Consider the following 115,343-nt stretch of genomic DNA (forward strand, 5'->3'; position numbering starts at 1 on the left):
CGCCAGATAGGCCATGGTCATCGGGGACCTCCAAGGAAACTCCGGCCTTCGGGGCCGGGACGGAATCGGACTCCTGCGGAGCGGGGCAAGGGGGCGGGGTTCGCCCCCCCCAGAGCGCATCCTGGGCGGAGCAGGCAAGGGGGTGGCGTGCCCACGACGTATTCGCATCTTCCGTGGGCGCGCCCCGACCGGAGACGAGCGGCCGGTTCGCCGCCGGCTGTGCGGGGCCGGCCCCGCAGGTGCGTGCGCCGGCTCTGCGGGAGGGGGTCAGCCGACGGCGAGGACGAGCTTTCCGCGGCTGTGGCCGGCATCGCCGGTCTGCTGCCAGCTGCCAGCTGCCCGGATGTCCGCCGGGTGGGCTCGTTCGCGGATCGGAGCCGCGGAGCTTCGGGCCGTCACCCGGCCCGGTGCAGCGCCTGCGCGCTCTTGTCCTGTGTCTCGATGACGTGGACGCACCGGTCGAGGGCGGCCACCATGTAGCGGCGCCAGAGCGGGGTGAAGGGGCCGGCGAGGATCCAGCGACGGCCGGGCAGCGGCTTGAACTCGTAGGTCCAGCGGATGAGTGTGCCGTCTCCGTCGGGGTTGACGTTGAACTCGCCCCGGATGCCGGCCGCGAGGCGGGAGAGGACGTTGGTGAAGCCGGTCAGCTGGTAGGCGAAGCTGGAGCCCGGTACGTACTCGGTGAGTTCTTCGTCGGCCTGGGAGCCGTCGTCGAACTGCGGATTTCTTCGCGGGCCCGCGTGGTCCCAGGCCTCGGTCTGGTTCTTCACGCCGCTGATGCCGGGGAACGGCGCCACCGGGCGGAAGACGGTGGGGAGGTCGATGGGCGCCAGGATGTGGAAGGCGTCCTGGGGTGCCGTGCGGGTCCGCTGCTGGACGGTGATGGTGACGGTCTTGTCGGCCGGGCCGATGAGGAGGGTGGTCATGGTTCAGCTCTCCGCCGAGGGGAGGGTGGGGTAGTCGGTGTAGCCGCGGTGGTCGCCGCCGTAGAAGGTGGCCGGGTCGGGCTCGTTGAGCGGGGCGCCCGTGCGGACGCGGCGTGGCAGGTCGGGGTTGGCCAGGGCCGTGGCACCGACCGAGACGGCGTCGGCCAGACCTGAGTCGATGTCGGCGAAGCGGGTGCCGAGCGGGGTGCCGCCGCGGTTGACGATCAGTGCCGTGGACCACTGCCGGCGTACGTGCTGCAGGAGTTCCTCGTCGGGGCCCTGGATGAGGTGCAGGTAGGCGAGGCCGAGCGGGTCGATGGCGCTGAGCAGCGCCGGGTAGACGTCGTGCGTGTCGGGCTCGGTGATGTCGTTGTAGGGGTTGCCGGGAGAGATGCGCAGGCCGGTGCGGTCGGCGCCGATCTCGGCGGCCACCGCGGACGTCACCTCGGTCGCGAAGCGGATGCGGTGGGCGACGGAGCCGCCGTACCGGTCGGTGCGCTCGTTGGTGTGGGAGGAGAGGAACTGGTGGACGAGGTAGCCGTTCCCGCCGTGGATCTCCACGCCGTCGAATCCGGCGGCGACGGCTGCCGCCGCCGCACGGCGGAACTCGTCGACCACACCGGCGATCTCGTCGGCGGTGAGGGCCCGGGGGACGGGCATCTGCTGGAGGCCGGTGGCGGTGAACATGACGCCCTTGGGCTGTACGGCCGAGGGGGCGACCGGGGTGCGGTGGTGCGGGGTGTTGTCCGGGTGGGAGATACGGCCGGCATGCATGAGCTGGACCACGATGCGCCCGCCCTCGGCGTGGACGGCGTCGGTGACCTTGCGCCAGCCGGCGATGTGCGCGTCGGTGTGGATTCCCGGCGTCAGCAGGTAGCCCTGACCGTCTTCGGAAGGCTGGGTGCCCTCGGTGATGATCAGGGCCATGGAGGCCCGTTGCCGGTAGTACTCGACATTGAGCTCGCTGGGAGTGCCGTCCGCCAGGGAGCGGTCACGGCTCATGGGCGCCATGACGAGCCGGTGCGGCAGTCTCATGGCACCGATGGTCGTGGGGGTCCAGACAGTCATGGGTGAGCGCTTTCTGATGGGGTGGGAGTGAAGGGGCTGGGCCGTGTTGCGAAAGTGGCGTCGTCTGCCCGGAGGGCAGGCCCGGCGGCGTCCGGTGCGTGCAATCGCACGGCAGAGGGGTGTACCGATCCTGGGCGTATCGGGATGATCCCGACAAGGCGGCGAGTGCGCGTGCCAGACGCCGCCAGACAGACGGGACTTTCGCTACACGGCTAGAGGGAGGCGAGGACGCGGACGCGGTCGGCGATGGCGCGGCGGGCGACGTCGGTGGTGAAGGCGATGGAGTCGAATTCGTGCGGGACGCCGGGGTGCAGGTGGAACTCCACGGGGACGCCGGCCCGGCTGAGCTTGGTCGCGTAGGCGAGGTCCTCGTCGCGGAAGGCGTCGAGCTGGCCGACCTCGATGTAGGCCGGGGGCAGACCGGTCGCGTCCTCCAGGCGGGCGGGAGCCGCCGTGGCGGGGACGTCCGGCCCGCCCGCCGCGTCGCCGAGCAGCGCCGGCCACGCGGTGCGGCTGTCGTCGTAGGACCACAGCAGGTACGGCTCGATGTGCGGGTCGGGCGTGGTGGCGCGGTCGTCGAGCATCGGCATGAGCAGGATCTGCCGGGCGATCGCCGGACCGCCGCGCTCCCGGGTGAGGATCGACAGAGCCGCAGCCAGTCCGCCCCCGGCGCTGTCGCCCATCACTGCGATCCTGCCCCGGTCGACGCCCAGTTCGCCGGCGTGCTCGTGCAGCCAGCTCAGGGCGGTGTAGGCGTCCTCGACCGGTGTCGGGAACGGATGCTCGGGGGCCCGGCGGTACTCGACCGACAGCATCGGCACCCCGCTGGCGGAGACGTAACGCGAGACCGGTCCGTCGAACAGGCCGATGTGGCCGAAGATGTAGCCGCCACCGTGGAGGAACAGCACCGCCGGCCCCGCTGCGGCGCCGGTCTTGGCGTACCAGCGCATGAGGATCTGTGTGCCGTCGTCGGCGGTTGCGTGGTACTCGGCGGTCGTGACGTCGGCCGGGACCGGCTGGGCCGCCGAGGCGGCACCGATGATCGGCTCCCACATGGCGCGGCGGGCGGGCACGTCGCCGACCGCGGGGGGTATGGCGTGGGCCATGGCCTCGGCCATGGGGGCGAAAACCTGGGCGAACTCGGGGTCGAAACCGAGTGACATGGCGGTCCTGTCTTTCTGGCTCATGGTTCTGAGCCGGTGTGAGGCGTGGGGTGTGGGGCCGTGTGGCCCCGGTAAAATGTGGCTGGGGCTGGCATGGATCGCGGGAGGCTGCGCTCTGCCAGGTCCGGCAGGCACGGCAGAGCGCAGCCTCCCGCGACGGGTCGACCGCTCGCGGGGGCACGCGACCCGTAGGGCGGTGCGGGACAGCCCTTAGGTAAGAGAAGCGGCGGTGGGAAGGACGAGGACCTTGCCGGAGAGCGCGCCTTCCGCGGCCTCCGCGTGCAGCGCCGGCAGCTCGGCCAGCGGCACCCGTCGAGCGATGTCGACGCGCAGCGCTCCGGAGTCGACCAGCGTGACGAGCCTCGCGAGCTGCGCGGCGTCGCTGTTGACGAAGAGGTTGACGCCGCGCACGCCGCGCTCCTCGTCGGAAGGCGCGGGCATCCACACCGTGGTGTTCACCACGATGCCGCCGTCGCGGACCACGGAGGTCAACGCGGCCAGTTGCATCGGATCGACCGGTGCGAGGTTGAGCACGACATCGACCAGCGCGGACAGTTCGGGGACCCCGTGGCCGAACACCTCGTCGGCACCCGCCGTCCTGACGCGTTCACTGCTGCGCGGCCCGGCCGTGGCGATCACGTGTGCGCCGGCGTGCTTGGCCAGCTGGACGGCGTAACCGCCGACCGCGCCTCCAGCACCGTTGATCAGCACCCGCTGGCCGGCAGTGAGCTTGGCGTGGTCGAAGAGGGCCTGCCAGGCTGTGAGCCCGACCAGCGGCAGCCCGCCCGCATCGGCCAGCGGGATGCTCGCGGGCGCCGCCGTCAGCAGGCCGGCCGGTGCGAGCACGTACTCCGCCGCCGCGCCGGCGCCGGTCATGGGAAGGAAACCCACGACCTGGTCACCCACCCTGACCCTGTCCGCGCCTTCGCCCAGCGCGTCGACCGTGCCCGCGACGTCGATGCCGGGGGTGTGCGGCAGGGTCACCGGGATGGGGCCCTGCATGAAGCCCGCGCGAATGTTGCCGTCGACCGGGTTGAACGACGTCGCCGCCACCCGGATCCGCACCTCCCCGGCCGCGGGGACCGGCTGTTCCACGTCCTCGTAACGCAAGACGTCCGGAGTGCCGTACTCATGGAAACGCACTGATTTCATGACAAATGCCACCTTTCAGGGCAGGGGGAGATGCCTCGCATCTGAAGCATCGTGAGACCCGGGCACGCCTCGGCTACGAGGCAGTGCCTTCAGGGGGTGTGAGGGGCGACAGTCGCTAGGGCGTGTGTCGAAAGTAGCGCCGTCTGCCCGAAGGGCAGGCTCGGCGGTGTCCGGTGCGTGCGATCGCAAGGCGGAGGGTCGCCCCGATACTGGATGTATCGGGGCGATCCCGACAACGCGGCGAGTGTGCGTGCCGGACACCGCCGGGCAGGCGGGACTTTCGATACACGGCCTAGACGGCGGTCAGGAGCTGAAGCTTGCCGTGGCTCGAGGAACCGGGCACGGCGCTGAACACCAGCAGCGTCTGACACTGCTCCGGATCCAGCAGCATCTCGGCGTACAGCTCCAGCTCACCCAACTCGGGGTGCAGGTAGCGCTTGAGGTCGTGATGATGGGTCACTCCCACCTCGTGCAACCGCCAGATGTTCGCGAACTCGGAGCTGGCCTCCAACAGCGCCGCGACGATCTCGCCGGCTTTCCCTGCGGGGTCCGCCGTGTACGCGTCCCGGATCTCCGCGGCGAAGACCCTGCCCCGTATCGGATGGTCCTCGACGGGGTACAGGCTGCGAACCCGCGGATCACCGGTGAACCAGCGGTAGACCAGGTAACGGGACATGCCCGAGTACTGGGTGTAGTCACCGAGCAGGGCGACCGCCGGGGGCGTCTGCAGCAACGCCTCACCGAGCCGCGACAGCACGATGGCGGGCACGTCCGAGAGGCCGGCGACGATCCGCGTCATCGTGGGGCCGACGTAGTCGCCCCGCGGGATCCGCCGCGGCGCCGGGTTCCCGCCCAGAAGGAACAGGTGGTCCTGCTCGCTCGGGTTGAGGCGCAGCGCCCGGGCGAGCGCGTCGAGCATCCGCTCCGACGGCACCGGACCCCGCTGCTGCTCGATCCGGCTGTAGTAGTCGGCCGACATCCCGGCCAGCACCGCCACCTCCTCGCGGCGCAGCCCGCCGGTGCGGCGCCGCTGCCCGCGGGGAAGCCCGACATCCTCCGGCTGCAACGCCTCACGACGCGCTCGGAGAAAATCTGCCAGCAACGCCCGGTCCATCGTCCGACCTCCTCTGTTCGACAGCGCAATCTTGACGCGAACCGGAGACCGGATGAAGGGCAGTTCTAACCCCGGACAAGTTGTCCCTGTCTAAGGGCTGTCCCGCACTTCCCGGCGGGCGCGCGACGACAGCTACGGCACCTCGCCGCATTGTCGGAACATCCCCATACATCCCGTATGCGGACGCTCCGCCGTGCGATGCACCGTATCCGACGCCGCGCGCCGATCCACCGGGAAGTGCGGGACAACCCTGGGAACCGGCAGTGCGACCACCGAGGTGGACAGATCCTTCGTCCGGGTGGTGCCGTCGCCGAGGTGAACGAGGGCGTCGTTCCCTACGGCGTGGTGCGCTCCGTTCTCACCGCGCCGGAACCGGTCTCCTGTCCCGTGGTGCGGGCTGCTCGGGCGTAGCGGGCGGCGAGAGCCCCGAAAGCGTTGGCCAGTTCAGGCGGGCCGATGACCTCGATGTCGGTGTCGAAGCGACCGATGGCGGCAGCGAGCCCGGCCCATGACCAGGAGCCGAGGACGAGTCGGCAGCGGCGGGGGCCGAGTTCCACGACGATCCCGTCCTGGGCGAAGGGCGCGACATCGGCGGCCGGGCGGTCGAGAACGACCTCGCCTCGGCAGGGCCAGTCGGTGGTGGTGCCGTCGTTGCCGCGGAATCGGCTGGTGACGAACGCGGAGACGGTGCCGCCGGGGAGGTCGCGCGGGGCGAAGCGGGGACCGGTGGGTACGCGAGGGCGGACTCGGTCGGCGCGGAAGGTACGCCAGTCCTCGCGGTGGAGGTCCCAGGCCACCAGGTACCAGCGATGGTGCCGGACGACGAGGTGGTGGGGCTGCACACGACGGGCTTCATCGGCCCGGGTCGGGGTGCCTGGGCCCGGTACGTAGTCGAAGCGCAGTTCCTCGTGGGCGTGGACGGCCCGGCTCAGCTCCATCAGGACCTGCGCGTCGACCTGGGGGGTGTCGCCGGCCGCCGCGGGCGGTGGGACGGCGGTGATGTGCAGCAGGTCGATGCGGTGGCGCAGGCGGGGCGGCATGACCTGGCGGAGGGTGGCCAGCGCGCGGGAAGCGTCTTCGGCGACGGTGGTGCCGACGGCCGCCGTCCGCAGCGCGACGGCCAGGGCGACGGCCTGCTCGTCGTCGAAGAGCAGGGGCGGCAGGTGAGCGCCCGCCTCCAGGCGGTAGCCGCCGGCCGGCCCTTTCACGGTCGTGATCGGGTAGTCGAGTGCGCGCAGGCGGTCGATGTCACGGCGGACGGTGCGTGAGGTGACGCCGAGACGCCCGGCGAGATCATCGCCGGACCAGTGACGGGTCGTCTGAAGGAGCGAGAGCAGCGCGAGCAGCCGAGCGGACGTCTGGTGCATGCCCTCCATGGTCCCTGAAGTACCGGACACACCCTGTCCTCCACCCCTGCCATCGTGCGTACGAGCCGTCCGGGAGGCAAGCCCCCTGGTACCGGCCGCCGCTACGCGTCGGCGGCCGACGGCGCACATGTGTCACACATCGAGGCAAGGAGCAGGTCATGTCCGTCACGACCACCACTCACCTGAACTTCCGGGGCACCGCGCGGGAGGCGCTGGACTTCTACGGGTCCGTCTTCGGCGGGCGTACTGTCGCGGTCACCTACGAGGACGCGGGCGCCGTACGGAACGAGAGCGAGGCGGACTGGCTGATGTGGGGCGAGGTGGCCGGCGACAACGGCTTCCACGTCATGGCCTACGACGTGCCCTCGCAACTGCCCTGGAACCAGGGCGAGAACCCGTTCTTCGTCTCGGTGCGGGGAGACGACGCCGAGGAGATCAGCGCCCTGTGGGACAAGCTCGCGGAGGGCTCGACCGTCGTGAGTCCGCTGGAGCCGGCCCAGTGGGCGTCGCTGTACGGCATGCTCACCGACCGTTTCGGCGTCACCTGGGTCCTGGACGTCACCGCTCCGTACAACGGCTGAACCAGCTGACCTGCACCTGACTATGCCTACGCCGTCCGGGCTGCCGCAGTCACACGGGCGGCCCGGACGGCGCGGGCACATTCCGCGGGCGGTGCACGATCAGCACCTGTCCCCGGAGCGGCGTCACCGGGTGGGGATCGGCTGAGTGAGGTTCACCGGATTGCCGTCGGGGTCCCGGATGTGGGCGACGCGCTGTCCCCACGGCATGTCGTTGGGGCCGCCGTGGACCGAGCCACCCAGCGCCACCACCCGGCCGAGCGTCTCGTCGACGTCCTCGACACCGATGCTGAGCAAAATCCGTGACGCAGCGCCAGCCTCCACGTTCGCGTCGGCCACCAGCCCGAGATCGGTGTCGCCGATGCGCAGGCCGAGGTAGAAGGGCGTGCCCTCCGCCGGTACCCGGGAGATCTCCTCAGCGCCGAACAATTGTGTGTAGAAGCCGAGCAGGACGTCCTGGTCGGCAGTGACGATCACTGGCTGGATGGTGGACATGGCACTCCTGTCGAGAACGGTCGTGTCGCTGGGTGGACTGTTCGAGGAGGGAGAACTCATCGGCACGTCCGCCCCGCCGGACTCTCCCTACCACGGACGGGCGCCAGGACCAGCGCGAGACCACGTAGGCCGGCGCCCGCCGCGGAACCCGACGTCGTCCGACCTGAGTAGTGGGGCGCCTGGAGGATCCCGGCTCCCGCGCGGTCGCCACCGTGGATCGACTTCCGGTCGGTCTTCCGGTCAAGGCCGCCGCGACTGCCGGCCGCGAGTGCCGCGGTCACGACACGAGAGGTCCGGGCCACGGATGCCCGACGGGCCTCGGCACCGGCCATGAGCCAGTCAGCGGTGCCGGTCGCTTCCCCTTGGCGAACCGCCGGACGATTCCTGCCGGTCCTTCGCCCTCACCGGCCCGCGCCGTGCCGGGCAAGACCGTCGAGGATGACGTTCATCAGAGGCCGCGCCCTTGAGTCCCACTCGTCCCGGTCCAGTCGGCTGAGGTAGGCGATGAGCAGGAGGACCCCGTGGGCGTCCGCGTCCGCGCGGATGGTACCTGCTGCCTTCCCGGCGTCCAGCAGCTGACCGAGGGCGCCCTCGATGGGGTTGTGGCTGTGGGCGACAAGGTCCTGCCACGCCGCCGCCTCGAGCGCTGCCAGGACGCCGCGCTTGATCTCGGCGTAGTCGATCACTCGGTCGAGCCAGTGACGCAAGGCTTCCGCGGGCTCGTGGTCCGCCAGCAGAGCGGAGGCGGCGGCCACGAGTTCGTCGACATCGCGCCGGTAGACCTCGGCGAGGAGCGCTTCGCGGTTGGGGAAGTTCCGGTAGAGCGTTCCCTGTCCTACGCCGGCGCGCTTGGCGATCTCGTTGAGGTGGACGTCGCTGGACTCGGCAAGGGCCGCCCGGGCGGCCTCCAGGATGCGGGTCCGGTTCTGCGCCGCATCCGGACGGCGTGCTGGTGCGCTCATAGGCCTCTCCTGACGTTCCCCCCACCACAAACGGACACGTGTCCGGTAGGGTGGGTCATCCAGCGGACACGTGTCCACTTTACTCGGAGGCAGTAGTGCTCTCTCTTCACGGCAAGATCGTCGCCATCACCGGAGCCAGTGGCGGCATCGGCGAGGCCACGGCCCGTCTGCTCGCCCGACGCGGTGCCGCGGTCGTCCTCGCGGCGCGCCGCAGTGAGCGCATCGACGCCATAGCGCAGGACATCCGGGAGGAGGGGGGCCGTGCCGCCACGTGCGTCGTCGACGTCACCCAGGCCGAGGACCTGCAGCGCCTGGTCTCCACCACCATCGACCGGTACGGCCGTCTCGACGTGCTGGTGAACAACGCCGGCGTCGCCCCGATCAGCCCACTGGCCGACCTGGACACCGAGAGCTGGTCGGCCATGATCGATGTCAACCTTCGCGGCACGCTCAACGGCATCGCCGCCGCACTGCCCGCCTTCCGCGCGCAAGGGGCGGGCCACGTGGTGAGCATCGTCTCCGTGGCCGGGCTGACCGTGTCCCCCTCGATGGCCGTCTACGCGGCGACCAAGAACGCGGTGCGCACCATCCACGAAGGTCTGCGCACCGAGTCCACCGACGGGGTGGTGCGCACGACAGCCGTCTCGCCGGGATACGTCCGTACCGATCTCGCCGACTCCATGACCGACCCGCACCTCCGCGAGCAGACACGAAAGAACATGGACGCGGTGGGCATTCCTCCGGCGGCAGTTGCCCGTGCGGTGGCCTTCGCCATCGAGCAGCCCGGCGACGTCGAGATCGGCGATATCACCGTTCGCCCCACCGTCCAGGCGTGACACCAGCTGTCCCCGGCCACGTGAGAGCGGAAACGCGCACTCAAAGGCCGCTTGTGCAGGCCAAGCCAGGTGAGTGCCCCACGCGAGCGACCCGCTCGGGCGCGTATCCCCGGAGGTACTGAAAACCACTCCGTAAGGCGCGGACCGCCGTGCCCGGGGGAGCGAACCACAGCAGGGCCCATCCGGGCGAAGGCCGCCCGTGAGCGCTGTCGGTACCGATACGAGGGCCATGAGCAGCCGCTTCTCCACCTTCAGGATGCTGGCGTGGTGGCGAAGGCCGCGCCTCCTGCCCCGCCGCCACGTTCGTCAGTGCCGGATGCTCGGGCCGTCGTCGGCTGCGGGGTGGAACGGGTGAGGCGTCCGGTGCGGGCCAGGACCGCGACCGCGGCGGCGCATCCGGCGCCGGTCGTCGCCAGGGTGAGCCACCCCAGCCAGTTCACCCCGCGCGCGTGGGCATCGTCCCCCAACGCCCCCCGCACGGTCGGACGGGAAGCGTGCCCCGGGTGCCCGGCCACGCCCCCGGGCCCCCGGGCGTCCGTCAGGACGTCCCCGGAGGCCCGGCCCTGTACGGGGCGCGGCTGAGGCAGGCGCATCAGCCGCTGGTGGTCCAGTTGTGCCACCTGCCGTTGTAGTGGCAGTTCTGGTAGTAGCGGTAGCCCTTCTTGATCACGTAGACGATGACGCAACGGCGCGGTGAGCCGGTGCCGTTGTCCCCCACCATGTCGTCGGCACGCCCGTGGCCCGGCATCTCCTTCCAGCCCCCGGCGTTCTTCCAGGTGTGCCAGATGTGGCGGTTCGGCGCGATGACGAAGACCTCGTCGGTCCGCCCGTCCCGGTTCCAGTCGATGTAGCCGGCCTTCAGGTCCGTGCCGCACATGTAGTGGCCCCGGTAGCCCCACGCCTTGACCGGGCACGAGTTCGAGGCTGCGGTGGGCGCGCCGGTGGGGGACGACACGGCCGGCAGCGCGGTGCCCGCGAGCCCCGTAAGGGTCGCCGTAGCGACGAGGAGCGTCCTGGTGGCGATGTTCATGAGCCCTCTCCCCTTCCCGCTCAGCAGACCACGGTCCGGTCGTACCGGCCGCCGACCGTCTGGAAGAGCCAGCCGGACCCGTTGGGCATGGACGTGCACCCGCTGTCCGACCAGTTCTTGACGATCACTTTGACGTGCATGGTCCTGCCGCAGAAGTTGCGGAGGTGGACCCGGACTCCCCCCTCGGGTTTGTTCGTGACACTCGTGCGTTCGATGCAGGCGGGGGCGGTCCCGGCGGCGGCGACCTGTCCGGCCCTGCGGTCCTGTCCGGTGTCGGCCCGGTCGGCGGCCGTGGCGCCGCCGACGAGGCCCAGGGCGAGGGCGGTTGCTGCGGCTGACGCGGCGAGAGCCGATGTGATACTGCGCATGACTTCTCCTTCTCCGTCGTGACGGGTGAACGGTGCGAGCGGTGGACCGGGCCGCACCGTCCGGCGTGGCCCTACCGAGATTGCTGGCCAATCTCGAACCGGGCCAGGGGACTCGGGGCGGGTGGGACACCGTGGGACGTCCCCCGCGTTGACCTGCGAAGACATGGGGCGGGATGCCGGATTGCCGGGACACCGGACCGCTGTGCGGAGTGGCCGACAAGGTACGGGCGGGGGGTGGGGGCAGTAACCAGGAGCCTGCGCCCGGGTTGACCACGGTCGGAATACGAAGAGGGTGGAGGGCTCCACGGCCCTGACGCTTGACGGAGCGAGCCATGCCGCGTTGGAAGGCACTGCCGGATCTGCTTGACCGGAGAGTCCGTCAGCTGGTCGTACAGCTGAGGAGAATGAAGGACCGCAGCGGGCTGAGCCTCACCTCGCTCGCGGCCAGGACGGAATACAGCCGGTCGTCGTGGGAGCGTTGGCTGAACGGAAAGGCGCTGCCCCCACGTCGCGCGGTGGAGGAACTGGCTCGGATCACGGAGACGGAACCGACCCGGTTGCTGGTCCTGTACGCCGTGGCCGAGCAGGCGTGGCAGCAGCGGGCCGCGCCGTCGCCGTCGGCCGACGTGGAGAGCGAGGAGGACGAGGAGCGGCAGGGCGCCGCCGGTCCGGCCGTACCGGCGGCGCCCCCTGACGAGGGGCGCGCCTCGGTGCTCAGCGGGCGTCGGGCGGGAGTCCCCAGGTCCGTCTTCGCCGTCGCCGTGGCCGTGGCCGCGGTCGTGGGGCTGGGGGTGGGGGTGCTGGCGAGCGAAACACTGCCCGGTGACCGCGACAGCGGCGGAGCGGGTACGGCGTCCCACGGACCGCCCGTACCGTCCGGTTCCTCCGCCCGGTCCGTGCCCGTCACGCACGGGCCGGCGGGTTACGTGTTCGTACCGGGTACGTCCTATCCCTGCACGGTGCACCGGGTCGGCGGCCCGGACAAGGGCGTCCTGGTCGCCGGCTACAGCACGACCCGCACCGCCGTCCTCGCCGGACCGGGCTGGGACGTGGTGGAGGCCCAGTGCCTGCTGAGGCACCACAGGATGGACCCCGGCGTCGTCGACGGAGTCTACGGACAGCAGACGATCGCGGCGGTCGTGCGGCTGCAGAAGAAGGCGGGGCTGCCGGCGGACGGCATCGTGGGCCCCCACACCTGGGAGGTGCTGCGCGAATGACCACCCCCGCACCCGAATGCGCCGCTCTGGCCGAGGGACTCCGCGCGGTACGGGCCCGCACGGGCCTGAGCCTGGCGGCCCTGGCCGAGCGCACGCCGTACAGCAAGTCCTCCTGGGAGCGCTATCTCAACGGCAAGCTGCCGGCTCCCCGGCAGGCCGTCGAGACGCTCTGCGCCATGGCGGGTGAGCATCCCGGGCGGCTTCTCGCACTCTGGGAGCTGGCCGACGCCGAGTGGAGCGGACGCGCCCGCTCCACCGCTCGGCCGCCGACCTCCCCGGGGCCGGGTACACCGGACGGGGGGCGGACGACTCCCCACACCCGGCAGGCCACGCGGCGGCGCCTGCCAGCCCTCGGCGCCGGAGCCGCTGTGGCGGCCGCCGCGCTGACCGCCGCCCTGTGGCTGCCGAACCACACCTTCGGCGATCCGGTGATGCCGGGCTCCCCGGCACTGGATCCGGCCCCCGGCTGCCGGGGCAGGGCATGCGACGGCAAGGACCCCGCCCGGATGTTCTGCGGCCTGCCCGGCCGTGCCGACGTGCTCGGGCCGCACCACCGCACCCGTACCGGCGCACAGGTGGAGCTCCGGTACAGCACGGTGTGCGCCGCAGCGTGGGGGCGGGTCTGGCACACGCGGGTCGGGGACGCGGTCGAGGTCTCGGTGCCCGGCGTACCGCCGCGCCGTGTGGTCATCCGGACCACGGCCGATACGAACGCGTACCGCTTCACCCCGATGCTCGGCGGAGACCACCGGTCCGATCTGCGGCTCTGTTTCCTGCCCGCCGACGGCGCGGCCCGCGAGTGCTACCGCCCATGACCCCATGACGCGCACGTGAGGAGCGGCGTCGACGCGGGTGTCGTCCCCGGCCGACGTGCGCGTCGTGCAGCGAGGTGAACCGCTCGCGCGAAGGCGCGTGCCGGGCCGGCCCTCACGGGAGGTGACCGAGGTCCGCGCCGAAGGGGCAGCGAGATGATCTCGAAGCCTTGATCTGCTCGGATTCACGTGCGGCGGCGTGCAGCGGGGTCGCGCTCGGCGACGTGCCGGGCGACCGGGTCGACGCCGGGACGGGCGTATCCCTCCAGGGACTCGACGGATGCGTGGCGGGAGCGGGCCAGCACCATCGGGGTGGAGGTGCCGTCCTCCGTGTCCGCGCTGATCGCACGTCCTCAGCCCCTGCCGACATCGCGCTTCGCAGGCCCAGGAGCACCAATTTGCCCTGCACTTCCGCGAATTCGGTCCCTCCGGTGCCCGCCCATGAGCCCGTTAGGGTGGCCCGGTGACCGACGCGAGCATGGACAGAGTGAACCGTTTCCGGACCGAGGCGGCATCCCGGGGTCTGCCGTCGGAGGAGGTGGAGGAATGGATACGTGTCGCCCTGCCGGCGGTGTACGTGGCGGAGGGCGGTGAGGGTCCCCTCGTGGCCCAGGTCGGCGGCGATCCCGTGCTGCCGCACGACGTGCCGAGGCCGTCCGATCCGTTCGTGGCCTCCGTCGACCTCGCCGCCCTCCCGCCTGATGTCACCGGCCTCCCGCTCCCCGCCGACGGCCACCTGCTCCTCTTCTCCGGCACCGATGTGCGCGGCATCGGGGGACAGGTGTCCGACGCGGTGCTGTACGTCCCCGCCGGGACCGCGGCAACCCCGAGCCCTCTCGCACACAGCCGGCGCGCGCCGTACCGGCCGCGTGAACTGCGCACGGTCTGGTACCAGCCGAGCGCGCAGATGCCGGAGAGCTTCGCCCTCGACAGGTGGGGCGACTTCCCCGAGGACGAGCAGTTCGAACTCGCCGACGAAATCGGCGACGCCTGGGCGCATGGGGGCGGCTACCGCCCTTCCTGGGCCTTGCAGATCGGCAGTCATCCGGTCTCGCCCCAGAACGACCCCGTTCACTATGCCCGTGAGCCGGAGGAGACCGGCCTCTCCGAGCAGGGCGGTGCGGCCCAAGGGGAGAACGTCGGCGACTGGGCTCTCCTGGCCACCTGGAGGTGCGGCGACGACGTCACCGAACTGGACTCCGGCGTGGCCCACTGGGTGATCCGCCGCCGGGACGTGGCTGCCCGGCGCTTCGACCGGGTCCACCGCTACGTCGAAATGGCCTGAGCGCGAGGGGCGGGGACGGCCGGTTTCCCGGCGCTCACCGGCCGCCCTCCCTTTTTCACGCTCTCCCGGGTCCGTGTCGTCGCCGTGTCGATCGGTCTGCCCGCACCGGGCGCCGCCGCCCCCTGCCCCGGCCCGCCCCGCCCGCGGAGGGGAGGGGATACGGTCCGTGTACACCCGTGAGGCGCTGCTGCGCCCGGCTGAGTCTCGCGTGGTGCTCCCCGGGCCGCTGCAGCAGCAGTAGGGAGGCGGGGCTGGGCAGCGGTCGTCGGATCGCGGGACCGATCGGGCGCCGGGGCCGTAAGGCCCGCCCGCCGCCCGTGGCCTGCCGCCCGCCGCCCGCCGCCCGCCGCCCGGCCGGCGGGCTCAGCGGAGCAGCAGGTCGCGGATCGCCTCCGTGATCTCGTCGGGCGCCTCCTCGGCCATGAAGTGCCCCGCGCCGGTCAGCCGGTGGTCCAGGTCCGGCGCCCACGCGTGCCAGAGCGCGGCGGCGTCGTAGCCCAGTCGCGCGCCCCAGTCCTGCTGGACGACCGTCACGGGCATGGCCAGTTGGGAGCCGGCGTCCTGGTCCGCCTGGTCGTGGGTGACGTCGATGCCCGCGGAGGCCCGGTAGTCCGCGACGATCGACGGCACGGCCGCGGCGCTCGCCCGCAGGTACGCGGCGCGGACCGGTTCCGGTATGGCGGCCGGGTTCCTGGCCCAGGCGTCGAGGAAGGAGCCGAAGAAGACGTCGGCGCTGTTGGCGATCATCGTCTCCGGCAGCCCCGGCGGCTGCGCCATGAGGAACAGGTGGTAGCCGACCGACGCCGGGACACCGTGCAGGACGTTCCACATGTCCAGGGTCGGCACGACGTCAAGGACGCCCAGGTGTGTGAGGGTCTCGGGATGGTCCAGTCCCGCCCGGAACGCGACCAGGGCCCCCCGGTCGTGACCGACCAGGGCGAAGCGTTCATGGCCGAGTGCCGCCGCCAGAGCGACGACATCGGCGGCCATGGTGCGCTTGGAGTACACCTCGGGGCCGGTGGCCGCCGGCTTGTCGCTGGCTCCGTAGCCGCGCAGGTCGGGACAGATCACCGTGCGCTCGCCGGCGAGCCGCTCGGCGACGTGCCGCCACATCAGGTGGGTCTGTGGGAAGCCATGCAGTAGCACGACCGGGCTGCCGCTGCCGCCGACGGCGGCAGCCAGCTCCACTCCGCCGGTGCCGGGCAGACGGACGTGGTCGAAGCCGGGGATGAGGAGAGTCACAAGAGGCCCCTTCCTTGGGTCGGTGGACCGGCGAAAGCCTTGGTCCGGGGACTGACCGGTTCAGCGTGGGCGACGGCGATCAGCAGCCGATCAGTACGCGTCGGCGCGGGCGGCCCGCGGAACGGAAGATGGAGGGCATGCACATCGACGTACTCGGTGCCGTGCGGGCCCTCCACGACGACGGCACCCCGGTCGACCTCGGCGGCCCCCGCCACCGTGAGGTACTCGCCCGGCTTGTCGCCGCCGGGGGGCGGATGGTCGCCACCGACACCCTCGTGGACGACCTGTGGGCCGATCCGCCGGTGCGCGCAGTGGGTGCGTTGCGTACGTTCGTCGCCGCGCTGCGCCGCGCCATCGAACCTGGCCGGCCGCCCCGCACCCCGCCGCGCGTCCTCGTCACGGAAGGCCCCGGCTACGCGCTGCGCCTACCGCGCGACACCGTGGACGTCCACCGTTTCGAGGACGCCCTGGCCCGCGCCCGGCGTACTCCCGATGCGCTGACCGACCTCGACGCGGCCCTCGCGGCCTGGCGCGGCTCCGCCTACGCCGACGTGACCGGCTCCGTGTGGGCCCAGCGCGAACGGACCCGGCTGGAAGAGCTGAGGCTGGAAGCGGTGGAACTGCGCGCCCGCCTCCTCCTCGATTCCGGTGCGGGAGCCGAGCTGGTCGCCGAACTGGGCGCCCACGTCACCGAACACCCCTGGCGTGAACCGGCCTGGGGGCTGCTGGCCCGCGCACTGCACCGGGCAGGCCGTCAGGCAGACGCACTGGCCACCCTGCGCCGTGCCCGCACGATGCTCGCGGACCAGCTCGGGCTCGACCCGGGTGCCGGCCTCCAGCGCCTGGAGACGGACATTCTCCGCGGAGCTGGGACGCTCCAGCCCCCACGTACCGTCTGGACCGCAGGCGTACGACTCGGACCGCGCACCACCGTGGAACTGGCGCGCACCCTGGCCCTGGCGGGCGGGGACGCCCTCATCCACTCGCGGCGCGACCGCCTCGCCGCCGTCCGGGCGGCGGAACGCACCGGAGACACCGCCCTGACCGCGCGCGTCATCGGCGCCTACGACGTGCCCGCCCTCTGGAGCCGGGCCGACGATCCCGGCCAGTCCCGCGCCGTCGTCGCGGCCGCCGAGCGCACGCTCACCGCGCTCGGCACCGACGGCCCCGCCGAACTGCGGGCCCGCCTGCTGGCCACCGTCGCGGTCGAGAGCCGCAGCGCCGATCTGTCCGCCACCGAACGCAGGCGCGCCGGGCAGGCGGCGCGCGAGGCCGAGGCGCTGGCCCGGGAGCTGGGCGATCCCGCCCTGCTGGTGTTCGCCCTCAACGGTGTCTTCCTCCAGTCCTTCACCCGGCCCGGGCTCGCGGCGGCACGAGACGTGACCGGCTCCGAGATCCTGGACCTGGCCACCCGGCACGAGCTGCCGGACTTCGCCGTGCTCGGCCGGCTCATCCGCCTGCAATCCGCCTCCGCTCTCGGCGACCTCGACGCCGCGACCGCACACGCCGAGGCAGCCGAGCAGCTCGCCGTCAGCACCGAGGCCCTGCTCGTCCCCGTCCTCACCGGCTGGTTCCGGGCCCGGGCCACGGCCGCCCGCAGTACCGAACCGGGCGGGCCGACCGCCGCCACGGCCGCGGCGCACTACCGCGCCGCCGAAAACGCCCTCGCCGGGACAGCGGGCATGCCGGGGGTGCACCGGGGCCTGTTCGCCCTCGCTCTCCTGGGCCTACGTCTCCTGCACGACCGTCCCGCGCCCACCGGCCCCGCCCTCGACTGGGGCCCTTACCGCCCCTGGACGCACCCCTTGGTGCTGCTTGCCCGCAACCGGGACGAGGAGGCCCGCGCCGCCCTGGCCATGGCGCCCGAACCACCCCCTGATCACCTGCAGGAGGCACTCTGGTGTCTGACCGCCCACGCCGCCGCCCGCCTCGGCGAGCGCCCGGCCGCCGCCCGCGCGGCAACGGCCCTGCGCGCCGCCCGCACCGAACACGCGGGCGGGGCGAGCGGGATGCTGACGCTGGGGCCGGTGGCGCGGTACCTGGCGGAGGCGGAGGCATGCGTCGACAAGAGATGACCGGCACCCTCCGCGGACCCGCTTCCCCACCTGTCCGTCCCACCTCCACCGGGCAACGCGACCCCCGGACCGGACCGGCCAAGGTGGCGAAGTGGGAACACGAGCCGGTCCGATCGACGACGGGCTGAGGGCGGCGCTTCGGTACGCCGACTCGGCGTCATGGTCCGCCACAGCAGCCGCCGTCAGGCGGCGCGACGGGATTGACGCCAGGCGACGTACCCGGCCGGGCTGCGCTCGCAGCACGGGACCGGCAGGAATGGCCGAAGCTCGACATCCTGAGGAACAATGCCCCGACGTCACCCACCTCCTGATCGAGCGTGGCGGGTCCGACAAGAGCCCGAGCACGAACTCACCGCGCCCGCCGCCGTGGTTCCACTCGACTGGACCGTCCCGCGACGCGGTCCCGCAGAGCCTGGAACACGTCCTGCCGGCGGGCTGGTATCTGTGCTGCGCCCCGCGGCCACCGCTTGATCTTCTGTCCACACACACCGATGATCAACGGGGGCCGCATGCGCTGCCTACCCCACCATGCGGGGGCGGAGGGCCTACACGCGCCGGACAGGGGGCTGACCATGCGGTCGATCACTTCACAGCCGGTGTTTCGGCGCTTCGCCGGTGCCGTCGTGGCCGGCGCCGCCTTGGCCGCAACCTCGGGATGCACGGTTCCCGTCGATGCCGTCGCCGGTATCTCCGTGACCGGCGACGGCCACCTGCTCGGCGTCATGGCGGTCTGCGGACATCAGATCGACGGCGCGACCCTTTACGTGGACGGCGGCGACGTCAACAAGACGGCGACGGTCGGTTCATGGACCGCCGACCGTTCCCTCCTGCCCGGTCTCGCCACGTGGACCCTCGATTCCCCTGCCGCCGGTTGGACCGCGACCACATCTCCGGGTCCGCTCAGCGCCAAGGCCACCTATGTGTTCTACGGCTGGACCAAAGACGACTCGTGGTCATCGCGAGAGGTCTCCTTCACTCTGGCCGACCGGGATCGGCTCACGCCGGGAAAGGTCCGCTACGACACCCTCTCGGACAACGGCGACGACCGCGGAGTCACCGTCTCCATAGCCGAGTTCACGTCCAGGGCCTGCCGGGACACGTAACGCGACAACGCGAGTGGGACCGCGTCCGTCGCCCTGATGTCAGGGGCAGGACCGTGGAGTTCGCGGTGAGGTCACGGGGCCGGGCTCGGCGAATGCTTGCCGGCTGTGCACGAGCAGTTCACGCAGCCCCGGGCTGTGCGGGTTCTTCCAGATCAGGGCGAGCAGTGCGGGCGTGTCGACATCATCGATGGTGCGTGCGGTGAGCCGGTCGCGGTGGTTCGCGGCCATGGAGTGGCTGAGGACGGCGGCACCGAGCCCGCGGCTGGCGAGGTCGGCGATGGCGTCCGCGGCGCTGGCCTCCAGAGTGATCGCGGGGTGGAGGCTCTGTGCCGCGCAGGCCTGGTCGAATGCCGTGCGGAGGCCGGTGCCGGGCGGCATGCACACGATCGGGTAGGCGATCAGGTCGCGCAGGGTGACCCGTTGCTGGTGCGCCAGGGGGTGCCCGGCCGGGACTGCGGTGACGAGCCGCTCGCTGATGATGGTCAGTGCGTCCAGCCCATCGGGGGTGGCGGTTGCCGCCCCGATGAGAGCCAGGTCGACGGCGCCGGTGCGCACCCCTTCGATGAGCCGGTCGGAGCTGTCCTCCAACAGCGAGATCTCCACACCGGAATGTACCTGGTGGAACGCGGCGAGGGCGTCGAACAGCGGGGTGAGGGTGCAGCCGATGACCATCCCGACGGTGAGGTGCCCCCGGATCAGCCCGGTGACCTCGCCGACCGCTTGGCCGACTGCGCCGGCGGCGGCGAGTGCGGCGCGGGCGTGTTCGAGTGCGGCCTTTCCCGCGACGGTGAGGGTGGCGGTGCGGGCGGACCGGTCGAACAGCTTGGCTCCGAGTTCACGGAGTATCTGCGCGGGCCGTCATCCATGCAGAAGAGGACCATGGACGCCCATTTGTCACCGAAGCGGAAAGACGGCAGCGAGGACGGGTACAGCTCGTCGAACAAGTCGGGTGGCAGCGGTGGCCGATGCGTCATCGAGGGTCTCCCGTCTCCGGTCTAGGTATCCAGATGGTGACCGACCTTCTGGATACCTCTGTCCGCGGCTGCGGAACTGGGCCGGCAAGTCCGCTACACACCCCGTATCGAACAGACCTACCCCCTGGAGCGGACCTCGGACGCCCACGCGCACGCTGAGCGCGGACGCACACGCGGAAAGATCGTGATCTGCATCTGAAGCGGTGGCAGGGTACAGATGCGCCGGCCCCCCAAGCGATGATCTTGGTGGGCCGGCGCTGACTGCTCAGCGCCGGCCGTCTGCCACTGACGGATGGCCCCGGATCAACTCAGCAGTCGAGGCCGGGTCCGAGTGTCGGCAGACGACGGCGAGCTCAAGCGGTCAACGCGTCACCGCTGTTCAGAAGGTCAGCGTAGACCTCCGACAAACGCGCTGCCGCCGACGAGCCGGTGCGGCCTGCTGGCGGTGAGCGGGGACGGCAGCCTCGACCGGAGCCGGTGCGCGGCCCGTGGTCGATGTGGCCACGGTGGTCGTACCGGCCTTGAGCTTGTCGTCACCCGAGATACCCAGGCCGTGCACCTGGCGGCCGCGGCTGACCGGGACACCGAGGGCCGCCGAATCAGCCGGCTAACCGTCGAACTGTGCGTGGCGGCCACGGCCGACACGGACAGGACCGGACGGGCCGGCGGGTCCCGCCCGCCCAGATGCAGGACAGCAGAACGCCCGTGTCCGCAGGACTGATACCCGTGGTGGCGACTTGTGTCGGTGCCCAGCCCGCAGGCCACCTCCCCGGTCAAGGTAGATCTTATGAAGGTTGATCATATTGCTTATTCCGCTTATGGAAGGATGGTCGGTGGTGAGCGGAATGCAACTCTGAGTCAATGTGGGAGCAGGCGATGAAGACGATCGGGCTGATCGGCGGGATGAGCTGGGAGTCGACAGCGGAGTACTACCGGTTCTTGAACGAATTCACGCGTGACCGGCTTGGCGGACTCCATTCGGCCCGATGCGTGCTCTATTCGGTTGATTTCGCAGAGATCGAGCAGTTGCAGGTCCAGGGACGCTGGGCGGATGCCGGCGAGATCCTGGCTGCGGCTGCTCTGTCCCTGGAGGCGGCCGGTGCTGACCTGATGCTCATCTGTACCAACACCATGCACAAGGTCGCCGATGTTGTCGAGGCGGCAGTGTCCATCCCGCTGCTGCACCTGGCTGATGCCACCGCAGACGCTGTACGGGCATCGGGCCTGCGCCGGGTCGGACTGCTGGGCACGGCGTTCACCATGGAGCAGGACTTCTACCGGGGCCGCCTCGAAGCGGGCGGCCTCGACGTCAGCATCCCGGATACCGAGGGGCGCGCACTCGTGCACCAAGTGATCTACGAGGAGCTCTGCCTCGGAATTGTGCGGGACGAATCGCGCACCGCTTATCAAGAGGTCATCAAGGATCTTGTTGCCGCTGGGGCTGAAGGCATCATCCTGGGCTGCACTGAGATCGAGCTTCTCATCGGCCCTGGCGACAGTCCCGTTCCGGTCTTCCCCACCTCACGACTTCACGCCGAGGCAGCCGTAGAGGCAGCGCTGTCGGGCGCCCGGAACGACAACCCCACGACGCCCGCGTCCCGGTGACTGGAGTGTGACCTCGCTCCTGGCCCGGAGCGCGGTGAGTGGTCCAGCCTCGTCGGTTCTGACACACCTGGCCCGGGTGCTTGTACGCGGCGAAGTGGCATATCCGGATTCCCGGCTCCACCCGCATCCAGGAGGCCCGCTTCGACGCAACCCGCCCCCTTGTCTGCGCAGAGGGGTCGGCCCCGCGCTGCGACTGCGACTGCGGCGGGAGGGTGGGAGGGCGGAAGAGGGAAGAGCCGCCGACCGACCGGAGGCTGCCGCCGACCTGCAGCCATCGACCGGAGGCCCATGGGACCCGCCGCCTCCTGGGTGACGGGCTCCTGCTACGGCACGACCAGTGGCCCGCATCCCCCAACCCGTACCTGCTGGTGACCACGCACTCTGCACACCACCCCGCCCTTCCGCCCGTCAGCTGCTGCGCACTGCGCCGCGCGTTCGACCGCACCGGAATCACCCCGCGCCAGATGTGGAGCGACCGCGTACTGGACGAGGCCCGGCAGACCGCCGACCCAGTACATCTGGTGCACCTGTTCGGCATCCATCCCGGAACCGCTGTCCGCTACGTCCACACCGCCCACCCCGATAAGGCACTGCCCCATCCGCTGACGAAGCATCGCGCGGTGCCACCCAGCTTCATGAATACCAGCCACCAGCAGAGGAACCGCCTCGAGTGCTGTCGACCGGGCCGAGGGCGCGGGCGAAACACCGAATGAACAGCTGACCGAAGCTGGGGCCGCTGTTCATGATGGCAATGTGCGAGGAGGGAATTCCTGGTGCCGGTCTCGCTGGGTGCAAGGCAGGGGCTTTGGGTCTGTCTGACTGCTGGCTACGGTTCCAGGAATGCGAGCGCCCGCGGGACGAATCTGTCGTGGTGCTGGAAGATCCCGCCGTGGCCGGCGTCGGGGTATAGGGGCTCGAGTTCGCCCCGGGGTAGCCGGGCCGCCAGGTCGATGGTGTTGACGCTCGGGACCATCCGGTCGCTCTCGCCGTTGGCCACCAGGACCGGCTGCTGGATGCGCGACAGGTCCTGCGGTGCCGTGCGGCCCCAGCGTTTGATGGCCTTCAGCTGGGCGCGGAACGACGGCACCGAGATCGCCTTGTCGCGGTCGTCCGTGCGCTCCTTCAGCCGCGCCAGGAATGCGCGCGCCGCCCGTTGTCCGCCCTCGGTCCGGGTGAAGAAGAGGTAGTGCTTCGGGTCCTTGCGCCGCAGCGTCGCCTTCAGCGTGTCCTGGACGGTGAGGGACGTGACCTTGTCAATGCCGGGTCCGCCGGCGGGGCCGGTCCCCGCGAGGATGACTTTGCGCACGAGGTCGGGTTCTTCTGCCGCGATGACCTGGGTGATGAAGCCGCCCATCGACAGGCCGAGCAGGTCGACCTGGTCGAAGCCGAGTGCCCGGATGAACAGCACGGTGTCGCGGGCCATCGCCTCGATGGTGTCGGGTGTGGAGCCGCCGGACGCGCCGACGCCGCGGTTGTCGTAGGCGATCACGCGGCGTCGGGCGGCCAGTCCGTCGACGACGCGTGGATCCCAGTTGTCCAGGACCGCGGACAGGTGGTTGAGCAGGATCAGCGGTACGCCGTGGTCAGGGCCGAGCTGCCGGTAGGCGAAGTCGACGCCCTGCACGGACACGGAGCGGGTCGGCACGTTCTTGTACGACGACGGGGTGGGTGTCGGGGGACTGGACGATGCGCTCATGGCCGGGTCCTGGTGTGTGATGGGGGACGAGGGTGTGGGGCTTCTCGTTGTGACGGGCCGCCTCGGCGTCCGGCGGGGCTGGGCCCGCGCTCACGTCATGGAGACGACGACTTTCCCGGCCTTCGCGCGTCCCCTTTCGACGTACTCCATGGCCTGGAGGGTTTCGTCGAACGGGAAGACACGGTCGACGACGGGACGGACCTTTCCGGCGTCGATGAGGGGGGTGAGTTCGCGCAGTTGGTCGCCGCTGGCCTTCATGAACAGGAACGAGTACGTCACGCCGTGGCGCTTGGCGTCGCGCCGGGTCTTGAAGCTGAGGGCGGTCATGGCCAGGCGGAGGAGCGGATTCAGGCCGAGTTCACGGGCGAAGGCCGGGTCGGGCGGGCCCGCGACGCTGATGGCCATGCCCCCGGGCTTGAGTACGCGCAGGGACTTGGTGAGGTTCTCGCCGCCGAGGCTGTCGAGGACGACGTCGTAGCCGTCGAGGACCTCTTCGAAGTCCTGTGTGCGGTAGTCGACGACGACGTCCGCACCCAGGTCCCTGGCCACGTCGACCTTGGCGGTGCTCACGGTGGTGGCCACCTGCGCGCCCAGCGCCTTCGCCAACTGGACGGCGATGGAGCCGAGGCCGCCGGCGCCCGCGTGGATGAGGACCTTCTGGCCCGGCTGTACGCGGGCCCGCTCGACCAGTGCCTGCCATGCGGTCAGCGCGACCAGAGGAAGGGAGGCGGCCTCGGCCATGGTGAGGGTAGCCGGTTTGGGTGCCAGGTCATCCTGGTGGACGGCGATGAGTTCGGCGAAGGTGCCGATGCGGTCCTTGTCGGGCCGGGCGTAGACCTCGTCGCCCACCGCGAAGCGGGTGACGGACGGGCCGGCCCGGACGACTGTCCCGGCGAGGTCGTTGCCCAGCACGAGCGGGAGACGGTAGGGCAGGAACGCCTTGAAGTCCCCGTTGCGGATCCTGAGGTCCAGCGGGTTGACGCCCGCCGCGTGGATCTTGACCAGGACGTCGTCGGCACCCACCTGGGGGTCGGGCGCTTCGGTGGCACGCATCCCGGCCTGGTCACCGTACTTCTCGGCCATAAAGGCCTTCATCGTCGTCTCCGTTCCGTTTCCCGTCCTTAAAAGGTCCGGGTTTCCACTCGCCCGGGATTCTTCCCAGTACAAAATTGTGTGTCGCTCTTCTGGCTGCTGCGCGGGCGCACCGCGTCCTCAGCCGCGTTCGCCCGTCAGGCCACCGGCAGAACCGGGGCGGTGACGTTGCCGGCGACGCCTCCCTGGAGGCTGTCCAGGGAGCCGGCGATCCCCTCGTGGGGCACGCCGAGCGGCACCGCGCTGACCTTGGCCAGGCGGGTGTACTGCTCGTCGGTCAGGTGTACCTCGAGGGCACCGAGGTAGCTGTCGAGCTGGGAGAGGTTGCGCGGGCCGATGATCGGAACGAGCGTGGCCACGGATCGGGCCGCGCGCTCGCGTACCCAGGCCACTGCCACCTGGGCGGGCGTCACACCGGTCTCCTCGGCGATCGCCAGGACGGTGTCGACGACGGCGGTCTTCTGGCCGGTGTTTTCGGTGTGGATGACCGCGCCCAGGTCGCTCAGGCGCCCTTCGGCGGAGCTGCGGTACTTACCGGTGAGCAGTCCGCCGCCGAGCGGGGACCACAGGGCGGCGCCCAGGCCGAGGCTCTCGGCCATGGGCAGGAGCTCACGGTCGGCGGTGCGCTCGACCAGGCTGTACTCATGCTGGATGCCCACGATCGGGGCCCAGTTCTTCAGATCCGCGAGGGTTACCGCGCGCGAGACGCGCCAGGCGGGGAAGTTGGACAGCGCGGCGTGGTGGATCTTGCCGGCGCTGACCAGGTCGTCGAGTCCGCGCAGGAGCTCCTCCATCGGAGTGAGCTCGTCGGGGAAGTGCACCCACAGCAGGTCGATGTAGTCGGTGCCCAGGCGCTTCAGGCTGGCCTCGACCGAGGCGACCATGTTCTTGCGGCTGTTGCCGGTCTTGGAGATGTCCGGCTGCGGGGCGGCGCCGAGGGCGAACTTCGTGGCCAGGACGAAGTGATCGCGGTCGGCGGAGATCAGCTTTCCGGTCAGTTCCTCCGACTCGCCGAACTGGTAGCCATCCGCGCTGTCGAGAAAGGTGCCGCCGGCCTCGGCGAACCGGTCGAAGATCCGCCGGGCCTCGTGGGGCTCGGCGCCCGCGCCCCAGCCGGTGCCGAAGTTCGCGGTGCCGAGCGCGTACTCGGAGACGCGCAGTCCGGTCCGGTGGCCGAAGGTCGTGTAGCGCATGAGATGTCCTGGTCCTGAGGAGTGTGGGGGTGGTCGTGCCGGGGGCGGAGGGTGCGCGTCAGCCCGCGTTCGGCTGCGGTGCCGCGGACAGGCTCTGCTTGACGTACCGGCTGGTCTCGTCGGCGAGGATCTCGGGCAGGCCGGTCTCGATGCCCTGCAGGGCCTGGGCTGCGACGTCGGCGGCAGCGACCTTCTGATCTACGGGCACACCGGCGGCCATGTCGGTGTCCATGTAGCCGACGTGCAGCGCCGAGACGGTGATCCCGCGGGGCGCCAGCTCGTCGCGGGTGGCATCGGTCAGCGCCCAGGCGGCGGCCTTGGAGGCCGCGTAGGAGCCGAGGCCGGCCGGGTGGAACCAGGACAGGGCGGACAGGACGTTGAGTACGGCGCCGCCACCGTTGCCCTCGATGACGGGGGCAAAGGCCCGGGTCGCGGCGAGCGGGCCGAAGAAGTTGGTTTCCATCTCCCGGCGCACCTCGGCCAGGTCGCCGCCGATCAGCGTCGCGCCGGTGGAAATGCCCGCGTTGTTGATCAGCAGGGTCGCGTCGGACGCTACGTGTGCGGCCTCTCGTACAGACGCCTCGTCCGTGACGTCCAGCCGCAGCGGGACGACGCCGGGTACGTCGACCGTCTCGGGGCGCCGGGCCGCGCCGTACACCTTCGCGCCGCGCTCGACGAGTTGGGCGGCCAAGTGCCGCCCGAAACCCCGATTGGCGCCGGTGACGACCGCTACCGCACTCTTCAGTTCCATGATCGCTCCCGGTCCCTGGCGGGCACTGTCGGCCACCCGCACCAATTTAGATTACGTAACCAATCTAAACACGAGGTCTATGATAGATGCCAGTCGACATCCAAATGGGAGGTGGTCATGGGCCGCGTATCGCAGGCGAAGGCGCAGGAGAACCGCAGCCGGGTGGTGGACACCGCGTCCCGGTTGTTCCGGGAGCAGGGCACACAGGTCAGCGTCGCCGACCTGATGAAGGCGGCCGGTCTGACTCACGGCGCGTTCTACAAGCAGTTCGCCTCCAAGGAGGCGCTTGTCGACGAGGCCACCGCCCACGCCTTCGCCGAGCTCGCTCGGCGCTACACCGAGAGACTTGAGCGGTATGAAGGGCGGCGCGACGCCGCCCAACAGGCACTGATCGACACCTACCTCTCCGTCGAGCACCGCGACGACCCGGCGGACGGCTGTCCGGTCGCCGCGCTCGCCACCGACATCGCACGCGAGGGCGGGGGACGTGAGGGCGGGGGACGTGAGGCCCGCCGCGTATACGCCGAGGGGGTGGCCGACTTCACCGACTTCCTGGCCACCGACGACCAGGACGGCATCGTCCGCCTCTGCACCCTGTTCGGAGCGCTGGTCCTGTCCCGCGCTACCAAGGGCTCCCCGCTCTCCGAAGAGATCCTCGCCGCCGCGCACGCAGCCCTGACCGAAGCAGGCTGATCAAGGGCGCGGTGCGGGTATACGTCGGACCGCACGCGTGGGCGCCGAGACGTCCGCGGTCAGACGGAGGCGTTGGAGGAAGGCCACCGACGCCTGGCGCATCGGCCACCGTGCGCCGGACAGCTCTCGGGTCGCATGCCCGTGAAGTGTCGGTGCGCAGCCGACGTCAACGTGTCAGCAGGACTGCGATCTGCTCCCGGATGTCGCGCGAGATCTCGTCGACGCTCGCGGCAACGTTCACGCTGGCCGCCATCGCGAGGAACATCACGGCGGACACGACGCGCGCCATTGTCGCCGCGCGGGCCTCGCCGACCTGGGCGTCCCGGCACAGCACGGCGGCCACGGCCTGCTCGGTCCGCCCGGTGATGGTGAGGGCCTCGCGGTGGTGGTGAGGGCCTCGCGGTGGTGGGGTTCGGCGGGCGCACACTCCCGCCCCTCGGCCCCGGCCGGAGGTGGCCCAGCCCAAGTTCGACGGCTTCCGTGCGCTGCTCTTCACCCCGCTCCGCCCGGGTGACCCGGCGCTGCTGCAGACCCGGGGCGGGGCCATGGTCCAGGACCGCTTCCCCGACCTGGCCGCCGCGGCACACGGCCTCCCGAACGGCCTCGTCCTGGACGGCGAGCTCGCCGTCCTCGACCACCATGGGCAGCTCAGCTTCACCGCCCTGCAGCGTCGCGCGACCGCCGGCCGCAACACCAAGGCATCGGCGGCCGAGATGCCCGCGCACTTCGTCGCGTGCGACGTCCTGCAGAGCGACGGCCAGGAACTGCTGGAGGAGCCGTTCTCACGTCGCCGCGAGGTCCTGGAAGCCATGTTCGCCGAGCACCAGGCTGGGGCCGCCGTGGACGCTGTGCCCCTCGACCACGGACTCTCAAGTTGCGGAAGGGTGGCTGCACGAGTGGACCGACGTCCCCGGCGTCGAAGGCGTCATGCTCAAGGGCCTGACGGGTCATTACCGGCCCGGGGTGCGCGGCTGGTCCAAGGTCCGCCGCAGGAACTCCACCGAAGCACTCATCGGCACCGTCTCCGGCTGCCTGCGCCCCCAGGTCCTGCTGCTGGGCCGCTACGACACCACGGCCGCCTACGGCTCGTGGGCACGACGACCCCGCTGGAACCGGGCCCGGCCCGGGACCTCGCCGACCACCTCATCGCAGCCGGCCCCGACCACCCCTGGACCGGAGTCCGCTTCACGCCGGCCTCACCCACCCCTACCACAACGGCCGCACCGAGGGCGTCAACACCCGAACCAAACGAATCACGAGACAGATGCACGGCCGAGCCGGGTTCCCCCTACACCGCCACCGCATCCTCCTCCAGTGATCACTACACGGCGCTACCACCGATCACGGGCCAGAGCCGAACGTTTTACAGACCCGAACCCGGCTGCAGGCCGACTGCGACCGGGCTCTCCGCGTCGTCGCAGAGATCGACGCCGCGAGACAATTCCAACCAGAATAAACAAGATCGAGAACGAGATTAGGGGCAGTATCGTGGCACAAGCATTGAATCTATGGAAGCACGGTCTCGGAGAGGTGCCGGAGTCGGTCTGGCTGCGGACCGACCTGGAGGTCTTGATACTCGCGGACAACGGGCTGACGACTATCCCGCCCGAGATCGGATCTCTGCATCGCCTGCGCACGCTGGACCTGGGGCACAACACGCTCACCACGGTGCCCAACGAACTGGGTGAGTTGGCGGCGCTCACCGACTTCCTCTACCTGCACGACAACCGCTTGACAGAGATCCCCGAGTCGCTGGGACGACTGACGCGGCTGCGCTACCTCAACGTCAGCGAAAACAGCCTCACCGAACTCCCGAAAACCATCGGCAATATGCACCACCTCGTCGAGTTGCGAGCCCAGCACAACTGCCTGGCCAGAATCCCCGAAACGATTGGCGGCCTGTCTCAGCTGCGAGAGCTGTGGCTCCGCGGAAACGCCCTGCAGCATCTACCGGAATCTGCCGCCGAACTGACGCAATTGCGTCACCTGGACCTCCGAGAGAACGCGCTGACCGAGATCCCCGAGTCCCTGGCCGAGCTTCCTCTCCTCCGGCACCTCGATCTACGTGCCAACCGCGTCAAGAAGCTGCCCGGCTGGCTCGTCCGGATGCCCTCACTGGAGAAACTGGACCTCCGCTGGAACGACATTGAGCCCGCTCAGCGACTCCTCGACGACCTCACCCAACGCGGGTGCTTTGTCCTGAAGTGACTGGTCACCCAACTCGGCACCACCTTCACGAAAGTACCGCCGGCGAGACCCCAACTCTGCAGGCAGGCCAGGCCGCCAGTGTTCCAGCTGGCCGGGACAGGAGTCACCATGAGAATCTCCGCAGCCCAGCGAACCGAGAACGAGAACCGCATCCGAGCCGCCATGGATCGGCTCCTTCGCGGTGAAATCCCGCCCGGCGGCAAGTGCGACATCAAGACCCTCGCCACCACAGCCGAAGTCGACCGCACCGCCTTCTACGGCACCCGCCCCTATGCCCACCTTCGCACCGAGTTCGAACGACGCCTGCAGATAGTGCAGGACGCCGGCGATATCCCCGACCCCCGAGAAGCCCAGATCACCCGGCCCAAGGCGGAGAACACCAAGCTCCGGGAACGGCTGGCCCAGTCGGAACAGATGATCGACGAGCTCACAGACTTCCGCAGCCAGGCCCCCAACCCCCGCCCTGTGGCTGGGCCGCGAACTCACCCCACCGATGGCTCTTCCCCGGCATCCAGCCCGGCCAGCACGTCTCCGATACCGCTCTCGCCCGGCGCCTGGCCGCCCACCACATCCCCATCCGGCCCGCCCGCACAACCGCGCTGGTCCAACTCGCCCAGGACCTTCCGCTCGCAGTTCTCGCCGCCATGCTGGGCCTCCACGTCGTTACCGCCCAGCAGTGGCGCCGACGCGCCGCCACCGACTGGAGCGCCTACCTCGAAGCCCGCCGAACCGGAACACACCCAGCCGAATAACGACGGCGCAGGTCAACCCCTGGGCAACGGGCATGCCGGCCTCCAGGTGACGGGCCGCCATCCCAACAGGCCCGGACCGGGCGGGGCCTCAGAACGGTGGATCTTCCGACCCTGGGTTTGTCGTCGGTATAGCGGGCGTGTGGGGGCGGGGCTGCTGAAGGACGGCCAGGGCTTCGTCGATACGGCCGAGGTCGATGAGGTATCCGGCCAGGTCGTGGCTGTTCCTGCGGTCATGTTGCTGAAGGACGGCGATGGCTTCCTCGGTGCGCCCGGCGTCGGCGAGAAGCCGAGCAATGTGTTCCGCCGCGTACCAAGTGGTGCCTTCGGGGTGGGCTCGAGCCCGTTCAACCGCCTCATCGACCCCGCTGCAGGCGGCAATCAGCGGCAGCCGCATCCAAAACAGCTCCCACTCAACCTCGCCCCCGCGGGTGGCGGCGAGGGCGTCGAGGTGGGCCAGAACGGGAGTCGTTTGTCGATGAGCGCGGGAGGCACCCCGAAGGCGGCCAAATCGATGCTCACGAGTTCGGGAGGCACCGGCCGCTGACCTGATAAGTACATGTACCCCGGACTCCAGGCGGATCGTAAACCGTGCTGCCGAGACCGTCACCAGCTGCAACCATGCTGGCGACTGCGGCCGCAGGCAGGATCCTGCCTACGCAGCCGCATCGGTGGGGGTTCCGTCCCGCTCCGGGAGCAGCTCGGGCATCCCCTCCACCAGCACCACGACGCCGACTACCTCACCGGCCTCGGAACGGCCGACCCACACCGGGTAGGTACCGTCCCCGGTCGTCGCGAAGGACATGAGCTCGCCGCCGGAAGCCTCGTCCCAGGTGCGCTGCATGAATAGGGAACCGTCGGCGATGTCCTCGTACCCGTCCAGGTCCGACTCCCCCTGGAGCAGCCCCCGCTCGAAGAGCGCGATGAGCGGCTCCCAGGCCCCGGCGTCAGCGAAGCAGCCAGTGGCGCCGTCGGTGTCGAAGCCGGCTATCTGCTGCTCGATGAACAGCCGGGGATCGTCATCCGGACCGAGGGTCATCTCCCAGGACGCGGCGGGGGTGTCGCTGACGAGCAGGCGGACGGCCGTGGCTTCCGTGGTCGTGACCTCGGCCTCCCGCCACTCGCAGTGGTAGCTGAAGCGGACCAGCGCTTCGTCGAGTACGTACTCCCCAGGCGGGACGGGGACCGTAATGCGCGGCCCGTCGCCGTGGTCGATGTCCGGGCCGGAGACGGCCAGCAGCCCGCTGGGTACGCGCAGGGTGCCGACCCGGCGCGGCTCCACGACGGTCATCTCGGGGTGGTACCCGTCGGTCACACGTGCCCCGGGCCGGAACAACTCGTTGATCGGCCCGGGCTGCGCGGGGCGCGGCGGACGCCAGCAGGTAGCGGGGGCGTCTCCGTCACCTGGCTCTGCTGCCTCGGCCACCTCAGCCGCCTCGAAGACCGGCAATTCAACGAGCCCGTGTACCTGGGCCGAGAGCAGCGGCCACTCCCCGAAGGCGGGGCGGTCCATCCAGCGTTCGTCGTCCCGGAGTCCGGGCGAGGTGACGTAGGAGCCCCTGCCCTGCCCCTGCCGCTCCTCCGTCCGTCGGCCCTTCCCGTCGGGGAAGAGGTCCACGGTGATGCGTGGGCACGCCTTGTCGAACTCCGCCATCTCCGGGCCTGTGTAGTACCAGCCGACGGCGTACCGGCGCAGCAGCCGCGACGGGTCGTCCAGCAGCCGCATGTCCAGGTCGTAGGTGCGGCGGCCGTGGGTGTCGTAGACCCACAGCCCGACGTAGTGGTCCCGCCAGGAGACGAGCCGGACTTCCAACGGAGCCTCCCGGCCCGACTCCCGGTACACCACCACGTACGAAAGCCCGGCGGCATCCCGCTCCCGGGCCTTCTCGGCGGATATCGGCCGCCAGGGCGCACAAGCCTCCAGGTCCCACGCCTGCGCGTACCCCACCTCGACGACCATTGCCGCTCCTCTTCCTGCCACCTGCCTTGGTTCTGTGCTGAGCTGCAAGGTAGCCGCTGCCTGTGACAACGGCCCTACCGGGCGGGCGGCTGGCCAGCTCCGGTGCCCAGACGGTCGTGCCGGTGATCCGATCCATGACCCGCTCAGCGAGTGACTTGCCAGGGTGATCCGCTGAGCTGCCAGCGCCATGCCCTCGCCGCCCACTTCGGCCTCCACCCAGCCGGCGAGCGTTCAGTGCAGCGCTCTGTGTCCACGCCGACGTCCTCGAAGCCGCCCTCGCAGGTAAGCCGACACGGGACGCCCACACGTCGCGGACACACACGCAACGCATCAGTCCAGGTCATCACCATCCGGACACTCCGAGACTCGGTAAAGCCGACTTCGACCACATGGTGCGGCTCGGCTGGGTCCGCTCACCGCAGTCGATCGAGGTCCGCTTCGGCACAGGCCGGGCCGGGGCCGTCGACGTCGCGCTCTGCACCACGGCATCCGTCGACGCGGTCGTCCCCGCCCACCCCAAGGTCGACTGGGAGCAACTGCGCGCGGTGGAGAAAGGCCAGCGCTCCCCGCTCGCCTCCCTGCGCCCAGCCCCGGCCTCGGCTACTGCCTGAGCCCGCGGGCGCCCGTACAGTGCTCTGTGCTCGCCCGCCCGCCGCGTCCCAGCCGTCCAGGAAGGCGGCCGGGGCGCGGCGTTGCTCTCGTACTCCCTTCGTCAGGGCCTGCGGCGGAACCAGCCGCGGCCTGCGCGTAACGCCTTGTACGGCCACGTCCTGTCGCCCGGCCCGAGCGGTCCGCCGCTGGCACCTCCCGGTGTGGAGGGGCCCTGACTGCTCCCAGCCCGAGCTCTGGTGCAAGTCGGTGCGGGACGGCGTCTGCCGGGGGGACCCCGGTTACGGAGGCGCGTCCGCATGGAGGAGGATGCGGGACGGGAGGGGATTTGAATGCGTTCAGAAATGCAGGAGCCGGTGCAGACGCAGGCGCGCGTGATGGACAGGTTCGGCGCGGTGCTGACGGCTTCGATGTCGGTACTTTTTGTCGAGGCTGTGATCGGGGCGATCGCGCTCTTCGTGTGGGGGCGGACCCAGGAGAGCCCGGGCCTTCCCTACAACGCGATTGGGGTCATCTTCCTGATCGTGATGGCGCCGTTCGTGGCGGCTGCCGGAGCTGCCCTCGGTGCCCTGCTGTCGGTGGGCGTGGTGATGCCGCTCCTGGCCGCGACCGGATGGCTCGGCCGCCGGCTCTCGGGGCGCGAGGCGTGGTGGTGGGTCCCGGCGCTGGCGGCCGCCGGAACTGCCCCGCCAGCCCTGGCCGCGGCGGTACTTGTGCAGGCCGGTCTCCCGGCGGGCCTCGGCGGATGGCTCGCGTTGACGGCGGTGCTCGCCGTCAACGCGCTGGTCGCCCGCAGGCTGCTGCTGCCGGACCGCCCGCGACTCTCCGGCGGCGCGATGTTCGGGCGGGTGGCGCTGTACGGGACGCTCGCTGTCGTCACCGCCGGCACGCTCGCCGGCATCGGCCTGTACTCCGGGCTCGGATACGAGCCTCCGCGGCTGAGCACGGAACGGGTCGCCGGGACATGGGCCGACGGAAAGGGCGGCACGCTCACCCTCACGGCGGACGGCAAAGCCACGGCAACCCGCGTCGACACGTTCGACTTCGACGACTCCTTCGAGCCCGTGATGCACAAGTGCACCGGCACCGGAACCTGGGCGTACGACCCGGGCGCCGGACCGTGGTCCCAGGAGGTGGATGTGTCCGTCGACGACTGCTCCATGGACACCTGGGAGGTATTCGGTACCTTCGAGCACCCGAAACTGTTCGTCTACGTCGGCGACCCCGACAGCTGGGACCTCTACATCTTGCAACGCCGCGACTGGTAGGGCCGGAGCAAGGTCGTGCTGGAGCGCTTCATCGTCGACGGTGGTGACGTGGTGCTGCCGGCAGTCTTCACGCACACCGCCGTGGCCAGCGGCAAGGAGTTCACCACACCGGTGGCCATGCACCTGGCGGTCGAGGACGGCCGAATGGTTCGCATGCACCTGTACGAGGACACACTGACCGTCGCCGAGGCGTTCAACGCCGGCTGAGCGGAGGGGCGCTCAGGGACCCTGCGGCCCGGGGCGGCCCGGCCGGGCATGTACGCACAGGGTCAGCCGAGACACAGCCGAAGCCGAAACGGAGAGCAGACAACAGCGCCCTCCCCGGCCTGGTAGCGAGGTACTGAGATGAAGCGCTTCCTCATACCCACCCTGCTGGCGGCATCGCTTCTGACCGGCTGCTCCGGAGCCGGGGAGTCCTCGTGCACCCTGGTCGGCATGGACTCCGAGGTGTCGCTCGTCTGGCACCCTTCGGACTTCGGCACGGCGGACGCGGCCACGTTCCGCTTCTGCGCCGGCGAGGTCTGCAAGCAGCGGAAATCCGGTGACCCGGACGATCCGTTCAACCGCCTGTCGATTCCGCTGCCCCAGGCCGACGGCCCCGGCCCCGTCCCCGTCCGCCTGGCCGTAACGGCCACCGCCGGCGGGAAGAGGATCGTCAGCGACCAGGCGGAAGCCACCCTCGAGGAGCAGCACCCCAACGGCAAGGACTGCGAGCCCACGGCCTGGACCGCCTGGTTCCGCGCCGAACCCGCCGGGCTCACGGACCCGAAGGGCCTCCCCACCCGGTAGAAGCGGAACGTCTTCGGACACGTCACATCAAGTGGGGTCCCCCGGTACCTGCCGGAGGGACCCCACGCTGAGCCGCCACCGAACCGGGCAAGCTCCCATGCCAGGCCGCGGCCGCAAGCACGGCGGCCCTGAGGTTCCCCCGAGATACGTCGGCTTGCGCGGTGATCTCCCGTTCCCGCTCCTCCAGCCGCACCAGCACGGCCCCGAAGGTCAGCTCTCTGTCCGGTCTCGGTGAAGGTGGGCCAGTCTCGCTCAACCTGAACCATCTGCCTTTGGTAGGCCAGGTTGCGCGAGACACCGCAGGTCACGGCGTCGAGCTGATCCCGCGATCTCGGTGAAGTACCTCAACTTGCGCGAGACGCACGCCGCGACGGCGTCTCGCTCAACCTGGACCACCGCAGGTCACGGCCCCGCCGTGGTCCCACTCAGTTGAGACCGGTCACCTGCTTCTGGGTGGGCGGCGATTCTGGTATGGCGGCCACGGCGAAACTGGCGATGGCGAGGAGCTCCTCGGTGGAACCTCCGTCCCTGGCGCACCCAGACATGCCTCGCATGACCGCCATCAGGAACGACGCCAGCTGGTCGGGCTGAACGGTCGCCGGGAGGTCGCCGTCTGCGATCCCTCGGGCGATCCGGTCCGTGAGTCGACCGTGTATGTCCTCCCGTTGCGCGGCCAGGCGTGGCTCGGTCAGCATGAGGCAGCCCAGCGGCGTCAGCGTGTCGGTGTGCGCGCGGGCAGTGTCGTCGAGCATGACGGCTATGGCCTCGCGGGCGGTCGGGCGGGCGGCCGCAGCGTCGACAGCCTCGCAGGTCCGACGGAAGTACACCGCGGAGGCTTCATTGAACAGGCTGTCCTTATCGCCGAACGCCGCGTACAGGCTCGGGGGAGTCACACCCATGGCTCTCGTCAGCATCGCGATGGTGGTCTCTTCGTAGCCTGCGCGCCAGAACAGCTCGATGGCTGCCGCCAGCGCGGTGTCGCGGTCGAAGCCTCGAGGTCTGCCAGCCATTTCCTCAGCCTATCGTATCGACCGCTATGGAATGTGGTACGGTCGGACCGCAATTCATAGTGATCGCTACAGAAAGAGAATCTCATGCAGTTGAAGAACGCCGTGGTGCTGGTCACCGGAGCCAACCGAGGCATTGGCGCAGAGTTCGTCGCGCAGCTCAAGGAGCGCGGAGCGGCGAAGATCTACGCGGCCTCGCGCCATGCGAGCTCCGTCGACGTGGACGGCGTCGAGTCGATCCAGCTCGACATCACGGACCCCGCGCAGGTCCAGGCCGCCGCCGCCGCGGCCGGCGACGTCCAGGTCCTGATCAATAACGCGGGAATCTCGACCGGAACGTCCGTCGTCTCCGGCGACGTGGCGGACATCAGGCGAGAGATGGACACGAACTTCTTCGGGCCGCTGCTCATGACTCAAGCGTTCTCTCCGATCCTGAAGGCCAACGGGGGAGGCGCCATCCTCAACGTCGTCTCGGCACTCTCGTGGTTCACCGCCCCGGGGGCTGGTGCCTACGCTGCTTCCAAGGCGGCGGCTTGGAGCCTCACCGACAGTGCGCGCCTCGAGCTCGCGGACCAAGGCACGCACGTCGTCGGCGTGCACATGGGCCTTGTCGACACGGACATGGCCGCAGGCGTTCAAGCGCCGAAGATCTCCCCGACGACCTTGGCGGCTGCCGGGCTGGATGCCATCGAGTCGGGTCTGGACGAGGTGCTGGCCGACGACTGGGCGAGGTTCGTGAAGTCCGGCCTCGCGCTTGATCCGTCGGAACGATACGAGCAGCTGTTCTCGGCCCTGGCTGGGAACTGACCAGGCTCGACGAGCAGCGACCGAAGCGCAGGGAAACATGACCTTGGGGAAACCCGACCGAAGCGAGGAGCTCGCCGTCGGCATCCAGGATCACCGCCGGAATGGTGCCGCCATCTCGGCGCGGAAGTAGAGGACAACTTCGTCGTCTGCCGGACATCCGTCGCGGAGCGTCAACGGTGTAACCCTGATGCGCCCTGCCGCATGACGGTTGAACGACCCGATACGCCTGGCCGAGATGGGCGCCATGGGGGTGTGTTCGTTCATTCATCCGGCCACCGGGCTGCGGACCGTAGGCGTAAAGGCTGCCGGGCAGCGCGGGGGACGGCGTCGTTCGCCCTGGCGGCGGTGATGGCCGCCGTCTGCAGGGGCGGCAACAGGCGCTCCCACACCGTGTACGAGGGTGGATTGGCGCAGTGGTAGATCACTTCCGCGCCGCGGGGCAGCTCGGTCAGGCGGGACGGGTCGGGTCGGACGCGTTCGCGGCGGCCCGGTCGACCAGCTGGTGCTCGGGGCCGGAGCCGCTGCGGGTGGCGATCCGGACGCTCTCGCCGCGCTCGGCGAGCAGGCGTGCGACGTTGGTACTGAGGGAACCGGCACCGATGATGACGTGCTTGGCCATGGCGGTTTCTCCCTCTCCGGGTATCGGTCAGTCGTCCACGCCGGAGCCGGTATAGGTGGGCACGTCGGCGAGCAGGCCGGCGATCTGCGGGTTGAGCGCGTTGCGGCGCCGGTGCAGTTCCTGGATCTTGGCGTTCAGGTCAGGGCCGTCGTCACTGACGTCGAAGATCTCCAGCCGTTCGACCAGGTGCAGCCCGAGGCCGTGGTGGCGCACGTCTCAACGCTCGCGTACATGGCCGGATTCCTCCTCCCGTGGTGTCCAAAAGCAGGGGCCGGGCGGCTCCGGGGCTTCACAGGTCCGCTTGCATCTGACGCCCCGTCAGGTTTAGCTCGGCCCGTCCAGACAGAGACATGAGAGAGACGCGTGATGGCAGAAATGTTTTCCCGGCGTGCAGTGCTTGGTACCGGCGTGGGTCTAGGAGCCGGCCTGATCGCGGGAACCATGACGGGGTCCGCGGCCAGTGCCGCGACCAGAACCTCACGAGGCGACTCCGGCTCAGCGGTGGCGATCACTGGTGCAACGGTGATCGACGCGACAGGAGCCGGGCCTAAGCACAATGTCACCGTGCTAGTGCGCGGTGACCGGATCGAAGCGATCGGCAGCGCACGCGAGGTACGTGTGCCCTCGGATGCGGAAGTGGTCGACGGGCGCGGCAAGTTCGTCGTGCCGGGCTTCATCGATTCCCACGTGCACGGCAGCGGCCAGGAGGAGATCGATCCGCCGCTGCTCCTGGCCAACGGTGTCACCACCGCGCGCGACATGAACGGCCAGCCCGTGCTGTACCAGTGGCGGGACAGGGTCGCCGCGGGAACCCTCTTCGGCCCCCGCTACGTGGTCGCCAGCAGCATCATCGACGGCAGCCCGACTCCGCTGGCCGACGGCGTCCCGACCATCGAGGTCACCAACGCCGCGGAGGGCCGGGCCGCGGTCCGGCGCGCCGTGGCCGAGGGAGCGGACTTCATCAAGGTCTACGTCCGGCTCAAGCCGGACGCCTACCACGCGATCGCGGACGAGTGCCGCAGACTCGGCGTCACGTTCGGCGGCCACACCCCGGACGCGATCCCCCTGCTCGAGGCCAGTGCCGCCGGCCAGCGCAGCTTCGAGCACGTCTACACGAACTGGTTCGACACCTCCAGCGCCGAGAACGAGATCCGTCGCCGCCTCGCCAAGATCAGCATCAAGCGCGGCGAGTACAACAAGTGGTTCACCGAGACCCACCCACTGGAGGTACTGGCCGCACGCACCTTCGACCCGGCCCGCGCCAGGAAGGTGTTCCGCAGGCTCGTCGCCGACGGTTCACACCAGGTCCCCACGCTGGTGCAGCATCGCGTGTTCGACCTCCCCGACTCCATCACGCTGCACGACGACCGGCTGCGCTACCTGCCTGCCGCCACCCGCGACAGCTGGCGGACGGGGCTCGAGCAGGTGTTCCTGGCCGGGCGTACGGAGCAGGACGTGGCCGAGCACCGGGAACTGTACCGGGCCCGCGTACGCTGGATAGGCGCAGCACACCGCGCCGGAGTGCCGGTCCTGGCCGGCACCGACACGGGGACCCCGTACATCTACCCGGGCTTCAGCCTCCACGACGAACTGCAGAACCTGGTCGAAGCGGGCCTCAGCCCGATGGAGGCCCTCCAGGCGGCGACCAGCGCGCCCGCCCGCTTCCTGGGACTGCACGACGTGGGCGTCGTACGACAGGGAGCAATCGCCGACCTCGCCGTCCTCGACGCCGATCCCCTCACCGACATCCGGAACACCAGCCGGGTGCACGCAGTCGTCGCACGGGGTGAGCTGATCACCGCGGATCGCCGAGAGCACATGCTCAGCCACATCGAGGCCGCCGCGGCAGGAGGCACACTGGCTACCAGGCTGGCCGGCTGCGCCTGCACCCCGGTCCTCCCGCACGCCTGATAAACACACCGACAGCGACCCGGCACCCCCACCACGGGGAGCCGGGCCGCGTCAGACCCGCGAGGCGGGCGCAGAGTGAGACACAGATGCCTGCCTGGGCCCGGTCCGCTCCGCCTCGCTGTATCCGGGCCGCACGCGGCGTCCAGGCCACGGACCGAGCTCGTCGGCACGCTGAAGAACAAAGGGCACCGTCCCTCAGCGGCTAGGTCGTGTCTGACAAGGACTGCTTGGGTGAGAGGGCTCTTATGTATCTGATGTGCGCCGGCCCCGTCGTGTGAGGGCGGGCTTGGGCCGCTTTCGATGCGTGGCGGCCGATCTAGAGGACGTGCACCATCAGCACGACACTGAGGGCAACCCCCACCAGGCCCGCCATGTCGTAGTGCTTCCAGAATGGTTTGCGGGAAGCGAGTGCCGTCTCCGCGCGCCCGGGGGACTGAGGGTCATAGAGGACTGCAACGCTGTCCCCTTCGCGGGTGCCCGCGGGGACGTGGTCTTCATCTGCACTGTGTGTCCGCTTGACACCGTCTGGCGTCGTGTAGCTCAGAAGGAACTGCGGGCCGCCCTGCCCACGCCAATCACGATCGAAGCACCGAGCGATGACCTCGACGCCCCGGGAACGAAGCGTCAGCCGTCGCCGCATCTGCCAGACCACGACCAGCAGTAGAAAGATTGCGACGCCGTCGGCAGCGACCACGTCCTGCACCCTCAAAGCTCCCCCAATGTCACGGCACTGATGAGCATTCAACCAGTTGTCGAGACTCTCCGGGGCTGCGTTACCGGCTCGCGAAGCCAGAGAATGAGTGAGGCGAGGTGAAGCCCGGCGTGGTGGCGCGCGGCGAGCTTGTCGAAGCGGGTCGCGATCGCCCGGAACTGCTTGAGCCGGGCGAAGCAGCGTTCGACACGTTGCGGGTTCTGTAGAGCTCATGGGCTCTTCCAGGTACCGGGGCTGCCGGGTGAGCCCCAGGCCCGGCCGATCGAGTTCGACACCCTCCTCAAGGAAGCACTCGCCCCCACCAACGCGGCGATCGACCTCACACCGGACAGCACGGCGTTGCCCGAGCACGGTGCCGGATGCGGCAGGACGTCGCGCCTTGGGCGGGCCTCGCGAGTATTCGCCGAAGCGGTCCCCAGGCCCGGGGCGGCCGCCCTACGATGGGTGCCTCCGTCCATGCCGGGAGGCTGCTGTGTCGCCACACCGTCCCGACTACCCGCCGAAGACCCCGCCGCCGCCCAAGCGGCCCGTCCAGCCTCCACCGCCGGAGCAGCAGACTGCCCCTGCGCCCGCTCCGGTCACTATCCGCGGCCGGTCTGTACGGAACTGGGCTGTCACTCCGCGCAGTGGCGCCGCCGCCCGCGTGGGCCAGGAGGTCGCCACGGCATTGCACCAGTGGGGCTACCGGCCGAAGGACAATCAGCCACAACGGGCCGTCGAGCTCCTGCTCCGCTCGGCCGCGCAGGATGGCGGCCGACGCGTCTCGCTGCACCTGGCCGACGACGAGGACCGGAACCAGGTGATGCTCCTGGCGCTCAGCCACCGGCAGGACATGCCGCCGAGCGACGACGGCCAGGCGCTCCGGGACGCCGAGCACATGCGCGCCTTGGCCGCGCTCGGCATTCGCGATGTCGGTATGGAGACCGCGCCCAGCGGGCGCCGCTGGTGGGCAGGGCTCGACCTTCCCCGCCCCGGCCGAGCCCTCGAGCTCAACGAACAGCGGCCGCGTGCGCTCTCTCGCGGACCGAGGAAGCTGGAAGGCCCTCCGGCCCCGGCGTAGCTCTCCCGCACCGCCCGGCGCCCTACTCCGTCTGCGCCGTACGGTGGGACCTCTCTCAAGTCGGGAAGCGTTGCAGCTCAGAGGGTTGCTCGAAAGACCTGCACCGGGCTACGGGGTGTGCGTGAACTCCGCCCACTCGGGAAGCTGCGTGGGTGCACCGAGGGCGGCGGCGCGGGCGTAGGGGCCGTCGTGGACGGGGGTGCCGAGGAGTTCGCCGCAGTGGCGGGCAACGGCGCCGATGAGTACGCCGTGATCATCGGCGGCCGGGGCGCGGTGGCCGGCCCGTTCGGCTCCTTCGGAGATCCAGGATTCGTCGACGTGCAGAATCGCGCGGCGGCACCCGGCTGCGGCTGAGCGTACGGGGCGTCGAGCTCAGCCGTGACCACGGGCTACGGCCCTGATATCGAGCACTGGCTGCTGACCGAACTCGCCGACCGCATGGCGGTCGTGTCACCTGCCGTCCCGCTGTCCTCGCGAGCCTGACGCAGCTCGAGCGCGACCACGTGCCGCAGCAGCCGCTCAGAGGTGGCCGTCCAGGAACTTCCGTACCTCGGCGATGGTCATGGGCCCCGTGCCGTGCGCCACCATCTCTCCCTCCTTCAACAGGACGTAGGACGGGGCTCCGGTGATCCCGTATCGCTCGGTTGCGGCCGGACAACGCGTGATGTCGGCACGGACGGCCGTCAGGCGGCCCGCGTAGTCGTCGGCGATGCCACCCACGACGAGGTCCATCACCCGGCAGGGCTCAACCGCCTTGGGCCATGTCCCGGTGAAGTAAGCGAGGACCGGAACTCCGCTCATCCCGAGGATGAAATCGAACTCGGCATCCTCGCGGGGTCGGTGCACCCGCATCACCATGAAAGCTCCTGATCTCACATCCGCTACGCCCCCCATCATCCCTCGCGCAGTGTGGCGACCCGGCCTGCCCGCCCCGCCGACCACCCAGCAGCAGACCACCGCACGCACGTGGGTACTCTCATATGAGAACAGACTCTTCTATAACAATAGGAATGCTACTTTTCGAGACAAGGAGGACCAGATCGCCGACCAGACGCACGATGAACGCGTCGACGAGCGGGCCGGTGCGCAGCGTCCACCGGTCCCGTCGAGCCCTATCCGCCACCGCGCTTCCCCCCACGGACAGCGCCCCCGACGGGCTTCCCGAGGCGTTGTCCGGTCTTCATCAACCGCTGCCCGGTCTCAGCCGGCCGGTACCGCTTCTCGCCGGGCCGCACGAACCAGCTGATGGCACCGGGAACGAGACAGTACTCGTCAGCTGATCCGAAGGCCGACCGCCAGCGTCAGTTCAAGGACCCGGTGTGGCGATGCGAGATCCGGAAACAGCTCCCGCAGCTGCGACATCCTGTACCGGACTGTCTGGGGATGGACGAACAACGCCGCCGCAACCTCGTCCCGCCTGCCTCGGTGCAGCAGCCACGCCCGCAACGTCTCCTCCAGCCGCCGCGCGGTCGCGACGGGCAAGGACCGCAACGGTGCCAGGGCTCGGGCACGCAGGTCCGCGAACGCGTCCATGTCGGCGCTCAGCACCAGCTCGGGCAGGTGGTCCTCGGTGTCGCGGACATCGCCGGACAGGGAGCGCGCGCGTACGGCTCGTGCGTACGAGGCGGACGCACGAGTCCATGGCCGGGCCGGGCCGACCACGGCGGTGCGGTCGGTCAGCTGCCGCAAGAGATGCGATCGGTCGGCATCGGGGACGAGCAGCACACCGGTGGCGTCCGGCAGATCATCGAGGACGAGGGTGCTCGGGTCGAGCGTGCGGTAGGCCGGCCGGGCCTGGGCGGCGGGCAGCAGGACCGCGGTCAGCGAGACCGGAGGCTGCCACCCGGCCCGTTGAACAGAGGCCAGCAGCACGTCCGGGCTCGCGCCGGCCAGGAGCTCGCGGGCCAGGTGTTCCAGGTGGCGCTCGTGGGCCCGGCCCCGGGCGGCCAGTTCGTCGGCGTGGCCCGCGGCGCTGGCGGCGGAGAGCTCGTCGATGTAGGCGAAGGTCAGCTCGGCGAACTTGGCGACCTCCGCAGCCGGCAGACCCGCCGGTACGGCACCCGCCGCCAGACACCTCCAGGCCACGCGGGCACCGACGCGGTAGGCGCCGAGCAGGGCGTCCATCGAACGGCCGTCGCGCACCTCGCCGCGGCCCAGCTCATAGGCTGCGTCACCGGCGTCGCCGCCCGTGACGTTCCCGCTCGCGAGATCCAGGTAGTGCCCCAGGGCGGTACGGACGGCCCGGCGGATGGTGGCGCCCATGCGGCCCGAAAGGGCGTTGGCGTAGGGAGGGACCTCGTCGATGATCGCCTGGACGACCTCGTCGGCGGTGGTCTTCAGCGCGGCCCGAAGTGCGGTGACCGTCGTCTCATCGAGGGCCAGTTCGCTGGCCCTCCGGATTGCATGGCTCACGGTTTTGTTCCCTGCGAACAATTCAGCCGAACAGATTTACGTTCTGCGGTCAGGACTTTACGCCTTAAGACGCAGCAAGCTGGAGTCATGACGAGTGCAGCCCTCCGCAGCAGGGCGTGGAAACTGCTGGAAATGGTCACGACGCCGCTGCTGCCGTCGGACTACCTCGACCTGGTCAGGCCCCTGCGTGCGGGCGCTGACCTGCGTGGGCGCATCGAGGCCGTGCACCCCGAGACGGGTGACGCCGCGACTGTCGTGATCAGGCCGGGACGGGGCTGGCGCGGCCACACGGCCGGTCAGTACGTGCGGGTCGGGGTCGACGTCGACGGGGTGCGCCTGTGGCGTGCCTACTCCATCACCTCGCCGACAAACCGCCGGGACGGCCGTGTCACGATCACCGTGAAGGCGATCCCGGACGGCAAGGTCAGCAACCACCTGGTCCGCAGGGCGAAACCGGGCACGCTGATCCAGCTCGACCAGCCGACCGGTGACTTCGTGGTGCCGCAGGCCAAGCCCGCCAAGGTGCTCTACCTGACGGCCGGCAGCGGCATCACGCCCGTGATGGGCATGCTGCGCGACATCGAGTTCGACGACGTCGTCCTGGTCCACTGCGCGCCACAGCCGCAAGACGTGATCTTCCGCGACGAACTGCACGACCTGGTCGAGGACGGGAATCTACGGCTCATCGAGGTACACACCGACACAGACGGCATTCTCGACATCGCGCGTCTCGACGGACTCGTGCCCGACTGGGCCGAGCGAGAGACCTGGGCGTGCGGGCCCGCGGGCCTGCTCGACGCCGCCGAAGAGCACTGGGCCGACCACGGCGTACAAGAGCGCCTGCACACCGAACGCTTCCGCCCCAGCATCGTCGTCGCCGGCGACGGCGGCGAGGTCACGTTCAGCGCCACCGGCAAGACCGTCGACGCGGACGGCGCCACGCCGCTGCTGGACGTCGGCGAGGAGGCCGGAGTGCTCATGCCCTCCGGGTGCCGCATGGGCATCTGCTTCGGCTGCATCACGCCGCTCAAGGCGGGCGCCGTCCGCGACCTGCGCACCGGCGAGATCACCGAGGCCGAGCCGGGCGTCCTCATCCAGACCTGCGTGTCCGCCGCGGCGGGCGCCTGCGACATCGAACGGTAGGAAGACCTTGACCGCCATCGACCCCACCGCCCACCTGAGCGCGGAACAGATCGAGCAACTGGGCCACGAGCTGGACGCGATCCGCGACATGGTGATCGCCGGCCGCGGCGAGAAAGACGCCGCCTACATCCGTAAGGTCATCTCGGCGCAGCGCAAGCTCGAGCTGGTCAGCAGGGGCGTGCTGCTGTTCTCGATCTTCCCGCCCGCGTGGCTGCTCGGCACCGCCGGCCTGTCCGTGGCGAAGATCATGGACAACATGGAGATCGGCCACAACGTCCTGCACGGCCAGTGGGACTGGATGCGAGACCCGAAGATTCACTCCACCACCTGGGAGTGGGATCACGTCTCACCGTCCGAGCAGTGGAAACACTCGCACAACGAACTGCACCACACGTACACCAACGTGATCGGCAAGGACAACGACCTCGGCTACGGCATCATGCGCGTCGACGAGGACCAGACGTGGCACCCGCTCCACCTCGGCCAGCCGCTGTGGAACTTCATCAACGCCTGCTTCTTCGAGTACGGCATCGCAGCGTACGACCTGGAGCTCGGCAAGAACCTGCCCAGGCACCGCCGTAAGGACCCGGAGTTCCGGGCGCGGGCCAAGGCCGTGGGCGGCAAGATCCGCAAGCAGGTACTCAAGGACTACGTGATCCACCCGCTGCTGTCGGGCCCGTCGTTCCTCACCACGCTCGCCGCCACGTTCACCGCGAACCTGGTCCGCAACATCTGGTCCCACTCGGTGATCATGTGCGGGCACTTCCCCGAGGGTGTACAGGTCTTCGAGCGCCGGTCGATCAAGGACGAAACGCGCGGACAGTGGTACCTGCGCCAGATGATGGGCTCGGCGAACATCAGCGGCAGCAGGGCCATGCACTTCATGACCGGCAACCTGTCGCACCAGATCGAGCACCACCTGTTCCCGGACCTGCCGAGCAACCGGTACGCCGAGGTCGCGGTGAAGGTGCGCGCGCTGTTCGAAAAGTACGAACTGGAGTACGTCACCGGGCCGCTCCCCAAGCAGGTGTTCTCCGCGTGGCGCAAGGTCTTCCGGCTCTCACTGCCGAACAAGAAGCTCAAGGTCAAAACGCCGGACCGCGAGCAGGAGTTCGTCGCGGCCTGATTCCCGGTACTGGTCAAGATCCTCCGGCCGTACCGGCAGCACAGCTGGTACGGCCGGCCGCGGGTGAACAGGTCTGCGCCAGCCGACCTGCCTTCCAGCCGACGAACGCCTCCCACGATGTGCGGAAAGCAGAGGTGATCGCCCTGGTTCCTGCGGCACAGCACAGCGAAACATCCACGCCGATGGCGTGGGCCAAGGGAACTCCCGAACCACGAAAGCCGACCCGGACGATACCCGTCCGCACACCCTGTCACCAGAGGAAGGCTCGGCACACCGGGTCGTGGGGCCCACCGGTGTCCGGCGGGCGTGAGCCTCGCGCTCCCGGCCGGTGCCGACCGCCGACCCGCGGTCCTGGGTCGGGCCTGAGGGGATGGGGCTCAGCGACGTCGAGCGCCGCCGGGCCGATGTACTCGCTGGGCTGGGCCCTCAGGGCCAGGCGCCGCGGGCCCGCAGGTTACTCGTCCCCCGGCCAAGGCACGCATCCGGGGCTTCCGGCAGAGCCGGCTTACGGGCGTTCTGCCGAGGGCGCCGCCGTCACCAGAATGAGGGGGACACCGTCGCAGGGCCGCAGGTGCAGCCCGCCGTGTTCGGCGCCGCCTGCCGATCCGGCCAGTACCGCCGCGAAGTTCGGGTCCTTGGTGAGTGATCCGACCAAGTGGTGGGGGTCGGCAGAGGCGGTGACTCGGCCGCGTGCGTTGACCAGGCGGGCGGGCCCCGGCAGGCGTTGGAGCAGAGGCATGACGACCGCTTCGAAGCGCCGCAGATAGACGTCGGCCGCGGCCACCCCCATGAAACGGCCCTCGACCGTCACCGGCGCGGCGAGGGTGAGGCTGTACTCGTCGGAGCAGAGGTAGTCGACATAAGGTCCCGCGACCGCCCGTTGTCCGGTGTCGCGGGGCAGGGAGAACCAATCCCATTGGGTGTAGTCGTGATACGCCGAGTGGTCCGAGTCCAGGTCGAGCAGCAGCGGACGGACGCCCCCGGCCGCGCTGGTCTGCCACCATTCCAGCCAAGCCGATACGTCGTGGAGCAATCCGGGCGTCGCCACGAAGCCGATCCCCGAGACCAGGTCGTACTGGGTGAGGCAGGTGTGCAGGCCCGGGCGGAGGGCGGCCAGATCGGCCGACACGGGACGGCGGCCGTCCCGCACGGCCGAGGCGAGCACCGCCTGCGTGTCCGCTGTGGTCCGGACCACAGCTTCGAAGACTCCTTCGAGCGCGTCACTGACTCGGGCGGCCACATCGGCGACCGTCATCTCGTCAAGAGCTGCCGTTCCGGCCCTCGCGGGATGGGGATTGCTACTCAGGGGAGCCCTCTTTCGGACGGGGACCGCGCTCGCCGTCGGCAGAGCCGAGGCGGAGTTCGATCAGGCGCGCCATGGAGGTCTGTACGCATTGTTCGGCCAGAGCCCTGGCACGGTCGCCCGCACCATCATGCACGGCTGAGATTACAGCGCGGTGACGGTCCGCAAGGTCCTTGAGGTACTCGTCCTCGCCGAGCACGAGACGCATCAGGGCCCCCAACTCGGTCTGAAAAGTGACCTCTTCCCTGGTCAGCCGGGGTGACTGGGCTGCTGCGGCCAGCTCGACATGGATGCGCCCGAGGATACGGCTGCGCGCCGCTGTGCCCTCGGCCTCCGCCAACTCTTCAAGAGACCTGCGCAGTTGTCGCAGATCCTCGGGCTCGGTGCGCCGGGCGGCGAGCCGGGCGGCGGCACCCGAGACGGCTGCCCAGTGGTCGGCCAGATCGCGGAGTTCCTCGGTGCTCCAGTCGAAGAGCCGGGCGCGCAGCCGGTCTTCCGCCGGCCCGTCGGGCACGGTGACGAAGCTGCCTCCGCCACGGCCCCTGCGAGTGATGACGAGGCCCTGCTGTCGCAGCGCCATCAGCGCTTCGCGCAAAGTCACGGTGGATACGCCGAGTTGGGCGGCGAGGTCGGTCTCCCCGGGCAGCTGCTCGCCGTCGGCCAGTAGCCCGAGTTCGATGGCATCACCGAGCCGCCGGACCACGGCGTCCACGCGGGCCAGCGTGTCGACGGGTGTGAAGACGGCTCTACGGCCACCGGGTTTGTCACGGTTCACGAGTACCACCTCGCTGACTGTCCCAAGCCTTGCGTTAGCCAGGTATTGAAATCAGGACTATGACTTCATATGTTTAGGGCTAACGCCCGACCGCCCCAGAAAGGTTCCCGCCCATGGAGGGGAAAGCCATCCGGCTCCAGAACCTGCGCAAGTCCTTCGGCCGGACAGATGCCGTGGCCGGAGTCGACCTGGAGATCGCAGATGGCGAGTTCTTCTCGATGCTGGGCCCCTCCGGCTCAGGCAAAACCACAGTGCTCCGGATGATCGCCGGCTTCGAGACGCCCACCAGCGGCACCATCGAGCTCGCCGGCTCCGATGTCACCCGCCTGGCACCCTTCGAGCGGGACGTCCACACTGTCTTCCAGGACTACGCGCTCTTCCCCCACATGACCGTGGAAGAGAACGTCGCCTACGGCCTCAAGGTCCGCAAGGTGCCCAGGGCCGCGCGCACGAAGCAGGCCCGGGAGGCGCTGGCGAGCGTCCAGCTCGCGCAGTTCGGCTCGCGCCGCCCGTCCCAGCTCTCCGGCGGCCAGCGGCAGCGCGTGGCGCTGGCCCGGGCGCTGGTCGGCCACCCGAAGGTGCTGCTTCTCGACGAGCCGCTCGGTGCGCTCGACCTCAAGTTGCGCGAGCAGATGCAGGTCGAGCTCAAGGCCATCCAGCGCCAGGTCGGCATCACCTTCGTCTTCGTCACGCACGATCAGGAGGAAGCGCTGACGATGAGCGACCGGATCGCCGTGTTCAACCAGGGCCGCATCGAACAGGTCGGCACCCCGGCCGAGATCTACGAACGGCCCGCCACCGCGTTCGTCGCGGGCTTCGTCGGTACGTCGAACCTGCTGAAGGACCGGGCCGCGGAGCAGGTCGTGGGCAGCCGGGGGACCTACAGCGTCCGGCCGGAGAAGATCCGCCTGTTCGCCGAGGGCCCGGGGCCCACGGGCGCGGACGAGCCGGAGCACTCCTCCGCCACCGGCACCGTGGCGGAGGTCGTCTACCTGGGGGACGCGACCCGTTTCCTGGTGGACCTCGACGCAGGCGGCCGGCTCACCGCCCTTCAGCAGAACCTGGAGACCTCCTCCGAGGACGTCGCCGCTTTCCGCGGCTCCCGGGTCACGCTCCGGTGGCACCACCGCCATAACTTTCGGGTCCCTGAGGCCCGGTAAACGCTCATTCCCCGCACGTCCCATCCCCGTCCTTCCCACCTGTGGAGATATCTCCGTGCGTCTGAACCGATCGACCCGAGCAGCGGCCGCCGCCGCCGGGGCCCTGCTCCTTGCCACCGCCTGCGGTTCCTCGGACACCACCAACTCTTCGCCCGGAAGCAGCGGCTTCACCCCACCGAAGCTGACCGCGCAGAAGACCCTCGGCAAGACGGAGGGCGAGGTGAACCTGATTGCCTGGGCCGGCTACGCCGAGGACGGCTCGAACGACCCCAAGGTGGACTGGGTCACCGACTTCGAGAAGCAGACCGGATGTCAGGTCAACACCAAGACCGCGGGCACGTCCGACGAGATGGTCAGCCTGATGAAGACGGGGCAGTACGACGCGGTCTCCGCCTCCGGTGACGCGTCGCTGCGGCTGATCGCGTCCGGCGACGCCGCGCCTGTCAACACGGACTTGGTGCCCAATTACAAGGACGTCACCTTCGCCCTCAAGAAGCAGCCGTGGAACTCGGTCAAGGGCGTTTCCTACGGCATCCCGCACGGCCGCGGCGCCAACCTCCTGATGTACAACACCAAGGAGGTCTCCCCGGCCCCCACGTCCTGGTCCGCCGTGTTCAACAAGTCCTCGCCGTACAAGGGCAAGGTCACCGCGTATGACTCGCCGATCTACATCGCGGACGCGGCACTGTACCTGATGTCGACCACCCCCTCGCTCGGCATCAAGAACCCGTACGCTCTTGACCAGGCACAGTTCGACGCCGCCGTCGGTCTGCTGAAGGAGCAGAACGGCAACGTCGGCGAGTACTGGAGCGACTACCTCAAGGAGATATCCGCCTTCAAGAGCGGCAACTCGGTGATCGGCACCACCTGGCAGGTGATCCTGAACGCCGCCCAGGCCGAAAAGGCGCCCGTCAAGGCGGTCCTGCCGGACGAGGGCGCCACCGGCTGGTCGGACACCTGGATGATCTCCGCCAAGGCGAAGCACCCCAACTGCGCCTACAAGTGGACGAACTGGATCATCTCACCCAAGGTGAACGCGCAGGTCGCCGAGTACTTCGGTGAGGCGCCGTCCAACGAGAAGGCGTGCAACTACACCGCCGACAAGGACTTCTGCACCACCTATCACGCAACCGACTCGCGGTACTGGGACGACGTCCACTTCTGGACCACGCCCATCGAGGAGTGCGTGGACGAACGTACGGACGTCAAGTGCGTGCCGTACGCCAAGTGGGCTCAGGCCTGGACCGAGATCAAGGGCTAAGCATTAATGAAGAACACCGTGCCGGCCGCCGGATTCGTCCGGCGGCTTGCCGGGACCCTGCACCGCCATCCCAAGCTGCGGCTGTCCCTGCTCCTCACCGCACCGCTGGCCTGGCTGGTCCTGGCCTACCTCGGCTCCCTGGCCGCGCTGTTCATGTCCGCGTTCTGGACGACCGACTCCTTCACCTCCGATGTGGTGAAGGTCTGGAACACGGACAACTTCACCGCGCTGTTCACCACCGGCGTCTACCGGCAGGTCGCCCTGCGCAGTCTCGGCGTCGCCCTCGTGGTCACCGCCCTCTGCGTACTGATCGCCTTCCCCGTGGCCTTCTACACGGCCCGGATCGCGAACCCCAAGTGGCGGCCCCTGCTGGTCGTCGCGATCCTCACCCCGCTCTGGGCGAGCTATCTGGTCAAGGCGTACGCCTGGCGGCTCATCCTCGCCGAAGGCGGTCTGCTGGACTGGGCGCTGAAGCCGTTCGGGCTCGACGGCCCCGGCTACGGACTTACCGCCACCGTTGTTGTTCTGACGTACCTATGGCTGCCTTACATGATCCTGCCGATCCACGCCGGACTGGAGCAGATACCCGCCAACCTGCTGGACGCCTCCGCCGACCTCGGCGCCCGGACCGGACGAACCTTCCGCTCCGTGGTGCTGCCGATCATCCTGCCGTCCATCGCGGCCGGCTCGGTCTTCACCTTTTCGCTCAGCCTCGGCGACTACATCGCCGTACAGATCGTCGGCGGAAAGAGCCAGCTCATCGGCAACATCATCTACTCCAACATCACCCTGGACCCGCCGCTGGCCGCCGCGCTCGGCACCGTGCCCGTAGTGATCATCGTCCTCTATCTGCTCGCCGTGCGCCGAACCGGAGCACTCAGCAGTCTCTGATCCGATCCGATCTGTACGCGAACGCACAGTGGAGTCCTGCACGATGAACCTCTCCCGCCCCGCGCGCATCACCCTGCGCATAGCCGCCGGAGTCGGCTTCGCGGTCATCTACATCCCGCTGCTGCTGGTCCTGGTCAACTCCCTCAACCCGGACCGCAGTTCGGGCTGGCCGCCACCCGGGCTCACCTTTGACTGGTGGGCGGTGGCCTGGCACAGCACCGGCGCCCGCAACGCGCTGTGGACCTCGGTCAAAGCCGGGCTCGGCGCCACCATGATCGCGCTCGTACTCGGCACGCTCATCGCCTTCGCGGTGCAGCGCTACAAGTTCTTCGGCCGCGAGGCCATCTCCTTCGTGGTCGTCCTGCCGATCGCGCTGCCGGGCATCGTCACCGGCGTCGCGCTCAACTCCGCCTTCCGTACGGTGCTCGAACCCCTCGGCGTGGGACTCGGGATGTTCACAGTGATCGTCGGCCACGCCACCTTCTGCATCGTGGTCGTCTTCAACAACGTGATCGCCCGGCTGCGCCGGATGTCCGGTTCGTATGAGGAAGCCGCCATGGACCTGGGCGCGCACAGCTTCCGTACCTTCGTCGACATCACCTTCCCCCTGGTGCGCTCGGCGCTGGTCGCGGGCGGGCTGCTGGCCTTCGCGCTGTCATTCGACGAGATCGTGGTGACCACCTTCACGGCGGGCCCCGGCGTCCAGACACTCCCCGTCTGGATCTTCTCCAACATGGCCCGACCGCAACAGGCCCCCGTCGTCAACGTCGTCGCCGCCGTACTCGTCCTGCTGTCCGTCATACCGATCTACCTGGCCCAACGGCTGTCGTCGGACGCCGCAGCCTCCGGCAGCCGCATCTGACGGGACTGCTGCAGGGCCGGGTGACACCTGACCTGGCTCTTCCGCCCGCCACGTGCGGTATACCTGCGGATCCGCGGTGCAGGTGACCGGCTCGGCCCCGTCTCGCGGATGACCTGCGGAACCCGGTCCCGTATCAACCTGCCGTCATACGAGGGAACGCGCGATGCGGAACCCTACGTCGTCGACCTGGAAAGTCGGGTGGCTGCGGCGCCGCGCTGAGGCCCGGCAACTCCAGTGCTCATCGAACCAGCCACCGCCACGGAGCACCCGGTAGACGCCGTAGACCTCGGCGTCGTAGACGTCCCAGCACCAGTCCCAGACGTTGCCGAGCATGTCGTGAAGCCCCCACGCGTTGGGCTGCTTGCCGCCCACCTCGTGGAGCCGCTCGTACGAGTTGCCTCGGTACCAGGCGATGTCGTCGAGCTCTCCGTAGCGTGGTCCTGCGCTACCGGCGCGGCAGGCGTGCTCCCACTCGGCTTCGGTCGGCAGTCGGTATCCGTCGGCGGAAGCATCCCAGTCGATACCTTCGCCGTCGGCGTGGAAGTGGTACGCGGGCGTGAACCCGTCACGCTGTGACAGAGCATTGCAGAACCGCGTCGCGTCCCACCAGGAGACGCACTCGACGGGCAGCCGGTCCCCAGGGGTGGCATTCGGCCGCGAACCTGTGATCTCCGCGTACAACGCCTGGGTGACCGGAGTTGCCGCGAGCTGGTAAGGAGCAAGCTCGACCGACCAACTGCGCTGTGTCCGCCGGTCCGACAGAGTTACCTGTCCCGACGGGATAGCGACCATCTCGTTCCCTGTCATCACGTCCATATACAGGACACCCTAGCGATAACCACCGGTGCGACAACGACAGAGCGCATCGGATTGACTGAGACAGCACCTGGCAGCCGTGCTCGTATCGGAAGGCGAGGAGCCCGCGTCGGCCGAGGACGAGGCGCTGGGCGATGCAGCTGGGACGAGGCGGGCGGCAGACACGGCTGAGCCTCAGCCGGGCATCGGTTGCGCTGGGTGACGTGATCGAGCCGGCTCTCCTCCCTGTGACGTCGGCCTCTGAGCCGGGTGTACGGGCGCACGCGCTCGCCACACAACGGTTGATGCGCGATCCGGACGCCCGGTCCGAGTTCGTGCTCGAGGAGGTGAAGCGCGTCGTGGCCCTCGGCGGGTCCGGCCAGGAGGGACGACAAGGCGCGTTGACCGGTGAGTGGCGCGACGGTCCGGAGTCAGGGCCGGCATGCTCAGGCATGACAAGTCGCCCGGCCTCGTACGGCCTTCGGGCCGTACGGGCTCCGGCTACCGGGAGTGCTCCGGGGAAGACATCCGACGGATCTTCCACATCGAGAGCCTGCGGTCGCCGGGGCCGTCGCTGTGCGAGGTCGGCCATGGGGTCGGCGGCCAACCCGCGCAGCGCCGCTTCACGGTTTCGTCTCAGCCCTGCTCCTCCACTGACGTCATCAGGGACTCTCGCTCGGTTCAGCGGGCGATGGAGGTGAGGGAGTCGGCGCTTCGCGCAGCATGGGTGGAAGTCTGCTCCTGCCAGGTGCTTCCCGGTGCGGCGGACCCGCACCGGGAGACACCCACCGCTCAGCCCTGTCGGGCGCCCAGGGTCACCGGCAGGGACCTCAGCCCGCGCAGCGCTGTCCCCGGCTGCCAACGGAGCTCCTCCGGGTCGGCGGCCAACTGGATGTCGGGGAAGCGCTCGATGAGCCGGTCGAAGGCTATCTGCGCCTCCAGCCGGGCCAGCTGCGCGCCGACGCAGTAGTGGATCCCGTGTCCGAAGGACAGGTTGGCGCCCGCCGGGCGCTTGATGTCCAGGCTGCCGGCATTCTGGAACTGCGACTCGTCCCGGTTGGCCGACGTAAGCGCGACCACCACCAGTTCGCCCTTCGGTATGACGACGCCGTCCACTTCGATCGGCTCGGTCGTGAACCGGAGCGACGAGGTGTTGACCGGGCTCTCGTAGCGCAGGAACTCCTCGACCGCCCCGGGCATCAGGGAGCGGTCCGCGCGCAGCGCGGCGAGCTGGTCGGGGTGGCGGAGCAGCGCGAACGCACCGTTGCCGATGAGGTTGACCGTCGTCTCGTTTCCTGCGACCAGCAGCAGGAACGCCATCGACACCAGTTCCTTGGTGTTCAGCTTGCCCTCGTCGCTGGAACGCACCAGACCCGTGAGCAGGTCGTCGGCCGGCGTGGTCCGCTTACTCTCGACCAGCTCATACAGGTACGTGAGCAGTTCCGTGGTGGCCTTGGCCATGCTCTCCGGGTCGTCGCCACCGGATAGCTGGGTGGGGACCCAGCCCTGGAAGCGCTCCTGGTCGCCGGCCGGGACGCCCAGCAGTTCGCAGATCACCGCCATGGGCAGCGGGTAGGCGAAGGCGCGCATCAGGTCCACCTGATCCTGGCCCTCCATGGCGTCGAGCAGATCCGTGGTGATCTTCTCGATCCGCGGACCGAGCTTCTCCACTGCTCGTTGTGTGAAGACCTTGTTGACCTGCTTGCGCAGCCGGGTGTGGTCCGGCGGGTCGGCGTTCATCATGTGCGCCGCCAACTCGCTGGCGAACACCATGCCGGTCTCGCCGTCGGTGTTGCGCTGGATGACCTCCTGGCCGACCTCGATGTTCTTGGACAGCCGGTTGTCGTTCAGCACCGACTTCGCGTCGTCGTAGCGCGTGACGAGCCAGACCTTGGTCCCCCCCGGCGCGATGATCTCGCGGACCGGTGCCTCGGAGCGCAGGACGTTGTACAGGGTATGCGGATTGCGCTCGAACTCCTTCTCGTCGATCTGGAGCGGAGCCGTGCCGCCGTGGTCCGTGGGCATTATTCCTCCCGTATGTCAACAAAGACTTGGGTACGCATTTATGAACGGTCGTACAAGGGGTGGGTGCGGGCGGTCGACCACTGAAAGTGGCTGTCCCGCACGAACTTTCCGCCGAGTAACTGAAACGACCTCGGGTCTTCGCGCGAAGAGACATTCCGATGCTGGCCGGGAAAGCGCAAAGAACCCTCTGGCCCGCATCTCGGGCGCTTGCTGGCTGAGGGTACTGCGCGCGGGGGGCGGAGGAGAGACCTTTCAGGAATGAAGGAAGCGTTGCGGACGCTACCCGCCCGCGACCCTTGTAAAACTTCGCATCCGACCTATGTTTCGGCGTTCTCTCTGCCGCACGGCCGAGAAGGCCCTCTCGGCAGGTGATGTTGGCCGGAATCGGCCAGCTGCATCGTCGGCCCTAGCCTGATCTCTCTGTGCCGCGGATCCGGTTCCGGCGCACATCATGCCGCGCCAACGTGCCTGTTTTACAAGGGTAGTTGGCTGCCGGTCATCTGTCTGATCAGCTGAGACGCTCCGCAGGGACCGAGCTGCCCGCCGGGGGCCGCGGCTGCACCACCGCGCCCAACCGCCCAATAAACATGTACGTCCGAGAATGGCCTGATCATGCAATGTGGCTGATGCAACATTGGCGCGTGAGCGACCGTGTGCTAATTTTCTGCAGCGATATCTGTTCGCGATTACTCACCTGGGGGGACTGACCGTTGTCGGATACACTGCAGGAACGGCATGGGGTTCAGGTGTTGATGTGCGATCCGTCGGGGCCCACCGTGGCATCCGAGCAGGATGCACTGAACCTGATTGGCGCGGCATTGCTCGACGCCGAGATCGTGGCCGTACCCGTGAGCCGGCTGGACGAAAGATTCTTCTCGCTCAGCACCCGTCTCGCGGGCGAAATCATGCAGAAGTTCGTCAACTATCAACTCCGGTTGGCCGTAGTCGGTGATATCTCCCATTACCTGGAAGCCAGTGACGCCCTGCGCGCTCTGGTGAGCGAATCCAATGCGGCCAGCCATATCTGGTTCCTTCCGGACGTCGAAGCCCTCGACGCACGCCTGGGAGCCAGTGGCGCGAAGACAGGGCATGCCGCGCGCCTGACCTGAGGTACGGCGGGCCGACAGTGGGCCGCGGAGAGCGTCTCGGCAGTCGGTCCTCAGGCGCCGCCGAGCCGAAGCTGCCGTCGGCCTGGACACCGGGCCCCGACCTCTGCTGAACGGACGTCCGGGGACATACATCGGGCGGCGCACACACCCGGTGATCGGGGTGTGACGACGTATCCGCTCAGCTTCGTGTGATGTCACCTGAGTGAGAAGCAACAGGCCTTTCGGATCACCGCAGTTGCCGACCTCGGGCCTCAGTGGAGAACGTGTTCCCCCGCGCATTCACCGGCCTTTCGGGCGCGACCGACATGTCGGCCTCGCGGTCGGCGAAGGCGCACTCCCACAGATAAGAACAGCGGCCTCTGTGTCCGCGCGGATTTCGCGCGCTCTGGCAACAACATGCCACCCGTCCAGGCCTTCGGTCTGTCGTGGTGCGTCCCAACAGTGCTCACCGTGGAAACAATTCGTCAGGAGAAAGTCGTCCTGCCGGTCCGGCGTGCCCAGTTCCTCAGTGGGCGGCCGCTGTGCTGCGTCAAAACGTCGCGAACGATAAGGGGAGTCTCCACTGATGCCGCAGTCTGTCCCCATTGCCGTCATTGGAATCGCGTGCCGGTTTCCCGGAGCGGACAACCACCGCCAGTTCTGGGATGTGATCAGGAACGACCGGTCACAGGTCGGCGAAGTGCCGCAATTCCGTTGGGACTTGGGGGGCGGCGAGGCGGCCGGCATCTCCGGTGCGAGTGCCGGGCGCCCGGGCGCCGGCCGGTGGGCCGGCCTGATCGACGATGTTGACGCCTTCGACGCGCAGTTCTTCCGCCTCTCCCCGTTGGAGGCGGAGAGCACCGACCCGCAGCAGCGGATCATGCTCGAACTCGCCTGGTCCTGCGTCGAGGACGCGGCCATCGCGCCCAGCACGCTGCTCGGACGTGATGTCGGGGTGTTCCTCGGTTCGTACAACCTGGACTACAAGGAGCTCCAGGAGAGGCAGCTGCGCGAGGTCGCGGCGCACCACTCCACGGGAACGGTCGGGGCGGCCATCGCGAACCGGGTCTCCCACTTCTTCGATTTCCACGGGCCCAGTGTGGTGGTCGACACGGCGTCGTCCGCCTCGCTGCACGCCGTCCACCTCGCCGTCCAGTCGCTCCAACAGGGCGAGTGTGCCCTGGCGCTCGCGGGCGGGATCAACCTGGTGCTGACCCCGGGCCGGCACACGTCGTTCGCCAAGGCCGGCATGCTGTCGCCCACCGGCTCGTGCCGTCCCTTCGATGAGCGGGCCGACGGCTACGTACGGGGGGAGGGCGGCGGCACCGTCCTGCTCAAGCCCCTCGCGGACGCCGAGCGCGACGGTGACGCCATCTACGGCGTCATCAAGGGCAGCGCCGTGAACCACAGCGGCAGGACCCGCACCCTGACCTACCCCGGCGTCGAGGCGCAGGCACAGGTCGTCGCGGACGCGATCGGCCGGGCCGGTCTCTCCCCGGACACCATCGGCTACGTGGAGGCGCACGGCACGGGGACGCCGACCGGCGATCCGGTCGAAATCGAGGGCCTGGTCGAGGGCTTCCGCAGAGCGCGCGGTGGGAACGCCGAACCGGCGGAGCACAACGTCTGCGCGCTGGGCTCGGTCAAGCCCAACATCGGCCACCTAGAAGCCGCCGCGGGCATCGCGGGCCTGATCAAGGTGCTGCTCGCGATGGAGCACCGGAAGATACCGGCTTTGCGGGACTTCCAACGGCTGAACCCGCGGATCGAGCTGGACGGCACGCCCTTCCACATCGCCGACCGGCTGCGCGCGTGGGAGCCCCTGCGGTCACCGAGCGGCGACCCGCTGCCCCGCCGCGCGAGTGTCAGCTCCTTCGGCATCGGCGGCACCAACGCCCACGTCGTACTCGAAGAGGCGCCCACCACCGCACCGGCCGCTCCGCGCGCGCACCACGCCTACCTCGTCTGCCTGTCCGCCAGAACCAGCACGGCACTCCGGCGGCGGATCCGCGATGTGCGGGAGTGGCTCGACGGCGATGGGTGCGATGCCGACCTGGCGGACCTCAGCGCCACGCTGCTCCTCGGGCGCGAACACCTCGACCGGCGGACCGCGTTGGTCGTGCGCGACCGTGCGGACCTGCGCGCGAAGCTGACGCTGCTGCTGGAGAGCGGGCAAGCCGACGACTGCTTCCATGAGTGCGCGAAGACCCCCTCGGGCGACGAGCCGGCCGGAGCGTGTTCCGCCGAAGCCGTGATCGACGCCGGCACCGACCTGTCCGCCGCCGAGTACCAGGGGCGGCTGCTGGACCTGGCGCAGTCCTTCGCCGCAGGGAGCAGCCACCCGTGGGCGGAGCTGTTCGTGTCGGCCCCGGCGCGACGGCTGCGGCTGCCGGCCTATGCGTTCGACCGGCAGCGCTTCTGGATCACACCGGACGCCACCGACGAGAACACCGCCACCGGGGCGCCGGTGGGAAGCGGCGTACTGGAGCACACCGCCGAGCGGGAAGAGCGCGAGGCGGGCAGGACGGTGCCGGAACGTCGTACCGAGCGGGCGGGCACCGACGTTCAGGAGCGTGTCGAGGCGGATCTCAGGAGTCTCGTCAGCGGTGTGCTGAAGCTCGCGGCCGACGAGATCCACCCGGGGGACCAGCTGGCCGACCTCGGGTGCGACTCGGTCGGCAACACGGAACTGGCTCTGCGGCTGAGCGCGCACTACTCCATCGACGTCGCGCCGTCGCTGTTCTACACGTACTTCACCCTGGAGATGCTCCGGGACCATCTGCTGGAGGAGCAGTACGCCGACGCCGTGGCGGGGAAGTACGCGGCTGCCGACACGGACGCCGTCGACGAGGCGGACCTCGCGCGGGAACCGTCCACCGGGGCTGCAGAGGAGCCCGACACCGGCGCGCGGCGCGCGGCAACTCCCGGAGCCGGGACCGATGACGACCGCGACCAGCGGATCGCCGTCATCGGCATGAGCGGGCGCTTCCCGCAGGCCCGTACGGTCGAGGCGTTCTGGCAGCTGCTCGCCGACGGCCGGGACGCGGTGACGCCGTTGCCGGCGCACCGGCTGGGCAACTGGGCCGGTGTCACGGGTGCGTCGGAGGTCAGGGGCGGGTGGCTGCCCGGCGAAGCCGAGTTCGATCCGCTCTTCTTCGAGATCTCCCCTCGCGAAGCCGAGCAGATGGACCCGCGGCAGCGTCTGCTGCTGCAGGAGGCATGGCGGGCCCTGGAGGACGCCGGGTACGGAGCGCGCCAGCTCCGCGACCACACCATGGGCATGTTCGTCGGCGCCGAGCAGAGCGACTACCCGGGTCTGGTCCGCGACGAGCAGACCCTGACCTCCGGCCACGACGGCATCCTGGCGGCCCGCCTCAGCTACTTCCTGAACTTCTCCGGACCGGTACTGACCGTCAACACCGCCTGCTCGGCCGGGCTGGCAGCAGTGCACCAGGCCTGCCTGAGCCTGCGCAGCGGCGAGTGCGACACCGCGGTCGCCGCCGGAGTGAGCCTGCTGTCCGGCTCCCAGTTCTACGAGCACGCCACCCAGGCCGGGATGCTGTCGCCCGACGGGGTCTGCTACGCCTTCGACAAGCGGGCCAACGGCATGGTGATGGGCGAGGCGATCGCCACCGTCGTACTGAAGCCGCTGGCCAAGGCTCTCGCGGACGGTGACCGGGTGCATGCCGTCATCACGGCCAGCGGCCTGAACCACGACGGCCGCACCAATGGCATCACCGCCCCCAGCCAGTCCGCGCAGGTCGCCCTGCTCGACTCCGTGTACCGGCGGTTCGGCGTGGACCCGGCCGCCGTCGAGCACGTGATCGCCCACGGCACCGGCACCCGGCTGGGCGACCCCATCGAGGTCAACGCGCTGACCGAGGCGTTCGGCCGGTACACCGACAAGACCCAGTACTGCGCCCTGACGTCGGTCAAGACGAACATCGGGCACGCCCTGGCCGCCTCGGGCGTCGTCAGCCTGATCGCCATGGTGCAGGCCCTGCGCCATGAAACGGTGCCCGCGAGCCTGAACTCCGGCCAGGAGAGCGAGTACATCGACTGGGCGCGCAGCCCCTTCCACGTCAACAAGGAGGCCCGGCCCTGGCCGGCCAGGGCCGGGCGCGAGCGGGTGGGCGCCGTCAGCTCGTTCGGTATCAGCGGGACGAACGTCCACGTCGTGGTGGAGAGCCACGGCGACGGCGCGGCCGCGCGGCCGGCTGTGTCCCGGCCTTCGTACGTACTCGCGCTGTCGGCGAAGACCGACGACGCGCTGCGGACGCGGGTGGAGGACCTTCTCGCCTTCGTCCGGGCCGGCGGAGCCGAGGACGCGGGGCTCGGGCGGATCAGCAGCACGCTGCTCGCCGGGCGCCACCACTTCGCGCACCGCTGTGCGCTGGTGGCCGCCACCCCCGAGGAGGCCGAGCTGCTGCTGCAGCGGGTGCTCGACGGTAAGAAGGACCCCCAGGTGTTCCAGGGGCTGGCCGGGCGGGACTTCCGCGCGCAGAACGCCCTCACCGAGTACGGCAACGAGCTGATAGCGCGGGCCCGTACGGGGGACGAGGACAGCCGGTACCGGGACGCGGTCCGAGCCCTGGCCGAGCTGTACTGCCAGGGTTACGAGCTGGCCTGGGAGAACCTGTTCGACGACCGGCCGCTGCCGTGCGTGTCGCTGCCGGGCTACCCCTTCGCGCGCGAGACCTACTGGGCCGACGCCGCGACGGCCGGCCGCGCGGCGCCGCACGCCCGGCCCGCGTCCGCCGCACTGCACCCGCTGCTGGACAGCAACGACTCCACCCTGCGGTCGCAGCGCTTCGGCAAGCGGCTGTCGGCGAGCGAGTTCTTCCTGCGCGACCACGTCGTGGGCGGCAGGATCCTGCTGCCGGGGGTCGCGCACATGGAGATGGCGTACACCGCCTCCCGGCTGGCCACCGGTTGCGACCATGTCATCCTGCGCGGCATCATCTGGGGCCGTCCGGTCGTCATGGACGACGTGTCCCGCTCCGTGCACATCGAGCTGACCCCGCTCGACGAGGATGCGCTGGAGTTCGCCATCCACGACGGCACGGAGGCAGAACGTACGGTCTTCTCCCAGGGCCGGGCCGGCTACGCCGCCGACCAGGCCACGCGGGCGCGCGGTGCGATCGACATCCCCGCGATCAAGGCGCGGTGCATCGGCCGCCGCGAGCACGCCGAGATCTACGCGAGCCTGCGGGACCTGGGCTTCGGGTACGGCGCGACCTTCCAGGCCATGGAGACGCTGTACTGCGGCGAGACCGAGGCACTGGCCCGGATCGTGCTGGACGAGGACCTGGAGGAGGAGTACTCCCGGTTCACCCTGCACCCCTCGCTGTTCGACGCCGCGCTCAACACGCTGCGGGGCATCGGGGAGCAGGACGGCGTACTGCGTATCCCGTTCAGCCTCGAAGAGCTGGAGGTGTTCGCGCCGATCCCGCGCCAGTCGTACTGCCACGCCACCATCCACCGCATCGCCCGCGACGGCGCGATGAGTGTCGACCTCGCGATCTGTGACGACAGCGGCATCGAGTGCGTGCGCCTCACGGGCCTGGTCTTCAAGGAGGTCACGGCTGACAAGAGCGAGCAGCTGCACTACTACGTGCCGCGCTGGACCGAGGCCGAGGCCCCTACCGCCCAGGACGCGCAGCCCGTGGGCGCAGGGCGCACCCTGCTCCTCCTCGACAACGGGGACACGCGGGCGACCCGGCTGGCGGCGCGGTACGCGGGCCGCGTCGTGCGGGTGCGCGGGGGCAGCGCCTTCCAGGAGTCGGGACCGGATCTGTTCAGCGTGGACCGCCGCAACCCCGAGGACTACGACCGGCTCCTGCGGACGCTGGCCGATCGCGACCTGCTGCCGCGGGCGATCGTCGACTTCTGGCCGCTGGCCCAGAACCCCGCCGGCCTCACGATCGAGCTGGAGGGTCTGCTGCACCTCTTCCGGGCCGTGCACCGAGCTGGCCCCGAGCAGGAGATCCAGTACCTGTCGGTGCTGCCGGCCGAGCCCGGACCCCAGCGGGCGGCCGGCGAGGCGCTCCTGGGCTTCGGCCGTGCCATGACGGTGGTCGATCACCTGTTCCGGGTGGAGAGCCTGCAGATCGCCGACGCGCGGGACGCGGAGGCCACCGTCGACAGCGTCCTGCAAGAACTCGGCAGGGCGCAGAGCGCCGCCCCGCAGGGCTGGCACGAGATCCGGCACGCGGACGGGATCCGCGCGGAGCGGGTGCTGCGGCCGTGGACCGCGGGCACGCGCGGCGCCACCTCGGCGCTGCCGCTGAAGGAGGGCGGTGCCTACCTGATCAGCGGTGGCGCCGGCGCCCTTGGACTGCACCTCGGCAGCTACCTCGCCGCGCAGTGCAGGGCGCGGCTCGTCCTGCTCGGCCGCCGGGAGCCGGACGGCGCGCTGCGGGAGAAGATCGCCGCACTGGAGGCCGCCGGGGCCGAGGTCCTCTACCTCGCCTGCGACGTGGCCGACCGTGACAGCGTGGGCGCGGCGCTCACCGCGGCACGGAAACGATTCGGCACGCTGGACGGCGTCTTCCACGGCGCGGGTGTCATCGGCGGCACGGGTGTCATGGAGGCGGACTGGGCCGGCTTCGAGGCGGTGCTGGCGCCCAAGACGCACGGGACGGTCCATCTGGACGAACTGACCGCCGCGGACCCGCTCGACTTCTTCCTCATGTTCTCGTCCATCGCCGCCTACGTCGGTGACTTCGGACAGGGCAGCTACGCCGCGGCCAACCGGTTCCTCGACGGCTACGTCCAGCACCGGGAGGAGCTGCGGGCGCAGGGCCTGCGGAACGGGCGGAGCATCTCGGTCAACTGGCCGTACTGGGACGAGGGCGGCATGCTCGGCGAGCTCGCCGAGGAGGGCCCCGCCAAGACCCTTTACCGCGACCACTCGGGTATGCGCGGACTGCGCACCGAGGAAGGCATCGGGGCGCTGCTGCGGATCCTGATGTCCGACGAGACCCAGGTCGTCGTGACGAAGGGCGAGCGTCAGAAGATCGAGAAGGTCCTGCGCGTCGAGGGGACCGCGCGCGGCGCTGCCGAGCCGGGTGAGACCGCGGTCGATCCGCAGGCGGTGGCCGCGGCCGGAGCGAAGCCCGCGGCCACCGCGAGCGCCGTGCCCCCAGCACCCGAGGAGGGCTCGGGAGAACTGTTCGCCCGGACGGTCGAGTACCTGAGGGACCGGCTGTCGCAGGTCTTCCGCATTCCCAGGAACCGGATCGACCCCGCCGCGGAGCTGGGGGAGTACGGCATCGAGTCCATCCAGATCATGGAGTTGATGCGGCTTCTGACCAAGGACTTCGACTCCATTCCGGGGACGCTGTTCTTCGAGTACCGCACGATCCAGGAACTCGCGGAGTACTTCACCGAGCACCAGGCGGCGCGCCTGACCGACCTGCTGGGGCTGGAGCGGACCGCCGCGGTGGCTCCGGAGGCGGTGCGCGAGAGCGCGCCCGCGCCGGTCGCGCCTGCCCAGCCTGCCGCGCCTGCCCAGCCGGTCGCGCCTGCCCAGCCTGCCGCGTCGCGTGGCCGGTTCGCGAAGGCCGTGGAGCCCGGCGAGGCGTCGCCGGCGCAGGCGGTGAGCGGCCGGGCCACGGGCCGCTCACGCGACGTGGCCGTCATCGGCATCAGCGGCCGCTACCCGAAGGCGGGCAACCTCGACGAGTTCTGGCAGGTGCTGAAGCGCGGCGAGGACTGCATCGAGGAGATCCCGCCGCACCGGTGGGACAAGGACGTGTACTACGCGGCCGAGAAGACGCCCGGCAAGAGCAGCAGCAAGTGGGGCGGTTTCATCGACGGTGCCGAGAACTTCGACGCGCTGTTCTTCAACATGTCGCCGCAGCAGGCCGCGCTGACCGACCCGCAGAGCCGGCTGTTCCTCCAGGCCGCCTGGGAGTCCATGGAGGACGCGGGGTACACCCGGCAGTCCCTGAGCCCCGGCAAGGCCCGCAAGGTCGGTGTCTACCTGGGCATGATGTGGAACGAGTACCAGCTGTACAGCGGCCAGGACGTCGTCCTGTCCGACCGCGCCGCCGCCTCCAACGCCGTCTCGTACTTCTTCAACCTGCACGGGCCGAGCCTGACCGTCGACACCGCCTGCTCCTCGTCGCTCTACGCGATCGCCATGGCGGTCGAGAGCATCCGCAACGGCTCCTCGTCGCTCGCGTTCGCCGGAGGCGCGAACCTGTCGCTGCACCCCAACAAGTACGTCTCGCTCAGCCAGATGAACTTCTTCGCCGAGGACGGCCGCTGCCGCTCGTTCGGTGAGGGCGGCACCGGTTACGTACCGGGCGAAGGGGTCGGCTGCGTCCTGCTCAAGCCGTTCGACCAGGCGGTCGCGGACGGGGACCACATCCATGGTGTGATTCGCGGCGTCGCCACGGTGCACGGCGGCAAGACGAACGGCATGACCGTACCCAACCCGCTGGCGCAGGCGGACATGGTCGCCGCCGCGCTGGAGGATGCCGGGCTTTCGGCCGAGGACATCAGTTACGTGGAGGGCCACGGCACGGGCACCTCCCTCGGCGACCCGATCGAGATCAGCGGTCTGACCCGGGCGTTCCGCAAGTACACCGACAAGAAGCAGTACTGCCCGATCGGTTCGGTGAAGTCGAACATCGGTCACCTGGAGGGCGCCGCCGGGATCGTCGCGGTGACCAAGGTCCTGCTCCAGATGCGGCACGGGATGCTCGTGCCCTCCCTCCATTCCGAGCAGACGAACTCGTACATCGACTTTCCGAGCTCGCCCTTCTACGTACAGCACGAGTTGGAGCCGTGGGAGAGGCCCACCCGGACGGTCAACGGGGTGCCGCACACCCTGCCCCGGATAGCCGGCGTCTCCTCGTTCGGCGCACACGGCGCCATCGCCCACGTGATCATCGAGGAGTACCCGCCCGCGCAGGAGCAGCCGGCCCGTCCGGCCCCGGCGCCGCGTCCGGAGCTGGTCGTGCTGTCGGCGAAGGACGACGAACGGTTGCGGGAGAGCGCCCGGGCGCTGCTGACCTGGCTGGCCGGGCCCGGCCGCGACGCCGATCTGGCGGACATCGCCCACACCCTCCAGGCGGGCCGCGAGGCCATGGAGGAACGCCTGGCTCTGGTCGTGGACGGGCCGGACGCGCTGCGTGAGCACCTGCGCGCGTTTCTCGACGGCGAGCAGGAGAGCGCGAACGTCTTCCGCGGTGGCGTGCGGCAGAACAGGGACGCCGTCGCTCTCCTGGAAGCCGACGAGGAGATGCGGGACCTGGTACAGCAGTGGCTCGCGCAGGGCCGCTGCGACAAGCTGGCCAACGTCTGGGTGAAGGGCCTGGCCCTCGACTGGGCGTCCCTCGCCCGCGGTGCAGAGCCGCGTCGGATCTCCCTGCCGACATACCCGTTCGCCCCGGAACGCCACTGGCTCGACGCGCCCCCCGCGCTCGCGCTCCAGCCACCGCCGGCGGTGGCCCCGGCGGTGGCCGGCACCCCGCCCCCCGCATCCGCGCCCACCGCAGACGAGGAGATCCGGCCGCTCACCTTCGTGGAGGACTGGGAGCCCGCGGCTCTGGACGCGGGCACCGTGCGCGCGCTGCGGGGCGTCGTGTTCCTGTGCACCGGAGCGGAGCGTCAGGCGGCGGTCGCGCAGGCCGTACGGGCCCTGCGCCCCGGCCTGCACACGGTCTTCGTCGGACACGGGGACACCTTCGGGAAAGCGGACCCGCACTGCTACGAGGTCCGCCGCGGCTCGGCCCAGGACTACCTGGAGGCCTTCCGGGACATCGCGGCGGGGCCGGCCCCCATCGACGCGGTCGTGAGCATCGAGGCGCTCGAACCCGGCGCCGCCACCGAGGACTTCAGTGACGTCGTCCTTACGGTGCAGGCACTCGCCGGCGCGGGCCTCGACGCGGGGCGCTTCGTGGTGGCGGGGGAATACCGCGACGGCGTGGAGCGCGCGCTGCTGGAGGCGCATCTCGGCTTCGAGCGCTCACTGGGCATGGTGATGCCCGGACTGTCGGTGGTGGCCGTACTCCAGGACACCGCCGATCCGCTGCGGCCGGCGGACACCGCCGGCCGGCTGGAGCGGCTGCTCGCCGAGTTGGGTCAGGAGCGGCCGGTCAGCGCGCTGTACCGCGCGGGTGGCCGCTTCGTGAGCCGCGTACGCGAAGCCACGCTGGACGAGAACCGCCCCGGCGCCCTCCGGCACGGCGGTACGTACCTGATCACCGGCGGCTGCGGTGGGCTGGGGCTGATCGTGGCCCGCCACCTCGCGGAGCACTACGCGGCCACCATCGTCCTGACCGGCCGCTCCGCGCTGGACGCGGCACGCCAGGAGGCGCTGCGCGGCCTCGCCGCCGGAGATCGGGTCCTGTACGTCCAGGCAGACAGCTGCGACGCGGATGCCATGAAGCGGGCCGTGACCCAGGCGCGGGAGCGCTTCGGGGCGCTGCACGGCGTCATCCACGCGGCCGGGGTCCAGGGCGAGGGCAGCGTCCTGGAGAAGAACCTGCGGTCCTTCGAAGACGTCCTGAGCCCCAAGATCCAGGGAACGCTGGCACTGGATGAGGTGCTGGCGGGCGCCGAGCTGGACTTCGTCTGCTACTTCTCCTCCACCGCCGCCGTCATCGGCGACTTCGGCACCTGCGACTACGCGGTGGCCAACCGCTTCCAGATGTCCTACGCACGACACCGGGACGCCGAGGTGCGGGCGGGCCGGCTGTCCGGCCGGACCGTGGTCGTCAACTGGCCGCTGTGGCGCGAGGGCGGCATGGGCTTCGACCACGACACCACCACGATGCTCCTGAAGTCGAGCGGCCAGGACTTCCTGGAAACAGCGGTCGGCATCGACTTGTTCGAGCGGTTGCTGTCCCAGGAGGCCGCGCAGCACATGATCCTGGTCGGCAGGCCGAGCCGGGTGGCGCGCTTCCTGGGGCTGACGCCTTCCGCCGGCGCCCCGGCCCAACCGGCGGCGACCGCGGCCGGGCTGACCGTCCACTCGGTCGTGGGCGGCGTGCCCGCTGCGCCGGCCCCCGATGCCGAGGAACGCCTGGCACACGACCTGCGGCAGATCGTCAGCGGCGCGGTCAGCCTGTCCCCGGAGCGGCTCTACGAGGACGACAACCTGGCCGACTACGGCTTCGACTCGGTGAGTCTGGCCGGCCTGGCCACCCGGCTGGGGCAGCACTTCGGCATCGAGGTCACGCCCGCCCTCTTCTACAGCCGCTCCACACTGCGCAAGCTGCGGGAGTTCTTCGCCACCGAACACCGAGATCTCCTGGCCGTGTTCTACAGCGACCACGGTGATGGCGAGGCCACCACCGAACCGGCCGCAGCGCAGACCGTACCGCCGCAGGAGCCGAATCCCGCCGGCAGGCCGGGGCCCGGCGCCTCCCCTCAGCGTGACGCCGGCACCGCCCCGGACGCAGGCGCGGAGCGCCGCGTGCGGGAGCAGCGGACGGAGGACGACGCCATCGCCGTCATCGGCATGAGCGGGCGCTTCCCCGGCGCCGACAACCCCTCCGAGCTGTGGTCCGTCCTCGCGGAGGGCCGCGACGTCGTCAGCCCGGTCGCCCGCGAGCGCCTGGAGCTGTGGGGCGAGCCGCAGAACAGTCCCTTCGCGGCCTTCCGCGTCGGTCAGGTGTCCGCTCCCGACGAGTTCGACCCGCTGTTCTTCGAGATCTCCCCCAACGAGGCGCGCAACCTCGACCCGCGCCAGCGGCTCCTGCTCCAGGAGTCGTGGCACGCCCTGGAGGACGCGGGTTGGACGCCTGCGGCGACCCGCAGGATCGGCATGTTCGTGGGGGTCGAACAGGGCGACTACGACACCCTGGACCCCGCAGCGGGCACCGTCACCGCCAACCACGACGGCATTCTCGCCGCACGCCTGTCCTACCTGCTCGACCTGAGCGGTCCCGTCATGGCCATCAACACGGCCTGCTCGTCGGGGCTGGTGGCCGCGCACCAGGCCTGTGCGAGCATCCGCACCGGCGAGTCCGACGTCGCCCTGGCCGCAGGGGTCAGCCTCATCACGACCTCGCAACTGCTGACCCGTACCCAGCAGGCCGGCATGCTGTCCGAGGACGGCGTCACCTATGCCTTCGACAAGCGCGCGAACGGGATGGTCCTCAGCGAGGCCGTCGCCGTGGTGGTGCTGAAGCGGCTTTCGGCGGCGGTGGCCGACGGCGACCGGATCCACGGCGTCATCCGCGCCAGCGGCATCAACTACGACGGCAGGTCCAACGGCATCACCGCGCCGAACGGCGACGCCCAGACCGCGCTGCTGCGCGACACCTACCAGCGGCACGGCATCGACCCGGGCGACATCGAGTACGTCGTCGCCCACGGCACCGGCACCCGGCTCGGGGACCCCGTCGAGGTCAACGCCCTCAACGACGTCTTCCGGGGCTTCACCGACAAACGGCAGTACTGCGCGCTGACATCGGTGAAGCCGAACGTCGGGCACACGCTCGCGGCCTCCGGACTCGTCAGCCTCATCGGGGTCCTGCAGGCCATGCGGCACGAGACGATCCCGGGCTCCCTGCACTGCGCGCAGGAGAACGAGTACATCGAGTGGAAGAACAGCCCGTTCTTCGTCAACAAGGCGAACCGGGCGTGGCCCGAGGCCGCCGGGCGCAGACGGATCGCCGCCATCAGCTCCTTCGGCATGAGCGGCACCAACGCCCACATGGTGGTGGAGAGTCGCCCGGAACGCGAAGAGGACGAGGTCATGGAGATGCCCGCTCACCTGCTGGCCCTGTCGGCCAAATCCGAGGAGTCGCTGCGCCGGCGGGTCGCCGACCTGGTCGACTTCCTGGAGAGCCCCCGGCACCAACCCAGCCTGCGGGACGTCGCCGCGACGCTGCTGGACGGCAGGCCCCACTTCCGCCACCGCTGCGCCGTCGTCGCCCGTGACCGCGCCGAGGCGGTACGCCTGCTGCGTCTGCAGGGTGCGGGTGGCCACGACCCCGACGTCTGCGCCGGGGAGGTGCCCAAGGACTTCGCGCCGAGCGAAGCGGCCCGGCAGGCCGGCGAACGACTGCTGGTGGAGGCGGCCGGCCGGCACCAGGACGGCCCCGGCCTCCGCGACGCGCTGCGGGCCGCGGCGCGGGCGTACTGCCAGGGGTACGACCTGGCGTGGCGCCGGCTGTTCGGCGGCCGGCGCACCGCGCCGGTCGCGCTGCCCGGCTACCCCTTCGCCACGAAGCGCCTGTGGCGCCCGCGTACCACGCGCCCGGCGCCCGACGCGATGTTCGCGTCCGCGGCCGGCCGCGCCGACGTGACGGGCCGCCGCTTCGACGTGGTGCTCACCGGAGCGGAGTCCTTCCTGCGCGACCATGTCGTGGCCGGGGAGAAGATCCTGCCGGGCGTCGCCCACCTGGAGTTGGCCCGCGCCGCGCATGCGGCGCTGCCCGCGCGGCGCGACACACCCACGGCCGGTGTCACGTTCCGCGACGTCGTGTGGCTGCGCCCGGTGACCGTCGCGGACACACCGCTCGATCTCCACGTCGAACTGGAGCCGGACGGCGCCGCGGCAACCCGCTACCGCATCCTGGCGCCCGGCGCCGACGGACCCGTCGTACACAGCCAGGGGCGCATCGAGACCGGCGGCGGACCGGCGGCGCGGCCACGGCTCGACCTCGCGGGACTGCGGACCGCGTGCGACCACTACGAGATGGCCGCGACGGAGGCGTACCTCGTCTACCGGCGCCAGGGCATCGTGTACGGGCCCACCTTCCAGGGGCTGCGGCGCCTGCTCGTGGGGGACGCCCAGGTCCTCGCCGAACTCACACTGCCCGAGGCGCCGGAGTACGGCGCGGGCACCCCGGTGCTGCCTCCGGGGCTCCTGGACGCCGCCCTGCAGGCGTCGATCGGCCTGCGGCACGGCGAGGGCCTCCGACTGCCTTACGCAGTCGGGGCGGTGGAGATCCTGGGTCCCTGCGAGCCGGTCATGTGGGCGTGGCTCAGGGGTACCTCGGGGAGCGGCGACACATTCGACGTCGACCTGTGCGACGAGCGGGGCGAGGTCCGCGTGCGGTTCTGGGCCTTCAGCACCCGGCCGCTGCGCGCCGCGGCCGAGCCGGCGCCGGCGGCGCAGCCCGCCCGGCCCGCCGCCGGGAGCCTGGCGCTGCTGGAGCCGCGCTGGGAGTTGGCGCGGTCCGCCCTGTCGGCGAACGGCGACGGACTGCGGGGGCGGACGCTGCTGGTCGGCGCCGACCCGGAGGAACTGGCCGTCGTCCTCACCGGGCGCGGCGAGGACGTGGACGTGGTCCTGCTGCGGGCCGAGGACACCGTCGACGGCCTGCGGGAGCGGCTCGCGCGCGGGGGACCCTACGACAGCGTCGTGTGGGTCGCGGGCGGCGCTGCGGCGGTGCTGCCGGAGAGCGAGGACCTGATCAGCCGTCAGGAGGGCGGGCTGTACGCCGGCTTCCGCCTGGCGAAGGCGCTGCTGGCCCTCGGCTACGACAAGCGGGACCTGGAGTGGACCGCCCTCACGGTCCGCAGCCAGGAGGTCATCGACACCGACCGCATCGACCCGGCCCACGCCGGAGTGCACGGTCTGCTGGGGTCGCTTTCGAAGGAGAACCCGCGGTGGCGGGTGCGGACGGTCGATGTGGAGGCGTTGCGGGACGACGTACTGAGGGAGGCGCTGCGCCTGCCGGCGGAGCCGTCCCACGGCAGTTGGGCGCATCGTGGCGGGTGCTGGTACCGGCAGGTCCTGGCACCGGTGCCGTTCGACGCGCTGCCCGCGCAGACGGCGCCGTACCGACGCGGCCGCGTCTACGTGGCCATCGGCGGCGCCGGCGGCCTCGGCGCGGTCTGGACCGAGCACGTGATACGCACCTACGGGGCGCAGGTGGTCTGGATCGGCCGCCGCGCCGAGGACGACGCCATCCGGGCCAGGATCGAGGAACTGTCCCTGCTGGGACCGGCCCCCTGGTACGTGCAGGCCGACGCCACCGACCGGCAGGCGCTGGCGGCCGCGGTCGCGCACATCCGGGCCCGCTTCCCCGAGATCAACGGCGTCGTCCACTCGGCGCTCGCGCTGCTCGACCAGAGCGTGGCCCGGATGCCGCAGGAACGTTTTCGCACCGCCGTGCGCGCGAAGGTCGACGTCAGCGTCCGTATCGCGCAGGTCTTCGCGGACGAGCCGCTGGACTTCGTACTGTTCTTCTCCTCGACCAACTCCTTCCAGCGGTCCGCAGGACAGAGCAACTACGTGAGCGGCTGCGTGTTCAAGGACGCGTTCGCCCGGCTGTGGCAGCAGACCCGTGCCACCCCCGTGAAGGTGATCAACTGGGGCTACTGGGGAAGCGTCGGCGTCGTCGCCTCGTCCGCGTACCAACAGCGCATGGAGCAGAGCGGCATCGGCTCCATCGAACCCGCCGAAGGCATGGCGGCGCTGGACCTGCTGCTCTCCGGGCCGTACCACCAGCTCGCCCTGGAGAAGACCACCGTCGCAGGGCAGGCCGGGCACGACACCCCGCCCGCCGAGTCCGGCGGCCCGAACGACCAGCGGCTGCGGCGGGTGCTCGCGGACTCCGGCAGTGCCCGGGGCTTCGACGACGCCCTGCTGTGCGAACTGCTTCTGTCGCAGTTGCAGACGCTGGGGATGGACCGCGCCGGCGGGTCGGTCGCCGACCTGAGAGCCGCCTTGGATCCGGGGGGCGGCTACGACCGCTGGCTATCCGAGAGCCTGCGCATCCTTGCCGAGCACGGCTACCTGGAGCACGGCCCCGAGCACTACACCCTGGCCGACCGGGCGCGCCTCGACCCTGCCGAGGTGTGGCGGCGCTGGGAGGCGGTGTGCCGGCGCGGTGACGGCACCAACGCCTACGTCAACTTGCTGGATCCGGTCCTCCGCGCGCTGCCCGAGGTGCTCGCGGGCCGGCGGCCCCCGACCGAGGTGATCTTCCCCGCGTCGTCGATGCGGCTGGTCCGCGGCGTGTACCGGGACTGCGACAGCGCCGTGGCGCTGAACGAGCTCATGGCGGAACTGGTGGCGGCCCGCGTCGAGGCCCTGCTGGAGAACGACCCCGCCCACCGCGTCCGCATCCTGGAAATCGGCTCAGGCACCGGCGGCACCAGCGAGAAGGTGCTGGGCCGGCTGACGCCGTACCGCGCCGGAATGGCGGAGTACTGCTACACCGACGTTTCGCAGTACTTCCTGCGCAACGGGCGGCAGGAGTTCACCGCCGGCCACCCGTACCTGCGGTTCGAGCTGTTCGACGTGGAGCGCGCCCCCGCGGAGCAGGGGATCGGCGAGGGCGTTTACGACATCGTGCTCGCCACCAACGTCCTGCACGCGACCCGCGACGTCCGGGCGGCCGTGCGGCACGCGCGGGCGCTGCTGGGAGCGGACGGCGTACTGGTCCTCAACGAGCTCGCGACACGCACCCCGTTCCTGCACCTGACCTTCGGACTGCTCGACGGCTGGTGGCGCTACGCGGACACCGAACTGCGCATTCCGGGCAGCCCGGGGCTGGCCCCCGAAACCTGGCAGCAGGTGCTGGGGGAGGAGGGCTTCACCACCGTGTCCTTCCCCGCCGCCCCCGTGCATGAGGCCGGTCACCAGATCGTGGTGGCCGACACCGGCGCACGGACCGGCACGCCCGCACCCGTCCCCACCCCCACCCCCACCCCCGCTCCCGCTCCCGCACCGCCGAGTGTGGAGGACGGGCAGGAACGGGTGCGGTCCGTGATCGTCACGCGGCTCCAGACGTCGCTGGGTCTGGACCGCCGGGAGATCTCCGAGGAGGACTCCTTCGCCGACTACGGCGTGGACTCCATCCTGGGCGTCGAACTCACCCAGCAACTCAGCGCCGACCTGGGCATCTCGCTCTCCGTCACGGACCTGTTCGACCACAGCTCGGTGCGCGCGCTGGCGGCGTACGTGGCGGAGCACCACCTCGACGCGGCGCCGCTCCCGGCTCCCCCGGTACCCGCAGCCGTCCCGGCGCCCGTCGCCGCACCGCCGGCACCGCCTGCCGCGACCGTACCCATAGCCGCTGTGCCCGCTGTGCCCGGCCTGCCGTCCGCCTCGGTGTCGGCATCGGCGTCGGTGGCCGTAGAAGCCCCCGGCCCCGTCGGCGAGCCGGTCGCCATCATCGGTATGAGCGGAAGGTTCGGCACGGCCAAGGACCCCGATCAGCTGTGGCAGCACATCGCCGAAGGCCGCAGTCTCGTCGGCGAGATCTCCCGCTGGGACATGCCGGCCTTCGTGGCACCGGGCGCGTCCCACCCCCGGTATGCCTCGCTGATGGACGACATCGACCAGTTCGACCCGCTGTTCTTCCAGATATCGGGCCTCGAAGCCGCCTATATGGACCCCCAGCAGCGGGTGGTACTGGAGGAGGCGTGGAAGGCCCTGGAGGACGCCGGTTACGCGGGCGACGCCATCCGCGGCCGGGCCTGCGGCGTCTACATCGGCACTCAGGTCAGTGACTACCTGCCCGGCTCCAGCGAGGACGCCCCGGCCCAGGCCATGTGGGGCAACGCCGAGGCGATCATCCCGGCCCGCCTGTCCTACCTCCTGGACCTGCAAGGTCCCGCCATCGCCGTCGAGACGGCGTGCTCCGGCTCGCTCGTCGCCCTCCACCTCGCGTGCCAGGCCCTGCGGGCCGGCGAGATCGAGTCGGCCCTGGTCGGCGGAGTGTCCGTACAGTGCGCCCCCGACTACTATCTGAACGCCCACAAGGCCGGAATGCTGTCCGAGACGGGTCAGTGCCACACCTTCGCGGACGGCGCGGACGGCTTCGTACCCGGCGAGGGCGTCGGCGTCGTCATGCTCAAGCGCCTGCGGGACGCCCTCGCCGACGGTGACCACATCCACGGTGTGGTCCGCGGGTCGGGCATCAACCAGGACGGGACGTCCAACGGCATCACCGCACCGAGCGCCAAGTCGCAGGAACGGCTGGAGCGCCAGGTGTACGACACGTTCGGCATCGACCCCGCAGGCATCCAATTGGTCGAGGCGCACGGCACCGGCACCCAGCTCGGGGACCCCATCGAGTTCCAGGCGCTGACCCGCGCGTTCCGCCACTACACCGACCGGCGCGAGTACTGCGCCATCGGCTCGGTCAAGACCAACATCGGGCATGCCGCGCCGGCTTCGGGAATGGCGGGGCTCATCAAGATCCTGCTCGCCCTGCGCCACCGCGAGCTGCCACGCAGCCTGCACTTCGAACAGGGCAACGCCCACATCGAGTTCGCGGGCAGCCCGTTCTACGTCAACACGGAGCACCGCCCCTGGACGGCCGAGCCGGGCCGGCCCCGGCGGGCGGCGCTCAGCTCCTTCGGGTTCAGCGGCACCAACGCCCATGTGGTGGTCGAGGAAGCCCCCGATCCGGCGCACCGCGCACACGCGCCCGCACCCGACCACCTCGTGGTGCTGTCCGCCCTGTCCTCCGAGCAGTTGCGGACGCAGGCCGAACAACTGGTGGAGCATGTGCGCCGGCACCCGAACACCGACCTGGGCGACGTCAGCTCGACCCTGGTACGCGGCCGGCGGCACTGCCCCGTCCGGCTGGGGTGCGTGGCCCGTGACACCGCCCACCTGGTGGAACTGCTGGACCGGTGGCTCACGGACGGACACGAGCAGGAGGTGCGCACCGCCGACCTCGCGGAGCACGCGGTGAGCCCGCAGCCCGCCCTGGAACAGTTCGGCGACTCCTGCCTGCGTGCGTGCGCCGAGGGCGCGACCGGGACAGCCCGCCGGGAGCACCTGGACGCCGTCTGCGCCCTCTACCTCCAGGGATACCCGCTGCGGTACGAGCGGCTCTTCGAACGGGGTACGTACCGGCGCGTCCCCCTGCCGACGTATCCGTTCCAGCGACAGCGCCACTGGCTGCCCGCGGGGGGCGGCTCCAGCCGCACCGCTCCCGTCCCGCCCGCCGACCGCGCGCCCGCGCCGAGCCCGCAGACCGGCGCCTCCTCCCATCTGACGCTGGCACCGATATGGGTCGAGGAACAGGCCCCGGAGCCGGGCCCCGGCCCGGACATCCGCAGTGGCGTCGTCGTTGTGGGCGGGAGCGCAACGGAGCGCGCCGCCCTGGCGGCCGAGTGCCCCGACGCGTACTTCGTCGCCAACGGCTCGGTGAGCGCCGCGCAACTCACCGAACAGGTGCGGGGCGCGGGTACGGTCCGCCACCTCGTGTGGATCTCCCCGGCGGACGCGGGCGCCGGGCCCGACGCTCTGCTGCGCCGCACCGACGTCGGAGTGATCGCGTTCTTCCGGCTGGTCAAGGCACTGTTCGAGCTGGGTTACGGCGGCCAGGAACTGACCTGGACCGTGGTGACGCGGCAGACCCAGCCCGTGCGGCAGAGCGAATCAGTGCTGCCCGCCGACGCCGCCGTGCTGGGCCTGGCCGAGGTCATGGCGAAGGAACTGCCCAACTGGACCCTGGGCGGCTTCGACCTGGGCGGCTCCGACGAGCTCCCCGCCCGTATCCTGCTCGCCGCCCCGGCCCCGACCGTGCGGGCGCTGCGCGACGGCCAGTGGTTCCGTCGCGGCCTGTACCTGGCGGAACTGCCGGCACCGTCCCACTCCCCGTACAAGGAAGGCGGCGTCTACGTCGTCCTGGGCGGGGCCGGCGGCATCGGCCGGCTCTGGAGCGAAGACCTGATCCGGCGCCACCGGGCCCAGGTCGTCTGGATCGGCCGCCGGGAGGAGGGCCCCGGCATCCGGGCGGAGATCGAGCGGCTGGCCGCGCTCGGGCCGGCGCCCTGGTACGTACGGGCCGACGCCGCCGACGTGGACTCGCTGCGGAGCGCGTACACCCGGATCCAGGAGCGGTTCGGCACCATTCACGGCGTAGTGCAGTCCGCCTTCGGCCTGGTGGACCAGAGCCTGCCCAACACGACCGAGCAGCAGTTCCGGCAGGGTCTGAGCGCGAAGATCGACGCCAGCGTGTGCATGGCGGAGGTCTTCGACACCGACGGACTCGACTTCATGCTCTTCTTCTCCTCGATCGCGTCGGTCAACCCGGCCAGGGGATACTGCAGTTACGTGGCAGGCAACGCCTTCGAGGATGCGCTGGCCCGCCGGCTCGCCGGCACCCGCCCGTACGCCGTGAAGGTGGTCAACTGGGGTTTTTGGGGCGCCGTCGGCAGCGGACTCGACGTTCCGGAGCACGTACGCGAGCGCATCTACCGGCGCGAGGGCCTCGGCGACATCGACCCCGCGCTGGCGATGGACGCGGTCGAGCGGCTCCTGGCCGCTCCGCTCGGGCAGGTTGCCTACCTCAACACCAGCGAACCCGAACGGTTCCAGGGCTTCAGCGACCGCGAGGCGATCCGTGTGCTGGACCCGGCGGTCCGCCGCAGCGCGCCGCTCACCCCGCTGCTGCCCGCGCGCGGGGAGCAGTTGCGGACGGTCGAGACACAGGCCAAGTCCACACTGCGGATGCTGGACGAGCTGCTCCTGCGGCTGCTGTGGTGCGAACTGCGCGGCCGCGGCTGGATCGGGACGGGAACCGTCGACGCGGACTCCCTCCGGCAGGCCGGCGGGATACTGCGGAAGTACGACCCCTGGGCGAAGGAGACCCTGAAGCTGTTCGCGCGGCAGGGCTGGCTCGCGGAGACCGGATCCGCGGGCTGCTACCGGGCGCCCGCCGCCGACCCCGTCGACCCGGACGCCACCGCTGCCGCATGGGAGCGCGACCGGCGCGCGTGGCTTCAGGACCCCGAACTGCGGGCGTCGGTCGACCTGGTCGACAAGACGCTGCGCGCGCTGCCCGACGTCCTCATCGGCACGGTCCCCGCCGTCGACGTGATCTTCCCAGGTTCCTCGCTGGAACTGGTCGAGGGGATCTACAAGCGGAACATGATCGCCGATTACTTCAACGACGTGGTGGGCGACTGTGTCGTCGCCCTCGTCGAGAGCAGGCTCGCGCAGGACCCCGGAGCCCGCGTCCGCATCCTGGAGATCGGCGCGGGAACGGGCGGTACCACCGCCACGGTGCTGCGCCGGCTCCAGCCGTACCAGCGGCACATCGGCGAGTACTGCTACACCGATCTGTCCAAGGCGTTCCTCCTGCACGGCCAACGGGAGTTCAGCGCGGGCAATCCGTTCCTGCGCTGCGAGATCTTCGACGCCGGCCGGTCCGCCGCCGAGCAGGGATTCGACGAGGGCGGCTACGACCTGGTCATCGCGACCAACGTGCTGCACGCCACCAAGGAGATCCGCACGTCACTGCGTAACAGCAAGGCGCTGCTGCGGTCCGGTGGTGGTCTGGTCATCAACGAGATCGACGGCCACACCGTCTTCGGGATGCTCACGTTCGCGCTGCTGGACGGCTGGTGGCTGCACGACAGTGATCTGCGCGAGACCGGGGGACCCGGTCTGCGGCCCGAGATGTGGCAGTCGGTGCTGCGGTGGGAGGGCTTCGAGGGCGTCGAGTTCCCCGCGCGGGACGCGCACCCGCTCGGCCAGCAGGTGGTGGTCGGCTTCAGTGACGGGGTGATCCGCAGGCCCCGCGGCGAACAGCCGCTTCCCGCGAACGCGCCGCACTCGCAGCCGCTTCCCGTGATGGCGCCGGACTCCGGACCGCAGCCGGCCGGCGCGCAGCCGGTGGCGCAGCCCGATGCCTCCCCGGTGGACGGGGCGCTGCTCGACGACACCGTGCGCGGCTATCTGATGGAACTGGTCGCGCGGACCCTCATGATCCCGGCCGGATCCATTGACGCCCGCGAGCAGCTGTCGGCGTACGGCATCGACTCCATCCTCATCCTGCAGCTGCTGACCAGTCTCAAGAAGGACCTGGGGGAGATGAGCAGCACTCTGTTCTTCGAGTACCGCACCATCGAGGAGCTGACGGAGTACTTCGTCACCGAGCGGGCCGAGAGTGTGGCCCGCGCCCTGGGAGTGGGCCAGGGTCCGGCCGCCGGGCAGGCGACCGCGCAGGCCCACGTCCCGGACACGGGGCCTGCCGAGGCCGCCGCGCGGCCCGGCCCCGCCCGCACGGCGGCGCGTCCCGCACCGCTGCCCGCGCGCAACGATGGCATCGCGATCGTCGGAATGAGCGCGCGCTTCCCCCAGGCCGAGACCCTCGACGCCTTCTGGGACATCCTGCGCGAGGGCCGCAACACCGTCACGGAGATCCCCGCCGACCGGTGGCCGCTCGACGGCTTCTACGAGCCCGACAAGGAGGACGCCGCCGCGAAGGGCAGGAGCTACAGCAAGTGGGGTGCCTTCCTCGACGGTTTCGCCGACTTCGACCCGCTGTTCTTCGAGATGACGCCGAACGACGCCACGGAGATCGACCCGCAGGAGCGGCTGTTCCTCCAGGAGGCGTGGCGGGCCTTCGAGAACGCCGGCTACACCCGCGGCCGCCTGGAGCGCGAACACCGTTCGAACGTCGGCGTCTTCGTGGGAATCACCCGCGCAGGACACAACCTCTACGGCCCCGAGCGGTGGCGCCGGGGTGACACCGCCCAGCCCTACACCTCGTTCGGGTCGGCGGCCAACCGGGTCTCGTTCAAACTGAACCTCAACGGTCCGAGCATGCCCATCGACACGATGTGCTCCTCGTCGATGACCGCGCTCCACGAGGCGTGCGAGCACTTGCTGCACAGCGCCTGCGAAGTGGCGGTGGCCGGCGGCGTGAACCTCTACCTGCACCCGTCGAGTTACGTCAACTTGTGCGGTCTGCAGATGCTCGCCGACGAGGACAAGTGCCGCAGTTTCGGCGCCGGCGGCAACGGCTTCGTCCCCGGTGAGGGCGTGGGCGCGCTCGTCCTCAAGCGGCTGGCGGACGCCGAGCGGGACGGCGACCACATCCACGCGGTCATACGCGGCACCAGCATCAACCACGGCGGTACGACGAATGGCTACACGGTGCCGAATCCGGTCGCCCAAGGCCGCGTCGTGCGGGACGCCCTGGACCGGGCGGGCATCGACGCGCGCACGATCAGCTACATCGAGGCGCACGGCACCGGCACCGCGCTGGGTGACCCGATCGAAGTCAACGGCCTGACCCGGGCGTTCTCCCAGGACACCCAGGATCTGCGGTACTGCGCGATCGGTTCGGTCAAGAGCAACATCGGTCACGCCGAGGCCGCCGCCGGTATCGCGGGCGTGTTCAAGGTCGTGCTGCAGATGCGGCACGGTGAACTTGCCCCCAGCCTCCACGCCGACGAGGTCAACCCGCACATCGACTTCGATGCCACGCCGTTCGTCGTCCAGCGCAAGGGCGCGGAATGGAAGCGGCCGGTGGTCGCCGTCGACGGCGTCAGCTCCGAGGTGCCGCGCCGGGCCGGTGTCTCGTCCTTCGGCGCGGGCGGTTCCAACGCCCATGTGGTGATAGAGGAGTACGTCCGCGACCAGCCCGATCCCGGGGCCGCCCGGGTCGGCGGGCCTGCCGTGGTCGTCCTGTCCGCCAAGGACGAGGAGCGGCTGCGGGACCAGGCACGCGCCTTGCTGGACGCGCTCGCGGACTCCGAGCGGAGCGGGGCCGCGCTGGCCGATGTCGCGTACACCCTGCAGGTCGGACGCGAAGCCATGAGCGAGCGGCTGGGGACGGTCGTCAGCTCCTTCGCCGAGCTGCGGGACCGGCTGCGGGCATTCCTGGACCACCCTCAGGGCGGCGCCGGGCTGCACCGGGGCCGCGCCGCACGCGGCGACCGCGCGCTGACGGCGCTGACCGCCGACGCGGAGCTGACCGCGGTCGTCGGGACGTGGCTGGCCAAGGGCCAGTACGCCAAGGCGCTCGACCTGTGGGTGAACGGCTTCGAACTGGACTGGGGCGGCCTCCACCCGGCGGGAGCGGCGCGCATCGTCCCCCTGCCCACGTACCCCTTCGCCCGGGAGCGGTACTGGATCGCCGAGCGGCCGATCGACGGCGCTCCGCCCGAGCACCCGCCCGTCGCCACGGACGGGGAACCGGCCGGCGACCTGCCGGACGCACTGATCGACGACCTCCTCGACGAGGTGGTGAGCGGTTCTCTCGACGTCGCGACCGCCGCCGAGAACATCCGACGGTCCGTCATCGACGGCACCGGCCGGACCACCGACAACGAGGGGCGCTGATCATGGACAGCCAGCTGGAGCGGCTTCTGGCGGATCTCAAGGCCGATCGCGTCTCCAAGGAGCACGTCAAGCAGTTCTTGAAAGCCCGTCAGGAACGGACGGCGAAGCACCGTCAGGACCGGACGGGACCGCTCACGGACGCCCCGGACACGGCGCCGTCACCCGAGTTGCTGCGCTGCCACCCGGTCTGGCGGGCGGCGGACAGCCCCGCGACCGGCCGCGAGCCCCGACATGTGGTGCTGCTGGCCGGGCCGTCGGCCCTGGCGGACGCCCTGCGCCGGCAGGACGTCACGGTCGACGTACGCCAGCTGCGGACCGGGGCCACCGGCCTGGCCGACCGCTACGCCGATCTCGCGGGCCAGGTGCTCACCGCGCTCCGCGCGCTGGCCGGCGACCCGGAACTGCCCGCCACTCTCGTGCAGCTCGTCTGCTCCCTGCGGGGAGAGGACGCCCTCCTGTCCGGCCTGATCGGCATGGTCAGAAGCGCGGGCCTGGAGAACCCCGCAATCGTGCCCCAGCTGCTCCTGGTCGACCCGGCCGCCGAGCCGGCGCAGACCGCCGCCCGGATCCTGGAGAGCCGCGAGCGTGGCGAGGACCGCGTCGTGCGGTTCCGCGACAGCGTGCGCGAGGTACTGACCTGGCAGGAGTCGGCGAGCCCCGAGCACACCGCCATGCCCTGGCGGGAAGGCGGCACGTACGTCGTCACCGGCGGCCTGGGCGGGCTCGGACTGATCTTTGCCCGGGATCTGCTGCGCTCGGTGCAGAAGGCGACCGTCCTGCTGAGCGGCCGCTCCGCGCTCGACAGCGACCGGCGCCATCTGCTGGAGGGTCTGTACCGGCCGCAGGCGCGGGTGGAGTACGCACAGCTGGATGTGGCCGACCCGGACGCCGTTGAGGCGTACCTGGCCGGCGTGCGGCGCGAGCACGGCGCCATCCACGGCATCATCCACAGCGCCGGGGTGATCCGGGACAGCTTCGTGTCCCGCAAGAGCGCGGAGGAGCTGCGCGAGGTCCTCGCTCCGAAGACGGCAGGCACCCTCAACCTGGACGCCGCCAGCAAGGACGACGCCCTGGACTTCTTCGCCCTGTTCTCCTCCACAGCGGCGATCACCGGCAACGTCGGCCAGTGCGACTACGCCGCCGCCAACGCGTTCCTGGACGCGTTCGCCCACCACCGCGGCGGCCTGGTCGCGCAGGGCCTGCGTGCGGGGCGCAGCCTCTCGCTCAACTGGCCGCTGTGGGCCGAGGGCGGGATGCCGGTGGACGCGGAGACGGAGCAGGTCCTGCGCGAGCAGACCGGCATGCACGCCCTGCGCACCGCGTCGGGCATCCGGGTCTTCCACGAGTCCCTGGGGTCCGGGCACTGCCAGGTGATGGCGGTCGAGGGCGACGGCCCGCGCATCCGCCGGACCCTGCTCGGGCAGCCGGCGGCCACCACCGGGTCCGCCCCGGCCTCCGCGCCCGCCCCCGCGGGTGTTGAGGGCATCGGCGAGGAGGCGCTGCGCGACAAGGTCGTCAGCAGGCTCCGGCAGCTGCTCAGCGGTGTCATCGGCCTGCCCGTCGCGAAGATCGACGCCCAGGTGCCGCTGGCGGACTACGGCATCGACTCCATCGTCGTCACCCGGCTCAACCGGAAGCTCGCCGAGAACTTCGCGGATCTGCCCAAGACGCTGCTGTACGAGTTCAACTCGCTGGACGCCCTCGCCTCCTATCTCGTTCGGACGCGCCGGCAGGGCTGCCTGGACTGGACGGGGACGGCGGCCAGCCCGGCGCCCCTGGCCGCTCCGGCGCCTCAGTCGACGCACACCCCCGCCGAGCGGCAGGCACCCGCGGCGGCCCCGGCCACCGCCGCTCCCCCCGAGGACGCGATCGCCGTCATCGGCATGAGCGGGCGCTTCCCGCAGGCCCGCAACCTGCGGGAGTTCTGGGAGAACCTCGCCGCCGGCCGTGACTGCGTCACGGAGATCCCGGAGGACCGCTGGCCGCTGGAGGGCTTCTACCACCCCGACCGCGACGATGCGGTGGCAGCGGGCCTGAGCTACAGCAAATGGGGCGGATTCCTCGACGGATTCGCCGAGTTCGATCCGCTCTTCTTCGCCATCTCCCCGCAAGAAGCGATGAGCATGGACCCACAGGAGCGGCTGTTCCTGCAGGAGTCCTGGAACGTGCTGGAGGACGCCGGCTACACCCGGCAGCGGCTGGCCGACGCCCATCGCCGGAGGGTGGGCGTCTTCGCCGGCGTCTCGAAGACCGGGTTCGACCTGTACGGGCCCGACCTGTGGAAACGTAACGAGAAGCTGCACCCGCTGACCTCGTTCGCCTCGGTGGCGAACCGCGTGTCGTACCTGCTCGACCTCACCGGGCCCAGCCTGCCGGTCGACACCCTCTGCTCGTCGTCGCTCAGCGCCGTCCACCAGGCGATGCAGCACCTTCGCCGCGGCGAGTGCGACCTGGCCGTCGCAGGCGGGGTCAACCTCTACCTGCACCCGTCGAACTACACCCTGATGTCCGGCAAGCGGATGCTGTCGGACGACGGCACGTGCCGCAGCTTCGGAGCCGGGGGCAGCGGGTTCGTGCCGGGGGAGGGTGTGGCCGTCGTCCTGCTCAAGCGGCTGTCCGATGCCGAGCGGGACAACGACAACATCCGGGCCGTCCTGCGCGGCAGCAGCATCAACCACGGCGGCCGCACCAACGGCTACACCGTCCCCAGCCCGGTCGCGCAGGCCGAGGTGGTGCGCGAGGCGCTCGCCGGGGCGGGCATCCGCGCCGACGAGGTGAGCTTCGTGGAAGCGCACGGCACCGGCACCGAACTGGGCGATCCGATCGAGGTCGAAGGGCTGACCCAGGCGTTCGCGTCGGGCTCCGGGCAGCGCTGCGCCATCGGCTCCCTGAAAAGCAACATCGGCCACCTCGAGGCCGCCGCCGGCATCGCCGGGCTGCTCAAGGTCATCCTCCAGATGCAGCACGGGCAGCTCGCGGCGGGCCTGCACGCGCAGGAACCCAACCCCAACATCGACTTCGCCCGCACGCCGTTCCACCTCCAGCGGGAGACGACCGCGTGGACGCGGCCCGCGGTCACGGGCAGCGACGGACAGAGCGCCGGGGGCGACCGGATCGCCGGCGTCTCCTCGTTCGGCGCCGGCGGATCCAACGCGCATGTCGTCGTGGCGGAGTACCGCCGTATCGACCCTTCGCCGGTCCCCGCACCCGAGGGCGCCCCGCGGTTGATCGTCCTGTCGGCGAAGGACACCGACCGGCTGCGGGACCGGGCCCGGGACCTCCTCGACTGGCTGCTCCCGCAGGACCCCGCCGTTCTCGACCTCGACGCCGTCGCCCACACGCTGCAACTCGGCCGCGAGGCGATGGACGTACGCCTGGCCCTGGCCGTCGGCCGGGCCGCCGACCTCACCGCGAAACTCGCCACGTTCGTCGCCGGCGAGCAGGACATCGAGGACCTGCACGTCGGCAACGTCAAGGAGCACCGGGAGGCGCTGACCGCCCTTGGTGACGACGGCGACATGGCCGCCACCGTGGACATGTGGATCGAGAAGGGCAAGTTCGACCGGCTGCTCGGCCTGTGGGTCAAGGGCCTGAACGTCGACTGGGGCAGGCTGTACGGCTCCCGGCGCCCCCGAATGCTTCCGCTGCCCGGTTACCCCTTCGCCCGCGAGCGCTACTGGGTGGGCGACCTGGCCGAGGTGGCCGGCCCCGTGGCTCCCGGCGCCGGCCGGCTGCACCCGCTCCTGCACACCAACACCTCCACCCTCGACGCCCAGCGGTTCGGCTCGGTCTTCTCCGGGGAGGAGTTCTTCCTCACCGACCATGTCGTCAACGGCCGCAAGGTGCTGCCCGCGGCCGCGTACCTGGAGATGGCGCGGGCCGCGCTGGGCGCCTCACTGGACGCGCCGACGGGCCGTATCGTGCTCCGTAATGTGGTGTGGGCCCAGCCCCTGACGGTCGCCGAGCACGCAGCACGCGTCACGACGACGCTGTACGCCGCCCCGGTGCCCGGCGGCGCCGAAGCGGCCGACGAGGTGGCCTTCGAGATCTCCAGCGTCGCGGAAGGCGAGTCCGACGCGGACGCCGTCGTGCACAGCCAGGGGACGGTGCGCGCCCTCGCCGCTGTTGCCCCGGTGGCCGTGGACGTGGCCGCGCTGCGCGCGGCGTGCGATACCGCACAGCTGGACGCCGACGCGTGCTACCGCGTCTACCGGTCTCTGGGTCTCGAATACGGTCCCGCGCACCGCGGCATCGAGAGCGTGGCGCTCGGTGACGGGCAGGCGCTGGCCCGGCTGCGACTGCCGTCCGGGCCGCCTGCCAAGGCCGACGGGTACGTACTGCACCCGAGCCTGCTGGACGCCGCGCTGCAGTCCGCTGTCGGCCTGTTCGGCCGCGACGGCAACCTCGCGGACCCCGCCCCCGCCACGCTGCACCTCCCCTTCGCGCTCGACGAGCTGGACGTCCTGGGGCCGTACACCGCGCAGATGTGGGCGTGGGTCCGTTACAGCGACGACGACCAGCCCGAGCTGGGGATCCGCAAACTGGACATCGACCTTCTCGACGACGCCGGGGTGCAGGCCTGTCGCCTCCGGGGATTCACCTCCCGGGCGTACGCCGCGGACGCGCCCGCCGGCCGGACCGGCGGCAGCCTGCCTCCCGGTGACGTGAGCGTCGCGGCCGCTGCCGCGCAGGACAGCGGCGCCCTCCCGGAGAGCACGCTGGAAGAGCGGACCGGCCAGTACCTGATCGACTTCCTCGCCTCCGAACTGCGCGTACCCGCCGAGCGGATCGACGCGGACGACGCCCTGGAGCACTACGGCATCGACTCGATCCTGACGATGAACCTGACCAACCGGCTGGAGAAGGTCTTCGGTTCGCTGTCCAAGACGCTGTTCTACGAGTATCAGAGCATCCGCGCCCTGGCCGGGTACTTCGTCGGCGCCCACCGGCCGCGCCTGGTCGAGCTGCTCGCGGCCAGCACCCCGGAGCTGTCCGCGACCCCGGCGGACGTGCTCACCCCCCGGGACGGGACACGATCCGCGCACACCCGCCCGGCGGCCGTGCGGCGCGGCCGCCGGGAACCGGCGGTCGCGGACACGGAGATCGCCGTCATCGGACTGGCGGGCCGCTACCCTCAGGCGCGGAACATCCGGGAGTTCTGGCGGAACCTGGCCGAGGGCCGCGACAGCGTCACCGAGATCCCCGCCGAACGCTGGGACCACGGCCCCTTCTTCGACCCGGACAAGAACGCGCCCGGCAAGACCTACACCAAGTGGGGCGGCTTCCTGGACGGCGTCGACCGCTTCGATTCGCTGTTCTTCAACATCGCCCCGCGCGAGGCGGCGTTCATGGACCCGCAGGAGCGGCTGTTCCTGGAGTGCGTGCACGAGACACTGGAGGACGCGGGGTACACCCGCGAGGCGCTGAGCCGCTGCGACGACCGCGGTCTGCCCGGCAACGTCGGTGTCTTCGTGGGGGTGATGTACGAGGAGTACCAGCTCTACGGCGCCCAGGAGCAGGCGCGCGGCCGCAACGTCACGCTGTCCGGCAGCGCGTCGACCATCGCCAACCGGGTGTCCTACGTCTTCGACCTGCACGGTCCGAGCATGGCCGTCGACACCATGTGCTCGTCGTCGCTCACCGCGCTGCACCTGGCCTGCCAGAGCCTGCGGACGGGTGGCTGCGAAGTGGCCGTCGCGGGCGGTGTGAACCTCTCGCTGCACCCCAACAAGTTCCTGATGCTCGGCAGCGGCAAGTACGCGTCGAGCAAGGGCCGGTGCGAGAGTTTCGGGCAGGGCGGAGACGGCTACGTCCCGGGGGAAGGCGTCGGTGCAGTCCTGCTCAAGCCACTCGCCCGGGCCCGCGAGGACAACGACACCATCTACGGCGTCATCCGGGCCACCTCGGTCAACCACGGCGGCAAGACCAACGGCTACTCCGTCCCCAACCCCCGCGCGCAGTACAACGTCATCGGCCACGCGCTGCGTGAGGCCGGGCTCGCCGCGGAGGCGGTGAGCTACGTCGAGGCGCACGGAACGGGCACCTCACTCGGCGACCCCATCGAGATCACCGGACTGAGCCAAGCCTTCCGCGAGCACACCGACCGGACGGGGTTCTGTGCGATCGGGTCGGTCAAGAGCAACATCGGGCACGCCGAGAGTGCGGCCGGGATCGCCGCGCTCACGAAGGTGCTGCTGCAGATGAAGCACGGCCAACTCGCGCCCTCCCTGCACTCCGAGGTACTCAACCCCCACATCGACTTCGAGAGCAGCCCCTTCTACGTGGCGCGGGAGCTGGCGCCGTGGAGCCGCCCGGTGGGCGCCGACGGCGCCGAGGCGCCCCGGGTCGCCGGCATCTCCTCGTTCGGGGCGGGCGGCTCGAACGCGCACGTGATCGTGGAGGAGTACCTCCCGGCTCCACGCCCGGCCGGCGCTTCCCCCGTGCAGGACGGTCCCGCCGGTCCCGTCCCCGTCGTGCTGTCCGCGCGGACCGAAGACGGCCTGCGGGCCCAGGCCGAGCAGCTGCTGGGCTGGGCGACCGGGGACGAGGGCGCCACGGCCGTGCTCGCGGACATCGCCCACACCCTCCAGACGGGTCGGGAGGCCTACGAGGAGCGCCTCGGGTTCATCGCGGCCACGACCGGGGAACTCATCGGTAAACTACAGGCCTTCCTGGCCGGCGAGCCCGCGGTCACCGGCCTGTACCGGGGCCGGGTGGAGCGCCGGCAGGGCACCCTGGCCGTTTTCACCGCGGACGCGGAGCAGACACGGACGCTGGAGGCGGCGCTCGCGCGGAGCGCGTACGGCGAGCTCCTCCAGCTGTGGACGACGGGTCTCGTAGTGGACTGGTCGAAGCTGCACCCCACAGCCGCCGCGGCGCCGCGCCGCATATCGCTGCCGACCTACCCCTTCCAGGGCGAGCGTCACTGGCTGGCCGACGACGCCGCGACCGCCCGGGGCCGGGCGGCTCCGGCGCAGCTCCACCCGCTGGTGCACGTCAACAGCTCCACCCTGCACGGTCAGCGCTTCACCTCGGTCTACACCGGCGAGGAGTTCTTCCTCCGCGACCACCAGGTCAGGGGCAGGCCCATCCTGTCCGGTGCGGCCTGCCTGGAGCTGGCAAGGGCGGCCGTGGCGGCCTCGGTCGACGCGCCGTACCGCGTCTCGGCCATCCGCAACGTGGCCTGGACACGGCCGGTCACCCTGCACGAGCCGGGGCTCACCGTCGAGATCCATCTGCGCTCCGAACAGGACGGCGAGATCGGATTCACGCTGCTCAGCCCGGGCGACCCGGCCACCGGATCCGCCGACACGGTCCACAGCGAGGGCTCGGTGCAGGTGACCGCGCACCCCGCGGCGGCGGACCCCGATGCCCGCGTCGACCTGTCGCGACTGCGGAAGGTGTGCTCCACCCCGGGGCCCGACACCGACACGTTGTACGCGACCGCCGAGGCGCGCGGTATCAGTTACGGTGCGGGCCACCGCGGCGTCGAGCGCCTGTGGACGGGCGCGGGACAGGTCCTGGCCAGGATCGTGCTGCCGTCGGTGGTACGGGACACCCAGGACGCCTACGGGCTCCACCCGTCGACCGTGGACGCGAGCCTCCAGGCGTGTGCCGGCCTGCTGCCCGCGACGGCGGGCGAGGAACAACTGCTGATGCCGTTCGCGCTGGACGAGGTCGAGATCCTCGGTCCCTGCCCGCCGGAGGCGTGGGCCTGGTTGCGGGACAGCGCGGGCCGGCAGGACGAGGGCCTGCGCCGCATCGACATCGACATCTGCGACGACGAAGGGCGGGTGTGGGTCAGGATCAACGGCGTCGCGCTGCGCTCGGCCCCGGCTGCCACCGCCGCCCGGGAACTGTTCGCCGTTCCCCACTGGGTGACCGCGGGCCCGGCTCCGGTCACCGCCCCGGCGCCCGAGGGCCTGGTGCTGGTCGTGGAGCTCCCCGAGGTCGCCGCGGCCCTGGAGGCGCAGGGTGCCGCGCGTGTCGTGCGGCTGTCCTCGGCCGCCACAGATGTCGGGCGCCGCTACACCGACTACGCGCTCCACGTCTTCGACGAGGTGAAACGACTGCTCGGGGCGCCCGCCCACCACCCGGTCCGGATCCAACTGGTCGCCCCGGCCGTCGAGGCGTCGCTGTGGACGGGCCTGGCCGCCATCCTGAAGTCGGCCGCACTGGAGAATCCGCGGCTGCTCGGCCAACTGGTGCTGGTGGACCCGCAGGACACCGCGGAGCGCGCCGCGTCCCGGGTGACGGCGGAGCGCGGGGTCCTCGCGGACGTCGCGGTGCGCCATCTCGGCGGTCTGCGCCAGGTCCTGCGGTGGCGTGAGGAGGACGTCCAGCGCCGGTCGGCGGTGGCGCCCTGGAAGGACGGCGGCGTCTATCTGATCACCGGGGGCGCCGGCAGCCTGGGCAGGGTCTTCGCCCAGGACATCGCCCAGCGCATCCGTGGCGGCCGCATCGTGATCGCCGGCCGTTCGCCCCGCGACGCGCACAAGGACGCGCTGCTGGAACAACTGCGGGCTCACGGCGCAGAAGCGATCTACGTACAGGCGGACGTGGCGGTCAGGGACGACGTCATGGCGCTCGTCGCGGACATCCACGAGCGGTACGGGCGGCTCGACGGCATCCTGCACGCGGCCGGGTTCACCAGCGACGCGTTCGTCATCAAGAAGGACGCGGACGAGTTCTCCCGCGTGCTGGCACCGAAGGTCGCCGGACTGGTGCACCTGGACGAGGCCACCCAGGACGCGGATCTCGACGTCCTGGTCGCCTTCTCCTCGGTCGCCGGGGCCCTCGGCAACATCGGACAGACCGACTACGCGGCCGGGAACGCGTTCATGGACGCCTTCGCCGCCCACCGCAACACGCTGGTGGCCCGGGGCGAACGGCACGGCAGGACCCTGTCGGTCGCCTGGCCCCTGTGGGCCGACGGCGGGATGCGCGTCGACGAACTGACGGAGCGGTCACTGCACGAGCGCTTCGGGCTCGTGCCGCTGCCGGACGAGGACGGGCTGCGCGCCCTGTACGTGGCCATGGCATCACCGTCCGACCAGGTCATGGTGGTGGCGGGCGACCGCACCAGGATCGCGCGGACCCTCCTGGCGGGACTCCTCGTGGACACCCCCGCACCGCGGCCCCGGCCTGCGCCGGACACCGCGACCGCCCCCGGAGGGAACACGGCGGAGGCGCCCGCGCAGGGCCCTGACGAGAACACCACGCAGCAGGCCGTGGCCTACTTCAAGCGGCTCCTGGCCTCGGTCATCGACCTGCCCGCCGACCGGATCGACGCCGAGGCGTCGCTGGAGGAGTACGGCGTCGACTCCGTGATGACCATGGAGATGACCCGCACCCTGGAGGAGGTCTTCGGCACGCTTCCGAAGACCCTGTTCTTCGAGCACCGCACCATCACCGCCCTGACCCGCCACCTCCTCCAGACCCATCCGCGCCACATCGGGGAGCTGATACCCGCCGCGGGTGGGCGCCGACAGCCACCCGCTGCGGCGCCGGACGCCCCGGAGCAGCCCGTTCCGGTGACGGGCCGCACCTGGCCGCCCGTACCGTCCGCCACCGCGACGGTGCGTACCACCGCCCCGGCCCCGGTCACGGCAGCCGGCGACACAGCGATCATCGGCCTGGCGGGCCGCTACCCCCAGGCGCGGGACGTACGGGAGTTCTGGCAGAACCTCGCCGCCGGCAAGGACTGCGTCACCGAGATCCCGGCCGACCGCTGGGACCACGAGCGCTTCTTCGACGCGCGCAAGGGGACACCCGGGAAGTCGTACAGCAAGTGGGGCGGATTCCTCGACGGTGCCTACGACTTCGACCCGCAGTTCTTCAGCATCTCCCCGCGCGAAGCGGAGATCATGGACCCGCAGGAGCGGCTGTTCCTGCAGTGCGTGCACGAGACCCTGGAGGACGCCGGGTACGTCCGGGACATCGGCAAGGACCGTACGGGCAACCTGCTCGACGGCCGGGTGGGTGTCTTCGTCGGAGTGATGTACCAGGAGTACCAGCTCCACGGCGCCCGGTCGCAGGAGGCCGGTGCGGCGCCGGTCGTGTCGGGCAGCTCCGCGTCCGTGGCGAACCGGGTGTCGCACGTGTTCAACTTCCGCGGCCCGAGCCTGAGCGTCGACACGATGTGCTCGTCGTCGCTGACGGCCGTGCATCTGGCCTGCCGGAGCCTGGAGTCGGGCGACTGCGACACGGCGGTGGCCGGGGGAGTGAACCTCTCGCTGCACCCGAACAAGTACCTGCTCCTCAGCCAGGGCCGGCTCGCGGCGAGCGACGGCCGCTGCGCCAGCTTCGGCGCCGGAGGCGACGGCTATGCACCGGGCGAAGGTGTGGGCGCGATCCTGCTCAAGCCACTGGCGCGGGCGATCGCGGACGGCGACCGGATCTACGGCGTCATCAAGGGCACCGCCGCCAACCACCGCGGCAGGACCAGCGGTTACTCGGTTCCGGAACCGCTGGGGCAGGCCGGGGTCATCGGTGAGGCCCTGCGGCGGGCCGGCGTGAACGCGCGGGACGTGAGCTACATCGAGGCGAACAGCGTCGGCACCTCCCTGGGCGACCCGGTCGAGATCGCCGGGCTGTGCAAGGCGTTCGCTCCCGACACCGACGAACGGGGGTTCTGCGCGATCGGCTCGGTGAAGAGCAACATCGGGCACGCGGAGAGCGCGGCCGGTATCGCCGGCATCACCAAGGTGCTGCTCCAGCTCCAGCACGGCCGGCTGGCCCCGTCCCTGCACGCCGCGGAGCTCAACCCGCACATCGACTTCGAGCAGACCCCGTTCGTGGTGCAGCAGGTGGGCGCAGCGTGGCCGGCCCCCGCGGCGGCCGACGGCACACGCGGCACACTGCCGCGCGTCGCGGGCGTATCTGCGTTCGGGGCCGGCGGCTCCAACGCCCACGTCGTGATCGCGGAGTACGTCCCGGGCAGCCCACCGCCGCGTCCGCCGGCCGGCGCCGACCCGCGGGCCGTGATCCCGCTGTCCGCGCGTACGACCGAGCAGTTGAGGGAGCGGGCCGAACAGCTGGTGGCGTGGCTGGACCGCCCGGAGAACGCGGGCCTGGCCCTCACCGACGTCGCCTACACCCTCCAGGTCGGCCGCGAGGCACGGGAGGAACGCCTCGGAGTCGTCGCTGCCTCCGTGCCCGAGCTGGTCGAGCGCCTCGGCCGGTTTTCGGCGGGTGAGTTCGCCGCAGGGGACATCGTCCGTGGTTCGGTCGCCGACGGCGCCCAGGCACTGACTCTGTTCGCGTCGGACTCCGACCTCGAGGTGATGATCGCGGCGTGGGCGGAGAAGGGGAAGTACGAGAAGCTGCTCGAACTGTGGGTCAGCGGGGTGCCGGTGAACTGGCAGTACCTCCACCGGAGCGGGACTCCGCGGCGCATCGCGCTGCCGAGTTACCCCTTCGCGGCCGAGCGGTACTGCGCCTTCGACGAGGTGCCCGCCGCCCAGCCGCGGGCGCTCGGCGGACCGGCGCCGCTGCACCCCCTGGTCCAGGTCAACACGTCCGACTTCACCGAGCAGCGCTTCACCTCCGTCGTGACCGGCCAGGAGCGCTTCCTGGGTGAGCACGCCGCTCGCGGTGTGCCCGGCGCGGCCTTCCTCGAGATGGCCGTGGCCGCGTGCTGCCTCAGCAGCAGAACCGCTGTGGATCCCGCCACCCCGGTGGTGCTGCGCGACGTCGTCTTCGCGCGGCCGCTCGATCCGGCCGACGGCCCCCGCGAGACGCATGTGGGTCTTCGTCCGGAGGACGACGGTGACATCCGGTTCCGGATCACGAGCACACCGTCGGGCGGGGACGGCGAGAGTGACGCCGTCGAGCACAGCGAGGGCGTCCTGTACTTTGCCGAAGAAGTCGGGGAGACCGTGCTCGACGTGCCCGCTCTGCGGGAGGCCTGCCGCGGCGTCGGCTTGACCGCCGATCAGTACTACCGGCGTCACCACGACGGCGGGCTCGCGTACGAACCCGCGTATCGCGCGGTCGAGCACGTCTGGACCCGGCCCGGGCAGGCCCTGATCCGACTGGCGCTGCCCGACCCGGTCCGCGACACCGAGGACGGCCTGGTGCTGCATCCGGGCCTGCTCGACGCCGCGGTGCGGGCCTGCTCCGACCTCCTCGTCCGGCCGGCCGGGCAGCGGGCGGCGGGCGGCGGTGGACCCACGGTGATCCGCGCCATCGACGAAGTTCTGGTCCTCGACGCCTGCACGCCCGCGATGTGGGCCTGGATCCGGCCCGGCACACAGCCGGCCGGCCAGGGGCGGGCCCCCGGGTTCGACCTCGACCTGGCCGACCAGGAAGGCCGCGTCCGCGTCCGCGTCGGGGGGCTCTCCTTCGACCCGGCCACGTCCGACCGTGTCGACCCCGGGTCGGCGATGCCTGCCCCGGCAGCGGAACACCCCGAAACGACCCCGGCCGGTGGGACGCAGGCCGTCGGGCAGCCGGTACTGCTGCGCTCGCAGTGGCAGGCCCGGCCCGCACCGGCCCGGCCGTCCGGCGCCGCCGGCCGCCCGGTGGTGCTGCTCGCCGGAGTGCCCGAACTGGCGCCCCTCCTGCGGGGCGACGACGCCGACGTGTTCCTGCTGACCGCCGACGACGAAGCCCCGGAGGGCCGGTACGCCGCCTACGGCGTGCAGGTGCTGCGCCACCTGCGCTCCCTGCTGCGCGCGGCCGGCGGCCGCAGCCACGTCCAGCTGGTGATTCCCGGTACACCCGACGCGACCCTGCTCACCGGCCTCGCGGCCATGTTCAGGACGGCCCGCCTGGAGAACCCGGCGGTCACCGGTCAGGTCGTCGTACTGGACCGGACGGACACCCCTGAGCGCGCCGTGGCGCGGATCCGGGAGAACCGCGGCTGCCCCGAGGAGACCCTCGTGCGGTACGTCGACGGTCGGCGGGAGATACAGGACTGGGCCGTGTGCGCCGGCCCTACGGCGCCTCACACACAGCCGTGGAAGGAGAACGGTGTCTATCTCGTCGCCGGCGGAGCGGAGGGGCCCGGACGGATCGTCGCACGGGAGATCGCCACACAGGCGGGGAACGCGACCGTCATCCTCGTCGGCCCCTCCCCGCTGGACGCCGAGTCCCGTGAGGCCTTGCGGGAGCGGGCACCCGGCAGCACGGTGTGCTACGAGCAGGCCGACCTCTCCGGCCGGTTCGCGGCGGACGCACTGGTCGCGCGCGTTCTGGAGCGGCACGGAGCGATCGATGGAGTCATCCACGCTGCCGGGACCGCCCGCGAGGCGCTCATCGTCGACACATCGGGCCGGGACTTCCTGGACGGTGTGGCCCCGAAGGTGGCGGGGGTGGTGAACCTGGACACCGCGACCCGGGCGCTCCCGCTGGACTTCTTCGTGACCTTCTCCTTCCTGTCCGGGACGGACGGTGGCGTCGGCCGGGTCGAGGGCGCCGCGGCGAACGCGTTCCTGGACGCCTACGCCCGCCACCGGCAGGACCTCGTCGCCGGCGGTGAGCGCTTCGGGCACAGCCAGTCCGTCAACTGGCCGCTGGGCGCCGACGGCCGGCCGCAGTGGGCGCACCCCGATCCCGGCCCCCGCCCGCCGGGCGCCCCGGTCCCGGCGCCGGACGGTATCGGTGACTTCCACCGGATCCTGCACTCCGAGTACAGCCAGGTCATGGTCGCGGTTCCGCCTGGCGGCCGCACTTTGAGGGACGCCTCGGTCCCGACGCAGCGGAAGTTCCCTACTTTCACCACCGATGGGACGAATTCGTGAAGCACTATGACGGCGACCTGCTTGAGGAGAAGGCGAGCGAGTTCCTTGAGCGCCTTCTGTCCGAGATCACCAAGCTCCCCCTCGGCCGGGTCGATGCCCGGGCCGCGTTCGAGAGCTTCGGTCTCGACTCGGTCATGGCGATGACCATGACGGCGCGGCTGGAAGCGGTCTTCGGGTCGCTGCCCACCACCTTGTTCTTCGAGTTCGCCACACCACGTGAGCTGGCCCGGCACCTGGTCGCCACCCGTCGGCCGGCCGTGTCGAGGCTGCTCGGACAGGCCGCGCCCGCCCCGGCCGCCCCGGCTGCCGACGCCCCGCCCCCCGCCGGGCCGGCAGCCCGTGCCGGCGCCCGGTCCGCAGGCCCGCTGCGACGCAAACCCCTGTCGTCGCCCCGGTGGTCCGCGCAGCAGACCGACCAGCCGTCGCCGCCCGCGCCCCGGCCCGCGCCCACTCTCCCCGAGCGGCAGGGGCTGGACATCGCGATCATCGGCCTTGCCGGGCGCTACCCCAAGGCCCGCACCGTTGACGAGTTCTGGGCGAACCTGGCGGCCGGACGCGACTGCGTCACCGAGATTCCCGCCGACCGTTGGGATCACGAGGCGTACTTCGATCCGAACCCGGACGCCCCCGGCAAGACGTACAGCCGGTGGGGCGGATTCATCGACGGGGTCGACGAGTTCGACCCGCTGTTCTTCAGCATCTCGCCCGTCGAGGCGGAGCGGATGGATCCGCAGGAGCGCATGTTCCTGCAGTGCGTCTACGAGACCGTCGAGGACGCCGGATACACCCCTGAGCGGCTGAAGGCCCCGACGCACACCGGCCGCAAGCCCGCCATCGGCGTCTACGTCGGCGTGATGTACTCGGAATACCAGCTGTACGGAGCCCAGGAGCAGGTGCTCCAGAACCCGGTGGCCGTGTCCGGGAACCTCGCGGCCGTCGCCAACCGGGTCTCGTACTACTTCGACTTCCAAGGCCCCAGCATGAGCGTCGACACCATGTGCTCCTCGTCGCTGACCGCCATCCAGCTGGCGTGCCAGAGCATCGGGTCCGGCAGTTGCGACCTGGCGATCGCCGGCGGGGTCAACGTCTCGGTACACCCCAACAAGTACCTGCTCCTCGGTCAGAGCCGGTTCGTCTCCAGCACGGGCCGCTGCGAGAGCTTCGGCGAGGGCGGCGACGGATACGTACCGGGCGAGGGCGTGGGCGCGGTGCTGCTGAAACCGCTGGCACGGGCCATTGCGGACCGGGACCACATCCACGGGGTCATCCGGGGCGTCGCCGTCAACCACGGGGGCAGGACCAACGGCTACTCCGTTCCCAGCCCCACCACCCAGGCCCGCGTGATCACCGACGCCTGGCGGCAGGGCGGCATCGACCCCGACGCGGTCAGCTACATCGAGGCGCACGGCACCGGCACGGCCCTCGGGGACCCCATCGAGGTCGCCGGACTCGCCCGGGCCTTCCGCGGGCACACACGCGACGGCCGGTTCTGCGCGATCGGCTCGGTCAAGAGCAACATCGGCCACGCCGAGAGCGCCGCCGGTATCTCCGGGCTCACCAAGGTGCTGCTCCAGATGCGGCACGGCAAGATCGCCCCCTCGATCCACTCCACCGACCTGAACCCGAACATCGACTTCGACGGCACACCTTTCAGGGTCCAGCAGACCCTCACCGACTGGCCGCGGCCGGTCACCACGGTCGACGGCGAGGAGCGCGAGTTGCCGCGGATCGCGGGCATCTCCTCCTTCGGCGCGGGCGGTACCAACGCGCACCTGGTCCTTGAGGAGTACCGTCCGGACCCGGACGACGCGCCGGACCCGGCGGACGCCGCCGGAGCCCCCGTCCCGGTCGTGCTGTCGGCCCGCACCACTGAGCTCCTGCGCAAGAAGGCGGCGCAACTCGCGGACTGGATCGAGCAGCAGCACCTCGCGGCCGTCGACCTGCCGGCGCTCGCCCACACCCTCCAGGTGGGCCGGGAGGCCATGCGGGAGCGGCTCGGGCTCGTCGTGGCCGGCCTGCCGGACCTACTCGCACGCCTGCGGGAGTTCGGTGACGGACGCCAGGACGTCGAGGGGCTGGTACGCGGCAGGGCGAGCGCGTCGGGCGCCGGTACGGGCGAGCCCGAAGCGGACGCCCGGGGGGACCTCGCGGGGCTGCTGGCGTCGTGGGTCAAGGGCGCCACCGTCGACTGGCACTCCCTGCACGGCAGCCGGTGCCCGGCCCACCTGGCCCTGCCCTCCTACCCGTTCGCCAGGAACCGGTACTGGATCGACACCACACGCTCCGCCGCGGCCCTCGCTCCGCAGGGCCCGGCAGCGCAGTCCGGCGCCGACGTGACCGGCGACCAGCAGCCGGCCGCCCTCCTCTTCGCGGAGTCCTGGGAACCGGAGGCGCTACCCGCCGTCCGCCGGGCCGACGCGCCGCGGATCCTGCTCTGCCTGTGCGCCGACCCGGCGGACCGAGCCGAGCTGGCGCGGACCGCACGCGAGCTGGATCCCGCCCTCACCCTGCTGTTCGTCACCCGGGGACGTGGCTTCGCCCGGACGTCCGACCACTCCTACGAAGCCGACCACGAATCCCCGGACGACTGCGTCCGCGTGTTCACGGACATCAGGTCGCGGTACGGCGCGGTCGACGGCGTGGTGAACCTGTGGTCCCTGGACGACGCGGGGCCCGGCGCGTACACCCTCACCGTGCACCTCCTGCAGGCGATCGCCGCGTCGGGGCTGCCGGTGGGCCGGGTCCTGCAGGCCGGAGAGTTCCACGACGGGATCGGGCGGGCGTACACGGAGTCGTGGCTCGGCTTCGAGCGCTCCCTCGGCAGGGTGCTTCCCGACGTGGGGTTCGCCGCCGTCCTGGAGGAGGCCCAGGACGGGCCCCGCAGGACAGCCTGCGGCACCTGGTTCGAACGCCTGTGGAACGAGTGGTCCGCCGGGACGTCCAGCAGCGTCCTGTACCGCGCCGGTACGCGACAGGTCAGCCGGGTGCGGCCGAGCCTGCCCGGCGCAGGCAAGCACCTCCTGCGGCCGAACGGCACGTACCTCATCACGGGCGGCACCGGCGGCCTGGGCCTCCTGCTCGCCGAGCACCTGGCCAGGCTCTGGTCGGCGCGCCTGGTGCTGACCGGGCGCTCGGCCCTGGACGCCGGCAAACGTCGCAGCATCGCGCGGATCGAGTCGCTGGGCGGCGAGGTCCTCTACCAGCAGGCCGACGTCTCCGACCGGCAGGCCATGCGCGAGGTGGTGGCCGCGGCGCGCGAGCGGTTCGGCCCGATCCACGGCGTCGTCCACGCCGCCGGCGTCACCGAAGGCAACTCGCTGCTTACCGGAGACGCCCGGTCCTTCCAGGATCTGCTGTCCGCCAAGGTGGACGGCACCCGCGTACTCGACGACGTACTGGCCGCCGAACCGCTCGACTACGTCTGTTACTTCTCGTCGACCTCGGCGGTCCTCGGCGACTTCGGCGGCTGCGCCTACTCGGTGGCCAACCGCTTCCAGACGTCCTATGCCCGCCACCGCGAGGAGCGGGTGCGCCAGGGAGCACTGTCCGGCGCGACGGTCGCCATCAACTGGCCCCTGTGGAGCGGCGGCGGTATGGGCTTCGAGGACGCGGACGGCGTCGAGTTGTACCTCTCCGCCAGTGGGCTGCACCTGCTCGGGGAAGCCGAGGGCCTCACGCTCTTCGAACACCTCCTGCGAGAGGGACCGACCCAGCAGATCGTCATGGCAGGCGATCCGGTACGCGTACGGCGCCTGCTCGACGCGGACCCGGCGCCGGCGGCAGCACACCGTGACGCTCTCGCTGCCACACCTGTCACCGACACGGGCGCCGCCCGCCGTGCGGACGTCCCGGACACGGAGACCATGCAGGACACAGATGTAGCGACGCTGGTGCTCTCGGCCCTCAAGACCGGGATCGTCGACGTACTGCGGGTACCCCGCGAGCAGATCCACGCCGACGAGAGCCTCTCCGAGCTGGGGCTCGACTCGGTCAGCCTGATCAAGCTGGCCAGGGCCCTCGGGGAGAGCCTCGCGATCGAGGTGCTGCCCTCGATCTTCTTCTCCTACCCCACCCCGCAGAAGCTGGTGGCGCATCTGGTCGCGGAACACGGCGACGCGCTCCGTCGGCACGGCGCGGCGGCCACAGCCGCGGACAGCGCCCCGGCGCCTGCCGCGACCCCGGCTGCGGAAAACTCCGCAGCCGCCGCCGACGAGCGGCCCGTGGCCGCTTCGGCACCGCGGCCCGGGGCGCACACAGAACCGGAACCGATCGCCGTCATCGGCATGAGCGGCCGGTTCCCCGCCGCCAGGTCCGTCGAGGAGTTCTGGAAGAACCTCCTCCAGGGCAAGGATGCGCTGACCCCCGTCCCGGGGGACCGGCGCGCCGACTGGGACGGGCTGGAGGCTGACCAGCAGGACGCCGTACGCTGCGGATTCGTCCCGGGAGTCGCGGAGTTCGACGCCGCGTTCTTCGAAATATCGCCACGCGAGGCACGCACCATGGACCCGCGCCAGCGACTCCTGCTCCAGGAGGCATGGCATGCCCTGGAGGACGCCGGCTACGGCGACCGGAAACTGCGCGCCGGGACGATCGGCATGTTCGTCGGTGCCGAACAGGGTGACTACCCCGAGCTGACCGGAGGCGAAGGCGGCATCACCGCCCAGCACGAGGCGATCATGGCCTCGCGCCTCGGCTACCTGCTCGACTTCTCCGGCCCGGTGCTCGCGATCAACACCGCCTGCTCCTCGGGGCTGACAGCCGCCCACCAGGCATGCGCGAGCCTGCGCGGTGGCGAGTGCGACACCGCGCTGGTCGCCGGCGTCAGCCTGGCGACCACCGCGCGCGGCTACAGCGAAATGGGCAGGTCGGGCATGCTCTCCGAGAGCGGCGTCTGCCACGCCTTCGGTCAGCAGGCCGACGGCATGGTCCTCGGCGAGGCGGTCCCCGCCCTCGTACTCAAGCGCCTGTCCCAGGCGGAAGCCGACGGCGACCGCGTCCTGGCCGTGATCCGCGGCAGCGGTATGAACTACGACGGACGGACCAACGGCATCACCGCGCCGAGCGGCGCAGCGCAGGCACGGCTCTACCGCCAGGTCTACGACCGGCACGGCATCGACCCCGAGCGCGTCGAGCACATCGTGGCGCACGGCACGGGCACCCGACTCGGCGACCCGGTCGAGGTGAACGCCCTGAACGAGGTGTACCGCGAGCGCACGGACAAGACCGGCTTCTGCGCACTGACCTCCACCAAGACCAATGTCGGTCACACCCTGGCGGCTTCCGGACTCGTCGGCCTGATCGCCCTCGTCCAGTCGGTACGGCACGGCGTCGTCCCGGCGAGTCTGCACTGCGAGCAGGACAGCGACTACATCGCGTGGAAGGACAGCCCCTTCTACGTCAACAAGGCGACCGAGTCCTGGGCGGCGGGGCCGTCGGGCACAAGGCTCGGCGCGGTGAGCTCCTTCGGGATGAGCGGGACCAATGTCCACATGGTGGTGGAGAGTTACCCCGAGCCCACCCGCCGCGCCCCCGTCGCCGATGCCCCGGCGCTGCCGCTGCTGCTGTCCGCCAAGACCCCCGAGGGACTGCGAGGACGTATCGAGGATCTCCGGTCGGCGCTCGCGCAAGGAGAGCTCGACCCTCCGCGCCTGAGGGACACGGCCTACACCCTGCTGGAGGGCAGGCAGCACTTCGCCCACCGTTGCTCAGTTGTCGTCAGTGGCGTCGAAGACGTGCTGTCGGTGCTGTCAGCGGCCAGGAGCGGCCGGGAACACCCCATGGTCAGGCGCGGCGAAGTCCCTCGCGACCAGGACCGTTCGCTGCTGGAGGTTCAGGCGCGGGCACTCCTGGACGTTCTCGGGTCACCTGGCGTACCGGCGGAGCGGTACCGGGAGGTGTGCTGCGCCCTGGCCGAGCTCTACTGTCAGGGCGCCGTCCCGGACTGGCCGGCGCTGTTCGCGGGCGAGGACAGGCCACGGATCATCACGCTGCCCGGCTACCCCTTCGCGCGCTCGACGCACTGGGCGACGGATGGGCGTCGTGCTCCGGCAGGCCCGGCAGGCCCGGCAGGCCCGGCAGGTCCGGCAGCGCGGGCGCTCCCGCCCGTACCGGAACCGAAAAAGCCGTCCGTACCCGTACAGGAACCGAAGAAGTCGCCCGCACCGGTCACCCTTCGGGCGCCTGTCGAGCCGTTCGTACCGGGTGCGGTTCCGGGGAAGAAGCACCGGATTCGGCTACAGGATCCGGGCGCGACGGTAGCCCTGACGGCAGCTCCTGCCACCGAGCCCCGCACCGTCGTACTGACCGAGGCGGGCGGTGCGGTGGGCCGGCCGGTTCCTTCGGCCTCGCCGGTCGTGCCGGTCGCGGTGGAGCGGAATGGCGGGTCGGGCCGTGATCTGAGTGTGCTGCGGGCGGAGTTGCGGGCGGGGCTCGCGACGGTGCTGTTCCTCTCGGAGAGTGAGGTTGATCCGCGGCGTAATTTCGTGGAGCTGGGTCTGGACTCCATCATCGGGGTGGAGTGGGTGAAGGACATCAACAAGGCGTACGGCACGTCGTTGACCGCGACGCGGCTGTACGACTACCCGTCGGTGACGGAGTTGGCGGCTCATCTGGCGCAGCAGATCCCAGCCGGGGACGTCGCTCCGCCGGAGGCCGAGCCGGCCCCGGAGCCGGGTTTCGCGCCTTTGCCTGTTGCTCCCGCGGTTGCGCCGGTCGCGCCGGTTCCTTCGGCCTCGCCGGTCGTGCCGGTCGCGGTGGAGCGGAATGGCGGGTCGGGCCGTGATCTGAGTGTGCTGCGGGCGGAGTTGCGGGCGGGGCTCGCGACGGTGCTGTTCCTCTCGGAGAGTGAGGTTGATCCGCGGCGTAATTTCGTGGAGCTGGGTCTGGACTCCATCATCGGGGTGGAGTGGGTGAAGGACATCAACAAGGCGTACGGCACGTCGTTGACCGCGACGCGGCTGTACGACTACCCGTCGGTGACGGAGTTGGCGGCTCATCTGGCGCAGCAGATCCCAGCCGGGGACGTCGCTCCGCCGGAGGCCGAGCCGGCCCCGGAGCCGTCACCGGACCCGGTGCCGAGTTTCGTACCGATGCCGGAACCGGTACGGGCGCGGACGCCCGAGCCGGTACGAGCGCCCCTGCCCGAGCCGGTACGAGCGCCCCTGCCCGAGCCGGTACGAGCGCCCCTGCCCGAGCCGGTACGGTCGCCCCTGCCCGAGCCGGTACGAGCGCCCCTGCCGAATCCCGCGCCTCGACGTGACCGCCCCTCCGGGGCGCGTGAGCATCCGGGTGAGACCGCGACCGGTGCCACCGCGCCGCCCGCAGCCGCCCCGCCCACCGCACCTCGCGGTGAGCGCGCGGCCGTGGTCGGAATGTCCGGGCGCTACCCGGACGCCGACAACCTCCGCGCGTACTGGGCCAACCTCCGCGACGGTCGTAACTCCGTGCGCGAAGTGCCCGCCGACCGGTGGGACGTGTCTCGCTACTACGACCCGCGCCCCGGCCGGAAAGGCAAGACCTACTGCAAGTCGATGGGTTATTTGAAGGATGCGGACTGCTTCGACCCGTTGTTCTTCAACATCTCGCCGGCCGAGGCGGAAGGTATCGACCCGCAACACCGCCTGTTCCTGCAGGAGGCCTACCGGGCCTTCGAGGACGCGGGTTATGATCCCGGGTCGCTGAGCAAGATGAAGTGCGGTGTCTATCTGGGCATCAGCGGCAACGAGTACAGCTTCCTCGCCGCAGGCAACCAGGACGACGGGGACACCATCGCGACGAGCAGCAGCAGCGCGATCGCCGCCGCCCGGATCGCCTACTTCCTCAACCTCAAGGGCCCGGCGATCGCCCTCGACACCGCCTGCTCGTCCTCGCTCGTCGCGTTGCACCTCGCCCAGCAGGCACTGGCCAGTGGGGAGATCGACGTCGCTCTGGTCGGTGGCGTCTCGCTGTACCTGCTGGCGGGCTCCTACGTCCGGATGTCGGGAGCGCAGATGCTGTCGGCAAGCGGGCAGTGCCGGTCGTTCGACCAGGGAGCCGACGGGTTCGTGCCGGGAGAGGGCGTCGGAGCCCTGGTGCTGAAGCGGCTGAGTGACGCCGAAGCCGGCCACGACCACATCTACGGTGTGGTCCTCGGGTCCGGTACGAACCAGGACGGCAAGACCAACGGCATCACGGCTCCCAGCGCCAACAGCCAGATGGAACTGTTCCGCTCGGTCTACGACCGGCACGGCGTCGACGCGGCGTCCATCGGATACATCGAGGCGCACGGCACGGGGACGAGACTCGGGGACGCGATCGAACTCGACGCCCTGAGCACGGTCTACCGCGAGCGGGGAGTCGCCCCGGGGGCGTGCGCCATCGGCTCGGTGAAGAGCAACATCGGGCACACCTCCGCCGCCGCAGGCATCGCCGGCGTACACAAGGTGCTGCTCGGCCTGCGCCATGGACTGCTCGTACCGTCGCTCCACTTCGACACACCCAACGAACTCCTCGACGCCGACGACTGCCCGTTGTCGGTCAGCAAGGACCTCCAGTTCTGGGAGGCACGGAACGGCCATGAGCTGAGGCGGGCCGCCGTGAGCTCTTTCGGATTCAGCGGGACGAACGCCCACGTGGTGCTGGAGGAATATCGCTATGCGTGACGCCCGAGAACAGTCGTCAACTGTTGTGATCACCCTGTCGGCAGCGGCAGAAGAGCAGCTGGACACGCGGGTACGCGAGCTGCTCGCATTCGTGGAGGAGCAGCCGCGGCTCGACCTGGTCGACCTGGCCTTCTCGCTCCAGGTGGGGCGGGCTCCGCTGGACTGCCGGCTGGCCTTCACCGCTGATTCCCTCGACGCGGTGACCCGGGGGCTGCGGACGCATCTGAAGCAGGACGGCGCCGTCGAACTCTTCCGCGGCCGGGCACCGGAGTCGCCGACCTGGGAGGAGCAGAGCGAGGACGACCGCACCCTGGTCGGATCGCTGGTCTCCGCCCGCGCATGGCGCCGTATCGCGGAGGTCTGGGTCGGCGGCCGCGCCGTCGACTGGGCGGGGCTCTACGCTCCGCGCAGGCCCTTTCGCATCCCGCTTCCCACCTACCCGTTCGCCAAGGAGCGGTACTGGGTGACGGTGGGCGCACCGGCACGGGCCGGTTCCGTGCCGCCGCAGGCGTCTGCCCCACTCCACCCGCTGCTGGACGCCCTCGCCGGGCCCGGGGACCGGCGCTACCGTGCGACCTTCACCGGCGACGAGCCGGTCCTGAGAGACCACCTGGTGCACGGGGCGCGGACGCTGCCCGGTACCGCGTACCTGGAGCTGGCACTCGCAGCGGCAGCCGCCTCCGAGGGAAGACCGGTGGCGGACAGCGCCGGCGTCGCGCTCACGGACGTCGTCTGGATCCGGCCGCTGCGCATCGACACGCGGCCGCGCGACCTGAGCGTGGAGCTCGGGCCGCAGTCCCCGGACGCGGTCCCCTTCCAGATGTCCGTCGCAGGTCAGGGCGCCGACGCCACCGTACTGTGCACGGGCTCGGTGGTGGCGTGCGACGCGGCGCCGGCCACCGTGGACCTGGCGCGGCTGCGGACCGTATGCGGCGAACGGCGGTTGGACGCGGCGGAGATCTACCCCGCCTTCCAATCCGCGGGGATCGCGTACGGCGACACGTTCCGCGGCATCGATCATCTGCTCGTCGGCGAGTCCCAGGTGCTCGCGCGGCTGGTGCTGCCCGCCGCGGCGCGCGGCGACGCGGCCGGCTGCTGTCTGCCCCCGAGCCTGCTGGACGCGGCCTTCCAGACCTGCGCGGGGCTGCTGGCCGGCGAACCGGACCACCAGCGGCAGGTGCTCGTGCCGTTCGGCGTGGACCGGGTCGAGGTGCTCACCGCCCCGGGCGAGGCCCTCTGGGTCTGGGGGCGACGTGGCGCGCGGGACACGGTGGGCGGGACCATCCGGTCCTTCGACCTCGATCTGTGTGATGACGCCGGACGGGTCCAGGTACTCGTCCGGGGCCTCTCCCTGCGGGCGACGCACCCGGAGACGGCAGCTGAGGCCCCCGTCACGTCCGCGGCCGGCGAGGTGTTCGCCGCTCCGCGCTGGCAGCAGCGTGCGTGGCCCGACGCGGCCGTCCGTGCCGTCGGCGGGCGGGCCGTGGTGTTCGCCGAGCACGGTGCGCTCGGGGACGGTGCCGCGACGGATCCGCACTGCGAGGTGGTGACGCTCACCTCCCGGGGCGCCACCGCCGACGCCCGTTACACCGATTACGCCGTCCAGGTGCTGGAGAGGACGCAGAAACTGTTGCAGGACGGTACGCAGGACAAGTACGTCCTGCAGGTCCTGCTGATTGACGGACCGGAGTCAGGGGTGCTGACCGGTCTCGGTGCGCTGCTGAGGACCGCTGCCCTGGAGAACCCGCGGATCACCGGGCAGGTCGTGGTCGTAGCCGCCGCGACACCGGTCGCGGCGCGGCCCGGTCTCCTCGCGCGGGAGCGGCGCGACCCCGCCGACGCCACCGTGAGACTGCGCGGGGGCGGCCGCGAGGTGCTCACCTGGGCCGAGGAGTTCCCGCAGGAGATCCCCGGCTCGCCGTGGCGGGCAGGCGGCGTCTACCTCATCACCGGCGGCCTGGGCGGCCTCGGGCGCATCTTCGCGGAGGAGATCGCCGGGCAGGTGAAGGACGCCAAACTCGTCCTGGTCGGCCGCTCCCCGGAGCAGGAGCAGTCCCGCCACGTCCTGGAGCAGCTCCGCGCGTCGGGCGCGGAGGTGTCCTACGCGCCACTCGACGTCGCCGACCGCGGAGCCGTCAAGGCGCTGGTCGACCGGGTCCGGCGTACCGCGGGGACCATCCACGGCGTCATCCACAGCGCCGGGGTGGTCGAGGACGACTTCATTCTGCGGAAGTCCGAACGGGCGTTCCGCGCGGTCCTGGCGCCGAAGGTGAGTGGCCTGGCGAGTCTCGACGAAGCGACCGGGGACCTCGATCTGGACTTCTTCGTGACGTTCTCCTCCGGCGCCGCTGTCACCGGCAACGTCGGCCAGGCCGACTACGCGGCGGCGAACGCGTTCATGGACGCGTTCGCGGAGTACCGCCAGGGTCTCGTCGCCGACGGACAACGGTCGGGCCGCACCCTTTCGATCAACTGGCCGCTGTGGGCCGAGGGCGGCATGGGTGCCGATGCCGACACCAGAACGGTGTTGTACGACCGCTTCGGGATCTCCCCGCTGGAGCGCCGCGCCGGGCTCGGAGCCTTCGCCCGGTGCCTCCAGACCCACCACCGCCAGGTGCTTGTCGCCGCTGGGCACACGGACCGGATCAGAAAGGCGCTGACGATGCAGCAAGCCGGAGAGCACACGGCATCCGCGGACACCGGAGCGCGCGGCCGCCCGGCGGCGGGCCCGGACGACGGCCTGGAGGGGTGGACCGTTCGATACGTCACCTCGCTGCTGTCGGAGGTGCTGAAGGTGCCCGCCCAGCGTCTTGAGCCGGGCAGCCGGCTGGAGCGCTACGGCATCGACTCGATCCAGGCCGTCAACCTCACCGCCCGGCTGGAGGCGTCCTTCGGGAACCTGCCGAAGACGCTGTTCTTCGAGTACCGCAACATCAACGAGCTGAGCCGGTACTTCATCGAGGCCCACAAGGACCGGCTCCGTGAACTGCGGGGGACCGGACCGGCCGCCACGGCGCCCACTCCCGCGCCCACTCCCGCGTCCGCTGACGAGCCCTCCGCCGGGCCCGCAAGGACCCCACGGGCGTCGGCAGTTCGGGCGGCCCCGGTCAACGACGTGCCGCGGCCCGGACCCGCACCGCGCCCCACGGAGATCGCCGTCATCGGCATGGGCGGCCGATACCCGCAGGCGCCCGATCTGCGGACGTTCTGGCGCAACCTCACCGAAGGCCGGGACTGCGTCACCGAAGTCCCCGAGGACCGCTGGGACGCCGGTGCCTACTACGACGCGGACCGTTCCACGCCGGGGAGGACGAACTCCAAGTGGGGCGGCTTCCTCGACGACATCGACCGGTTCGACCCGCTGTTCTTCAACATGTCGCCGCGCGAGGCCGAGTTCACGGACCCGCAGGAGCGCCTGTTCCTGGAGTGTGTCTACGAGACCCTCCAGGACGCCGGGTACACCCGCCAGGACCTGACCGCGCCCTCCCCGAAGGGGGCCGGGGGCAACGTCGGGGTGTTCGTGGGTTCGATGTACGACGAGTACCAGCTGTACGGCGCGACCGACCAGGCGATGGCCGACGGAAGGGCCGTTCCGGGCAACGCCGCGAACATCGCCAACCGCGTCTCCTACTTCTGCGACTGGCAGGGACCGAGCCTCACGGTCAAGACGATGTGCTCCTCATCCCTGACGGCTCTCCACCTTGCCTGCCAGAGCCTGCAGGGGGACGACTGCGAGGTCGCCATCGCCGGTGGGGTCAACCTCTCCATGCACCCCGCCAAGTACCTCCTGCTGGGACAAGCCGGCTTCGCGTCCAGCACCGGCCGCTGCGAGAGCTTCGGGCAGGGCGGCGACGGCTATGTGCCCGCCGAGGGGGTGGGAGCGGTGATGCTCAAGCCGCTGGACCGGGCCATCGCCGACAACGACCGTATCTACGGCGTCATCAAGGCGACAGCGGTGAACCACGGGGGCCGGACGAACGGCTACACCGTCCCCAATCCGAACGCCCAGGCCGACGTGGTCGCCCGCGCCCTGGACCGGGCGGGGGTCGACGCGCGCGCCGTCAGTTACGTCGAGGCGCACGGCACGGGCACCTCACTGGGGGACCCGATCGAGATCGCCGGCCTCGCCAAGGCGTTCTCCCGGCACACCGGTGACCGGCAGTTCTGCGCGATCGGCTCGGTCAAGAGCAACATCGGGCACGCCGAGAGCGCCGCGGGCATCTCGGCCTTCACCAAGGTGCTGCTGCAGCTCGCACACGGCCGGCTGGCCCCCTCGCTCCACTCGGAGACGCTGAATCCGTATATCGACTTCAGCGAGACCCCCTTCCGCGTGCAGCAGGAACTGGCGGAGTGGCGGCGGCCGGTGATCGACACGCCCGACGGACCTCGGGAGTATCCGCGCATCGCCGGTGTCTCGTCTTTCGGGGCCGGCGGCTCCAACGCCCACGTCATCGTGGGGGAGTACGTACCGGCCGGACCCGCGCCCGCCGACGATCCGGCGGCGTGGCCCCTGGGGTCGCTCATCGTGCTCTCGGCCAGGACCGAGGAGCAGCTGCGCGAGCAGGCCCGGCGCCTGCTGGACTGGGCGCGCGAGGAGCGGATCGAGGACACCGAGGTGTCCGCTGTCGCGGCGACACTCCAGGTGGCCCGCGAGCACATGGTCGAGCGGCTGGCGTTCCTGGCCGGTTCGGCGGCCGAGCTGACGGCCCGGCTGGGCGACTACGTGGAGGGCAAGGACGACGCCGAGCTGTACCGCGGTCGCGGCAGGCGCTCCCAGGACGTCGTCTCGCTCCTCGTCGAGGACGAGGACATGGAAGCCACCATCACGGCCTGGGTGGACAAGAGGAAGTTCGCCAAGCTGCTCGAACTGTGGACCAACGGTCTGGATCTGCCGTGGCGCAGCTACTACCCGAACGCGCTGCCGCGGCGGATCTCCCTGCCGACGTACCCGTTCGCCCGCCAGCGGTTCTGGATAGCCGACGGTGCGCGGTCCGGCCCCCGGCCTGCCGGCCCCAGCGCCGTCACGGCAGCCGAACCGGCTGAGCCGCCGGTGCTCCCCGCCGCACCGGTCCTGACCGCGCCGGTCACCACCGTGCCGGTCGCTGCACCGGCACCCTCCACCCGGGTCACCGCGAAGCCGCGCGGGATCGGGCTGACACCCCTGGACGCGAGTTTCGGGCACAACGGCGGGTCGGCGCCTGCGCGACCTGCTTCCCCGGGCGTCGTCCTGGCGCCGGAGGTACCGGCCGACAAGGCTGTCGCAGCCGCCGTGACCAGCACGGAAAGCCACCCGGGCCCTGTCCCGGCAGGCCCGCCCCCGCCCGGCCCGACGCCCGGCCCGACGCCCGTCACGCCGACCCCTGCGGCGCCCGCCGTTCCGGACCAGGACAGTGTCGTCACCGAGCTGGCGGCGAGCCTCGCCGAAGCCCTGTACATGGTCGAGGAAGAGATCGACCCGGACACGAAGTTCACCGATCTCGGCCTGGACTCCATCGTGGGCGTCGAGTGGATGAACGCGATCAACAAGCGGTACGGACTGGAGCTGACGGTCACCCGGCTCTACGACCACCCCACCCTCGTGGAACTGTCGGCGTACGTCGTCCGGGAGCTGGCCCAGGGAGGCGCCCCTCAAGGGCGACCCTTTCGTGAAGTGACCGAGCCGCAGCCCGAGCCCGAGCCCGAGCCCGAGCCCGAGCCCGAGCCCGTCGCGGTGCCCGAGCCGGTCGTGGTGGCCGAGCGGACGGCCCGCCCCGGCGCCGTAGCGCCGCGAGCGCGTTCCCTCCCGGCCGGCGCCATCGCCGTGGTCGGCATGTCCGGCAGGTACCCGGGTTCCGGGACCCTGCACGAGTACTGGGACAACCTGGCGCAGGGCCGCGACTGCGTCGAGGAGGTCCCCGAGTCCCGGTGGCACGTCGCCGACCACTACGACCCGCGGCCCCACCAGGAGGGCAAGGTCAACTGCAAGTGGCTGGGGCACCTCGACGACATCGAGCTCTTCGACCCGTTGTTCTTCGGTATCCCGCCCGCGGAAGCGGAGTCGATGGACCCGCAGCAGCGGCTCTTCCTCCAGGAGGCGTATCACGCGTTCGAGGACGCCGGATACGATCCCAGCGCGCTGAGCGGCCGCAAGTGCGGTGTCTACCTCGGGATCATGAGCAGCGAGTACGGCATGCTCATGCAGCGGCAGAACGGCGGGTCGGACGCGGCGGCCACGAACGGCAGCAACGCCATCACCGCAGCCCGCATCGCCTACTTCCTCAACCTCAAGGGTCCCGCCATCGCGTTGGACACGGCCTGCTCGTCCTCGCTGGTGGCCACCCATCTGGCCACGCAGGCCCTGCGGAGCGGTGAGATCGACATGGCCCTCGTCGGCGGTGTCACGCTCTATCTGAGCCTGGATTCCTACCTCAGCATGTCCAGCGCCGGAATGCTGTCCCCGGACGGCCGGTGCAAGGCCTTCGACAACAGTGCGAACGGGTTCGTGCCGGGCGAGGGCGTGGGTGCGCTCGTACTCAAACGCCTCGACGACGCGGTTCGTGACCGTGACCACATCCACGGTGTGGTCGTCGGCTCAGGCATCAACCAGGACGGCCGGACCAACGGCATCACCGCGCCGAGCGTCGCGAGCCAGATCGAGCTGGAGCGCGACGTCTACGAGCGGTACGGCATCGACCCGGCCGGCATCGGCTACGTCGAGACGCACGGTACGGGAACCAAGTTGGGCGACCCGATCGAGCTGGAAGCCCTCGCGACGGTCTACCGGGAGCGGACCGACAAGACCGGCTACTGCGCGATCGGTTCGGTGAAGAGCAACCTCGGCCACACCTCGGCTGCCGCGGGCATCGCCTCGATCCAGAAGGTGCTGCTGTGCATGCGCAACGAGCAGCTGGTGCCGACGCTGCACTTCGACCGGCCCAACGAGCACTTCGACTTCGAAGGCTCGCCGTTCCGCGTGAACACCGAGCTCACGCCGTGGAAGAGCGAACCGGGTTCGCGGCGACGCGCGGCCGTCAGCGGGTTCGGCTTCAGCGGCACCAACGCCCACCTGGTCGTGGAGGAGTACCCGCCGGACGCCGCGGAGCGGCCGGCCGGGGCGTCGCCGCAGGTCTTCGTGCTGTCCGCCAGGAGTGAGGAGCAGCTGAGGAGGTCGGCCGCCCGCCTCGCGGCGCACCTGCGCGGACACCCGTCGCTGGTCCTGGCGGACGTCGCCCACACGCTGCAACACGGCAGGGAGGCCATGGCACGGCGGCTGGCCGTCGTGGCCCGCACGCCGGGAGAGTTGGCGGAGAAGCTGACGCGGTACGCCGAGGACGGCGGGGCGGACGGCGTGTTCACCGGCCGGGCCGGCAAGAAGAGGGCAGGCCACTTCGAGCTGGTGCCGCAGGCCGGTCCGGACGGCGCGGTGTCGGCGGCGGAGGCCGAGCGGTTGGCCGCGGAGTGGAGCGGTGGCGCGCGCGTCGACTGGGCGCGGCTGTCCGTGGGGACCGGGGCCCGCCGGGTCCCGCTGCCCACGTACCCCTTCGCCAGGGAGCGCTACTGGTTCGACGGCGTCCCGGCGATCGAGCAGCCCCCGGTGTCCCTCCCGGCACAGAACCCCGTCGTCACCGACGGACAACGCGCACCGGTCGGGCCCGACAGCGAGGTCCCGGACGGTACGAACGTCCTGTTGGCGCCGGTCTGGGACGCGGTCGCCCCGCGCACGCCGCAGGACACCGCCGTGCCGCCCGGCCGGGTCGTCGTCATCGGCGGCGCCGCGGAGCACCTGGAGCGGATCCGCGGTGCCCATCCGGGCGCCGAACACCTGCCGCTGGACCCCGCGGACACGACGGAGAGCATCGCGGCGAAGCTCGACGCCACCGGCGAGCCCCTCGGGCACCTGGTCTGGCTGGCTCCGTACGCAGGCGTCACCGACGTCGCGGACGACGCGCTGGTGGACGCGCAGGAGGCCGGTCTGTACGCCTGCTTCCGCACGCTCAAGGCGCTGGTGAGCCGGGGGTACGGCCGTCGCGCGCTCGACGTCACGGTCGTGACCGAGCGGGCGGTGCGGGTCCGGCGGACCGACGCCGTGGACCCGACCCACGCCGGGTTGCACGGACTGCTCGGCTCGGTGGCGAAGGAGTACCCGGGCTGGACGGTGCGCCTGGCCGATCTCGACCCGGACCGCGACTGGCCGGTGGCACAACTCTTCGCGATACCCCGCGAGGAGAGCGGCAGCGTGCGGGCGTACCGCCGCTCCCGCTGGTACCGCCGGCGCCTCGTCCCGGTGCAGGACACGGCCACGGAGCGCACCCGCCCTGAGGTGTACCGGCAGGGCGGCGTGTACGTCGTGATCGGAGGCGCGGGAGGCATCGGCGAGGCATGGACCGAGCACCTGATCCGCACCTACGGGGCGCAGGTCGTGTGGATCGGGCGCCGGGAGGAGGACGAGGAGATACGGGCGAAGCTGCGGCGGCTGGCGGAGTACGGTCCCCCGCCGCGCTACGTGCGAGCCGACGCCACCGACCGGGCAGCGTTGGAGCGGGCGTACCAGGAGATCAAGAGGACCCATCCGGTGGTCCATGGTGTGATCCACTCGGCGATCGTGCTGCTCGACCAGAGCCTGGAGCGCATGGACGAGAAGCGCTTCCGCGCCGCGGTCACGGCCAAGGTCGACGTGAGCGTCCGACTCGCCCAGGTCTTCGGCGACGAGGCGCTGGACTTCCTGCTCTTCTTCTCCTCGATGAACTCGTTCCTGACGGCGTCGGGGCAGTGCAACTACGTGGCGGGATCCGTGTTCGAGGACGCTTTCGCCCAGCACCTCGCGAGCAGGCTGGACCTTCCGGTCAAGACCATGAACTGGGGTTACTGGGGCACCGTCGGCATCGTCGCCGCACCGGAGTACCGGGAGCGCATGCACAGGGCCGGGGCCGGCTCGATCGAGCCGGCGGACGGCATGGCGGCTCTCGACGTCCTTCTTTCGGGCACGTTCGATCAACTTGGGCTGATCAAGGCCCACGGGGGTAATTCCTGACATGCTCAACGACATCCAGCGCGAAGCCATCACGATGGTGCCCGCAGGCACGCGGGTCCCCCTGCAGCAACTGTGCGAGGAGCAGGCCGGTACGCCGGCGCCCGCAGCGGCGGCAGGAACGCCGACCGGCGCCGCCGCGGGCGTGGACGAGGACCTGCTGAGCCGCCTGCTGCTTGTGCAGTTGCAGAACGCGGGGCAGTTCTCCGGCCAGGCTCCCGCCCTCCTTTCCGGCGGCGGACTACAGCGCTGGCTGGGAGAATCCGTACGGCGGCTGCGCGGTCACGGGCTCCTGGCCGGTTCCCCCGCGCGACCGGCTCCGGCAGCGGCGGTGGACAGCGCCGCCGTGTGGGCGCAGTGGGAGGACGTCGCCGCCCGCTCACAGAACGATGCCGCGCTGCGGGCGCAGTTCACGCTGCTCGACGCCACGCTGCGGGCGCTGCCGGGCATCCTGCGCGGCGAGGTGCTCGCCACCGATGTGATGTTCCCCGGCTCGTCGATGGAGCTGGTCGAACCCATCTACCGGGACAACCCCGTGTCCGACTGCTTCAACGGCATCCTGGCGGACGCCGCGGCCGCCGTGGTGCGGGAGATCGTGCGCGCCGACCCGGCCGCCCGCATCCGCATCCTGGAGATCGGGGCGGGCACCGGCGGTGGCAGCGTCACCGTCCTGCAGCGGCTGGAGCCCTTCGCGGGGCACATCGAGACGTACTCCTACACGGACCTGTCACAGTCCTTCCTGATGTACGCGCAGGAGCAGTACGGGCCCCAGTACCCTTATCTGGACTACCGGTTGTTCAACGTCGAGGAACCGCTGGCCGCGCAGAACGTCGTGCCCGGCTCCTACGACCTGGTGCTGGCCACCAACGTCCTGCACGCCACCAAGGACGTCCGCCGGACGCTGCGCAACGCCAAGGCGGCGCTCAAGCGGCACGGTGTCCTGGTCGCCAACGAGATCTCCACTCACTCGCTCTTCACCCACCTGACGTTCGGCCTCCTCGACGGCTGGTGGCTCTACGAGGACGACGAGCTGCGCATGCCCGGCGGCCCCGGCCTGTCGCCCGAGTCCTGGGAGGACGCGCTGGAGGACGAGGGGTTCGCCTCCGTGGTCTTCCCGGCCCGGCGGCTGCACGAGCTGGGCTACCAGGTGATCGCCGCGGAAAGCGACGGCCTCGTCCGGCAGCCGGCCCAGGAAACGGCGACAGAGGCGCCGCGAACGGTCGGTGAAAGCACCGCCCGGTCCCGGGTGACGCAGGCGTCGGCCTCCGGCGAGGTGCTGGAACGGCACGTCACGGACACGATCTTCGAGCAGCTGAGGCTGTCGTTGAAGATCGACCGGACGCAGATCGCCGCGGACGACGCCTTCATGGACTACGGCGTCGATTCGATCATCGGCGTGCGGCTGATCCAGGAGCTCAACCGTGCGCTCGGCACCGACCTGTCCACGACCGACCTCTTCGACCACGGCTCCGTCAGCCGGCTGACACGGCACATCGTCGACCACGCGGGCCTGGCTGCCCCTCTGCCGGCCCGCCAGCAGGGCGCGCCCGAGCAGCTCGCGTCGCGTCCGGCCGCCTCCCGCCGGGCCACCCGGCCTGACGCGGGGCGGACCGCCGCGGGCGCCCCCTCCAGAGAGCCCATCGCCGTCGTCGGTATGAGCGGCAGGTTCGGCGGCTCGGCCGACCTCGAGCAGCTCTGGGACCACCTCGCCCAGGGCCACGACCTCACCGAGCCCGTGTCGCGCTGGGACTTGTCGCGCTTCTACCCGGCCGACACGCAGAGCTGCGAACGCGGCAGCTTCATCGACGACATCGACCGCTTCGACCCGGCCTTCTTCAACATCTCCGGCGTCGAGGCCACCTACATGGACCCGCAGCAGAGGATCTTCCTCGAAGAGTCGTGGAAGGCGCTGGAAGACGCCGGCCGCGCGGGTTCCGACACCCAGGGGCGGTGCGTCGGCGTGTACGTCGGCTGCCAGGAAAGCGGGTACGCGCGGCTGTTCGGCGCCGAGGCACCCCCGCAGTCCATGTGGGGCAACGCGCTGTCGGCGATGCCGGCCCGCATCTCGTACCACCTCGACCTCCAGGGTCCGGCGGTCGCGGTCGACACGGCCTGCTCCAGTTCGCTGGTCGCCATCCACCTCGCCTGCCAGGGGCTTTGGGGCGGCGAGACCGAGATGGCCCTGGCGGGCGGTGTCTCCGTGCAGTGCACGCCGCAGTTCTACGCGCTGGCGGGCCGCGCCGGGATGCTCTCCCCGAGCGGCCGCTGCCATACCTTCGACGACCGGGCCGACGGCTTCGTACCCGGCGAAGGCGTCGGAGTCCTCGTCCTGAAGCGGCTCAGCGACGCGCTCGCCGACGGCGACCACATCCGCGGCGTCATCAGCGGCTCGGGGATCAACCAGGACGGCGCGTCGAACGGGATCACCGCGCCGAGTGCCGCCTCCCAGGAGCGGCTGGAGGCTTCGGTCTACGACACCTTCGGCATCCGTCCCGCCGACATCCAGATGATGGAGGCGCACGGCACGGGCACCAAGCTCGGCGACCCGATCGAGTACCAGGCGCTGAAGCGGGCCTTCCGCCGCTACACCGACCGACGGGACTACTGCGCGCTGGGGTCGGTCAAGTCCAACCTCGGCCACACCGTCACCGCCGCCGGCGTCGCCGGGGTCATCAAGGTCCTGCTCTCGCTGGAACACCGCAGCATCCCGCCCTCGATCAACTACGAGCAGCCGAACGCGCACATCGACATGTCCGACAGCCCCTTCTACGTCAATACGGTGCACCGGCCCTGGCCGGCCGGGAGCGACGGCACACGACGCGGCGCGGTCAGCTCCTTCGGGGTCAGCGGGACCAACGCCCACATCGTGCTCGAGGCGGCTCCGGATGCGGAGCGCTCCTCCACTGCGCCCACCACACACCTCGTCACCCTGTCCGCGGCCACCGCCGGGCAACTCGCCGAGCAGGCCCAGCGCCTGATCGAGCACTGCGAGCAGCGGCCCGAACTGGAAGCGGGCGACATCGCTTTCACCCTCCTGCTCGGCCGCAAACACCTCGCGCACCGGCTGGCCTGCGTCGTACGCGACCGCGAGGACCTGCTCCAGAGCCTGCGCAGCTGGCTCGACCGCGGGCAGAGCCCTCGCGTGCGCGCCGGTGAGGTCCCCGCGCAGGGGCTCGACGAGCGGGCCGCACTGCGCAACCTCGGCAACGACTGCCTCCGGCAGGCCGCCGCCGCCGACCCGGCTTCCCGCACCGAGCTGCTGGCGACCGTCGCGGACCTCTGCGTCCAGGGGTACGCCTTGGACTACGCAGCCCTCTTCGCCGAAGACCGCCGCACCCGCGTACCGCTGCCGACCTACCCGTTCGCCCGCGACCGGTACTGGGTGCCCGAAGCGCAGACGTCGGCCGCGGCCGGCCCCGGCACGGCCGAGCCGCACCCCCTGCTGCACGAGGACGTCTCGGACTTCGGCGCCCGGCGCTACCGCACGCGGTTCACCGGCCAGGAGCACTTCCTCGCCGACCACGTGGTCAAGGGACGCAAGGTGCTGCCGGGCGTGGCCTGCCTGGAGATGGCGCGGGCCGCCGCCACCCTGACCCTGGGGGCGCGCGAGAGCGGCGGCGCCGACGGCATCGTGCTGCGCAACGTGGTGTGGGCCCGGCCCGTGGCGGTGGACGCCGAGCCCGTCACCCTCGTCACCTCCCTCGTGCCCGGGGGCCCCGACGTGGCCGAGTACGTGATCGGTGGCATGCCGGGCCCCGCGCCCGGCGCCGCCCCGGTGGTGCACAGCCAGGGGCAGGTGGTGCGCAGGACAGTGCAGCCGGTGGCGCTGCTCGACGTGCCGGCCCTCCGGTCCGCCTGCGGCCGGGCGGAGCTGACGGCGACGCAGCTGTACCGGGCGTACGAGGCCATCGGCTTCAGCTACGGACCCTCCCACCGGGGCCTGGAGCGCCTGCACATCGGCCACGGCCAGGTCCTGGCCCACCTGGTGCTGCCCGACGCGATGCGCGCCGCGCGTGACGCGTACGTACTGCACCCGTCCCTGCTCGACGCGACCCTGCAGGCCTCCCTGGGCATCGGGCTCGCGACCGGGACGGCCGAAGCGCTCGACGTGACCGGCATGAAGCCCTCCCTGCCGTTCGCCCTGGACGAGCTCGAAGTGCTCGGCCGCTGCCCGGTGTCGATGTGGGCCTGGATCCGCTCCAGCGCGGGCTCCCGGACGGACGGCACGGTCTTCAAGCTCGACATCGACCTCTGCGACGACCAGGGGCGGGTGTGCGTCCGCATCCGCGGCATGTCCTACCGCGTCCTGGGCGGCGAGGTGGGCGGGACCGGGACCGCGACCGCGACCGAGGCGCTGTCCTGCGTCAGCTTCCTGCCGGTCTGGAGCGAAGCGGCCCCCGGCGCCCCGGACACCGCGCCGCGGGAATCCGTCGTGCTGCTGCCCGACCTGCCCGATCTCGGCACGCTCCTCGCCCAGCAGGACCCGCGGGCGCGGCTCCTGCCGCTGACGTCCACCGCACCCGGGATCGCGGAGCGGTTCACCGAGTACACCGTCCAGACGCTCGACCACCTGCGCCGCCTGATGGCCGAGGGCCTCGG

At 70.8% G+C, this 115,343-nt stretch carries 59 protein-coding genes and 6 pseudogenes (1 of these 65 running past the window's edge); 36 read left to right on the plus strand and 29 right to left on the minus strand.

What is annotated here, in order from left to right; genetic code table 11:
* Positions 1 to 395: 395 nt before the first annotated feature.
* The 6 genes from ACH4VO_RS28000 to ACH4VO_RS28025 form a co-directional block, all read right to left on the minus strand.
* Complete coding sequence (locus ACH4VO_RS28000; protein ID WP_360993651.1) at positions 396 to 926, minus strand: SRPBCC family protein; 531 nt, start codon at positions 924 to 926, stop codon at positions 396 to 398.
* Positions 927 to 929: 3 nt separating this feature from the next.
* Entirely contained in the window at positions 930 to 1,994 is a 1,065-nt protein-coding gene (locus tag ACH4VO_RS28005; protein WP_360993654.1) for an alkene reductase, read from the minus strand.
* 212 nt (positions 1,995 to 2,206) lie between these two features.
* Positions 2,207 to 3,181, minus strand: a complete 975-nt coding sequence (locus ACH4VO_RS28010) for an alpha/beta hydrolase (protein WP_360993657.1) — start codon at positions 3,179 to 3,181, stop codon at positions 2,207 to 2,209.
* Between the two features lie 186 nt (positions 3,182 to 3,367).
* Complete coding sequence (locus ACH4VO_RS28015; RefSeq protein ID WP_360993660.1) at positions 3,368 to 4,309, minus strand: NADP-dependent oxidoreductase; 942 nt, start codon at positions 4,307 to 4,309, stop codon at positions 3,368 to 3,370.
* A 292-nt stretch (positions 4,310 to 4,601) separates the two neighbouring features.
* Positions 4,602 to 5,423, minus strand: coding sequence for a helix-turn-helix transcriptional regulator (locus ACH4VO_RS28020; RefSeq protein ID WP_360993663.1), 822 nt, complete (start codon positions 5,421 to 5,423; stop codon positions 4,602 to 4,604).
* 335 nt (positions 5,424 to 5,758) lie between these two features.
* The gene (locus ACH4VO_RS28025) at positions 5,759 to 6,790 is read right to left on the minus strand and encodes a WYL domain-containing protein (RefSeq protein WP_360993666.1); all 1,032 of its coding nucleotides are present in this window, start codon (positions 6,788 to 6,790) and stop codon (positions 5,759 to 5,761) included.
* Between the two features lie 158 nt (positions 6,791 to 6,948).
* Between ACH4VO_RS28025 and ACH4VO_RS28030 the strand changes: the two genes are divergently transcribed.
* A complete protein-coding gene (locus ACH4VO_RS28030) occupies positions 6,949 to 7,371 on the plus strand; it encodes a VOC family protein (RefSeq protein ID WP_360993669.1) in 423 nt (140 codons plus the stop codon).
* A gap of 123 nt (positions 7,372 to 7,494) precedes the next feature.
* Here ACH4VO_RS28030 and ACH4VO_RS28035 read toward each other — a convergent pair whose 3' ends face one another.
* Both ACH4VO_RS28035 and ACH4VO_RS28040 read right to left on the minus strand, forming a co-directional pair.
* The gene (locus ACH4VO_RS28035; protein WP_360993671.1) at positions 7,495 to 7,863 is read right to left on the minus strand and encodes a VOC family protein; all 369 of its coding nucleotides are present in this window, start codon (positions 7,861 to 7,863) and stop codon (positions 7,495 to 7,497) included.
* A gap of 401 nt (positions 7,864 to 8,264) precedes the next feature.
* The gene (locus tag ACH4VO_RS28040) at positions 8,265 to 8,825 is read right to left on the minus strand and encodes a TetR/AcrR family transcriptional regulator (RefSeq protein ID WP_360993674.1); all 561 of its coding nucleotides are present in this window, start codon (positions 8,823 to 8,825) and stop codon (positions 8,265 to 8,267) included.
* A gap of 95 nt (positions 8,826 to 8,920) precedes the next feature.
* Here ACH4VO_RS28040 and ACH4VO_RS28045 point away from each other — a divergent pair, with 95 nt between their 5' ends.
* Complete coding sequence (locus ACH4VO_RS28045) at positions 8,921 to 9,661, plus strand: SDR family oxidoreductase (RefSeq protein WP_360993677.1); 741 nt, start codon at positions 8,921 to 8,923, stop codon at positions 9,659 to 9,661.
* A 592-nt stretch (positions 9,662 to 10,253) separates the two neighbouring features.
* Here the strand turns inward: ACH4VO_RS28045 and ACH4VO_RS28050 are convergent.
* Positions 10,254 to 10,691 (minus strand): hypothetical protein, encoded by a 438-nt coding sequence (locus tag ACH4VO_RS28050; RefSeq protein WP_360993680.1) that lies wholly within the window; start codon positions 10,689 to 10,691, stop codon positions 10,254 to 10,256.
* Positions 10,692 to 10,711: 20 nt separating this feature from the next.
* Positions 10,712 to 11,059, minus strand: a complete 348-nt coding sequence (locus ACH4VO_RS28055) for a hypothetical protein (protein WP_360993683.1) — start codon at positions 11,057 to 11,059, stop codon at positions 10,712 to 10,714.
* A 332-nt stretch (positions 11,060 to 11,391) separates the two neighbouring features.
* On the opposite strand from ACH4VO_RS28055, the gene ACH4VO_RS28060 reads away from it, so the two are divergent.
* Complete coding sequence (locus tag ACH4VO_RS28060; RefSeq protein ID WP_360993685.1) at positions 11,392 to 12,276, plus strand: peptidoglycan-binding protein; 885 nt, start codon at positions 11,392 to 11,394, stop codon at positions 12,274 to 12,276.
* Entirely contained in the window at positions 12,273 to 13,091 is an 819-nt protein-coding gene (locus ACH4VO_RS28065) for a DUF2690 domain-containing protein (protein ID WP_360993688.1), read from the plus strand. Before ACH4VO_RS28060 ends, ACH4VO_RS28065 begins: the two co-directional genes overlap by 4 nt.
* Positions 13,092 to 13,273: 182 nt before the next feature.
* On the opposite strand, the gene ACH4VO_RS28070 is transcribed toward ACH4VO_RS28065, so the two are convergent.
* Positions 13,274 to 13,396 (minus strand): PmrA, encoded by a 123-nt coding sequence (locus tag ACH4VO_RS28070; protein ID WP_360993691.1) that lies wholly within the window; start codon positions 13,394 to 13,396, stop codon positions 13,274 to 13,276.
* 155 nt (positions 13,397 to 13,551) lie between these two features.
* On the opposite strand from ACH4VO_RS28070, the gene ACH4VO_RS28075 reads away from it, so the two are divergent.
* Positions 13,552 to 14,373, plus strand: coding sequence for a DUF1963 domain-containing protein (locus ACH4VO_RS28075; RefSeq protein WP_360993694.1), 822 nt, complete (start codon positions 13,552 to 13,554; stop codon positions 14,371 to 14,373).
* A 363-nt stretch (positions 14,374 to 14,736) separates the two neighbouring features.
* Here the strand turns inward: ACH4VO_RS28075 and ACH4VO_RS28080 are convergent, their stop codons facing one another.
* Positions 14,737 to 15,615, minus strand: a complete 879-nt coding sequence (locus ACH4VO_RS28080) for an alpha/beta hydrolase (RefSeq protein WP_360993697.1) — start codon at positions 15,613 to 15,615, stop codon at positions 14,737 to 14,739.
* 137 nt (positions 15,616 to 15,752) lie between these two features.
* Here ACH4VO_RS28080 and ACH4VO_RS28085 point away from each other — a divergent pair, with 137 nt between their 5' ends.
* Both ACH4VO_RS28085 and ACH4VO_RS28090 read left to right on the plus strand, forming a co-directional pair.
* Complete coding sequence (locus tag ACH4VO_RS28085; protein WP_360993700.1) at positions 15,753 to 17,690, plus strand: AfsR/SARP family transcriptional regulator; 1,938 nt, start codon at positions 15,753 to 15,755, stop codon at positions 17,688 to 17,690.
* 572 nt (positions 17,691 to 18,262) lie between these two features.
* A complete protein-coding gene (locus tag ACH4VO_RS28090; protein ID WP_360993703.1) occupies positions 18,263 to 18,793 on the plus strand; it encodes a hypothetical protein in 531 nt (176 codons plus the stop codon).
* A gap of 39 nt (positions 18,794 to 18,832) precedes the next feature.
* On the opposite strand, the pseudogene ACH4VO_RS28095 reads toward ACH4VO_RS28090, so the two are convergent.
* Positions 18,833 to 19,642: pseudogene (locus tag ACH4VO_RS28095) on the minus strand (LysR substrate-binding domain-containing protein); the annotation flags it as partial.
* 183 nt (positions 19,643 to 19,825) lie between these two features.
* Between ACH4VO_RS28095 and ACH4VO_RS28100 the strand changes: the two are divergent.
* Positions 19,826 to 19,966 (plus strand): annotated as a pseudogene (locus tag ACH4VO_RS28100) (zinc-binding dehydrogenase); the annotation flags it as partial.
* Between the two features lie 677 nt (positions 19,967 to 20,643).
* Positions 20,644 to 21,372: an aspartate/glutamate racemase family protein gene (locus ACH4VO_RS28105; RefSeq protein ID WP_360993705.1), complete on the plus strand. Its 729-nt coding sequence runs from the start codon at positions 20,644 to 20,646 to the stop codon at positions 21,370 to 21,372.
* 826 nt (positions 21,373 to 22,198) lie between these two features.
* Here the strand turns inward: ACH4VO_RS28105 and ACH4VO_RS28110 are convergent.
* The 4 genes from ACH4VO_RS28110 to ACH4VO_RS28125 all read right to left on the minus strand — a co-directional run bounded on the left by ACH4VO_RS28110 (position 22,199) and on the right by ACH4VO_RS28125 (position 26,104).
* Positions 22,199 to 23,068, minus strand: a complete 870-nt coding sequence (locus ACH4VO_RS28110) for an alpha/beta hydrolase (protein ID WP_360993707.1) — start codon at positions 23,066 to 23,068, stop codon at positions 22,199 to 22,201.
* 90 nt (positions 23,069 to 23,158) lie between these two features.
* Positions 23,159 to 24,163 carry an NADP-dependent oxidoreductase gene (locus tag ACH4VO_RS28115; RefSeq protein WP_360993710.1) on the minus strand — a complete coding sequence of 335 codons (1,005 nt, stop codon included), beginning with the start codon at positions 24,161 to 24,163 and terminating at the stop codon, positions 23,159 to 23,161.
* Positions 24,164 to 24,297: 134 nt separating this feature from the next.
* Positions 24,298 to 25,353 (minus strand): aldo/keto reductase, encoded by a 1,056-nt coding sequence (locus tag ACH4VO_RS28120; protein WP_360993713.1) that lies wholly within the window; start codon positions 25,351 to 25,353, stop codon positions 24,298 to 24,300.
* 58 nt (positions 25,354 to 25,411) lie between these two features.
* On the minus strand, positions 25,412 to 26,104 hold the full coding sequence (locus ACH4VO_RS28125) for an SDR family oxidoreductase (protein ID WP_360993716.1): 693 nt from the start codon (positions 26,102 to 26,104) through the stop codon (positions 25,412 to 25,414).
* Positions 26,105 to 26,221: 117 nt separating this feature from the next.
* Between ACH4VO_RS28125 and ACH4VO_RS28130 the strand changes: the two genes are divergently transcribed.
* Positions 26,222 to 26,797 carry a TetR family transcriptional regulator gene (locus tag ACH4VO_RS28130; RefSeq protein WP_360993718.1) on the plus strand — a complete coding sequence of 192 codons (576 nt, stop codon included), beginning with the start codon at positions 26,222 to 26,224 and terminating at the stop codon, positions 26,795 to 26,797.
* A 166-nt stretch (positions 26,798 to 26,963) separates the two neighbouring features.
* Here the strand turns inward: ACH4VO_RS28130 and ACH4VO_RS28135 are convergent, their stop codons facing one another.
* Entirely contained in the window at positions 26,964 to 27,140 is a 177-nt protein-coding gene (locus ACH4VO_RS28135) for a hypothetical protein (RefSeq protein WP_398441607.1), read from the minus strand.
* A 109-nt stretch (positions 27,141 to 27,249) separates the two neighbouring features.
* On the opposite strand from ACH4VO_RS28135, the pseudogene ACH4VO_RS28140 reads away from it, so the two are divergent.
* The 3 genes and pseudogenes from ACH4VO_RS28140 to ACH4VO_RS28150 form a co-directional block, all read left to right on the plus strand.
* Positions 27,250 to 27,612: pseudogene (locus ACH4VO_RS28140) on the plus strand (ATP-dependent DNA ligase); the annotation flags it as partial.
* 673 nt (positions 27,613 to 28,285) lie between these two features.
* Positions 28,286 to 29,005, plus strand: coding sequence for a leucine-rich repeat domain-containing protein (locus tag ACH4VO_RS28145; RefSeq protein WP_360993722.1), 720 nt, complete (start codon positions 28,286 to 28,288; stop codon positions 29,003 to 29,005).
* A gap of 108 nt (positions 29,006 to 29,113) precedes the next feature.
* Positions 29,114 to 30,301 (plus strand): hypothetical protein, encoded by a 1,188-nt coding sequence (locus ACH4VO_RS28150; protein ID WP_360993725.1) that lies wholly within the window; start codon positions 29,114 to 29,116, stop codon positions 30,299 to 30,301.
* Between the two features lie 108 nt (positions 30,302 to 30,409).
* Here the strand turns inward: ACH4VO_RS28150 and ACH4VO_RS28155 are convergent, their stop codons facing one another.
* On the minus strand, positions 30,410 to 31,714 hold the full coding sequence (locus ACH4VO_RS28155) for a DUF4241 domain-containing protein (protein ID WP_360993727.1): 1,305 nt from the start codon (positions 31,712 to 31,714) through the stop codon (positions 30,410 to 30,412).
* A gap of 389 nt (positions 31,715 to 32,103) precedes the next feature.
* Here ACH4VO_RS28155 and ACH4VO_RS28160 point away from each other — a divergent pair, with 389 nt between their 5' ends.
* The 4 genes from ACH4VO_RS28160 (at position 32,104) to ACH4VO_RS28175 (ending at position 34,380) form a co-directional block, all read left to right on the plus strand.
* Positions 32,104 to 32,325 (plus strand): hypothetical protein, encoded by a 222-nt coding sequence (locus tag ACH4VO_RS28160; protein ID WP_398441610.1) that lies wholly within the window; start codon positions 32,104 to 32,106, stop codon positions 32,323 to 32,325.
* Positions 32,326 to 32,655: 330 nt separating this feature from the next.
* The gene (locus ACH4VO_RS28165; protein ID WP_360993730.1) at positions 32,656 to 33,591 is read left to right on the plus strand and encodes a hypothetical protein; all 936 of its coding nucleotides are present in this window, start codon (positions 32,656 to 32,658) and stop codon (positions 33,589 to 33,591) included.
* 15 nt (positions 33,592 to 33,606) lie between these two features.
* Positions 33,607 to 33,798: a hypothetical protein gene (locus tag ACH4VO_RS28170; protein WP_360993733.1), complete on the plus strand. Its 192-nt coding sequence runs from the start codon at positions 33,607 to 33,609 to the stop codon at positions 33,796 to 33,798.
* A 138-nt stretch (positions 33,799 to 33,936) separates the two neighbouring features.
* Positions 33,937 to 34,380, plus strand: coding sequence for a hypothetical protein (locus tag ACH4VO_RS28175; RefSeq protein WP_360993736.1), 444 nt, complete (start codon positions 33,937 to 33,939; stop codon positions 34,378 to 34,380).
* Between the two features lie 425 nt (positions 34,381 to 34,805).
* Here the strand turns inward: ACH4VO_RS28175 and ACH4VO_RS28180 are convergent, their stop codons facing one another.
* The gene (locus tag ACH4VO_RS28180) at positions 34,806 to 35,390 is read right to left on the minus strand and encodes a TetR/AcrR family transcriptional regulator (protein WP_360993738.1); all 585 of its coding nucleotides are present in this window, start codon (positions 35,388 to 35,390) and stop codon (positions 34,806 to 34,808) included.
* An 84-nt stretch (positions 35,391 to 35,474) separates the two neighbouring features.
* On the opposite strand from ACH4VO_RS28180, the gene ACH4VO_RS28185 reads away from it, so the two are divergent.
* Positions 35,475 to 36,194, plus strand: coding sequence for an SDR family oxidoreductase (locus ACH4VO_RS28185; RefSeq protein ID WP_360993741.1), 720 nt, complete (start codon positions 35,475 to 35,477; stop codon positions 36,192 to 36,194).
* A gap of 448 nt (positions 36,195 to 36,642) precedes the next feature.
* Here ACH4VO_RS28185 and ACH4VO_RS28190 read toward each other — a convergent pair whose 3' ends face one another.
* Positions 36,643 to 36,813: a hypothetical protein gene (locus ACH4VO_RS28190; RefSeq protein ID WP_360993744.1), complete on the minus strand. Its 171-nt coding sequence runs from the start codon at positions 36,811 to 36,813 to the stop codon at positions 36,643 to 36,645.
* A 27-nt stretch (positions 36,814 to 36,840) separates the two neighbouring features.
* Positions 36,841 to 37,026 (minus strand): hypothetical protein, encoded by a 186-nt coding sequence (locus tag ACH4VO_RS28195; RefSeq protein ID WP_360993746.1) that lies wholly within the window; start codon positions 37,024 to 37,026, stop codon positions 36,841 to 36,843.
* Positions 37,027 to 37,377: 351 nt separating this feature from the next.
* Here ACH4VO_RS28195 and ACH4VO_RS28200 point away from each other — a divergent pair, with 351 nt between their 5' ends.
* Entirely contained in the window at positions 37,378 to 38,724 is a 1,347-nt protein-coding gene (locus ACH4VO_RS28200) for an amidohydrolase family protein (RefSeq protein ID WP_360993749.1), read from the plus strand.
* Positions 38,725 to 39,040: 316 nt separating this feature from the next.
* On the opposite strand, the gene ACH4VO_RS28205 is transcribed toward ACH4VO_RS28200, so the two are convergent.
* Positions 39,041 to 39,427 (minus strand): DUF3592 domain-containing protein, encoded by a 387-nt coding sequence (locus ACH4VO_RS28205; RefSeq protein ID WP_360993752.1) that lies wholly within the window; start codon positions 39,425 to 39,427, stop codon positions 39,041 to 39,043.
* 652 nt (positions 39,428 to 40,079) lie between these two features.
* Between ACH4VO_RS28205 and ACH4VO_RS28210 the strand changes: the two genes are divergently transcribed.
* On the plus strand, positions 40,080 to 40,496 hold the full coding sequence (locus ACH4VO_RS28210; RefSeq protein WP_360993755.1) for a hypothetical protein: 417 nt from the start codon (positions 40,080 to 40,082) through the stop codon (positions 40,494 to 40,496).
* 117 nt (positions 40,497 to 40,613) lie between these two features.
* Positions 40,614 to 40,850, plus strand: coding sequence for a hypothetical protein (locus tag ACH4VO_RS28215; protein WP_360993758.1), 237 nt, complete (start codon positions 40,614 to 40,616; stop codon positions 40,848 to 40,850).
* A 165-nt stretch (positions 40,851 to 41,015) separates the two neighbouring features.
* On the opposite strand, the gene ACH4VO_RS28220 is transcribed toward ACH4VO_RS28215, so the two are convergent.
* On the minus strand, positions 41,016 to 41,354 hold the full coding sequence (locus ACH4VO_RS28220; protein WP_360993760.1) for a thioredoxin domain-containing protein: 339 nt from the start codon (positions 41,352 to 41,354) through the stop codon (positions 41,016 to 41,018).
* Positions 41,355 to 41,768: 414 nt separating this feature from the next.
* Positions 41,769 to 42,908, minus strand: a complete 1,140-nt coding sequence (locus tag ACH4VO_RS28225; RefSeq protein ID WP_360993763.1) for a helix-turn-helix domain-containing protein — start codon at positions 42,906 to 42,908, stop codon at positions 41,769 to 41,771.
* Between the two features lie 87 nt (positions 42,909 to 42,995).
* On the opposite strand from ACH4VO_RS28225, the gene ACH4VO_RS28230 reads away from it, so the two are divergent.
* The 3 genes and pseudogenes from ACH4VO_RS28230 to ACH4VO_RS28240 all read left to right on the plus strand — a co-directional run.
* Entirely contained in the window at positions 42,996 to 44,051 is a 1,056-nt protein-coding gene (locus ACH4VO_RS28230; RefSeq protein ID WP_360993766.1) for a ferredoxin reductase, read from the plus strand.
* 7 nt (positions 44,052 to 44,058) lie between these two features.
* The gene (locus ACH4VO_RS28235; RefSeq protein WP_360993769.1) at positions 44,059 to 45,177 is read left to right on the plus strand and encodes an acyl-CoA desaturase; all 1,119 of its coding nucleotides are present in this window, start codon (positions 44,059 to 44,061) and stop codon (positions 45,175 to 45,177) included.
* A gap of 306 nt (positions 45,178 to 45,483) precedes the next feature.
* Positions 45,484 to 45,601: pseudogene (locus ACH4VO_RS28240) on the plus strand (dienelactone hydrolase family protein); the annotation flags it as partial.
* Between the two features lie 81 nt (positions 45,602 to 45,682).
* Here the strand turns inward: ACH4VO_RS28240 and ACH4VO_RS28245 are convergent.
* Together ACH4VO_RS28245 and ACH4VO_RS28250 are read right to left on the minus strand one after the other, a co-directional pair.
* The gene (locus ACH4VO_RS28245; RefSeq protein ID WP_360993772.1) at positions 45,683 to 46,432 is read right to left on the minus strand and encodes a hypothetical protein; all 750 of its coding nucleotides are present in this window, start codon (positions 46,430 to 46,432) and stop codon (positions 45,683 to 45,685) included.
* A gap of 43 nt (positions 46,433 to 46,475) precedes the next feature.
* The gene (locus ACH4VO_RS28250; protein ID WP_360993775.1) at positions 46,476 to 47,255 is read right to left on the minus strand and encodes a GntR family transcriptional regulator; all 780 of its coding nucleotides are present in this window, start codon (positions 47,253 to 47,255) and stop codon (positions 46,476 to 46,478) included.
* A gap of 113 nt (positions 47,256 to 47,368) precedes the next feature.
* Here ACH4VO_RS28250 and ACH4VO_RS28255 point away from each other — a divergent pair, with 113 nt between their 5' ends.
* The 4 genes from ACH4VO_RS28255 to ACH4VO_RS28270 are packed head-to-tail and all read left to right on the plus strand — an operon-like array spanning position 47,369 to position 51,429.
* The gene (locus tag ACH4VO_RS28255; protein ID WP_360993778.1) at positions 47,369 to 48,415 is read left to right on the plus strand and encodes an ABC transporter ATP-binding protein; all 1,047 of its coding nucleotides are present in this window, start codon (positions 47,369 to 47,371) and stop codon (positions 48,413 to 48,415) included.
* Positions 48,416 to 48,470: 55 nt separating this feature from the next.
* A complete protein-coding gene (locus tag ACH4VO_RS28260; protein WP_360993781.1) occupies positions 48,471 to 49,676 on the plus strand; it encodes an ABC transporter substrate-binding protein in 1,206 nt (401 codons plus the stop codon).
* A 6-nt stretch (positions 49,677 to 49,682) separates the two neighbouring features.
* A complete protein-coding gene (locus ACH4VO_RS28265) occupies positions 49,683 to 50,567 on the plus strand; it encodes an ABC transporter permease (RefSeq protein ID WP_360993784.1) in 885 nt (294 codons plus the stop codon).
* Between the two features lie 43 nt (positions 50,568 to 50,610).
* On the plus strand, positions 50,611 to 51,429 hold the full coding sequence (locus ACH4VO_RS28270; RefSeq protein WP_360993787.1) for an ABC transporter permease: 819 nt from the start codon (positions 50,611 to 50,613) through the stop codon (positions 51,427 to 51,429).
* Positions 51,430 to 51,573: 144 nt separating this feature from the next.
* On the opposite strand, the gene ACH4VO_RS28275 is transcribed toward ACH4VO_RS28270, so the two are convergent.
* Positions 51,574 to 52,245: an SUMF1/EgtB/PvdO family nonheme iron enzyme gene (locus tag ACH4VO_RS28275; protein WP_360993791.1), complete on the minus strand. Its 672-nt coding sequence runs from the start codon at positions 52,243 to 52,245 to the stop codon at positions 51,574 to 51,576.
* A 73-nt stretch (positions 52,246 to 52,318) separates the two neighbouring features.
* On the opposite strand from ACH4VO_RS28275, the pseudogene ACH4VO_RS28280 reads away from it, so the two are divergent.
* A pseudogene (locus tag ACH4VO_RS28280) lies at positions 52,319 to 52,613 on the plus strand (HEAT repeat domain-containing protein); the annotation flags it as partial.
* Between the two features lie 53 nt (positions 52,614 to 52,666).
* A pseudogene (locus ACH4VO_RS28285) lies at positions 52,667 to 52,822 on the plus strand (MerR family transcriptional regulator); the annotation flags it as partial.
* A gap of 194 nt (positions 52,823 to 53,016) precedes the next feature.
* Here the strand turns inward: ACH4VO_RS28285 and ACH4VO_RS28290 are convergent.
* A complete protein-coding gene (locus ACH4VO_RS28290) occupies positions 53,017 to 54,249 on the minus strand; it encodes a cytochrome P450 (RefSeq protein WP_360993794.1) in 1,233 nt (410 codons plus the stop codon).
* Between the two features lie 710 nt (positions 54,250 to 54,959).
* Here ACH4VO_RS28290 and ACH4VO_RS28295 point away from each other — a divergent pair.
* The 6 genes from ACH4VO_RS28295 to ACH4VO_RS28320 all read left to right on the plus strand — a co-directional run.
* Entirely contained in the window at positions 54,960 to 55,358 is a 399-nt protein-coding gene (locus tag ACH4VO_RS28295) for a DUF4180 domain-containing protein (RefSeq protein ID WP_360993797.1), read from the plus strand.
* Between the two features lie 565 nt (positions 55,359 to 55,923).
* The gene (locus ACH4VO_RS28300; protein WP_360993800.1) at positions 55,924 to 79,353 is read left to right on the plus strand and encodes an SDR family NAD(P)-dependent oxidoreductase; all 23,430 of its coding nucleotides are present in this window, start codon (positions 55,924 to 55,926) and stop codon (positions 79,351 to 79,353) included.
* 2 nt (positions 79,354 to 79,355) lie between these two features.
* The gene (locus ACH4VO_RS28305) at positions 79,356 to 93,098 is read left to right on the plus strand and encodes an SDR family NAD(P)-dependent oxidoreductase (protein WP_360993803.1); all 13,743 of its coding nucleotides are present in this window, start codon (positions 79,356 to 79,358) and stop codon (positions 93,096 to 93,098) included.
* Positions 93,095 to 101,737 (plus strand): SDR family NAD(P)-dependent oxidoreductase, encoded by an 8,643-nt coding sequence (locus tag ACH4VO_RS28310; RefSeq protein WP_360993806.1) that lies wholly within the window; start codon positions 93,095 to 93,097, stop codon positions 101,735 to 101,737. The genes ACH4VO_RS28305 and ACH4VO_RS28310 overlap by 4 nt, the downstream gene beginning before the upstream one ends.
* Positions 101,730 to 110,747, plus strand: coding sequence for an SDR family NAD(P)-dependent oxidoreductase (locus ACH4VO_RS28315; protein ID WP_360993810.1), 9,018 nt, complete (start codon positions 101,730 to 101,732; stop codon positions 110,745 to 110,747). The genes ACH4VO_RS28310 and ACH4VO_RS28315 overlap by 8 nt, the downstream gene beginning before the upstream one ends.
* Position 110,748: 1 nt before the next feature.
* A protein-coding gene (locus ACH4VO_RS28320) for an SDR family NAD(P)-dependent oxidoreductase (RefSeq protein ID WP_360993812.1) crosses the window boundary here: on the plus strand, positions 110,749 to 115,343 show its beginning. It continues 4,684 nt past the right edge of the window; the window shows 4,595 of its 9,279 coding nt (coding positions 1-4,595); its start codon is at positions 110,749 to 110,751; the stop codon falls past the right edge of the window.

This window comes from Streptomyces sp. NPDC020780 (genome assembly GCF_044334475.1).
Classification (GTDB): domain Bacteria; phylum Actinomycetota; class Actinomycetes; order Streptomycetales; family Streptomycetaceae; genus Streptomyces.

Excerpts from the sequence above, each read along its gene's own strand:
- ACH4VO_RS28015 (WP_360993660.1), bottom strand. The coding sequence starts at position 4,309 with ATGAAATCAGTGCGTTTCCATGAGTACGGCACTCCGGACGTCTTGCGT.
- ACH4VO_RS28245 (WP_360993772.1), bottom strand. The coding sequence starts at position 46,432 with ATGACGGTCGCCGATGTGGCCGCCCGAGTCAGTGACGCGCTCGAAGGA.
- ACH4VO_RS28070 (WP_360993691.1), bottom strand. The coding sequence starts at position 13,396 with ATGGTGCTGGCCCGCTCCCGCCACGCATCCGTCGAGTCCCTGGAGGGA.
- ACH4VO_RS28120 (WP_360993713.1), bottom strand. The coding sequence starts at position 25,353 with ATGCGCTACACGACCTTCGGCCACCGGACCGGACTGCGCGTCTCCGAG.
- ACH4VO_RS28030 (WP_360993669.1), top strand. The coding sequence starts at position 6,949 with ATGTCCGTCACGACCACCACTCACCTGAACTTCCGGGGCACCGCGCGG.
- ACH4VO_RS28305 (WP_360993803.1), top strand. The coding sequence starts at position 79,356 with ATGGACAGCCAGCTGGAGCGGCTTCTGGCGGATCTCAAGGCCGATCGC.
- ACH4VO_RS28040 (WP_360993674.1), bottom strand. The coding sequence starts at position 8,825 with ATGAGCGCACCAGCACGCCGTCCGGATGCGGCGCAGAACCGGACCCGC.
- ACH4VO_RS28155 (WP_360993727.1), bottom strand. The coding sequence starts at position 31,714 with ATGGTCGTCGAGGTGGGGTACGCGCAGGCGTGGGACCTGGAGGCTTGT.
- ACH4VO_RS28005 (WP_360993654.1), bottom strand. The coding sequence starts at position 1,994 with ATGACTGTCTGGACCCCCACGACCATCGGTGCCATGAGACTGCCGCAC.
- ACH4VO_RS28160 (WP_398441610.1), top strand. The coding sequence starts at position 32,104 with ATGGTGCGGCTCGGCTGGGTCCGCTCACCGCAGTCGATCGAGGTCCGC.
- ACH4VO_RS28110 (WP_360993707.1), bottom strand. The coding sequence starts at position 23,068 with ATGAGCGCATCGTCCAGTCCCCCGACACCCACCCCGTCGTCGTACAAG.
- ACH4VO_RS28180 (WP_360993738.1), bottom strand. The coding sequence starts at position 35,390 with ATGGCTGGCAGACCTCGAGGCTTCGACCGCGACACCGCGCTGGCGGCA.
- ACH4VO_RS28315 (WP_360993810.1), top strand. The coding sequence starts at position 101,730 with ATGCGTGACGCCCGAGAACAGTCGTCAACTGTTGTGATCACCCTGTCG.
- ACH4VO_RS28255 (WP_360993778.1), top strand. The coding sequence starts at position 47,369 with ATGGAGGGGAAAGCCATCCGGCTCCAGAACCTGCGCAAGTCCTTCGGC.
- ACH4VO_RS28055 (WP_360993683.1), bottom strand. The coding sequence starts at position 11,059 with ATGCGCAGTATCACATCGGCTCTCGCCGCGTCAGCCGCAGCAACCGCC.
- ACH4VO_RS28275 (WP_360993791.1), bottom strand. The coding sequence starts at position 52,245 with ATGGACGTGATGACAGGGAACGAGATGGTCGCTATCCCGTCGGGACAG.
- ACH4VO_RS28290 (WP_360993794.1), bottom strand. The coding sequence starts at position 54,249 with ATGCCCACGGACCACGGCGGCACGGCTCCGCTCCAGATCGACGAGAAG.
- ACH4VO_RS28000 (WP_360993651.1), bottom strand. The coding sequence starts at position 926 with ATGACCACCCTCCTCATCGGCCCGGCCGACAAGACCGTCACCATCACC.
- ACH4VO_RS28220 (WP_360993760.1), bottom strand. The coding sequence starts at position 41,354 with ATGGTGATGCGGGTGCACCGACCCCGCGAGGATGCCGAGTTCGATTTC.
- ACH4VO_RS28165 (WP_360993730.1), top strand. The coding sequence starts at position 32,656 with ATGCGTTCAGAAATGCAGGAGCCGGTGCAGACGCAGGCGCGCGTGATG.
- ACH4VO_RS28025 (WP_360993666.1), bottom strand. The coding sequence starts at position 6,790 with ATGCACCAGACGTCCGCTCGGCTGCTCGCGCTGCTCTCGCTCCTTCAG.
- ACH4VO_RS28125 (WP_360993716.1), bottom strand. The coding sequence starts at position 26,104 with ATGGAACTGAAGAGTGCGGTAGCGGTCGTCACCGGCGCCAATCGGGGT.
- ACH4VO_RS28090 (WP_360993703.1), top strand. The coding sequence starts at position 18,263 with ATGCGGTCGATCACTTCACAGCCGGTGTTTCGGCGCTTCGCCGGTGCC.
- ACH4VO_RS28150 (WP_360993725.1), top strand. The coding sequence starts at position 29,114 with ATGAGAATCTCCGCAGCCCAGCGAACCGAGAACGAGAACCGCATCCGA.
- ACH4VO_RS28230 (WP_360993766.1), top strand. The coding sequence starts at position 42,996 with ATGACGAGTGCAGCCCTCCGCAGCAGGGCGTGGAAACTGCTGGAAATG.
- ACH4VO_RS28130 (WP_360993718.1), top strand. The coding sequence starts at position 26,222 with ATGGGCCGCGTATCGCAGGCGAAGGCGCAGGAGAACCGCAGCCGGGTG.
- ACH4VO_RS28265 (WP_360993784.1), top strand. The coding sequence starts at position 49,683 with ATGAAGAACACCGTGCCGGCCGCCGGATTCGTCCGGCGGCTTGCCGGG.
- ACH4VO_RS28020 (WP_360993663.1), bottom strand. The coding sequence starts at position 5,423 with ATGGACCGGGCGTTGCTGGCAGATTTTCTCCGAGCGCGTCGTGAGGCG.
- ACH4VO_RS28035 (WP_360993671.1), bottom strand. The coding sequence starts at position 7,863 with ATGTCCACCATCCAGCCAGTGATCGTCACTGCCGACCAGGACGTCCTG.
- ACH4VO_RS28010 (WP_360993657.1), bottom strand. The coding sequence starts at position 3,181 with ATGAGCCAGAAAGACAGGACCGCCATGTCACTCGGTTTCGACCCCGAG.
- ACH4VO_RS28085 (WP_360993700.1), top strand. The coding sequence starts at position 15,753 with ATGCACATCGACGTACTCGGTGCCGTGCGGGCCCTCCACGACGACGGC.
- ACH4VO_RS28115 (WP_360993710.1), bottom strand. The coding sequence starts at position 24,163 with ATGAAGGCCTTTATGGCCGAGAAGTACGGTGACCAGGCCGGGATGCGT.
- ACH4VO_RS28105 (WP_360993705.1), top strand. The coding sequence starts at position 20,644 with ATGAAGACGATCGGGCTGATCGGCGGGATGAGCTGGGAGTCGACAGCG.
- ACH4VO_RS28060 (WP_360993685.1), top strand. The coding sequence starts at position 11,392 with ATGCCGCGTTGGAAGGCACTGCCGGATCTGCTTGACCGGAGAGTCCGT.
- ACH4VO_RS28065 (WP_360993688.1), top strand. The coding sequence starts at position 12,273 with ATGACCACCCCCGCACCCGAATGCGCCGCTCTGGCCGAGGGACTCCGC.
- ACH4VO_RS28185 (WP_360993741.1), top strand. The coding sequence starts at position 35,475 with ATGCAGTTGAAGAACGCCGTGGTGCTGGTCACCGGAGCCAACCGAGGC.
- ACH4VO_RS28175 (WP_360993736.1), top strand. The coding sequence starts at position 33,937 with ATGAAGCGCTTCCTCATACCCACCCTGCTGGCGGCATCGCTTCTGACC.
- ACH4VO_RS28190 (WP_360993744.1), bottom strand. The coding sequence starts at position 36,813 with ATGGCCAAGCACGTCATCATCGGTGCCGGTTCCCTCAGTACCAACGTC.
- ACH4VO_RS28300 (WP_360993800.1), top strand. The coding sequence starts at position 55,924 with ATGCCGCAGTCTGTCCCCATTGCCGTCATTGGAATCGCGTGCCGGTTT.
- ACH4VO_RS28270 (WP_360993787.1), top strand. The coding sequence starts at position 50,611 with ATGAACCTCTCCCGCCCCGCGCGCATCACCCTGCGCATAGCCGCCGGA.
- ACH4VO_RS28050 (WP_360993680.1), bottom strand. The coding sequence starts at position 10,691 with ATGAACATCGCCACCAGGACGCTCCTCGTCGCTACGGCGACCCTTACG.